Here is a 115,343-nt window from a genome sequence, read left to right on the forward strand (position 1 = left end):
TATTTATTAGAAGAATTAGTGACTTTTGCCAAATACGGCACAGTTGCTAAGACTGCCGAAGTATTAGGTCTAACCCAGCCAGCGGTCACTCATTCCATGAAAAAGCTCGAAGAAGATTTAGGCGTTACTTTATTCATTAGAAAACCAAATAAGCTCTACTTAAGCGAGACTGGTAAATATACAGCCCGAGAAGCTAAAAAGTTAATTGATGATAATCTTGATTTTACTAAGCGAGTCAAGCAATTTGAAAAAGATCAAACCACTTTAATTGTTGGCGTGAATGCACCAGGGCCGGGAATCGTTTTACGATCTTTACATGACCAGAATATCCAGATCGTTAGTGATTTAGTTGAATCTAATTTTGAAAATTTATTAGCTGACCATCAAGTAACTTGCCTTTTGCTTAACTTTCCAATTGAAGACCGCGACATTACTTCAACTTACTTAGGCACAGAATCAATGTCTGTTAACTTACCTGCCGAATGCAATCTTAATCAATATAAGGAACTATCCTTCAAGATGCTTAAGGGTAAAACAATCTTAAGCCCTTCACCAATTGGCTTTTGGACTAAGATTTACCAAGACGAGATTCCAGATAGCAAAATCATTTTTCAAAATGAATCCAGTGAATACAGCGAGATTTTACAATACTCTGTTTTACCTTTCTTTACGACAAACTTAACGAGTTTAGACTCACAATGGGGACTTAATTTACCTAATAATCGTAGCGTTCGTCCATTAAAAGACGAAGTAGCCCATCAGAAGTTTTATGCTTGTTACTTAAAACAAAATAAAGATCGAGTCCAGCCTTTAATTGAAAAATTGCAAGATCAATGGAGTAAATATGATTAAAAAAAGGCGATTGCACAAATAATGATGTGCAATCGCCTTTTTGATATATTGGTATTTTATAAATGTATATCACAGCTAATTTTTTAAACACTTATTAACCCACTTAATAAAGTTGGTTTCGTTATTTCCAGTTCTTTCAGCTTCAGTATGTCCTTGACCCCAAACCGTAGCAAAGTTAACACTTTTAACCTGACTATCTTGCTTTAAAGCTAAAGCTAAGTTAGTTTCAACAGTTAATGCAGTATCGCCCTGATTAATACCAGTTCTAATCCTCCAGTATTTAGCTACTTTAGTCGTATTATAGCCCTTGTAGTAATCAGACAAGTAATACATTGGATTATACATGTTTAATCTTGTAGTCATCGTGTTTCCTTGAGCATCTTTTTGCTTTAAATCTGATGCAAAGGCACTAGCATAACTAGATTTGTAATTCTTTAATTTAGCATATTTACTTGCATTTTCACTAAGTAAATTACTCATCGTAGAATCAAAGTGGCCATTTTTTCTCGTAGTTGTTGCAAACAAATTATTTTCGGTTTGTTGACGAGTAAGTCCATCAAAAGCTCCAACATCCTTTGAGGCTTCTTTACAATGAGTCACAAAAGCTTTCAAACTAGTGATTTTGGCAGTATTAGTTTTAGCGTTATATTTTACCCAAGTGCCGTTCTTATTCAAAGACTTAATGTAACTTTGAACGGTCTTATATGTTTTACCACTACTTTGTGAACCACCTGGTGCGCCAGCGCCACCATTTGGCATGCTACCACTTGGCTTCTTGCCGCTTGGTTTACTATTATTACCATTCTTCATGTTATTGCTTGGTGCACCACTCGGTTTTTGACCTGAATGCTTAGAACCAGATTGTTGTGCAGCTCCACTTGGACCATTCATTGAAGTAGCTGTATATGGGAACTTAGTATCCTTCAAGAAATTATTAAGCGACTGCTCTACTTCTGCCTTTAAATATTCGGCATAAGTCCCTGAAGTATAGATACCTGAGCTTGACTTCTTTAAGGTAAGTTTTTGGTTCTTACTATCCTTTAAACCAAGTTTATTAATGTATTCAGCATACTTTTTAGCCATATCGTTTGATAAAGCCTTGGTAAAAGTGCCAGAGGCACGTGTTCCACTAGTTGAATACTGTCCCATATTCCATTCGTAAGCTTCATTAGCAGTATCTAAACTAGTAATTGGGCACCATGACATCGCACCTTCAGTTGCATCGCTTGTAGCCTTTCCAGAAGTAGTAGCAAGCGGTGCTCCGATTGCCTTCAAGTATTTAATGTAAGCCTTGCTATTTCCGGAACTACCTACAATAGCACTTTGAGCACCACCACCACTGTGGCCAAAAGTGAAAATACGATTAGTGTTTCCAGCTATTCTATTTTCATTCAAACGCAAAGTTCTAATAGCTGCCTTCAAATCAGTAACACCCCATGGTGAAGATCCGTTAGAACTATCAGTTTGATTTAAACCACGGCAACCAGCAAGAACATAGATAAATCCTGCCTTAGTAAACTTGGCTGACCCAGATTCATAACCAGTTGGTGCTTGCTGTGCCGAATAGCCTGGTGTATTAATTGGCATTACAATTGGTGCAGTTGATGCAGTATAACCATTTACTTTCTTATTAGTATTAATTGAAATCTTATAGGTATTAGTACCAGATTTTTTGGCATTTACATAAGCTGCTGGAATATAAATTCCCATTGATTCATAAGAACTCTTAGTCTTAGTACCGTATTTAACGTTTACTTGATAGTAAACCTTATTTTTAGCGTTATAGTGCCATTTACTTGAATTAATTAGGAGCTTTTTAGCATTGCTAATGTCGCTATTAGATACTTGATACTTAGTTGCTTTAGCAACAACTTTACTAGTATTAGCTGAAGAAGAATTATTATTGGTGGCGCTTGTTTGACAAGCAGTAAGTAAGGTTAAAGAGGTAAGCACCATTCCTCCTAGCAAAATTACTCTTCTTTTTCCTTTCATAATCAAGATCCTTTCTATAAATAAAACTATATTTATGGAATACTAATTGGCTCTATTTTGATAAAAAACACTGTGCTTAGCAATTCTTTTTTTGGATAGTTCAATTCCAAAAGAGAATATTATTTAACTAAGTAATTCCAAAAATCGCTGGCTATCTTAGTAGCTTGGTTAGGTTGTCGCACGCAAACTAATCTGGTAGAAAAAGCTGACTTAATCGGTACTAAGCTACATCTTTCATTTTTTTAGGAGCATGCATGAGAATACTAATTCCTTCATTATTCTTAACTAGATTTAAGATCGATTTTATGTTGTGGCTGGCAAAAGAAAATTGAGGCTCAAACCCACTTTCTCGGCAAAGGTCAAATACCGTGTGATATAACATTTCTTCACCTGAATAGAAGACAAAGTTTTCATTCTTTAAATCAGCTAGTTTTAAAGATTTTTTTGTAGCTAAAGGATGTTCAGAATTTAGACAAGCACAGAAAGATTCATGATCAACTGTAAATTCCTCAAAATCGGATTTATAGCCATACGTAGTTCTTACAAAAGCAAAATCCAATTTACCCTGCTGGAATAAATTTGTTAAATAGTTTATTTCACCTTCTTTAATAATTATTCTTAAATTTGGGTTCTGTCTTTTAAAGTTACTTATTTGATCAAAAAAAGAATAATTCCAAAAAGTCGGTAAAACACCAATAATAATCTTATCGTCCCGATCCTGAAGACAGTTTCTCAAATCAGACAAAGCTTGATCGTTCAATTTGATTATTTTTTGAGCAGCTGGAAAAAGAATTTTGGCGTACTCCGTCATTCTTATTTGACGCTTTGCCCTGATAAATAGTTCACAGTTCAGTTCTCTTTCAAGTGATTTAATTTGTTTTGACACACTACTTTGGTTTATAAACAAATTTGCTGCAGTTTTTGAAAAACTCAAAGTAGAAGCCAATTCTACAAAAGTTTTTAATTTATTAATTTCCATAATTATCATCCTTTTAGGCTTTAAATCCATTAAAGGAAATTATTCTAAATGAATCAAGATAAATAAGCTTGTTTTAAAAAAAGCCAAACTAATTAATTTTTTTATAAACATATAAAGAAGCGATTGCATAAGATTTAAGATGCAATCGCCTTTTTACTATATTTAAAAGAATAATTTACTCATGATAATCATGAAAATCATCAAACAAGTTGAACTAATTGCTGCAGCGCCAAAAACGGTGCCACCGCGCTTAAAGATCACATTGAAGTTAACTGAAATTCCAAGCGCAGCCATTGCCATTCCTAAGAATACGTATGCTGCTTGAACCAAACCATCCAAAACTACTGGCGGAAATGGTAAGAATGTTCCTAAAACACTAGTTAAGATGAAACCACCTAAGAACCATGGAATTGGCAATTTTTTAGGTGCTTGCGTGTGATCCGCTGCACTCTCTTTAACTAGTCTTCGCTGATACCAGTAACCAACAATCAGGGCAACAGGCGCTAAAAGTAAAACACGAGAAAGTTTCATAATCAAGGCGCTATCTAAACTAGCTTCGCCAAATGCATTTCCAGCTGCAACAGCGTGAGCAATTTCATGTAGAGATCCACCAGCTACAATTCCAAACTGTGAATCAGTCAATCCCAGCATTGGCTTGATCACAATTTCAAGTAACGTAAAGACGGTTCCCATTACGCAAACTACCGCAACCGCAAGAACTTCGTTTTCTCTCTTACGCTCTTCATCGCAGCTCTCAATTTGAGGAGAAACACCCATTACAGCAGCTGCCCCGCAAATACCAGTACCGCAAGCAGATAGAACCGCTAATTCGTCTTCTGCCCCAAATTTTTTACTCAACCAATAAGTTAAGACAATCGTACCGCTGACGCCTAACATTGCCACTAAAATAGTCTTAATCCCAGCATCAGCTAACTTGGTTAGATTAAGCCTAAAGCCTAGTAAGATAATTCCAAGTCTCAAGAACTTATTAGAAATAAATCCAATTCCAGGTGCTGCCTCTTCTCTAACCCCTACTGGTAAAACCTGTAAAGATATTCCTAATAGCAACGCAATTACTAAAGCACCGATTAAATTGAGATATGGCAATTTAGCAATAAAAATTCCAGCGACAGAACAGATTAAGGTCATTACTGCTGCTAGACCGAATGATCTACTTTTAACAATACTTATCAATAAAAAATACCTCCAGTTTAATTGCCTATTCCAACCCAGGAAAATTTACGGAATCTGCAATTTTGTAGTGTTATAAATTGATTCTCTCTAGAAAGCGAAATTTTATAGATACTATATTATCGGATTTTAAGCTAAAAGTAAATTAATATGCTCATTAAATCACAATTATTTTAACTGATATAAAAAAGGATAAAAGCCTAAATCGTACTTTTATCCTTCAATTTTGTGAGATTATTCATAAAGTCTTTAAGATCAATCACTGTTTCAAAAGTGATAAAAAATAGTAATGCCTTAATCCATGATCGACTAAGTAAGAAAAAGAAGATGACTATTATTACCATGAAGCCAATAGCCATAAACAAAGCTAAAAAAGTCATCCCTGCGCCAAACGAATTCATAATTTCCTTAAGACTGCTTGGCTCATTTTTAACTAATAATGACAAGGCGCGATATTGCTTGCTACTTCTGATTCTAAAAGAAAGTATGGTAAAGATCATTGCGATGATAATCATCAAAGAACCCAGCAATTGAAATGACATACTCATCGCTGGCTGTCTAAAAATAAGTATTCCACCAACAATTAAAAATAAATCAGCAATCAAGTTATAACGCAGACGCTTATGTTCTAATTTGGCAAAAATTAAATCGTTTGAATCCATAATTCATATCCTTTAATAGTTTCATTATTATCAGTATACTGGCTAAATTAAAAATGACCAAGAGCAATTTTAACTCTTGGCCACTTTACTTTCTATTATCGCCCTTTGTGGACTGTGTCATTTTCAACTGGAATAGCCTGACTTTTCATATCTATCACAACATATAAAAGACTAATTAAACCAGCTACTACTAATAATTGGGACATACTAGGACTCCTCTCTTGGAATCTTCCCCCACTAATTATCTTACAGGTGCGCAATGACTTTTCAAAACAAAAAGACTTGCGTCGCTGGTGTTAAGGAAATCCAGATCCAGTAAAAAGTTATCGTTATTACAGCTAAATAGGACATAAGAGTTAAAAATTTTTCAAAACAGCCACCAACTTTATAATGAAACGGTGACTTTTTCTTTTTCTTATAAAATGGAGCTAACCACTCTACTCCCTGTTTACTAAAGCTATCTTGAATTAAATGCAAAAAATAGCCAATTACTAGACCAAACCAAAGTGCACTCCAGTAATTCTGCGAAGTTAAATTATTAATCCGAATAGGGATAAATTTACTCATTAAATAATATAAACCACCAGAAAAGACTGCCCAGCCAAGAAAAGAATGTGTGATTCCGCGGTGTCTAAGAAAAAGGCTGAAGTTAATTACTGACTTCTTACTTGCTGAACTATTGTATTCGTCAATGTCAGGTAAAGAAGCGCCGATTGCAGTTGCAGCTAGAATAATAATGTTGTTAACTGGATCAATTAACAAGCGATTCGTTAACAATAAACTTAATTCGACGATTGCAATACTGCAAATCCGATGCGACTTAGTCAGCACTTCTTTTCACCCTCTCTATAGAACATACATTCTATTGTACCAAATTTCGCACCAGAATGGGAACTTGTATATCGCAAGGCAGGAAAAAACGTCCAGCTTTTTACACTGGACGTTTTAAAATACACCAATCAAGGCAATTCTTTACATAATTATTTTACTTTAATTAATACTTTCTTTCATTATCTTGCTAAATTCTGCTACTCTTGCATCATCTGGCTTAGCAAGTAAGACATACTTCTCACGCAATTGCTTACCATCCCTGAGCAAAAATAATTTCTGCACCTGATCATCATCTACGTGACTCGCAGTCATTTCATTCATTATTAAGTAACCTGACCCAGATTCAACCATCAAAATTGCTTCACCTAAAGTTTCAACTGCAATCAGATCGTTCTTTATTCTCAAAATGTCTTTTAGATAATGATACTCGCTCTTCTCATCTGCTACTGAAGCAACCATAATACACGGCACATTTTTCAACTCATCTAATTCAACAGTTTGCTGATACTTATTAAAATTACCTGCCTGAACTAAGGCAAGTAAGGCAATCTCACTTACTGAATAGCTTGCAAGCGCTTGATAAATGTCATTTCTAGAATTAACTAAGACTGCATCTACTTCACCATTTTGAATCTTAGCTTCAATCTCATCATAGCCAACTGGTTCTAAATCAATTTTTTCATTTTCATGTAAAGTCTGCCACTTAGATGACGCCTGTTCTAATTCATGTCTACCCAAATTCTTTAGATATCCGATTCTCATTTTTTCACCTATATACAAAATAAGACTTTGATCTCTCAACCAAAGTCTTAAATCTTTAATTACTTAGCCTTATCGTGGAAAGCCATTGTAAAACCATTCTCCCAAACTTCGTTTGGAGCAATGTGATTCATTCCACGCTTGTGCTCTAATTGACCATCACTATCTAAGGTGTCTGCAATACCCCACCATGGTTCAATACAAATGTAATTACCAGATTTAGGATATTGTGACCATAAACCAACAAATGGCGCATTTTCCATTTTAACGTTGATATGATAATCACTCTTATCAGTTCTAATAGAAATCTTATTAGGTTGCTTTAATTCAAAGACCCAAGCATCATCCTTAAATAATTCATCACTAATTTCAAACAGTGAATCTGTTGCAAGCAATGAACGATTATCCCAGTCAAGGTAAGGTGCCTTCAATGGAATCTTCACATGATCCATGGATGGGGCAAATTTGAAGTAATAATCATTCTTAGTCAAACCATTATCAGTTGGTAAATTAAAGCCAGGGTGGCCACCGATACCAAAGATCATTTCCTTAGTATCTGTATTAGTTACCGTAAAGTGTTCTGACAACAAGTTATTGACTAAGCTGTAAGTTACTCTTAACTCAAAATCAAATGGATACATTTTTTTAGTATCTTCATTAGAAGTCAGAAGAAAAACAATGTGCTTATCGTCTTGTTCTTCAACAGTAAACTTCGAATCTCTTGCAAAACCATGTTGTCCCATATGATAAGTCTTACCATCATAAGTATATTGATCGTCCTTTAAGCGACCAACTACAGGGAACAAAACTGGCGCATGACGACCCCAAATTTTAGGATCAGCTTGCCAAATATATTCTCGACCACTGTTTACATCTTTAACGCTTTGGATTTCAGCACCCTGATCAGAAAGCGTTACTGTTAAAAAATTATTTTTTAATTGATAATCCATAATTTAACTTCTCTTTATCTACTAAAATTACAAAATAAATTTTGTTAAGTCCTTATTGATAATTATATCACTCAATTTTTGGTCAACATACTTCTGAGTAATAGTAATTTCTCCCATATTCATATCTGGACCCTCGTAAAGGACATCTTCAAGCAACTTTTCTAAGATAGTTGCTAAACGACGAGCACCAATATTATCAGTACCTTGATTTACTTCAAAGGCGATTTGAGCAATACGGTCAATTGCTTCTTGAGTGAAGACTAGCTTAATACCGTCAGCTTTAAGAAGTGCAATATATTGCTTCAAAAGTGAGTTTTGAGGATCCTTCAAGATCTTAACAAAATCTTCTTGAGTTAAGGCGTTTAACTCAACCCGAATTGGAAAACGACCTTGCAATTCTGGAATTAAATCGCTTGGCTTACTTTCAGCAAAGGCACCAGCTGCAATAAAGAGAATGTGGTCAGTTGAAACAGGTCCATACTTAGTTGAAACAGTTGATCCTTCAACAATTGGCAAGATATCTCTTTGGACACCTTCACGAGAAACTTCACCAGAAGTCTTCTTGTTGCCAGCGGTAATCTTATCAATTTCATCGATAAAAATAATTCCATTTTGCTGGGTTCGTTCAATTGCGCGTTGGTAGAGAGAATCGTAATTAATTAACTTCTTAGATTCTTCTTGGATTAAAACTTCACGTGCATCCGATACCTTCAAGGTACGCTTAACAGTCTTCTTAGGCATTAAATTTCCCATCAAGCTCGACATATCAATTCCCATTTGGCCCATCATATCGCCCATTGGATTAACCTTAGGTGCTTGTTCAACTTCAATTGTTACTTCACGATTTTCAAGTAAGCCCTTATTAAGTTGATCAGCCACGCTAAGACGTTCATTTCGAATATCGTCAGTTACTTCTTCATTATCTTGAGCTTGGTTCATGTTGAAGTTGCCAGAAAGCATCTGCATCATTTGCTGCATTGAATTTTCACGGTTTTCACGCTTAATGCCTGGAACGATTAACTTAACTAAGCGGTTATTTGCCTTCTTAGTTGCTTGTACTTTAACACGGTCGAATTGTTCTTTTTCTTCCATGCGAACGGCTTCTTCAACTAAGTCACGCACCATTGATTCAACATCGCGTCCAACGTAACCTACTTCAGTAAACTTAGTCGCTTCAACTTTTACAAAAGGTGCGTCAACAATTTTAGCTAAACGACGTGCAATTTCAGTTTTACCAACACCAGTAGGACCAGCCATTAACATATTCTTTGGGGTAATATCTTGTTGCATCTGCTTAGGTAGCTGCAAACGACGGTAGCGATTATATAAAGCTACAGCAACAGATTTTTTAGCTTCGTTTTGGCCAATAATATATTTATCAAGTAATTCTACAATTTGTTTTGGAGTTTTTTCTTCAGTCAAAATATTTCACCTAGATTTCATCAGTAGTAATGTGGTCATCAGTAAAGACATCAATTCCAGAAGCAATCTTAACTGCTTCTTTGGCAATTTCACTCGCACTCATCCCACTACTATGGCGAGTCATCGCAATTGCTGCTGCTTGTGCAAAATTACCGCCTGAACCAATAGCTACCACATCTTCATCTGGTTCAAGAACTTCACCATTACCAGAAATCAATAATAAATCTTTGTCATTAAAGGCAATTACCATCGCTTGCAATTTAGCTAAAGTTGGATCTTTTCTCCAGCTTTGTGCCATTTCTACAGCTGCTCTACGTAAATCGCCTGAGTATGTTTCAAGCTTTCCTTCAAGCATATCTTGCAAGCTAACAGCATCAGCTACACCACCGGCAAAGCCAATTACTACTTGATCGTGGTAAATTCTTCTGATCTTTTTAGCAGTTGCCTTAGCGATTACCTTTTCACCTAAAGTAACTTGACCATCACCTGCGATGGCTGTTTGATTGTTGTATCTAACAGAACAAATTGTTGTCATATATTATGCCTCGTCTTTCTTATCTTTTCTTGGGAAAAATTTTTGATAATCTGCTTGTAAATGCTTCATCGTAACATGAGTATAAATTTGCGTCGTAGATAAAGATTCATGTCCCAACAATTCCTGGACACTTCTCAGGTCCGCTCCATTATTGAGCATTTCGGTTGCAAAAGAGTGTCTAAGCATGTGGGGATGAACCTTGCCGCCAACTCCAGCTTTAATGAACACTTGCTGCATAATGTATTCAATCCCGCGTCCAGTTAGCTTCTGTCCGCGATTATTCAAAAATACATAGCCTAAATCTTCATTTTGACCAAGAAGAGCTGGGCGAACGTCATCACGATATTCCTTTAAAGCATCAAGTGCATCTTTTCCAAAAGGAACATAGCGATCTTTATTACCCTTCCCATGAACTAAGATAATTTTTAAATCAAAATCAATCTGATCTAGCTTCAAAGATGCCATCTCACTTAGCCGCATCCCAGTCGCATAAAAAAGCTCAAACATGGCGCGATTTCTCACTACCAATCTGTCATGCCCCACAAGACTATCAAAGACTTGGCGCATCTCTTTTTCGTAGAAAAACTGTGGTAGTTTCTTTTCGCCCAATCTTAAGCTAATTGTCTGCATGGGATCATTTTCTAACACTTCTCGCTTAACGAGAAAGCGATAAAAAGATCTCAAACTCGACATCTTACGCGCTTGAGTTGTTCTAGACCTATTCTGTGTAGCTAAATTTTGTAAGAAAATTTCAACATCGCGACTTTTAACTTTATCCCAGCCGCTAAAGCCACCATTTTCTTTAAAAAATTGCTTTGCTTCATCTAGATCATTTAAGTAAGAGCTTACAGTATTTTTACTATAATTACGTTCATAGTTCAAGTAATCTTGGAATTGTTTGATTAACTTATCATTTTCTTTAGACATTATTAATCAAGCTTCTTTTCTTCCTTAAAGGCTTCAAGATCTTTCAATGCTCGCTTAGAAATTTCCAGGTGTCTTTCCTGCTTATTTCTAACCTTATAATCTAGTTTTGGTAATAATGCATAAGATGCATTCATTGGCTGGAAGTGCTTAGCACTAGTAGTTGTGATGTAATGAGCCATCGATCCTAAAGCTGTTGACTTAGGAAATACTAATGTTTCTTCGCCTATGGCTTCTCTTGCTGCATTAATTCCAGCAACTAACCCAGAGCCTGCACTTTCTACATAACCTTCTACCCCAGTCATTTGTCCCGCAAAAAATAGACCAGCTTGTTTTCTAGCTTCATAATTTGCATTTAAAACTTCAGGACTAGCAATGTAAGTGTTGCGGTGCATTTTACCATAACGGACGAATTTTGCATTTTCAAGACCTGGAATCATTGAAAAGACTCTCTTTTGTTCGCCATATTTTAAATGAGTTTGGAAACCAACAATGTTATACATCGTGCTTGCCGCATTATCTTGACGTAGTTGCACAACTGCATATGGAGTCTTTCCTGTCTTAGGATCTTCTAAACCAACAGGCTTAAGTGGCCCAAAGAGCATTGTTTTTTCTCCTCTTTTTGCCATAACTTCAATTGGCATGCAGCCTTCAAAGACATTTTTATCTTCAAAGCCATGCAAAGTAGCAGTTTCTGCACTAACTAAGTTTTTATAGAAATTATAGAATTCTTCCTTAGTCATTGGACAGTTCAAGTAAGCTGCTTCACCTTTGTCATAGCGAGATTTCTTATAAACAATGTCACGATCAATTGAGCTTGCAGCTACAATAGGCGCAGCCGCATCAAAGAAATGAAGTGAATCAGTACCACAAAATTCCTTAATCTGTTCTGCCAATGTATCTGAAGTGAGTGGTCCAGTCGCAATAATGGTTATCCCATCTTTTGGGATCTTAGTAATCTCTTCTTCATGAACGCGCACATTCGGCAAGTCCTTTAGAGTTTTTGTAACCACTGAACTAAACTTATCCCGATCAACTGCTAAAGCTCCGCCCGCAGGCACAGCTGTTTCATCAGCAGCCTTCATAATTAAAGAATCAAGCTGACGCATTTCCTCTTTTAACAAACCAACGGCGTTTGAAAGTTGGTTTGATCTCATTGAATTAGTACATACTAATTCGGCAAAATTTGCAGTTTCATGAGCAGGTGTGTTTTTCTTTGGTCGCATTTCATATAAATCTACTTCAATGCCACGCTTAGCCAATTGCCATGCAGCTTCACTTCCTGCAAGGCCTCCGCCAATTACGGTTACATTTTTTACCATGCAATCTTTCCTTTCTGCTCGACTCTTTCAAGTCTATATAAAAATGATATCATTAAACCGCTTTCGTTTTAATGATATCATTGATTTTTATAATAATTTAATTTTCTTCTGGTTCTTCACGATAATCGCCGTTTGGACAAAGAATAACTAGTCCCTTCTTGTTCTTCTTTTGAACTAAGAAATGACCATCATTTGGACAATTACGACCAATTGGTTGATCCCAAGATACAAAATCACAATCTGGATAACGAGAGCAACCATAGAACTTGCGATTACGTTTAGACTTCTTTTCAATAACTTCTCCCTTACCGCACTTAGGACAAGTTACACCAACCTTTTTAACAATTGGCTTAGTATTACGGCAATCCGGAAAGCGTGAGCAAGCATAAAACTTACCATAACGTCCCATCTTAATTACCATCGGTGCACCACAAATGTCGCAATTAAAGCCAGCTGGTTCATCCTTAATTTGAACTTTTTCAATTTGTTGATCAGCCTTGTCTAATTCTTTAGAAAATGGCTTGTAGTATTCATCTACTACTTTAATCCAGTTCTTTTTGCCTACTTCAACGCCATCAAGATCATCTTCTAGTTGAGCAGTAAAGTCAACGTTAACTATATCTGGGAAAAATTCTTCGATTAGTTTATCAACAATTTCACCTAGTTCAGTAGGCACAATTGATCTTCCCTCAAGTTTTACGTAATAACGCTTTTGAATCGTATCAATTGTTGGTGCATAAGTTGATGGACGACCAACGCCATTTTCTTCAAGAGCTCTAACTAAACTAGCTTCAGTGTATCTTGCAGGTGGCTGGGTAAAGTGCTGACGGTCATCAGTTTTCTTAAGCTTAACCTTATCGCCTTCGTTTAACTCAGGCAATTCATTATTCTTTTCCTTTTGGTTATCGTAAACCTTAGTAAAGCCAGCAAACTTAAGTTTTGATCCAGTTGTTCTAAAGGTAACATCATTTTGTTCAATATCTGCTCTTACAGTGTCGTAAACAGCTGGTGTCATTTGACTAGCAATAAATCTTGACCAAATTAAAGTGTAGAGGCGATATTCTTCAGTTGTTAGATATTCTTTAACTGAAGCTGGTGTTCTAAAAGCTGAAGTTGGGCGAATTGCTTCATGGGCGTCCTGAGCATCAGCATCGTTTTTAAAGTGTTGCGGCTTGATTGCTGCATAATTTGCACCATATTCTTCATGGATAAATTTTGAAGCTTCATGCTTAGCAACATTAGCAATACGCTTAGAATCAGTACGCATATAAGTGATTAAACCAACTGATCCCTTACCAAGGTTGACCCCTTCATAAAGAGATTGAGCAATTCTCATTGTTCGACGAGTACGATATCCTAAACGCTTGTTGGCTTCTTGCTGCATAGTTGAAGTAGTAAAAGGAGCAGCAGGCTGACGTCTTCTTTCTTTCTTAACTACTTTGGTAACTTCAAAGTTCTTACGTTTATCAATCTGTTTTAAGATATCCTGAACTGCTTCATTATTTGGTAAGTCTTGCTTTTTACCCTTAATGCCATAAAAGGCACCCTTGAATTTTTCCTTACCCTTTTCAAAATCAGCATCAATTGTCCAGTATTCTTCTGGCTTAAAGTTCTTAATCTCGTTTTCACGGTCAATTACTAACTTCAAGGCAATTGATTGAACACGTCCAGCAGACAAGCCCTTCTTAACTTTTTGCCACAAGATAGGGCTGATTGAATAACCAACCAAGCGGTCAAGAACACGCCGTGCTTGTTGAGCATCGACAATATCCATATCAATGGTTCTAGGATTCTTAAAGGCATTTTTAACCGCATCTTTAGTAATTTCGTTAAAAGCAACGCGGTTGTGCTCTTTAGGATCTAAGTTTAAAGCATGAGCTACGTGCCAAGCAATAGCTTCTCCTTCACGATCGGGGTCAGAAGCAAGATAAACATACTTCGCTTTTTTAGCTTCGCTCTTTAATTCTTTAATCGTATCGCCTTTTCCGCGAATGGAAATATACTTTGGTTCATAGTCGTGTTCGACGTCAACTCCCATTTGGGACTTAGGCAAATCGCGAATATGACCTTTTGAGGCGATAACATGATAATTTCTACCTAAATATTTTTCAATTGTCTTAGCCTTATGTGGAGACTCGACAATAACTAAATTCTTTTTATATTTTCGTTTAGTAGGCATAAAATGCCCCTTCCTTGCACAATTTCTACCAAATTCTAAAATACCAAAAATTTCACTCTTGTCAACTAAAGCAAGTTTCTAAAATCAGCATTAACTAGTGGATATGCACCAGCAGCAATTAGCTCGTTAGGCCCCTCCGATAAGGGACTTGAGACTGGTCCAGGAACCGCAAAAATATTGCGATTTTCTTCTAAAGCAATATTTGCAGTAATTAAAGAACCAGATCTTTTTCTAGCTTCAGTGACAATTATATTTTTACTTAAACCCGCAAGAATGCGATTACGTTCAGGAAAGCGATAAGGACGCGGGGGTGTGTCTGGTAAATATTCACTAATTAATAAACCCTTAGCCACAATTTCTTCTTGCAATTCCTTATTTTCTTGCGGATAAAAATGATTCAATCCATTTCCAACTATGGCAATTGTTTTACCATTATTTTTCAAGGTTTCCTGATGAGCAATCCCATCAACTCCGCGAGCCAAACCACTAGCAATTACAAAATCTTGCTCTATTAGCTGCGGAATTAACTGTTTTAAAACAAACCGGCTGTAATTTGTGGGTTGTCTTGCGCCAACTATAGTCGTAATTTCTTTTTTAAGCAAGGATAAATCTCCTCTAGTAAAAAGAATCGTCGGTGCATTGTACATCTCGCGGAGTCCTTCTGGATAGATTGAATCAAAGATAGTGACAACATCACACTGCAATTTAATTCTTTCAATCCAAGAATTAAATTTATCATTTCTCATCGCAGCTAAAACAAGATTTTGGATATTTGATTTTAATGATAAACTCTCTATTTTGTCAACTGTTACTTCTTCGCCAGCCGTAAAATTTTCAGCGATTTTACCCAAAGTTGTAGTACCGACACCATGTTGCAATTTTAATCTTAAGCAAAATTCTTTTAAATTCATAAAATAAAACCTCCACTATCAAGTACGCAAAAGTGAAGGTTTATTTTTTATTTATTTTTCGTATTCGCTAACTGGTGCAAAAGATCGACGATGAATTGGCGTTGGACCATACTTTTTCAAGGCTTCCATGTGCTCACGTGTACCATACCCTGCATTGTGCTTAAAATCATACTCTGGATAAACTTCGCCATAGGCATCCATTAAATTGTCACGGAAAACTTTAGCCACAATACTAGCAGCAGCAATTGAATTAGACTTAGCATCCCCGTGAATCAATTTGATTTGTGGAATATTCAGTGGTACATTCATCGCATCGACTAACAAGGCAGCTGGCTTTACTTTTAAGCCTTGAACAGCATGCGCCATTGCCAGGCGATCAGCTTCATAGATGTTAATCCGATCAATTACATCATTATTAGCTAAGCCAACGCTAACGCTGACTGCTTTGGCCAGAATTTGAGGAAAAAGCGCCTTTCTCTTTTTAGGGGATAGTTTCTTTGAATCGTTAACGTCAATCAAATCAAAATTATGGGGCAAAATAACAGCAGCTGTAACTACAGGCCCGGCTAGTGGTCCTCTTCCTACTTCGTCAACTCCAGCAACAAGTTGATTTTTTTGCCAAAATTCTTTCTCATAAGAAAAACGATTTTGAAACTGAGCAAGTGCTTGCGCACGTTTAAGCTGTCTTTTTTCGTAACTAACTAAGAGCTTTTGCACGCCTTTTCTTTCGTCAGCACGTAATTCTTCTAATTGTTCGCTGCTTACTTCTCCTTGAAGCAAGTTTTTTATTTCAGTAATGGTCATCTAAGATCAAACGTAATCCTTCCCAATTTTCCTTTACGTAAACGTTGAAGCATAAAGAGTGAAAACTTGTCATAATCATCCCGCATGCCATATTTATTAGTCATAGCTAGTAATAAATCCGGATTAGACATATTTTCAAGCTCCTCACTAGTTGCTTGGGCAAATTTGGCAAGATCCTTTTGATAGTTTTGCTTCAAAAATTCAATTACAAATAAGGCGACGTCATCAGGATGAAAAACATCGGCCTTAATTGCACCACAAGCTGCTAACTTATAGCCTACCTCTTGATCAGAAAATTTAGGCCATAAAATTCCTGGTGTATCTAGAATTTGAACATTCGTCTTGGTCTTTAACCAACTTTGACCACGAGTTACACCAGGCTTGTCTCCTACAATTGCCGCATTTCTTCCAACCATCCGGTTAATAATCGTCGATTTGCCGCAATTTGGAATTCCAGCAATCGCTACGCGGATCATCGGATTAGAAGCACCCTTTGCAATCAACTTCTCTGTCTTTTTCTTACCAGCTAATTTAATAATCTTAAACAAACTCGTCATATTAGTATTATGCTGAGCATCCATTGAGATGACGAAATTGCCCTCATCTTGGAAATAACGAGTCCATTTTTTAGTCTGAATTGGGTCAGCTAAATCTGACTTATTCAAGATAATAATATGAGGTTTCTTCTTGGTTAATTGTCCAATCATGGGATTACGAGAAGAAACTGGAAGACGCGCATCTAAAACTTCAATTAAGACGTCAATCAAGTCTAAATTGTCTTCAAGTTGATTTTTAGCCTTATTCATGTGTCCTGGATACCATTGAATAGTTGCCATTTTTAGTCCTCCATATCCCTTAGATTTAAGCTCAATGCTTTCTTTAAAGCAGGATTATTATCTTGTAATTTTTGAGCAACTGCTAGATAAAGCTGAGCTTGTACTTGCCCATTTACTATACCATCTGTTGTCAAGTCATGTTCTTTTTGAAATTTAATTACAGCATTCTTGGTTTCATCATCAAAAACGCCAGTAACATGCTTGGGTAAATAGCCTAAGGCAGTTAAATATTGCTGCAAGGTAGCCACATCAACACCAGTCATGGACTTCTTCAAGATGCTCATACTTTGGAATTGCGGCAATTTTGCTAAAGGTGATTCAGAAACTGGATAAGTTGGCTTAAGCCCCTTTTGATTAATCCAAGTTCCATTTGGCGTCAACCATTTAGCAACTGTATATTTATACTCTGAATCCTCAGTTTGTCCCACTTGCTGAACAGTTCCTTTACCATAGCTCGTTTGACCAACTGAAACCCCGCAATGATTTTGCACTAAAGCAGCTGTAAAGATTTCACTTGCACTAGCCGTATTTCCATTAATTAAAATAATTGGCTTGAGTGAAGTATGAAAGCCTCCTGAAAGCTTCTTATCAGAGCGAATTACTTCTTTTTCCTTGCGGTCCTTGTATTGCATAATAATCTTCTTGTTTGGCAAGAAATAAGATGCAGATTTCAGAGCAGCATTCATTTCACCACCTGGATTATCCTGCAAATCAATAATTAACTTAGGATATTTTTTAGTATTGATTGACTTTAAGGCACTCTTCAAATCCTTAGCAGTATTCACGTCAAACTGCGTAATTGTAATAATGGTCGCATTACCTTCTGTACGTTTAGTTAAGCTAGACTGCGAAATTTTAGCGCGCTTTAAAGTAACATTAAAGGTTGAATTAGCACGCTTGAGTTTGAGTGTTACTTTGGTGCCAACTTTTCCTCTAACTAAGGAAGCGACTTTAGTGAACTGAGCCGCGCTGACTTTTTTATTATCAACGGCAAGAATTTCATCGCCAGGCTTAATAGTACTCTTTGAAGCTGGAGAATTAGCAACAATAGAGTCCACAACAACTTTATTGTTGCGTACTGCCATCTGAATACCAACTCCGCCAAAAGTTGAGCCTTCTAAGATGTTATTAACTTGTTCTTGATTCGCGCCACTTAATCCTTCTGAAAAAGGATCATTAAGACTATCAAGCATCCCGTTAATTGCCCCTTGGCGCAATGTTTGCGATGAAACTTTTTTATAATATGAACCTTGTAATTGCTCATACACTTTTTCAACTTGATAAAAAGGCGACTTTAATTCCTTAACTTCCATAATTCCAAAGGTCAAACCTGCACCAATCGCTGCACCAGCTATACCAGTTAACAAAAATTGGGCATATTTGGGAAGATGTTTCTTTTTATTTTTTGTAGTCTTCTTTTGATGAGAATTATTGGGTTCTACTTCTGCCATATTAGCCTCAGTTCATATTGTCTAAATATAATTGATATGCCTTGTCAAAAACACTCATGCTTGGCAAATAGCCAGCGTTTAACTCTAAGTAGTCTGATAACTTTTCATAGTCTTCTTCTTGTTTTGGAAAAGAACTATCGTGTTGAGCATTATTAGCAAATTGAGCAATATCGTCTACCGATCCTGGATTTCTTTGCGTCATTAAAAAGCGATAAAAGCTTTCACGATAAGCCATTAATACTCCTCCATTGTATAGAATACTGCATATGCTCCGCTACCTGCGTGAGTGGAAATAATCGGACTAGTTACTCGAGTTAAAACCTTGATATCAGGATTAATTTCTTTAATCTTTTCAGTCCAAACTTTCATATCTTCGGGAGTATCAACATAAGAAATTGCTACTTCTTTAATTTCCTGCTTGTGTTCTTCGATATCTTTTAAAACGCGTTTATCGCAATTTTTAGAAAATTTCTTACCGCGTCCTTTTTTAGCGACTTCAAGATGACCACCTGGCATGTGCAATTCAATTCGGATATTCAATAAGGTAGCAATCTTACCCGCAAGCGGTCCAAGACGACCTCCTTTAATTAAATTATTGAGGTTTACAACCATCATATAGAGTTTTTGATGTTCTTTAAGTCGCTCAACGTGGGCGACAATTTCTTCAAGACTCTTACCTTCTTTGGCATCTTTAGCTGCAGCTAGTACTTGGTATGCTTCTGCTCGATCAGTTAAGTCAGAATCAATTAAAGTTACTTCTTTGCTCTTACCAATCAAATCCGCAGCTTGTCTAGCAGCCTCAATTGTTCCACTTAAAGAGCGAGCAAGAAAAATACCTACAACTTGACTGCCATCATCAGTTAAATCTTTAAATACTTTTTCAAAAACTCCAATTGATGGTTGACTGGTTTTAGGCAATTCTTTTGATGCATCCATCTTTTTCACAAATTCTTCGCGGCTAATGTCGACGCCATCGGTGTAAGTCTGACCATCAATGGTAATGGTTAACGGAACCACAGTAATGTCATATTTATCAATTTCTTCAGGAGTTAATTGAACTGAGGAATCAGTTACTACTTTAATCTTAGCCATGCTAGCTCCTATCCCCTATTCTTCTTTAATTACTATTCTATGTTAGAATTTATTAAGTACAACCTCAAGTATATCAAAAATACAAAAATGAGTTAAAATTTATTAAATAGATTATAAAAGTATATAAGGCGGAATCAATGAATGTCTTTTAAACAATTGTGGCAAGAGCCAAAAAATCGCTCAAAAACATACAACATTTTAAATAATATTTTTAGTGCTATTACTCATGGGATTGGCTTTTGCCTAGCAGTAGCTGGATTAGTAATTTTAATTGTAAAAGCTGCCCACACAGGAAGTGCAGTAAGAGTAACTGCCTTTACTCTCTATGGTTCAAGCTTGATTATTCTCTATCTCTTTTCAACACTCTACCACAGTTTGATTTTTACTAGAGCTAGAAGGGTTTTCCAGATATTTGATCACTCCTCAATTTTTATTTTAATTACTGGAACTTATACACCCTATACTCTCGTTGCAATTGGCGGAGCTAAAGGCTGGGTAATGTTTAGCATTATCTTAGCTCTAGCAATCTTTGGCATCTTGTTTTATATTTTCAATCAAGGAAAACACGTTGTCTTAGATACGATTTTATACGTATTAATGGGATGGATTGTTATTATTGCTTCTAGCACCCTTTATCCAGTTCTTGGACCAACTGGTTTTTGGCTTCTAGTTTGGGGCGGAATTGCTTATACTGTTGGTGCTATTTTATTTTCAATGCGCGGAGTTCCTTATATACATGTGATTTGGCACATGTTTGTTTTACTCGGATCAATCTTGATGTATTTTTCAATTTTATTTTACGTTTAAAAAAGGCAAGTAGTGATTTTTCACTGCTCGCCTTTTTGCTAGCTATTTTTAATTATTTAAAGAAAGAAATTCAGTAATTGCTGCTTCGTTGTTGCTAATTACTCCTTCAAGGACTGCCTTTTTTATTTCTTCTAGTAGTAGACCCACTCTTGGTCCAGCTGGAATACCATTTTTTAATAAAAAGTGGCCATCAATCACTAGATCATGGCTATTTTTAATTGGCAAAGCTTCATAACCATCAACCAAAGCACTGCCGTTAATTGGCTGACCTAAAATATGCGCCAAATCAATGGTCGAAGCGATAGTTTCTAAGCCAGCTTGATATAAATCATAGTTATTTGGAGCCCGTGAACTAATTAAGTCAAAGAAAGCAACAATATCAGCTACTTGACGCTCCATTGCATTAGAATTCTTCCACATCCGCATAAAAGAAGGAATCTTCTCATTTGGTAATTTTAGTAAAATAATCATCAAAGCCCATAGATTAGCTTCAGTAGTAGGACTAAAATTGAGTTGAGGATAAAGAGCCAAATTCTCTTTTTTACCTTTAAAACCTGGAACTTCTTCAGATAAACCAGTATCTAAGAAAATCTGAAAAGCCTTTTGGCTACCGGGAGCAATCCCCATTTTAACAAATTCGTCGCGAATTCGTTCAACAGAAATCTTACTGAGCAATTCATGATTATCGCTAATTGCTTGCTCAGTTTCTGGTTCAAGCGTAAATTGCAATTGACTCATAAAACGAACTGCCCGCATCATTCTTAAGGCATCTTCGTGGAAACGGTTCTCAGCTTTACCAACTGCACGGATTAGATGCTTGTCTAAATCGCCCAAACCATCGAAGTGATCAATGATATTGCCATCAACATCCATGGCTAAAGCATTAATTGTGAAGTCTCTTCTCTTCAAGTCTTCTGACAAGTTCTGAACAAAAGTTACATGATCGGGCCTGCGGAAGTCTTGGTATCCTGATTCCGTTCTAAAAGTTGTAATCTCGTAACTTTCGCCTTCATAAAGAACCGTCACTGTTCCATGTTTGATTCCCGTATCAATTGTCTTTTTAAAAATTTGCTTAATTTCCATCGGATAAGCACTTGTTGCAATATCAACATCATGAATATGACGATTTAAGAGCAAGTCTCTAACACTGCCTCCAACAAAATAAGCCTCATAACCCGCTTCATTAATTTGTTTTAAAACTGGAAGCGCGGCGGTAAAAACTTCCGGTAAATTGGTAATCTTCATATATTCCCTATTCCCCTTAATTATTCCTTAGTTTTGTAAGAAAGAAGGAAGTAACATGACTAAGATTTTCAATAAACAACTCTTTAAACAATTATTTTTCATAACTCTTGGTTGTAGTATTTATGCTTTTAGCTTAGATGCCATCAGTATCCCTAACAAACTAGCTGATGGTGGAATAAGTGGTATTGCGCTTTTACTTAGATATTGGTTCCATATCAATCCTGGTCTATCAACGTTACTTCTAAATATCCCCTTAATTATAATCGGATATCGTTTTATGGGCAAACGGCTACTTGCCTTGACCATTTGGGGCACGCTTTGTCTATCCTTCTTTTTATCATTTTGGTTACACATTCCTATTATAAACCAATTGAATTTAGAACATGATCTTTTTATTGCAGGTGTCTTGGCAGGACTTTTTTCTGGCTTTGGCATCGGAATTGTCTTTAAATATGGCGGCACCACTGGCGGAACCGATATTATTGCTAGGATATTAGATTTAAAATTAGGTATACCTGTTGGGAAGTCGCTTCTTGGTCTTGATGCTTTTGTTTTGACAATCTCCCTCACTTACCTAGACATTAAGCACATGATTTACACGTTGCTTGCTAGTTTTGTATTAGCGCGAATTACTGATTCAATCCAAGCAGGCGCTTACGCAGCACGTGGACTTTTTATTATTTCTGATAAGTATGAACAAATTGCTAAGATGATTGATGTGCAATTAGATCGTGGTTATACCTTCTTAGACGCAGAAGGCGGCTATGATAGATCTAGCAAAAAAGTTATTTATTGCGTCGTTTCTCCTAGAGAAATTAGTCAGGTAAAAGAATTAATTTTAAGAGAAGATCCTAATGCCTTTGTTTCAGTCGTTGACGTTCACGAGGCATTAGGCCAAGGCTTTACTTACGAAAGAAAAAAGAGACATATTTTCTTTAGAAAATAGTAAAAACTAGTCGCTGTGACTAGTTTTTTTAATTCTCGCAAACTCTCGCGTGCGAAGCGAAAATTTGCGAGAGTTCGCTTTTTTACGAGAGTTAAGTAGATAAGTTAACAAAATAATTTTTCAACCGCATTGTGGTTGTAAGCCATTTTATTCCTTCACATTTTTCAAAGCCTTGCGGACGGCTTCGCTGATTGCCCGACTTGTAGCAGACGCACCAGAAACCGCATCAACATCTGGGGTATTTTCTTTAACAATACGCTCTGGAATAACCTTTAGTGCTCGCTTGCCAACATCTTCACTTTCGTGATTTTGTACAATTTCGACATTTTTGATTCCATTATCATAAGTAACACGTACAACAAGCTTGCCACCAATACCAGCATTGGACTCACCAAGATACTGATCTTTATCAAGCTTAATGTCCTTGACCCTGTCACCATCTGCTAATTCATTAATGCCGTTGTACTTATCAGAAGCTTCGTCTGTAACCTCATCAGTGACATTAGCTGCTTGCTCACCGGCAATCTTACCAAAAATCAAACATTCAGCTAAGTTACCGCCACCTTGATACTGGTTTGCATTAATACCACCTAATTCGCCAGCACCATACAAGTGCGGAATTGGCTTATTATTAACATCAAGAATTTCAGCTTTAGTGTTTCTTTCCGGTCCACCCTGCGTATTCAAAACGTTATATGCCATCTTAGTTGCATAAAATGGGCCCTCATTAGAAAACTTAGCCATTGACTTAATATCTCGACCAAATTGATCATCGTGACCATTTTCTACAAAACGGTTAAACATCTCAACTTGTTCCTTTAAACCGTTTGCATCAACACCTGTCTTTTCAGCTAACTCTTCAAGCGTATCAGCCTTAATCAATTTTTCATTGAACTTATCGTATAGAATCTGCCCTGCTTCAATGGTTTCGTATTGTTTTTGATCAAAAATAATATATGGCTTCTCGTGACTACGTGGAACGCGCCAAATACCATGATCAAAAATATGACCGTGACGGTTTGGACCAGCTTCGTTAAAGTAACGCTTACCATCATCCGCCACCATAAAGACGCTGCCGTGGTTAAGCTCTGGCCAGCTGAGAACTAACTTAGATCTCTCGCCTTCTGGTGTATCAAATGATAAACCATGCAGTAAGCCAAGAGATTCATAATTGTACATGTGCCACATCTTAGCACCAACTTCTTGCGCCATCGAAATACCGTCACCCTTATTGTAAATAGTACCTAATGGGGCAAGTTTAGAAGCAGCTAAGTAGTTTTGAATCATTTCCTTATTATTTTCAAAACCACCCGTTGTCAAAATAACGCCTCGTCTAGCTAGGACATTAATCTTTTGGCCTAATTTTTCAATCTGAACACCCTTGATCACCTTAGAAACTGGATCTTGAATCAAGTGAGTAGCCCGCGCTTCATACCAGACATCAATCTTGTCTTTGCGGTCTAGAACTTTTTGTCTTAAAAGTTTCCAAAGTGCTGCGTCGAACCAACCATTGTGAACCAAGGTATAGTCATAGGTTTCATGTCCCTTTAGTTCAGGATATTCTTGAGTAACTCCAACACGGTATTCCTTTGGTATCTTGCTAAAGTCATTGATAAAACTAACTGGTTCAACGCCCAAGTACTTTTTTACATATTCCCGCATGTTGCACATTCCGCGGACATAAGTTTCAACCATATCTTCTGGCAAATCCATCGGACGCGTTAAGCCAAGATAGTATTCCTTCAACTTGTCATAGTCAGTTCCAGTCCCAAGAAGTTGGGCAGAATACCTAGTGTTCCCACCTTCATGACTGTAAGGAGCAACGTCAGCAATTAATACTTTAGTGCCGTTATCAGCTGCAAATCTAGCAGCAGTTGCACCTGCTCCGCCAAAGCCTAAAACAACAACATCATAATTTGCTTTCCAGTCAATAACTGGAGCCTTTGTTTCTTGTTCCATATTTATTTCCTCGCCCTTTTGTTATCGCTTACAAAAAATATTATAGGCTTTGATAAGAACTTTGTATAATAATTGGCAGTGCTGAGTTATGGTTGTGTTATTTAATTTTGGATAAAAATAAGCTACCCGCCATGGTTGATGGTAGGTAGCTTGAGTTGGCGCTATTTCTGTTTTAACTTTTGAATTTCTTCCTTTAAATCGTGGTTTTGTTTTTCAATTTCATCCAACTTTTGCATGATCTTTTCAAGTTGAGTATCTTTATCATCAGATTTATTATCTTCTCTCACAAAATATGTTGTAATCGAACTTGTTAACATCCCAATTACACCAATTCCTACTAGCATTAAAACTAATGCTACTATCTTTCCCACAAAAGTATGCGGAGAAATATCACCATAGCCAACAGTCGTTGCGGTAGCAATTGCCCACCAAAATGACTGCGCTAAGGAAACATGCTCAGTCATAGAGTAAGTAATAGCACCAATAATTAAAAGGCTAAGACTAGTATATAGAAGATAAATTAAACCATTAGTATAAAGAATTTTTCTCAATCTACCAGTTAAACCAACTAATCGCAAAACTCTAAGCAAGCGCGTAAGTCTCGCTAGTCTTCCTAGTCGAGCTAGTCTGAAAAGTGTAAAAAATCCATTTACAGGGATGATTGATAATAAGTCAAAAATATTATGTTTAAAGAAACTCCACTTATTTTTTGCGATAGTCAGTCGATAGAAATAATCTATCGTAAAAACTACTAAGATGCCATTGTCCACCCACATCCATATTCCAGTATTTAAATTGATAACCGAAGCATAGTCTAGAATGACAAGAATAATAGATATTACGGCTAAAACAGCCATGATGAAGTTATATAGTTTTTCTTTTTTGGACATTTTATTTATTTTTCAAATATCTATATAAAATTCTTTTTGATCTAAAGACGCTAACTATATCTGCTAATTCTTTAGTAGACAAATTATTAAAAAGCAATTTATTAAGTTCGATTATTTTATCTTTTTCACTATATAGCTTTGTTATATAACCTGCATAGATAAAACAATTAATGACTTTAATACTTCGAATAGTAAGTTTATATAAATCGAATTTCGTTATAGAAAAAAATTTTTCCCGTTTGGACTAAAAATAATAGTTTGATGTTCGACATCAAATACATATCGTAAATGCTTGATAGCATTACGTATAGGTTTATTTATTCCTGATAAAACAAAATTCCAATTTATATTATTAGTTTTTGCCTCAAGTTTAGAAACTAGGTTTGCATCTGTTAATGTAGATACTTTTTCTATAGAATCAAATTTTCGCTTATTATTGCATATCTCATTTAAACAAACAAAAACTTTAAAAAAATCAGAACATACTTCTATCAAATCTGCATATATCTCTATAATATCATCAGGAAAAACATTCAAAAATGCATTAGCTTCTATTTTTCTCTTATATTTCAAATTAAAATTAGAAATTCTATAAAAAAGATTATCATTAAAATCATTAATTATTTTTTGAACAATACTCGCTCTATCTGACGATAATTTACTAGATACGTTAAATAATAGTAAAAATTGATCAATTAAAATGATAGATTCTCTATCATCTAAGGGAATTAGTTGCTCCATTTTTCCTGATTTTAATTGAGTTAAAGATAATCTTTTTAATTCTTTCACGATTATTTGGTGATATATATCCATACTACTAGCTTTCTTCTAATTCAAATGTTACGTTTCCACCTATGCACATTATACTTTTTCGGAAGCTCTCTCTAACGCCTTTTGCAACTCTGGATCAACAGCATGAATATACAGACCATGAACACCACGCGTCATTAAAACATTAAATTCATTTTTTAATAACACATCAGCATAGCTCTTAGTTGAATCACGTTTTTGTGTAGCTTTGCTGTTAGAACTTTCTGCTGGATCATGAATAATTCGACCATTACGATACTTTACAGAGGGACCAAGTTCAACACCAACATAATTCAAATCAAAGCCTTGTACTGTGTAAGTCGATCCTATTTCTGCTATAGTATAATCTTTTTCTGCCCACGATTGATTACTGTATTTTACGGTTCTATGTGCTCTGTGTTTGCTTTCATATTTATCTCGTTTATTAATTTCATAGTTCCATGGCATATGCCAATCTCCTTCGGACACTTCCCAATATTTCTGATTTTCTGGTGGTTGTGTTTTTCCTCCTGAATATTCCCAATCAAAAGTTGCGACCATTCTACTAATTCCATTTTTTTGATCTTTATTCTTTTTCTCAATGGCCTTCTGCATTTCTTCAGGAGTCTTAAAAACTTTGATTTGATACTTACTATCTTGAGGTATCTTATTAATGATTCCATTATCAATAAGATTACGAAGCCAATCTATTGTAGCTTGGGATGCATCGATTCTCATTTGATTTTTCAAATAAATAATATTTTCCTTACCCGCTTTTCTTTCCAAATCAGCAAATTTTTCATCTTCTAAAACAGAAGCTATTGATAAAACTTGCGCAGGATCATACACTGCCATAACTACTTTTGCACGTTTTAAAATATCTTCTAACATATTCTTTCCATACTTAGCATAGGCCTGATTCCTTTGTGTCAGTAGTAAATGCGCTTCATCAATCAAAGCTATATCAACTTTTTTCGATGGCTTAACCTTATTTATAAATGTAATTGGCTTTGCTACTTGTACTTGTTCATCTTTATCAAATAGCTTTTGTGATATTTCTTCATATACCTTGAGTTGTTCATTTTGGTTAACAATCATTGCTACTGATAATCTTTCAGATTTTTTATCTTCTTTTTGCTCTTTTGCAGAAATTTGATCTTCATGTACCAAATCATAAAAAATATTACTCATTAACACAGTTTTACCTGATCCAGCATTTCCCTCAACCAAAATCAACTGTCCTTCAGCCAGATTCTTATCCTTTTGAACAAATAAAGCTTTATTAATTTTATCTATAACCTTAGATTTTGCTAATAATTGTTCGCTCGTTAATTTATTAAACGGTGAAGCTTTAAATATAGCTGAAGATTCAATAATTTTACGCGCAGGAAATAAATCTTCATTTTGTTTACCTAGTTTTTTCCAAATCAGATCAAATAAACTATTAAATTCGTCTGAATCATAGTATCTATTTTGATCATTATGACGTCGATTATTCAAATGATATACAGCCGGCACACTGCTTAGATATTGCATCAATCTATTTTCTATATCTAAAGTCATAGATTTATTAAAATGCTCGTGACCAATTACAAACATACTTACATTTTTTGAATTTTTGAAGTTAAAAAAATCATCACGTTTAGCCGGATCTGCATCTAAATGCTGCAATGTACGCCTTTGAATATCATTCGTTTCACCAACATAAACTGTGTACTGTGACTTTTTACTATTTATCGGATCATTAATGACATAAACAGTCGGAAACTCAGTTAATAAAACCCTTTTTGTGTCATCCGTAGCATATGTTTCACTAATCTGTGTATTTAATTGACTGGCTGTTTGAACGTTATATTTAGTTTCATATATCACTGGTGATTTTAGATTTCTTTTTGTCAACCTAATGTACTCTCTTTCTACTCATTAAATTAAAATATATCACAGTATTTGTTAAATCAAAAAGTCTCCCTTACAATTTATGAAGTTTATTTTTTTACAACTCAACTTCACATAATAAAAAATATGATTATTGATAATATTTTACCTTGTTCGCTTTCCTTCGGAACTTATGTTCGATATAATACTTCTATCAAATTTACTTAGAGAAAAATCATGATCTTAAAGAAGCTCTTCCAACCGCGCCGTCATACAAAAGAATTTCATGTTTTTATTGATGAAAGCATTTCTTTTCAATCTCAATCTGACAATACAACTGAAAAGTTCTATACAGGCTTTTTAGTCATCCCCACCTTTCACCTAAAAGACTTATATAACCAATATTTTCAAAAAATTTATCATTCTCATTATAAAAAAGAGAAAAAGAGTGTAAATGTTTCAGACACGATGAATCGATTAGCGTTAGATATTGTTAAGCCTTTTCTAACCAATGCTTATATCTATCAACGCCCTATTTACCATAAGCACGATACCACTCTTGATAATACGATTATGCAACAAGTATTAGTGCTTCAATCTTACATTTACCCAATTAAAAGGATTATTGCAGATCTACGTCAGCAAAATCCTGTTGTTAACTTAAAATTAAATATTTACCTTGATCAAACTAATTTAAATTCTCAGCTTGAAAGTGAATATTTTAGCTGCAAGCTACTTTCTCAAATTATCAAAAATCTAGGTGAGGAAAACAACGTTTTTTTTACTTATCAAACATGTGATAGTAAAAAAGAATTAGGCATTCAAATGGCAGATATGTTCGTCGGTGCTTATCGCAAGCAAGAAAAATATGCTGCAAATGATGACAATACTACTCTCATTCCTTTTAACGTTACATCAATGATTGATACTCTAGCTTTTCAAAATCAAGATACTTTCTTGAAATTATATGGTTTAGTAAGTCTTACTATGAAGGGTCCTACTAAAAAAGATTTAACGACTTTCAAGAAATTTCTAAAAAATGAGCTAGATTCTGATTCTTACCAATATCCAAAAAGAAATAACTTTAATACTATAAGAGCCAAATTAACTAAAGCAAAAAATAAAACTTATCAAGAAGAATTCAATCGCAAACTTGTCAGAATCTTAGTTTCACCAAATAAGTCCTTGACTAAAATTTATGGAAATAAATTACCCAAAGCTTATATCAAAAACTTAAGTCAAAAATATAATCGTAATAATTGTAATCGTACAATCGCTAATATGCAGAGAAATATAAATAAATTACAAAAAATACAATTAAGTATCTTTAAGATTTTTAAACTTAAGCTAAGTCTGAGAAGATTTAACAAACAATTGAATAAATTACTATAAAAAAATACCCCTCAAATTATCTTTGAGAGGTATTCTTTATGCTAAAAAGCAATTACTTTCTAAAATTGTCGCTCTATTATTCTTCACTATTCAATTCATCTAACATATCTTGCATATCAATATCGTCAGGTTGAACTTGCAAATACTTCTTGATCAATTCCTTAGTTGTTGGGATCTCACGCAACTCATAGAACAAGTTAATCATCTGTCTTAAGAAGCTTGCATTCTTTTGAAAGGCTGGATATGCCAGTAAGAATTCACTCTTAGCCTTATCATAGTCTTCAAGTCTTTGATATGAGATAGCCATATTCCAGTGAGCTTGTGGTTCAAGTTCTTCATCATCAAGATCCTTAAATAAGGCGATATTAGCTTCATCTTGGTGCTGGTGGAGATACAAGTTAGACAACTGCAAACGTAAGTCACTATTGTCTGGAGCGATTTCTAGCCCCTTCTTAAGCAAGCGTTCTGCTTCGTCTAACTGATTTAAGTTAGCAGCTGCTTTAGCACCCAAGCTATACAAGACCTCATCTAGTTCATTATAAGAAAGTCCCGTCTGAGCAGTTCTCAATACTTCTTCATTGTTATCCTCTGCTGCATAAGCCTGTGCAAGTAATGGATAGGCATTTACATAGTCAGGTTGTATTTCTATTACTTGATCTAAGTACTTAATTGCTGCCTTATTATCGCCCGCAGATAACATAATTAAACCTGCTTCATATAATGCATCAATGCTCAAAATATCATTTTCATGACTCTTAATCTCGTTGGACGCTTCTTCGTACTCACCTAATTTTGCAAGACAGGCAGCGATTCTTTGACTTAGGACTACTTCGCCAAAGGTCTTGTTTTCTTTTGCAAGCTCTCGGTATAGTCCTAATGCTTCACCATAATCGCCACTTAAGTAGTCAAGTTCAGCTAAGCCAAAGTTAATTGCATCTTCTTCAGGAGCTAATTTATGCGCTTCTAGAAGCTTTTGACGCGCTGTTTCAATCAGACCATTACTTTGGTAATAATCAGCTAAATCAAGCAAGCTCTCGATATAAGCATCACTTTCTGGCTTTACATCATATAGAAGCTGCAAACCATCATCTTCATCGCCATCATTTAATAAAATTTCAGCTAAGTATACCTTAAACAAATCTTCTCTTGGAAACTGAGCAATCAAATAGCGGTAAACTTCCTTAGAAAGATCAGTAAAACCAAGATCAGTTAAGTTTTCAGCTAAAGAAGCTAAAACTTCCGGATCATCATTTTCAAGTGCTTTTTTAAGAAGAATATGATTATCAGAAAAGTCATGGTTTTGAATTGCATCTAGTAGTTGTTCAGAATAAGTCATTTTTTCACTCTTTTCATTTGTGCTAACACAATAATTGTACACAAAAAACGTGCCAAGCTATACAACTTAGCACGTTTTTATTTTGCTAGTAACTGAACAATTATTTAACAGCATCCTTAAGAGCCTTACCTGGCTTGAATGCAGGAACCTTAGAAGCTGGGATTTCGATTTCAGCCCCAGTTTGTGGGTTACGACCCTTACGAGCTGCACGGTGACGTACTTCAAAAGTACCGAAACCGATCAATTGAACTTTTTCACCTTTAGCAAGATCTTCTTGAATAGAGCTAAAGATTGCATCAACTGCAGCAGCAACTTCTTTCTTGGTTAAGTCAGTTTTAGCAGCAACTTCAGAAACTAATTCTGCCTTGTTTGCCATTCCACTTCACCTCCCGAAATGAACTAATAGTATTTTAAAACAAAACCTTTAAAAAATAAGAAAAATGATTTATTCATTTATTCCCTGCAATAAAATTAGCACACTAAGACGCTTAGTTGCAAGCTTTTTCGCAGATATATCCCTATTTTTTTGAAATTTTAGGCTTATTTACGTTTTCTAGCTAAGATTTTAATTGGTGTTCCTACAAAATCAAAGTTTTGGCGCAATTGATTGATTAAAAATCTCTGATATGAGAAGTGCAATAATTCTGGATCATTTACAAAAACAACAAATGTCGGCGGAGTTACTGCAACTTGCGTCATGTAGTAGATTCTTAATCTCTTTCCGTTAACAAGTGGCGTTGGCGTAATTCTGGTTGCCTCAAGTAGCAAGTCATTCAAGACACTAGACTTAATGCGACGAGTTTGATTATCGTGAACTTCTTTAACTAGTTTCAAAATATCAGGAACTCTTTGACCAGTCTTTGCCGAAACGAAAACAATTGGAGCGTAGTCCAAGTATTGGAACTCCTGTCTAATTGTATTTTCAAAGTCCTTCATGCTTGTGCTATCTTTTTTAGGAAGATCCCACTTATTTACGACAATAATTACTCCTCGGCCTGCGTCGTGAGCATAGCCAGCAACATGCTTATCTTGTTCACGAATGCCTGTGCTAGCGTCTAAAACTAAAAGTGTAATATCACTTTCTTCAATAGCACTAATTGCTCTTAGAACTGAATACTTTTCAGTCTTCTCGTAGACCTTGCCACGGCGTCTAATACCGGCAGTATCGACAATAGTATACTTTTGCCCATCATTAGTAAAAGTCGTGTCAATGGCGTCTCTCGTTGTCCCTTCGATGTTAGAAACAATTACACGTTGTTCACCTAAAATAGCATTTACCAGTGAAGATTTTCCTACATTAGGACGACCAATTACACTAAAGCGAATCGAATCATCTTCATGTTGATTGGCCTTATCGCCGAATTCACCAACAATTGCATCAAGTAAATCACCCATACCAGTTCCATGACTACCAGAAACAGGAATAGGGTCGCCCAAACCTAAACTATAGAAATCATAAATATCAGTTCTTTGTTCAGGATTATCAGCCTTGTTAACTGCTAAAATAATTGGCTTCTTAGTTCGATAAAGCATCTTAGCAATTGTTTCATCCATATTAGTCATGTGCTGGGTCACATCCCCCAACATGACGATTACATCAGCCTCATCAATCGCAATTTCAGCTTGAGCCTTAATTTGCTCTTCGATTTCACCGGAGTCTAAAGTAATACCACCAGTATCAATTAGGATAAATTCATGGCCCATCCATTCAGCACGAGCATAAATTCTATCTCTAGTGACGCCAGCTTTATCCTCGACAATAGCTACGCGAGAATTAATAATTCTATTAAAAATAGTTGATTTACCAACATTTGGTCGTCCAACTAATGCAACGATGGGTAATGACATATTATTTCTACCCCTTTCTATTTATCTAAGAAATAAAAAAAGCTGACCGGAGTCAGCTTTTTTAGACGAATGACGATTAATCCTTATCTTTAAGTTGATCACCAATAATGTCACCTAAAGCAAAACCGTTGTCATTGTCATTCATGTACTTATCAGCTACAGAATCTTGACGACGACGTGGACGTGAGTTTTCACTCTTAGCAGCATTAGGATCAGCTTGCTTGATTGACAATGAGATTCTTCTGTCACTTGGGTCAACGCTCAAAACTTTAACTTTAACAGTTTGACCAACCTTTAAAACATCACTTGGCTTATCAACGTGCTTGTTAGCAATTTCTGAAACGTGTACTAAACCTTGGATTCCATCAGCTACTTCGATGAATGCACCGAATGAAGTTAAAGTCTTAACTTCACCTTCAATGATGTCGCCTTCATGTAAACCTTCAGTAGCTTCTTCAAATGGGGATGGTAAAGTTTGCTTAATTGACAGGGAGATTCTGTGTCTATCGTCATCAATACCGATAACTTTAACCTTAACATCTTGACCAGCCTTCAATACATCACTTGGCTTGTCAACATGCTTGTAAGAAATTTCTGAAATGTGAACTAAACCGTCCACACCACCAACGTCAACAAAGGCACCAAAACCAGTTAAACGTGATACTTTACCTTCAACCGTATCACCTACAACTAATTGTGAAGCAACGTTTTCGAATGCTTCTTCACGTTCCTTTTCGATTAAGTCTTTTCTTGAAAGAATTAATCTGTTCTTGTTAGGATCAATTTCAGTGATCTTCAAGTTCATCTTCTTGCCAATGTAAGGCTTCAAGTCAGAAACGTAACGGTTAGAAATAAGTGATGCTGGTAAGAAACCACGTGTACCAACGTCAACTAATAAACCACCGCGAACAGCACCAGTTACAGTACCTTCAACAGTCTTGCCTTCTTCAAAGACCTTTTCTAATTCCTTGTAAGCTTCTCTTTCCTTCAAACGAGTAACTGAGAAGAAGAATTCGCCGTTTTCTTTATCGCCACCAGCTCTTCTAAGAACTAAAGCTTCAAACTTATCACCAGGTTTTACCAATTGGTTTAAATCTGCGTTACGGTCATTAGTGAATTCACGTTTAGTGATTACACCTTCAACACCTGCATTTTCAACACCAACAGCGATTTGTCCATCTTCAACACTTAAAACTTCAACGTTAACAATGTTGCCGACTTCAACTCCCTGCATTTCTTTTAGAGCATCTAAGAATTGATTACTATTATCTGTCATAATTACCTCCCAATATCATACTTTATTTTAAAGTACTTGATGTCTTTTTTCCACACTTTTGTTTAATTTTTTTGCTTTTTTTGTATTATCTCGCTTATTTTAGCTACAACCTCATCAATAGTAAGGTTTGTTGTATCTAATTCAATTGCATCCGCTGCTTTTTTTAATGGAGAAATTTCACGATGAGAATCTTTATAGTCGCGAACTTCAATATCATGTTCAATATCTTTCAAGTCTTGGTGAATTCCTTTTTCTTGAAAATCTAAAAAGCGTCTCTTAGCTCTTGATGCCACACTAGCGATTAAGAAGATTTTTACCTCAGCATCTGGTAAAACTGTCGTCCCAATATCACGGCCATCCATAATAACATTATGTTTACCAGCCATTTCACGCTGTAATTCAACCATCTTTTCACGAATTGACTTCAAGGCTGACACTTGAGAAACATTCTCAGTAATTTCTGGAGTTCTAATGGCAATTGATACATCCTTGCCATTTACATAAACCTTCTGTTCTCCATCTTCTTGCTTAAATTCAATTGTGCTCTTGTCAACCAGGTCTAAGATCGTCTTTTCATCACCATAGTCAACGTGATTGTCGTGTGCAATTAATGTACATGCTCGATACATTGCACCAGTATCGATATAAATATAGCCTAAATTATGCGCGATAATTTTAGCAACTGTACTCTTCCCCGCTGATGCAGGACCATCAATAGCTACTTGCATTAAAAAATTGAGTCCTTTCTTTTTCATTCAAAGTAAATTCTACCATAAAACAAAAACCAGAAGTCACTCGACTTCTGGCTAAACATAATTCTTTTAGAAAATATTTTAGAAATTACGTCTTACAAACTTCTCTAGAACAGGTAATAAAGTTTTCGCTAAAATCAAAACAACAATACTGTTAATCAAACCCTTAATTAAGTTGAAAGGAATAATAGCAGAAACAACGTAAGTTAAAAGTGATGAGTTTAACTTAAATCCCATTAAAGAAATATACATTGGAGTTAGAACAAAATAATTTGCTAGTGACATTACTACCGTTAAAGCTAGTGTACCGACAATTAAACCAAAAATTTGATATTTTACTTTATCTTCATGTTTTTTACTGATGAAATAAAATGGCAAGATATAAGCTAAACTTGCTAAAAACGCAGCTAGTTGTCCGATCATTGAAATTGGATTAAAACCAGAAATAAAAAGACTCAATAATGACTTAAAGAGTGCAATCATTGTTCCGCCCAATGGTCCAAAAACTAAGGTGCTCAAGGCAACAAGTGAATCCGAAAAGTCCATCTTCAAATAATCAAAGCCTGGAATAATTGGGACTTCAATTTTCATAATTAAAAATGCCAATGCACCAATCATTGCCCAAGCAAGCCAATAAGCAAGTCTGACATGACTTAAACTAGTTTTTCTTTGCATGATGATTCCTCCATAACATACAAAAGGCCTGTTGCCTCAGCAACAGACCTTATTAATCTAAATCATGTTTAGTTTTTTAGTCTGTCTTCTTCCATCTAGACTTTAACTATCGGTACCTAAGGTTCAACTACATCGTAGCTCGCGGACTCTAACCGCCGGTCGGGAATTTCACCCTGCCCTGAAGACAACATCCTTTTATTTACTTTTTACAAGTAAATGATAATACTTCTTAACTAAATTGTAAATAATAATGTTTTTTAATTATTTAAGTTTAATTGATTGACCAATACTAATACTATCAGCTGATTCTAAACCATTAAGCTGCTCTAAATAATGCACTGAAGTGTTATTTTCACGAGCAATTTTTGATAAAGAATCGCCTTCTTGAACAGTGTAAGAACTTGGAGCTTGATTTTGTGACGAGCTGCTTCCACTGTTATTCTGCCAGGTATTTTGATTATTTTGGTATGAATTTTGGTTTGCTTGTTGAGTTTGGTCTTGAGTGGTAGTTTGACTAGCACTAGAAGCATAAGATTGGGTACTGCTTTGGCTAGTTTGACTACTTTGAGACTGACTAGTTACAGCTGGAGTTACGTCATGAGATTGGCTTGACGATTTCTTCTCTTCTTTCTTCACACTACTCTTAGACTTACTCTTCTTCGAAGAACTACGCTTAGGCTTTTTACTCTTAGATTTATGAGACTTAGAAGAACTCTTTGAAACTTTAACACTCTTTTCAGCCAAGTTATTAGAATTAGAGTGCAACTTTGAAGAAACAATCGGAATCAAGGCAATCAAAATTATTGCAACTATAATCAACCCAGCCCATAACTGACTATGGTGTGTACCCTTAGAGTTCTTATCTGGACGACTAGGAGTTGGTTCGGGTGCAGGCTCTGAACGGTGGCGATGATGCATCGCACTTCTAGACGTTGTCGGACGTTCAAAATGCTTGTAAGGACCCTTAGGTTCTTGATTGTCCTGAGATTTATTTTCCTTCATTCCAAAATCCTCCACAATTATAGATTATTAGTTTTATTTTATCATAGCTTGACAAGTAGCGTTAGTCAGATAAGTGATTTAAACGAGAGACTTCTTCATGCGTTAATTCACGATATTCACCTGAAGTCAGTGATTTTAAAGTCAAGAAAGCATACTTTTCACGAGATAATTTTTCAACAAAATGATGAACTGCTTCAAACATCCTCTTAACTTGGTGATAATGCCCCTCATGAATTGTTAATTGAACAATTTGAGTATTTTTCTTTTCATCCGTCTTCAAAATCTTCAATTTTGCTGGCGCACTCTTACGTCCATCAATTCGAACCCCATGTGTAAGAGAGTGAATATCTTCTGGAGAAAGAAGTCCTTTAATTTTGGCTACATAAACCTTTGGTACTTCATTACGAGGATGCATCAACTTATTAGCTAATTCACCATCATTAGTCATTAACAATAAGCCTGAAGTATCATAATCAAGACGACCAACTGGATATAAGCGATATGGTACATCTTCAAAGTAATCGACAACAGTCTTTCTGCCCTTATCATCTTTTACTGAAGAAATTACGCCACGAGGTTTGTAAAACAAATATGTGTGGAGTGTTTCTTTCTCAATTGGAACTCCATTTACTTCAATTTTGTCGCTCGGTTCAACTTTCGTTCCCAGCTCAGTAATTCTTTTACCATTAACAGTTACTTGCCCAGCTGTAATCATTTTCTCAGCCTTACGTCTTGACGCAACGCCAGCTTGTGCAATTACTTTTTGCAATCTTTCAGCCATTTTACTCTCCTTCATCAAAATTTATTTCTTTGCTACTTCTCTCATCCTGATCAAATAAGTTCACAGGATTGTCATCTGATTCAAACTCTTCTATTACTGGCAAATCAGCTAAACTTTCATAGTTAAAATACTGTAAGAAATAGTCTGTAGTCACATATAAGTTAGGGTGGCCAGGTACGTCTTTTTTACCATTTACTTTAATCAGTCCACGCCAAACTAAAGTCTGCAATGCTCCTGATGAGTTAACACCACGTAAATCATCAATTTCAACCCGTGTTATCGGTTGACGATATGCAATAATTGAAAGTATTTCAAGAGCTGACTGACTTAAATTCTTCGATAAATCTTTTTGGAAAAATTTAGAAATAACATCCCCGCATTCCGCACTGGTAGTTAATTTATAAGTATGATTAATGCAGATCAGTTGTAAGCCAGAGTTCTCATCATTTTTAAGTCGATCTTTTAGATGGTTTGCTAACTCTCGTAATGCCGATGGTGAAATTTCTAATAATTGTAATAAATTATCTGTTTCCAAACCATCATCCCCTGCTGCATAAAGGAGAGCTTCTAATTGTGCTTCTTTACTTGCCATTAGTCTCAACTTTCTCTAATTCTAGGTCACCAAAGTCTCTATTTTGCTTTACTAAAATTTTATGATCACGACATAATTCTAAAACTGCTAAAAACAAACCAATTACCTGATCAAGATCCTGAAAATTCTTAATACAGTCAAAAAAGCTAACCTTTTTTCTATGGTGAAGTTTATCCTTTAAAAATGTCGTCATTTCTTCAATTGAAGTTTCATGAACTTCTATTTGTCCCACTTGTGGTTTTCTTAATTTAAAACGCTCCAAAACAACTTTAAAAGTATTAGCCAGCTCATCACTTGTAATTTCTCCTAAGGGAAGAGGCTCAACTTCTTTTTTAGGCGAAACAGATGGATCTTTAGCCACAGTAATTGGCATTTCTTCATCTCGTTTCTTAAAGTATTCCGCAATTCTTTGAAAAACTGAATATTGGACCAGCTGCTCAACTAGTTCAGCACGCGGGTCTTCCTGATATTGATCTTCTTCAACAAAGTCATTTTTGGGAAGTAAATATTGCGATTTAATTCTAAGAAGAGTTGATGCCATCACAAAATACTCGCCAGCAATTTGCAAGTCTAAAGTCTGCCAGCGAGCCAAATTAGCTAAGTATTGTCCAGTAATCTTCGCAATTGGAATATCGTAAATATCTATCTTTTGTGATCTAATTAAGTTCAAAAGTAGATCTAATGGTCCCGTAAAATTTGGAAGATCCAAAGTTAATTCATCGACATTATTCATCGGTCTTATCTTCCTTTAAATAGCTTAATAAAAAGGCCCAGTCAGGTAAAGCGGTAATCATTTTATCAGGATAAAGATGCTTTAGATCTTTCATTACCAAGCGTTTAGTTTCTGAATCACGCATTGTTGGATCAAGAGATAGATAGCGAATAATTATAAAGTCTTTTTCTTCTTGAATGCCAATAATACCTCTTGCGTTACCCTTTTCTTTATAAATAAGAACTTCAAATTGATTAGAATCACTAGTATATAACTTCATCTCTTCTTGTAAGTTCTTAATATTTTTAAAATCTGGAAGATAAGACAAATATCCCATTACAGTTTTTTCATAGTCTTTTTTATATTTGCTGATCATAATATTTAAGCACGTGGATGTGCTTGATTATAAACCTCCAAAATATGCTTCTGCGTCAGATTAGTATAGATCTGCGTAGTTGTAATATCACTATGACCCAAAATTTCTTGAACTACACGCAAATCTGCCCCGTTTTCAAGCAAATGAGTAGCGAAAGTATGTCTCAAAGTATGGGGAGTAACATTTTTAGTTATTCCAACCAGCTGACAATACTTTTTTATCTTCTGCCAAACAGCCTGTCTCGTTAGTTGATGACCATGATTGTTTAGAAAAATTACATCAGTAAATTGACCGCTTTTTAGTACTTGAGCATCCCTAACATCCTTTTGATACTTTTCAAGCCACGATAAAGCAACTTCAGTAATTGGTACAAGTCGTTCTTTTGAACCTTTACCAAGAACTCTAATAATTTTTAAATCGGAATGAATGTCACCAGTTCGTAAATTTATTAATTCACTCACCCGCATTCCAGTTGCGTAAAGTAACTCTAGCATCGCACGATCTCTAATTCCTAACGGCGTATTCGTATCAGGAGCCGCAAGTAATTTATCTACTTCTTCTTCGCTTAAAGCGGTTGGCAATCTTCGTTCACTTTTTGGGGAATCGATTTTTACTAATGGATCACGTTCAATTATATCCTGTCTTAAGAGCCATTGATAGAATTTTCTCAAACTAGAGATCATTCGACTAATTGAGGTTGTTGCCTTGCCCTTGTCTTTTTGCGTAGCAAGAAAAGCGTCAACAACTAAATAGTCAACTTCCCAGCTTGTTTCATTTTGATCTTGTAAATAATCTAAATATTCTTCTAAATCAGTTCGATAAGAAATAATGGTATTAGGACTTAAGCCACGTTCCACTTGACTGAAACGTAAATAATCTTCTAAATTATCCTTCATCGTTTGTGTCTGATTCATCTTTTTCTACCAAGCTAATTGTTCCTGCATCTTTATCTTCAGTAATTAATCTATTTTTTAATAAATGACCTAAAGCGCGTTTAAAGGCTGACTTAGAGATACCAAAGTGATTCTTAATTTCTTGAGCATCGCTTTTATCATAAAAAGGTAAGGTCTTAGTTGCTTCACGGCGTAAACTTACTAAAATCATTTGAGCATCATCATCAATCTCCTCAAAGCCTCGAGGAAGAACGCTCAAATTCAATCTACCATATTGACTAACCCCGATTACGCGTGCCTTAATTTTTTGCCCTAGACGCAAGGGACGGAACATTTCAGACTTATGGACAAAGGCTAAGTAATATTGATCAGTAATTACAAAAGATCCAACTTCATAGTTACGGTACACAGTACCAGACATATTTTTGTTTTCCAAATGCGCAGGAAAATTGGCAGCTAACTGTTCAAAAACATCTTCTTCTGCCATCTTAGCCCAAATACGTTCCTTATCATCGGTTTCAAGGCGTACCAACAAGCGATCATCTTTCTTTGGCCATTGATCTTTTTCAAGTGGAAGATCATCTAAAGAAACAACAACGTCTTTATCATTTAATCCGATATCTAAAAATACACCCAAATCACGGCGCACTTCAGTTACTGTAGCCCAACCATACTGATCTTTTTGAGCAAAAGGATAAAATTGCGTCATTTCCTTCTTTTTATCTTTATTTTCATAGATAAAGCCCTGTACTTCGTCACCTAAATGGATTGGCTCATCTTGTGTAACTTCTATTTTCTTTAATTCAAAAGTTACGCCATCAACCTGTACATAAAAAGCAGTTTGATTTTCATCAGTAACTTTTCCTTTTCTTATTTCACCTAACATATCAGCGCCTCAATCCTTCTAATTTGTCTGTCACCTATATAGTATAAGGAAAAAAAGACAAAAATAAAATAGCCAGCTTTCGCTGACTATTTTAATAAGCTAATTAATTTAGATTAAAGGTTAGTTGCTTCACCTTGGTAAACAGCACCACGACGAGCATCAACGGTAATCTTAGAACCATCCTTGATCTTTTCAACTGCATCAGTAGCACCAACAACAACTGGGATACCAAGTGAAAGACCAACAACAGCTGCGTGGCTAGTTAAACCTGAAGCTTCAACTACCATACCTGAAGCCTTCTTGATTGCTGGTAAGTAATCCTTATCAGTAGTCTTAGCAACTAAGATGTCACCATCTTGAACTTTGCTGTTTGCTTCTTCAGCAGAAGTTGCAACTACAGCTTTACCAATAACTGATTGTTCACCAACACCTAAGCCTTTAACAAGTTGGGTACCGATCAATTGTAACTTCATCAAGTTAGTAGTACCAGTTTCACCCAAAGGAACACCAGCAACGATAATTACCAAGTCGCAGTCTTTTGCAAGACCAGTTTCTTTAGCAAGTTCTGCTGCCTTGTCAAACATTTCTTCAGTAGTCTTAGGCTTTTCAACCAACATTGGCTTTACACCCCAAACAACACCTAATGAGTGTTCGATCTTTTCGTCGAAAGTCATAGCAATGATATCAGCGTTTGGACGGTACTTAGAAATCATACGTGCAGTGTAACCAGATTCAGTTGCTGCAATAATAGTCTTAACGCCCAATTCTTCAGCAGTTCTAACAACTGATTCACCAATAGCTTCAGTAACGTTTGAACCCTTGTATTCTTCAAATCTTTGAAGAGCTAACTTGTTACGCTTAGCAAGTTGCTTTTCAGTACGCATGTCAATTTCAGCCATAGCCTTAACAGCTTTAACTGGGTAAAGACCATTAGCAGATTCACCTGAAAGCATAGTTGCGTCAGTACCATCAAGAACAGCGTTAGCAACGTCAGTAACTTCGGCACGAGTTGGACGTGGGTTTTCTTGCATTGAGTCAAGCATTTGAGTAGCAGTAATAACTGGCTTACCTAATGCGTTACATCTTCTGATTAATTCCTTTTGTACGAATGGAACATTGATAAATGGAATTTCAACACCCATGTCACCACGAGCAACCATTAAACCATCAGAAACCTTTAAGATTTCATCGATGTTATCAATACCTTCTTGTGATTCAATCTTAGGGAAGATCTTTACGTATTCACAGTGTGCTTCTTCAAGCAATTGACGAATGTCAAGAACATCTTGTGCTTTACGAACAAATGAAGCAAAGATGAAGTTGATACCTTCCTTTAAACCGAACTTAATATCGTTAGTATCTTTTTCAGTGATACCTGGGAGGCGAATTTCAACACCAGGAGCGTTAACACCCTTCTTAGAACCAATTAAACCAGTGTTTTGAGCTTCACAAACTAATTCTCTCTTAGTGTCATCTTTTTCCTTAATCAAAAGGTCAACTAAACCATCATCGATTAATACGTGACCACCAACGTGAGTATCATCGTAAAGTCCATCGTAGGTAACGTGGATCATGTCCTTGTTACCCTTCTTAGTGTCATCCATAGAAATACGGATAGTGTCACCAGTGTTAATAGTGAACTTGCCGCCTTCTTGTTCAGTAGTTCTAATTTCGGCACCCTTAGTATCAAGAGCAATGCCAAGAAGTTTACCAGTCTTCTTTTCAATCTCACGAACCATGTTCATACGTGCACGGTGTTCTTCGTGGTCACCGTGTGAGAAGTTGAAGCGGAATACGTTTGCACCTGCTTCAGCTAATTTAGTAATAGTCTCAACATCGTTTGAGGCTGGCCCTAAAGTACTAACAATTTTAGTTTTCTTCATCTTGAAAAAATCTCCTATAATACAAAATCAAAAACTACTTGGCTAAGTCTTTGTTTAATGAGTATAACGCATAATTACCGTGGTGTTTTGCATCAAACAAATCAAGAATATCATGGTGAGAAAGCTTGTTGTTTTCAATTCCAACAGCTAAGCCGCCTTTACCTTCAAGTAACAACTTAACAGCATAAGCACCCATTTCGCTTGCTAATACACGATCACGAGTTGTTGGGCTTCCACCACGTTGCATGTGACCTAAGATATTAGCACGAGCATCAAAGTCGCCATACTTAAGAAGTTCATCCTTAAATTTATTAGCGTCCATAACACCTTCTGCTAAAACAACAATTCCATGCTTCTTGCCATTAGCGAATCCTTGCTTCAAGTTTTCAGCAATTTCCTTAATGTCATAAGGTTCTTCTGGGATAACAATTGCATCTGCGCCAGTAGCAACACCAACGTGCATTGCAATATCTCCACAATCACGACCCATAACATTTACAACAAATACACGTTGGTGACTTGTTGCAGTATCACGAATTTTATCAATAGCTTCCATTGCAGTATTACATGCAGTGTCAAAGCCAATTGTGAAATCAGTGTAAGGAATATCATTGTCGATTGAACCAGGAAGACCAATAGCATTATAGCCATGTCTTGTAAGCTTCAATGCACCATGGTAAGAACCATCACCACCGATGACAACTAAAGCATCGATTCCGTGCTTCTTTAATTGTTCGATTCCCTTAAGTTGAACTTCTTCTTCCTTAAATTCTGGGAAACGAGCTGAATAAAGAAAGGTACCGCCGCGGTTAATCTTGTCCGCAACTGTTTCAGAAGTCATTTGGAAAATATCGCCAGCAACTAAACCAGCATATCCATAACGAATTCCGCAAACTTCGATACCGTTTGCCAAAGCTGTACGTGTAACAGCTCTAATGGCAGCGTTCATACCAGGGGCATCTCCACCACTAGTTAAAATACCAATCCGTTTCATGAATTCACCTCTACGATTTTCTGTGTTTTACTCACATCGGTTTTATCGTACCATTTTTTTAACTCATTGTCTTCAAAAATAATCCTATTTTTTTCGTTAATAAAGTCTGCTAAATAAATGTTTTCGCTTTCAATCCTATCAGAATCTATTTTGCTAGAATTTAAAAGTTTTAAATTAATCTTTAAAATTAACTTTGCGAGCATTTGAAAGTAAAAACTGCGTCTTTGTCGGACTAAAGCGATCACTTTGCGTCTTCACCTGCAATAAATATATTTCGCCAATCTTTAAGTTTTCTCCTACTTTCTCCCATACCTGAGGAAAGATCGTAAAATCTTTATCGCCACTACTATCGCTAAAGACCGCGAAAGCCATATTATCACCTTTTTTAGTGGTGATTTGCTTTATCTTCATTAATTTGCCAACTGCAATCCCCTGTTCATTGTTTTCAAAAGCCTGCAATCTTTTTGCGTTATACTTTCTAGCATATTTTTGAACAGCAATGATTGGGTTAATTCCAGTACTAAAGCCCATTGCTTCTACTTCCATCGCTGATTTTTCAGCAGCAGTTGGCATTTTTTCTTCTTCGATTTTGGGCTCCAAAGTTTCAAATAAAGATAAATTTGAACCTGCCATCTTTACACTTTCAACTAGGTCTTTATTTATTTTTAAAAGTTCATTTCGATTTGGAGCTAGTCGATCAAAAGCACCTGCTTTAATTAAATTTGCAATAGCATCAGCACTCAACAAATTATTATCAATCTTCCACAAGAAATCAGTCATTGACTTAATCGGACGCTTAATTTCTAATATTTGTTTCAGCAAATCACTTCTTAATCCGCGAACTGCCTTCAAGCCAACTAAAATTTTGCCGTTTTCAAGCGAAAAATCCGCCTTACTGTTCTCAATATCTGGTGGCAAAGTCTTAATTCCAGCTTCTTGTGCTTGCATCAAGTATTGAGCGATCTTATTACGATTGCCAATATTACTGTTCAAAAGAGAAAGATAAAAAGCGCCAGGATAATGAACCTTAAAATAGGCCAGCCAAAAGGCGATTTTACTATATGCAACTGCATGCGAACGGTTAAATCCATAATTAGCAAACTGAGCAATATAATCATAAACCTGCTCTGCTATCTCTTTTCGTCTGCCAAGTTTTACAGCGCCTTGAATAAACTTCTCTCGTTCTTTTTGGATCACATCAGCGTTTTTCTTAGACATAGCTCGCCTTAAAAGATCGGCTTCACCTAAAGAAAAACCAGCTAAAACTTGAGCCGTCTGCATAACTTGCTCTTGATAAACTAAAACGCCATAAGTTGGTCCTAAGATTTTTTTTAAGCTAGGATCAGGATATTGAACTTTTTCCTTGCCATGTTTTCTATTAATGAAATGACCAATATTATTCATTGGACCTGGGCGATATAAAGCATTTACAGCGACAATGTCTTCAAAACTGTCAGGATGAAGCTGCTCTAAAACGCGCTTAATTCCATCGGATTCAAATTGGAAGACGGCATCTGTGTCACCACGCTGAAATAAAGCAAGCGTTTCTTGATCATTTAACGGAATCTGATTAGGATCAATTTCAACTCCTTCTAACTTTAACGCTGAAATAATGTTGCCTAAAATAGTTAAGTTTCTTAAGCCTAAAAAGTCAATTTTCAATAATCCTAAGGACTCAACGTTTAATTTGGTTTGCTGCGTTACAGGTATTCCTAAAGGTCCCGCCTGTAAGCCCACAATCTCTGCTAATGAATCATCAGTGATTACTAAACCAGCTGCATGAATTGAATAATGACGCGGCAAATTTTCTAAATGCTCAGCAGTCGCAAATAGAATTTTACTAAAAGCATTTGTATTAACTAAAAGCTGTAACTCTTTTGATTTTTGATATGCTTCTGCTAAAGTGATTTTTCCTTTTGCATGCGGGATTGCATCTAACCAGCGATAGGTTTCAACTTTATTTAGTCCAAAAACACGACAAACATCTTTTAGAACTTGCTTAGCAGCCAAAGTACCAAAGGTTAAAATTTGGGCGGCGTGATTCATTCCATATTTTTCAAACATATATTTTATTACTTCATCACGTCGATTATCTGGAATATCTAAGTCAATATCTGGCATTTGTTGACGAGCGGGATTTAAGAAACGTTCAAATAACAAATTATATTCAAGTGGATCGACTTCAGTAATTCTTAAAGCATATGAAACAAGTGAGCCAGCAGCTGAGCCTCGTCCAGGTCCAGTTGTAATGTGAACACTATGGGCAAAGTTCATCACATCCCACACAATAAGAAAATAATCATCAAATCCCATCTCATTGATTACTTTTAGTTCATAATCTAATCTTGCTTGGTATTTTTCCGGAATCCTTCCTTTAAATCTTTTAGCAAGTCCATTTTGTGCTAATGAATGCAAATATTCTTTTGATGTTGGAAACTTATTTTGTTTGAACTTTGGCAATTGAGGATCTTGAAACGTAATCTGAGCACTGCAAATTTGACCTATTTTTTCAGCGTTTTCTAAAGCATCTTCAATCCCAAATTTTCGATAATTAACCTGCAATTCTTCGCTATTTTTTAAGTAATGCGAACCAGCTTGCTTAGCTAATTGCTCCACATTTTCTAAATGGGTGTTACTCTTAATAGCTTGCAGAGTTCTTCTTAAAAATTGTTCGTTACGATTAAGATATTGTCCGTCTTCAACCGCAGTTAACAATAACTCAAATTGCGTTGCTAATGAACGAAGATAATTTATATATTCTTGCTGTCCTTGATCAGCATAAACGCCTAAATAAATTGATGAAGATGTAGGAACAGAATCTTTCAGTGTACGGATATAATTAGCTCCCATTTTAGGATTGTTAGCTTGCAGCATCTTTAGTTCGCTATGTATGTTACTAGGCGTAATTATAACTAAGTGACCGAGATATTTTTTTAATTCTTCAAGCTCTAAAACATTTTCTTTTTCACCATTTTCGGTTAAAAGATTGACCGCACTTGATAAACGCAAAATATTTTTATATCCTTGATCGTCTTTAGCAATGACAATTAAATCATACTTATTTGCCTGGTCAACCAAGCCGTTGATTCTTAACTGCATCCCTAATAAAGGCTTAATTCCAGTTTCTTTTGCAGCTTTATAAAAATTAACTAAGCCATAGGTAATATTTACATCCGTCAAGGCGAGTGCAGAATAACCTTTTTTCTTTGCGTTTTCAGCTAAATCTTTAACTTTAGTTGGACTCTCCAGTAATGTAAAACTACTAAGGTTTTGCAGACTCACTGCTCCCATATGCTCACCCTTTCTAATAATTTAAGTATAGCAAATTCTCTCTTCTTGGCTTGCGTAAAACTCTTTTTTTTGCTAAGATACCTAGCGAAAGAAGGAGAAATTATGCGCTATATTATTACTATGGTTTGGTCATGCATTTTTTGCGAAGTTATCGGTTTTATCGCTGCATCTTTAACTCAGATGCAATTTAATCCTATGCAATCTTTGATTATTGGCGCAGTCTTTGGCTTGCTATTCGCAATTATTATTCCCGCCATTACTGCCAAGAGTTACAAAGACAAGAGTAAGTACAACAAACTTTAATTGAACTAAATTTGAATATTTTAAAAAGCTGTTTCGTAATGAAACAGCTTTTTTAGTACCTTAATTAATAAAATTTGTAGTTTTTAGCAGTATCTACCTTAATATCACCATGAGTTAGGTATTCGCTAAACATTTGAACGTAGTCCTGATCAAAGATCTTTTCAATCTTATCCATGCTGTAAGCTGGATAAAATCCTCCGCCTAAAGCACGATAATTATTGACAGCTAACTTGTATACCTTATCATCTTCAAGATCTTTCCCATTTAAGGTTACTTTAGTCAATCGATGACCAACTGGTCTTGAAAGATCAGCTTCATATTTTACTGGGTAGAAAAGATCAAAATGATAAAGCATTGGCTTAGGTGTAATCCAACGATCAATAAATTTGATTTTACCGTCTTTATCTTTTTCTAAGAATCCAGCTGAATATTCAATAATTTCTTTTAATTCTTTTCCAGTCAACTTAACAATGCAGAGTTGATTTGCATATGGATAGTTTAATAATACTTCGCGCATTGTTACATTCTTTGAAAAGCCATGGGCAGATTCAGACATAATTGCTGTTGCTGAAACATCTGCTCCAGTAAACCAAAGTTGCATTTGTTGAATAAGATTGATAAAAGGTGCTCCCTCAATTCTGCCCTTGATAGCGTCATCAATTGGTGCAGGTTCAGATAAATGCGCAATAGGTTGATCTAGCCATTTTTGTGTTTCTTCATCAAGACTCTTAATGATCTTTTCAATTGCTGGATCTGGTGCATAATCTTTACTATCAATCAATTCGGTAGTCATCTCATTGATTTTAACTTTACCATTCGTGTCTTTATCAAAATCAATGATCACTTTACCTACTGCTTCTCCGCGGTAGCCTGGCTGAACAATGGCCGTGTTACGAGTAACTAAGTTCAAGCGGCGATGTTGGTGTCCAGTTAAAAAGACATCAATTTCCGGGATTTCAGTTAAAATCTTATAGCCCTCATTTTCGCCTGTATGAGGCTCAGTTGCTTTACCAGTCAATGGATCACTTTCAAAACCACCGTGATATAGAGCACAAAGAATATCTACTTGTGGACGCAATTTTTTAGCTAATTTAGCAAGTACTTCATAACCAGAAACAAACTTTAAGCCTTTAATATGATCCTCTGACTCCCAGTGAGAGATATACTGAGTAGTAATTCCCATAATACCTATCTTTAGACCAGCTTTTTCAACAATTGTATATTCTTTTCCAAAGAAAGGTACATTAGTATCTGCATCTAAAACATTATCATTGATAAATGGAGCACGATTGTTATCAACATAGTACGATAAATAATCCAAACCATAATTAAAGTCATGGTTACCTAATGCACGCGCATCATATCCCACTTCATTATAAGCTTCAGTAAATTTACGCAATCCTTCGTCTTCAGGCAACTTTTGAGTATAGCTAGCTAAGGGTGAACCTTGTAGACAATCTCCGCTATCAGTAACTAGGACATTGTCTGCACCATATTTTTCTTTTTCACTTTTAACCACGCTACTTACGCGACTAAGAGAAATTGGAGCATCATAGTTGTCTTTATTTTGATAATCAGTTGGCATCAAAAAGCCATGCGTATCACTTGAGTGTAATATAACTAATTTCATTAATACCTATTCCTTTAATCAAACATTACATAAAAAAAGACACCCCACGGTGTCTTTAATTAATCGTTATTTTGTTGCTTTTTTTCGTTAGCAACTTGACGGCCTTTGTAAAAGCCCTTTGGTGAAACGCGGTGGCTTAAACGGTATTCACCAGTAGTAGCATCGTAATGCATTGCTGGTGTGGTTAATTTAATATGACCACGACGTGAACGTTTCTTTTGCTTAGAAGTTTTTCTTGCAGGAACTGCCATTAGTTAGATCTCCTTTTTTATAGAATTGAGACTTGCGAACCTTTAAATAAACAAATTCACTAAATACTCACGTATTTCAATAATACAATCTAAGAGCTGATAAATCAAGTCCAATCTTATTTTGTAGCTTCAGAATTGTTAACTTTCTTTAATTCAGCAATCTGTTTATCTTTAGATTCAATTTCACTCTGGTATTTATTATCTAATTCTTTCTTCTGTTTTGCTAGTGCTTTTTTTACATCAGGAGAAACTTTTTCTCCTTTTCCAATTAGAAGTGAAACTAAAGCACCTAGTAAAAGCATAATAACTAAAACAATTATCAACGGCATTTTAGGTTGGAAAAAGCCAAAATTAATTGCCACTGGTTCAGTATTTAAACAGGCGAAAATTACAAGCACTAAAACAATTATTAGCCCAATTACTAAATTTCTTTGCTTATTCATTATTATCTCCTACTTTCTACTAGCAAACTTTAAACTTGCCCAATCACCAATGCGTGGGAAAATCTGATAAAGTTTTGCTAAAGTAGCTAGACCTAATGGTAAATTCAATTCGCGACGATTAGAACCAAAGAAATGAACTACTTGCCAAGCTACATCATCAGGATCGAGCATAAAACGTTGTACATTATTTGCATAAGATCCACTCTCATCTGCGATATTAAAGAAATTAGTGTAAACTGGTCCAGGATTTACTGTCATAACCTTAACACCAAATGGCTTTAATTCTAAACGTAAAACATTTGAAAATTGAATAATAGCTGCCTTAGTTGCACTATATGCTGCAGTTTTAGTAGTAGGTACAATTCCAGCAATCGAACCGAAGTTGATAATTTGACCAGCTTTTTGGTCAATCATTACTCGAGCAACAAGACGAGTAAAGTACATTAGGCCTAAGACATTAGTTTGGAACATTTCAGTTACTACTTGAGGTGAAGTCTCTAAAAATTCTTTAAAGACGCCAAAACCAGCTGCATTAACTAGATAATCAATATGATCAACATGACTAATAATTTCATTAAAGGCACGGTCAATTTGATCCGCTTTACTAATATCAGTTGGAAATACAAATACGTCGTTTCCTGAAAGTTGACGAGCCTCATTAGCAATTTCTTCTAATTTATCTTGATGACGGGCCATTAAAATGACAGTGGCGCCGCGACTTGCACTCTCTAACACAATCGAGCGTCCAATACCACTTGAAGCTCCAGTAACTACTACGACTTTATCCCTCAATGAATTACTCATATTATTATCCCCTCAATGTAATTTCAAAACTGTCTAAATCATTGGCTAAACGAGTATGTTTAAAAATTTTTCTCGCTTCATGCTCTAGTTGCTTACCTGCTTTTCCTGTATAGCGCGCAGAAATATGAGTCAAATAAAGCTTTCCTACATGATGATCTCTCGCTATACGAGCAGCATCTAAGCAGGTTGAATGGAAATAACGATGAGCCATTTTTTCTTCATCACCATTAAAAGTAGATTCATGAACTAGAACATCTGCATGATCAGCTAATTCGCCAATATTTTCCGTTGGACGCGTATCATAGATAATCGTAACAACTCGGCCTGGACGCTCTTTACCAAGGAAATCTCGTCCATCTAACTTTTGACCATTACTCAACGTAATCGTCTTTCCAGCTTTCAGTTGACCAAGAAGCGGACCGTTTGGCACATTATATTCTGCCACCTTATCCATTAGCAACTCTCCAGGACGTGGCTTTTCAACCACACGAAAACCAAAACTTGGTACACGGTGATCTAGTCGAGCAGTGTAGACGGCAAAAAGATTGTTTTCAAAAATTAAACCGTCTTCTTTTAAAACAACGTATTTAATTGGATATGATACCCGAGTTTTTGAAACTCTCAAAGAAGTTTGCACAAATTGTTCAATTCCGGCAGGCCCATAAATTGTTAATGGACCACCATCGCCTTGAAAAGAACGAGATGAAAGAAAACCTGGCAAACCAAAAATATGATCACCATGAGTATGCGAAATAAAAATTCGCGTTACCTTTCTAGGTCTAATATTAGTCTTTAAAATTTGATGTTGTGTAGCTTCGCCTACATCAAATAACCATACTTCATTTAATTCATCTAATAATTTAAGTGCGGTACAAGAAACATTCCTGCTCTTTGACGGCTGCCCAGCACTTGTTCCTAAAAATTGTATTTCCATGAAAACCCTATTTCTAATATTTTCCTTTCGTAACCAATGTCTTAGTTACATAGGCACTATAAAACTTTGATCCTTCTGTAGTTGGGTGCGTATGATCATCATAGAACCAATCTTGATGACTCCCGGCAAACTCATGCCATTTGATAATGGTTAAGTTAGGGTATTTTTTCGCTGCTGCATCCAATTCACCATTAACTTGATCTTGCCAATCACGTGTCGGAACATGCGTATTAATCCAAAAAACTTGTCGCTTTGGTCCAATAATTTGCATTAAACGATCAAGTTCTTTAGGCGCAAAAGCACCATTTGTTCCTAAACCGATCAAGACATTATTATTTAAAGCACCTTTTTTCTTATACTCTTCAAAAAGTGGAATTGTGTCACCAAGTTGTCTAGAAACAGCTGCATCAACAATTAAATGTGGCATTAGTTTTTGCAAGTTTTGACTAGAGCCTGCCATTACAGAATCCCCAATTGCAGTTACTTGAATTTTTTGTGCTAATTGCAAGTCAACTTGAGAAATACCATATTTTTCAAAATCTTTATTCACGGGTTTAGTTGTTGCTGCTTTTTTAGCTTGCGCTAAAATTTCTGCTTTTGAAGTTATTGACTTTTTCTTTTTAGACTGTGCTTCTTTAATTAACTTTTTATTCTTTTTCAGTTGCTTGTTTCGGTTTGATTTAATTTGAGTTGCTAGTTCTGAATGATTAGGATTTTCGGCTTTTACAGTTGGTGCCTTAAGAATTCCAAAACTACCTAAAATAAAGACAACTATTCCAGTCGCAAATAAAGCTTTTGATTGATAATGGTTAGCTTGTAAATTTAGGGCTTTTGATAAAAACTGACGCAATTTTTCCCAATCAATTCGTCCAAATGGTTTTTCAATAAAACGATAACTTAATTCTGCAATTACTAAAATTAATATAATTTCGATTAAATGGTACAAAATTACATGGTCTGCAATATCTTTAACCTTATCTTCAAAAAAGATCATCACTGGAAACTGATATAAATAAATTCCATATGACCGTGAACCAATCCAGCTAAATACTGGATTAGTCAGCCACTTATTCCAGCTGCTACCAGGATGAGCAATTACCCCTACAAAAATCATTGTTACTAAAGAGAATAAAAACATCCCGCCACGGTAAGCAAAAGCTTTTTGTGGATTAAAAATCGGACTAGTAGACATCAATAAAATACCGACTAAGGCTATTGCTCCAATTACGTTTAAGAGTCGTCTATCGCCTTTTTCAAGGTTGGCATTTAACTTCCATGTTGGCCAAAAGACGGCTAACATTGCACCCAGGCCTAATGAAAAGAATCTCGTATCTGTTCCATAGTAAATTCTACTTGTATCAACACCTGGCTTAAATAAAAACGCCATCTCTAAAGCCGAAAATACAGTTAAGGCTGTAATAATCCAAAAAATTATTTTTTTCTTTTTAGCTAATTTAACTAATAGAAAAACTACTAGTGGCCAAATAATATAAAACTGCCCTTCAATTGACATTGTCCATAAATGAACGAAGGGAGATTCATTGGAAGCAAAACGCTCAAAATAACTTTGGCCATTCTTGATTTGCCAAAAATTATAAACATTTAATAGGTTGGCAACTACTATTTGATTTAATTTAGCTAAAAGATTTTGCTGAAAAAGTAAGATATAGGCACTACATCCCCATAAAAGAGCAATCATTTGGGGATATAATTTCTTAATTCTTCTTACATAAAAAGACTTAAAGTCATACTTTCCCCGCTCTTCATAGGCATGAAACATGTGGTCCGTAACTAAATATCCAGATAGTACTAAAAATATCGGCACACCCAAATATCCACCCATAAATCGATTTGGATTAAGGTGATATAGAATTACTCCAATAACAGCTAAAGCACGAAGTCCGGCATAGCCTGTAATAAAGCGGTTCTTTCTTTTCAAAAGTCTTACTCCCAACTTTTTTAAATTTTATTAATCTACAAATTCAAAAGTGAAGTCAGCTATTGATACATCGTCACCATTTACTGCTCCCTTTTCTCTTAAAGCATCATCTACACCCATCCGCTTTAATTTACGAGCAAGGAGCATAATTCCATCAGTATGATCTAGATTAGTTCTTTGAACAAGACGCTCTAACTTATTACCAGTAACGACAAAGCTATGCTCACCAGTTCGTTCAACCTTAAATCCATCATCTTCAGGCTTTTTATAAACATATTCTTTTTCGGCAACTTTAATTTCTGCTGGTTTTTCAGCTTCTTCTTTTGCAACTTCTTCAACTAAATCTGCTGTCTTACCCATTAGTTCGCTGACACCCTGATGGGTAACACTAGAAATAGGATATACCGTCTTATCTCCTAATTTCTTCTTAAATTCAGCAAGTTTTTCTTCGCTACCAGGGATATCCATTTGCGTTGCTACAATAAGTTCTTTCTTACTTGTTAAGTCCTTAGTGTAGCCTGCTAATTCCTTACGAATAGTTTCATAATCTTCATAGGCATCTCTACCATTATTTGGATCCATTGAAACTAAGTGCAAAATTACTTTTGTACGTTCAACATGCCGTAAAAATTGAATTCCAAGTCCAACACCCTTAGATGCACCTTCAATTAATCCTGGTAAATCTGCCATTGAAAAGTCTCGTCCGTCTGGCAAAACGACCATTCCTAAATTTGGTGTCAAAGTAGTAAATTCATAAGCTGCAATCTTCGGCTTTGCCTTAGTTACAACAGATAGAAGTGTTGACTTTCCAACTGATGGAAATCCTACTAGTCCTACATCTGCCAATACCTTTAATTCTAAGCGTAAGGTTCGAAATTCTCCTGGCTCACCATTTTCAGCAATTTCTGGAGCTGTTCTGGTTGGGGTAGCAAAGTGAATATTGCCTCTGCCTCCCTTTCCGCCATGAGCAACTACAAGCTCTTGACCATTTTTAACTAAGTCACCTAAAAGTTCGCCGGTATTAAAGTCGTAGACACTTGTTCCCATTGGAACTTTTAAGCGGACATCTTTAGCTCCGCGACCATATTGGGATTTAATGCGGCCATTTTCACCATTATCTGCCTTAAACTTACGTCTAAAGCGAAAATCCATTAAAGTTCTCAAACCGGAATCAGCGACTAAAATAATACTGCCGCCTCGTCCGCCGTCTCCACCAGCCGGACCGCCAAGTGGAACATATTTTTCATGACGAAAAGCAACTGCTCCATCGCCACCTTTTCCTGCTTGTACATCTATTTTTGTTTGGTCGACAAACATTAAGTATGCCTCCTTTTATATATCAAGTTATAATTAAAAAAATTCTTAAAGTTTCTTAACTATGATACCATATCAAGCCCTATTAAATCAGGTCTTTTCTCGTTATTTTACAAACTCAATTTAACAGTTTGTGCTTGTGGAAGAGTTAAACCCGCATCTCGTAATTCTTCGATTGAAGCTTCTTTAATTTTCTTTAAAGATCCAAACTTTCGCAAAAGCTTATTTCTAGACTTAGGACCAATCCCTTTTATCTCATCTAACTTACTTGAAAGTGCATTTTTAGCATGAGTTCTTCTATGAAAAGTAATTGCAAAGCGGTGAACTTCATCCTGAATTCTTGTCATTAAGTAGAATCCTTCTGATTTCGGATTTAAAGGAATTAGCTTTAATTCTTCTCCTTGAGTAGGATCACCAAAAATCAAGTGATTAGTGCGGTGATGGTCGTCTTTAACCATCCCTGCTACAGGAATATTGACATTTAATTCATTTCTCAACACATCTAAGCAAGCATCAACCTGAATTTGACCACCATCCATTAAAATCAGGTCAGGCATTTTCTTGTGTTCTTTCAAAAGACGACTATAACGCCTTCTCACCACTTCACGTGTATTTCCTACTTCGTCAGCCGCATTTTGGTGTTCTACTTCGCCTTTCAATTTATACTTCCGATATTCATGTTTATCTGGTTCACCATCAGTAAACACAACCAAGGCAGAAACAGGATCAGCTCCTTGGATATGAGAGTGGTCGAAACTTTCAATTCGATGGCCATATGGTAAACCCAAAGCATCAAAAATCTCTTTTTGTGCTCCTTTAGTTTTTCTATTACCTAATTCTAACAAGCGGAATTTTTCATCTAACTTCAACTTAGCATTGTCATGTGCCATCTCTAGTAAGGCACGTTTTTGACCTCTTTGCGGAGTTCTTACAGTTACGCCTAAAACTTCAGCTAATGCTTCATTATGAATACCAGCTGGGACCAAAACTTCTTTGGGTAAAACACGATTTCTTTGGCCATAGAATTGCGCAATAAAAGATACAAATGCATCCTGTGGTTCATTAGTATCTGTTAATGGAAATAATCTAGTTTCCCGACGTAATAATTTAGCCTGTCTTAAGAAAAATACTTGAATCGAAATCCATGATTTATCAACATAAAAGTTAAAAATATCTCTCTGGGTATGATCATTAGAAATAATTTTTTGTTTTTCAACGGTTTGTTCAATATATTTTAACTGATCTCTAAATTCAGCTGCACGCTCAAACTCCAAATCCATTGAAGCCTGAGTCATTTTTTCAGTTAAGTCTTGCTTAACTTGTGAAATATCGCCGTTTAAGAAACGCTTTATTTTTCTTATTTGCTTGTCATAAGCGCTCTTTGGGACCTCTTTAAAGCATGCACCGAGACATTGTCCCATATGATAGTAAAGACACGGGCGTCCCTGATGACCTGAACATCTTCTTAGCGGCCAAACCTTTTGGATAAACTTAAGCGTTGCTTGAGCCGCATAAACATTTGGATACGGTCCAAAATAGTAGCCATGATCTTTATGAACAATTGATGTTAAACGAGTTTGCGGATCCCTTTCGTTAGTAATTTCAATATATGGGTAACCCGTACCTTGTTTTAGTTGGACGTTATAGTATGGTTGATATTTTTTAATTAAAGTAATTTCTAGTAAAAAAGATTCTTTATCAGATGAAACTGTAATAATGTCAAAATCACGAATTTCACGAACAAGTTCAGCTCGCCGACCAACTTGCTTACTCTTAAAATAGGAACGAACGCGGTTCTTTAAATTCTTAGACTTTCCCACATAAATCACATTGCCATTTATATCTTTCATTAAATAACAACCTGGTTTGTCTGGTAAAAGCTTTAGTTTATTTTCAATGTGTTCCGTTGCCATCAATTATTTTTCCTTCCTATAAAATTCCCATAGTATTTTATCACGTTCCTTCTTAAAACCAAGTAAGATGTCTTTTTTATTTACCTTATACCATATCTTTTTATAAAATAGTTAAGTAAACAAAATGAAAGGTCGCAAATAAATGAAAAATATTTATTTTAATCATGATGGAAACATCGATGATTTGGTCTCACTTCTTTTACTATTGCAAGCACCTGATATCAAACTAATTGGAATTAGCGCAATTGACGGTGACGGATATATTGATCCAGCAGTAGAAGCTTGTCGAAAAATGGTAGATAAATTTAACTTACGCGGCGACAAGCTAGAAGTAGCTCGCTCAAATTCGCGTGCAATTCATCAATTTCCAAAAGAATGGCGAATGGCAACTTATTCCTTTAATTACTTCCCTATTCTAAATGAAAGTGGAGAAATTAAAACACCAGAAGCTGCTTTGCCTGCTCATTTAGACATGATTGATAAAATAAAAAAGTCAGATGGACCAGTTACCTTAGTCATGACAGGACCAATTACTGACTTAGCAAGAGCTTTAGATGAAGATGATTCTATTCAGTCAAAGATTGATAAAGTTTACTGGATGGGTGGTTCATTAGATGGACATGGCAATGTAGTTAGTGTCGATGCAGACGGAACACAGGAATGGAATGCTTTCTGGGATCCAGAAGCTGTAAAACGCGTTTTAGATTCAGACCTTAAGATTCAAATGGTTGGTCTTGAAAGTACTGAAGAACTTCCATTAACTGATGAACTTCGGCAGCACTGGGCAAGTTTAAGAAAATATCCAGCTATCGACTTAGTTGGTTTAGGATACAGTCTAATTATCTCTGTACCTAATGCAGAGCTATACTTGTGGGACGTTTTAACAACTATGTCAGCACTCTATCCTGAGCTTGTTGAAACTCGTCAGGTAAAAGCTAATGTAATCACATCAGGCTTAGCAAGTGGACGAATGTTCATTGATCCTAATGGAAAAGAAATTACTGAAGTTACAAAAGCAGATAAAGATTCATTCTTTGAAAAAATAGACAAAATTTTAGAAAGACAATAAATATATAGATGACAACTTGGTTAACACAATTTATCGAAAGCTTTGGCTATATTGCCATTATTCTTTTAATTGCCGTTGAAAATATTTTCCCTCCAATTCCCTCTGAGGTAATTTTGACACTAGGAGGTTTCTTAGTTAGTGGAACAAAGTTAACTCTAATTGGAGTTATCCTTGCGTCTACTCTAGGTTCAGTTATTGGAGCCATTATTTTATTCTCAATTAGTAGAAATCTAACCTTACCGCGCTTAGAGAAACTACTTGAAACTAAACTATTTAAACTTCTAGGTTTCAAAAAAGACGATGCACAAAAAGCGATTAACTGGTTTGACAAACACGGAATTGGCGCAATTTTTTATGGTCGCTGTATTCCAGTTGTTAGAAGTTTAATCTCCATTCCTGCAGGTATTGCCCATGTTGGCTGGACTAAGTTTTTAATTTTAACTACTTTGGGAAGTTTAGTTTGGAACAGTGTTTTAGTTGGATTAGGACACTATATGGGAAAAAACTGGCAAGTTGTAGTCAGAATCTTCGATGACTACACGCTCGTAATTATTGCCCTTTTATTAATTTTATTTATTTACTTCGGGATTAAATGGTACAAAACTAGAATCAAGAAGTAGGATTCATATTGTAGATATAATACACAAAAAGAACGGTCATGACCGTTCTTTTTACGTTTCATTAATTTTAATTTTTAATACCAAGCAGGCTTGTCACCATCAGTACCTGCTTTATCTAATCCAACATTTGCCTTAACATCCTTGGTTGGATTTTCAATTAAATCAGCAATATAATCCGCTACACTTAAACGTGATACTTCAGTTCCCCTAAATGGAGTTGTGGCACCAACAGTCTTCTCATAATTAATTTCATTTTTATTAGTTAGCCAAGCTGGTCTAATAATGGTGTAATCTAGATTACTTGCCGTAATCTGATCAGCAGCTGCCCGATAAATTGTTAAATATGAGCCTAAGATATTTTTATTCCATTCCCCAAATTTACCAGGCACTTCATCATAGATTCCTAAGGAAGAGACCCAGATCAAACGTTTAATACCGTTTGCATTCATTGCTTTAACTACAGTTTTTGCCTGATCTTCAATATTTGAACCAGCTAAATTCGCATAAACGAGATCTACATCTGCCAAAGCTTCTTTTAACTCATTAAAATTGCTTGCGTCTCCCTTAATTACCTTTTCTCTAGCGTCATTAATTTGCTTTAACTTATTAGGATGACGTAGATATAAAACCATATTAATATCGTTCTTCTTTAATAGCATTGGTTCAACTAATTGAGCAATTTGACCAGCAGCACCTAAAATAGCAATTTTTGTCATTTTTATTTTCCTCACATTATAAAAATCATAATTTCGATTCTAATAAAAGCATCTCAAATTCTTATTTAGCTAAAGTGCAAACTTGAATAATTTCAGTCATAATTTTCTCCTTACCTAGCTATCCTTACTTACAATTTAATAGTAATACTTATTATTAATAAGTCAACCACTTGTTATTGATTTTATTAGCTTTTCTTTAAATTTCGTATAGATTTACTTTTTCAAAGCATTACAATAGATAAAGGAGAACGTTACTAGATAGAGAGGTAAAAACATGACTAATAATAATTCTGTACCTAAGAAACTCTCCTTTATATCAATATATTTCTTAGGTATTAATGCGGTCATTGGATCAGGAACTTTTCTGCTACCTTCTGTAATTTATCGTTACATGAACCTAACAGCAATTCTTGTTCTTCTATGTACTGCTGTCACTGTCAGCATGATTGCTTTGTGCTATGCTGACTTATCAAGCCGTTTTACACAATCAGGAGCAGCATGGCTTTATTCCTATAATGCCTTTGGTCGCTTTGCTGGTTATGAACTCGGCATTTTCACTTGGTTTTTAGGTTGTACAACTCTTTCAGCTGAAGTAGTAGCTTTACTTACTGTCCTCAAGAGTTTTCTGCCGATTTTCAAAAATAATGCTATCTATATTGGTAGTATTATTTTCTTAATTTTATTATTTTCAGTTATTAATTTCTTTGGTAGATCTTGGGTAAAAATTGTTAATAATATTTCAGCAGCTGCAAAGATAATTACTTTAATTGTCTTTATTATCCTCGGAGCTTTCTTCATTAAAAAATCAAACTTCACTCCCGTAATTCCGCATGCGGCTTTAACCGGTGTTACACCATTCTTCAAACATTTTGGCGATGCATTTACACCAATCTTTTATTTGTTTACTGGCTTTTCATTTATTCCGATTGCTGCAAAACAAATGAATAATCCAGAAAAGAATATCCCTCGAGTTTTGGTTGCCGTAATGACTAGTGTCACAATTCTTGATTGCTTAATGCTTTTAGTAGCAATTGGTTTAAGTGGTCAAAAATTAGGATCTTATTCTAATCCTCTAGCTAGTGCCTTAAAAACTGGCGTTGGTCAATGGGGTTTTGCTTTCATGATTATTGGAATGCTGATTTCAATTTTTGGTGTTGCTTTCAGCGCATCTTTTAATACTCCATCATTAATTGCTTCTCTTGCTAATGAACATGGAATGTTACCAAAATGGATTGGAAAGAAAAATAAGCATGATGCACCTTGGGTAGGAATTATTTTCACAGCAATTCTATCTGCAGCCTTGGCTACTCAAAGCTACCTATTCCTTGTTTCATGTACTGTCTTAGCATCATTTGTTCAGTATGTGCCATCAATTTTAGCCGTTATTAAGTTTAAGCACAGTAATGAATATCCAACTCATGGTTTTTCTCTTCCTGGGAAATACACCATTCCAATTATTGCTTTAATTATTTCGTGCTATATGGTAACCAATTTTACGCCAAAGACATTACTTTTAGGCGCAGTAGTTGCTGTACTTGCTGCTGCATGTTATTTCTTTATTGATAAAGATGAAAAATTAGAAAAAGAGCATGAAAACTTCTTAGCTAAACTAAGACATATAAAATAAAAATTTGGATAAATTAAAGAGCTTACGATTTTAAATCGCAAGCTCTTTTTTTAGTTTCTATAATATTTTTAAAGTCTATTTTTTATCTTTTTGCCGAAGATAGCAACTGCACCAATTGCTGCTACTAGTAACCCACCAATTACTACTAACGGGTTAACAGCCTTTCCTTCAGTTTCTGGTAATTGCGTAGCTACTGAAACAGGATTGGAAGATTTTTTACTATTTTTCTTATTATCTTTAGTATTGTTTACTACGCTGACATTCTTTTCAGTTACCGTAGTAGAACCAAGATCTTTCACTACTACATCTTTATTAGTTTTTTCGCTACTATTCTTACTTGTATTTTCTTTAGCTACATCTTTCTTTACACTAGTAGTTTGCTTAGAAGCATTATCTTGCTGATCAGTAGCTGAAGTGGCAGAACCACTATTTAAGTCTTTCTTGCTTGCCTTGCTATCTTGACTTACAGCAGTATCTTTAACAGTTACATAAACTGCAAGCCTTGACCTTGATCCGTCAGGAAAAGTCACATAAACAGTGCCGTAACTAGTACCTACCTTGTTAATTTCAGGAGTTTTATCCCAGTTGGCAACTGTACCAGCTGGAACTGTACTCCAATTAGAAATGCCACTTGTTGCGTCTGGTAAAACGCCTTTGGTAGTGGTTAAAGTTTTAACTGATAAAGGATTAGTATAAGCTTGTAAGTTTTTATGTTGCTCAAGCTGAGTTTGATAAGTCTTTGCTTGCTCAGCACCTGCATTTGCACTATCAGTACTTGCTGCAAAAGCAGTACCATTTAAACTTAAAGAAGCCAGCAACGCTGCTGCTCCTAAACCAGTCATTATGTTTCTTTTCTTAATTTGTCTCATCATAATTCACGCTCCTCAGCAAGGTAAGCTATACTTTAACTTGCTGTTCTATTTACTTTTATTATACAGTAGTTTTACAAAAATATTACAAATTAATAGATTTTTTACATTCTTTGTAATATTTTAAGAAATCGCTACTTTTAGCGCTTTCATTATCTTTATATCATATCTATTTTTAAAAGCCAAAAGTTTATACTTGAGATCACGATGAGATATTTTTCTAACTAGCTAGATAAGTTAAAGCAACTTGCAACTGAGTTAGATCGCTCAAAGTCTGTGCCATATTCTCTAGATCAACAATCTGATAAATTTCTGAATTATCTTCATCAAATTCAAAACCAGCACCAATTACAATATCAGCTGCTTCTTCAAGTAAATCAAAATTTTCTTGAGCTGGATCTAATTTGAACAATGTTCCACCATCATCTGTAATTCGGTACGCTCCGTCCTTTTCCTTCTCGATCCAGCAATACACTAAATCACCATAAGCACCAATTAGCGGTGTTGCAACTTCAATGTCTTCTCCAGCTTGAATAAATTGAATATTTTGTTTTAACCAGTCGAATGAAGCATGTTTAATTAATTTTAATTCAGATTCTTCCATTTTTATCACTCCCCTATTTTCAACAAATTATAACCTAAAATGGCAAAAAAAAAGAAGCCTGATTATAGTGACTTCTTTAATATCTATTAAGTTGAGCAAACTCAACTACTCGATTCAATAATTGAGTAAAGTTATTAACTTCACTCCTCAAATCGCGACTATTGATATAATCACGAGTTAATTCACCACGATCATCAAGCAAAACGCCAAATTCACTAGCTAAACGTGCAACATCAGCCGCAATACTTGAAAAACTTCCAATATTATCATCAATCATTTTAGCGGTGAAAACACGATCATTTAAAGCATAAGTTCCATTAGGATATACAATCAAATTAAAGTGGATCATATCATTTAACCCATCGACAACATTAGTAGAAACCCGGTACTCATTATCATCGACTGGCTCAATAGAAAATGCAGAACTGATTCCATTATCATCTCTAAAAGATTTCATCATAACGTCTTCAAGATCATACATAAGATTGACCTCCAACCTCTTTATTTAACAAATTAATTAACTACACTTTCTATTATATCTTTTCTCTCACCGAATTTGTTCTTTAAGCTTCTAAATTTGAAAAATATATATTATTTTCATATAAAGTTAAAATAGCCTAATTTTGCTATCTTATATCGAGAATTTTGGTTATAATAAAGGAAGTTTTAAGTGGAGGAATTTAATTTGAAAAAGTTAATTGTTGGTGCTTTAAGTTGTGGTCTTTTGTTACTTGCAGGTTGCCGTAATAACTTAGTGGAACCTAAACATAAGTCTTCCGCGGATGATTATGCAATCATTCAATCTTCTTCTCATAAGAAGTCACATAAGAAAGTGGAACAGCCTAAAAAGAAGAGCGAAGATAAAAAGAAAAAAGATAAAGATAAGTCTAAAGATGAAAATAAAAAGATGGATGATCAAATTGACACCCTTAATAAGAATGAAAATAACTCAAGCTCAGAAGCTCAAAGTTCCAGTTCAGCTCTTCCATCTTTAAATAATTCTAAGCGCGAAAACAGTACTGAAACCAATAGAAGCTTAAAATCAAACTTTGGTACTTCTTTATATACTCTTCCTCGTCAAAATTATAGTTATTACACTCCAAAAAGCAATTACTATTACAGTAATAATTGGTCAACTAATAATAACACCGATTCAAGCCATCAAAATTCAGCTGTAAGTAATTCTAAATCAGAACCAAGTACATCAACTTCAAGTTCTTCATCCAATGATGCTTCAACTTCAACTGAAGAAAAGCAATCACCAACTACTCAGAATAATGATTCTAATTCAAGCGAATCAAGTGAAGATGTTCAAAATGACTAATATGAAAGGCACTCTGTTGAGTGCCTTTTTTAGTAGGTTTGATCTATTTTTCCATCTAGTAAATGTTCGCTTAAATTTTTATCAAAGAAAACTGGTAAATCGTGATCAAAATTATAGGCTAATTTTTTACTTGTCAATTCTTCCTTTGTCATCCAGGTCAATTTTCCTTCATCAGAAGCTTTTACTGTTCCAGTAAACTCAGTAGCTACATAAAAAAATACTAAATATCGTTCATCATTTTTGTCAAAGAATTGTTTTACTCCAACTAAATGCGGATTCTTAATTAAGAGACCTGTTTCTTCCTTTATTTCTCTAACTACAGAATCATGAAAAGACTCATGCGATTCAACGTGGCCACCGGGAAACGTTAAACCAGGCCAAACAGGATCATTTCGATCAAGAACTAAAATTTTATCTTTTTTCTTAATCATACACATATTAGTTAAAGTTACAGGCTCAGAACGTTTCATCATTTAAGGTTTCACTTTCTATAATAATTAAGTTTTATTTTACTACTATCGATTCATTTTTCTAAATACTTATTTATTAGTATAATTAATATACATAGATTAGAGTTTTAGAAGGAATTAAAAATGACTTTGCAAATTAATACCCGTGTTGATTCTATCACATGGCCACTAAACCAAAACTTAACTAACCAAGAGATAATTTCTCAATTAGAGTTGACTGTAACTGAAAATGGACAGCTTATTTCAAATGACAATTTAAGTATTAATAAAAAAGCTGTTAACCGTTCAGAAGCAGGCGTTTATCCGGTAATCATCACTGCAATTGGTTCTAATAACGAATATGCAACTAAGAAAATTCAAGCCTGGGTCACTGATAAGAATAATGTAAATAGTACTACTCGCCCTCCAGTGCAACCTACTCCTGCTCCACAATATAAGACACCATCTCAAACACCTAGTCCAAAAAAGAAAAGCAAGAAAAAAGTTGTCTATATTGTGCTTGGCGTTCTTGTATTATTAATTGCAATTATTTTTGGAATTTCAGCCTGCCAAGCACATAATGATACTGTTCAAAATGAACAAGCTCAAAGTAATGCGCTCAATAATACTAATAGCAAGTTAGATAATTTGTCAGAGCAAAACAAGCAACTAATGCAACAAAACAAAGAATTGCAGAATGCAATCAATAATTATAAGCAAGATCAAAATAAGGAAGAATTGCAGAATCAATTAGATCAAATTAAGAATGAAAATCAACAATTGAAAAATAATGCAGCTAATAATCAAGCCTTGCAAAATCAAATTGATCAATTGGGCTCTACGATTGATCAAATTAAGCAAAATCCTAATCAAGCTGATTCTTTGCTGAATCAAATGAAAAATAATCAAAATGAATTTATGCAAAATTTGAATGCAACTTTTCAAAAATTAGTTAGCGATTTTCAACAATTGATTGGTAAATAAGTGTACTTTAAAAAGGATGTTTCTGGTGTATAGAAACATCCTTTTTTGATGGCTCCCCTGGCGTAGAGAAAACTAAAAGTTCCTTGATTTATCAGTCCATTACTTTGATTAATAAAACAAAAAGACCCAACATCAAAAATGATGCTGGTCCTCTCTTCTACTCAATCTTATCGCTATTCTTCAACCGCTCTATTCTTTTATCTAGCGGTGGATGATCAGAAAATAGTCGATCAATCCAATTACCTGGATGTGGTAAGTTGAAGTATAAATGCTCCAAAGCTAAATCTTGAGAATTAATTTCTGGTGTTGATTCGCTTTCTTCCATTTTTTCAAGTTTAGACAAAGCTGAAATCAATCCGCTTGGTTCACGTGTTAAGTCAACTGAACCTATATCGGCCAAATATTCTCTTTGACGCGAAACTAATAAAAACAATAACTTAGCTAGTGGAATACCAATAATCGAAATAATCCCACCAACTATAATTAAAAACATAGCAAAAAATTTAATAATCAGTCCTAGCCAGCCCTTGCTTTCGCTAGTCAATACTCCCCAACCAAATAATACGATTCCAATCCCAGTTATGGTAATCAAACTGGTCAAAGCACTAGCTAAAACTGTAATGCGTGTATCATAATTTCTAATATGAGAAAGTTCATGTCCGATAACGCCTTGCACTTCTTTCTTGTTCATCATACTCAACAGCCCTTGCGTAAGAGCCAAACTTGCATGTTCAGGATCGCGTCCCGTTGCAAAAGCATTCGGATCTGGATCAGGAGTAATGTAAATTTTAGGAACCGGTAAGCCTCCTGCTAGACAGAGTTCCTCAACAAGCTCGTATATTTCAGGATCACTTTCTTTAGTAATCTCAACCGCATTCGTAACTTTCATTAAATGCTGCGTGGCATCAAAATATACGTGTGCAATATAGATCAAACCAATGATAAAAAATCCAATCCCAACATATTTTGTAAAAATCATTCCAAGAAAAATACTTAATATAAGTAATAAAGCAGTATACAATCCCAAAATGATCCATGTATTCCGCTTATTTTGTTCTATTTGTTTATATAGCATTTCCCACTCCAACTATTTATGCTAAAAGTCTATGAGTTTAATTACCTAAAACCTTTAATAAAAATATTTATTTACCTTATTTAAAATATTCTAATTTGCCAAGTAAACTTTGATTACCAACTCCAAATTTTTACCATCCCAATGGAAGTTTTTTACTCGACCAAATAAAAGATTACCAGAGTCAATCAAACGACTAAAAATTAAATTATGTTCACGTGGAATATAACCTAATTTTAGCCCAGCCGGAGTAGCTACAGAAATAGCATTTTTATCGTACTTATTATCAGCCTCACGTATTAATAGAACGGGATCATTCTCTTTTAGACGAGGAATTACCTTATCTTCAAGATGTAAATAGTCAGAACCACGTACTTCACAACCATATAGAAATGTGCTGTGACTCTCTCCTGATTGTTTATAAAAAACTTTTTTCAAATCAGTAACCTGATTTTCTAACTTATCAATTCTATCCATTAAGTCTGTAATTAAAATATCGTCATTTCTATAAATACTCATTGTCCGGTCGACCTCCTTTGTTACATTTATTGAATCAATTCTAACTCTATGCTTACTATAAATTTTTAAAATCAATTATTCAACAGAATCATGAATTTTATCCTTGGGCGAAATATCCTTAAATCCTTCTAATTAAGATAGTTGCATTATTATAATATTAGAAAATAAACATACCGCGCCCTGAGGAAAAGATCCGCAATGATTCTTTGCTTGTCTAATTTCATGTAATCCATAAAATCAAATGGAAATTGAATAGTAATCTAGTTTCATTAAAATTACTTTACCTTGTCAAGTACTTGTAATTTAATCGCACCAAACTCCGTCTTTAAGTAAGAAACCCAACATTAAGGCAGCAATTTGATCTGCATAGTCACCAAATTCTGCTTCTCTGCAAACTTGAATTTTATAATCTAAACCAACTTTCTTTGATGCTTTTCTCATGTTAACAGCTATAAAACCTGATGATGCACTTAAACCACATACTAATAAAACAATCTTAGTCGTTTTTAAATTATTTATTAATATTATTTTTCTTGACACTTATAAACAGGCACTTATATTTAAAATAGACTTTTGCACTGTAGGGGGTTAAAATGATTTGGTGGATATCAAAAAATTTCAATAAAAAAGAGAACATTTTGTAGTAACTTGTAGTGACCCACAAAAATCGCTCTCTTTTTTCAAACTGGTAATTATTTCATAAACATTAAATAATTTTTTCACATTAGAAACTTCTTAATTTAATTATTTCTCCTTTAAATTTGCTTATATCAACACCAATTATTTGTGACAAAACTTCATTAGGTATAGAAACTTGATATTGAGAAGCAATATTATTACTAAGCAAACTTGGATTAAGTAGGTGGTTGTCTACTAACAAATTGAATGCTTCTTTAAAAGCTTCAGGTTTCATTAATTCAATTTTTTCATCGCCAGGTTCTTTTTTTCGCCATTTTTTATAGCTTATTCTTTTTTGTAATTTTAAATAATTATCTGCATCAATTAGTCGTAAGCCTCTAGCTCTTACGATCATTGCATTCATTGAAGTATACCATTTAAATTTTAAGGCTATATAATGCTCCAAATCATTTTCAAATCCCAAAACAGACTTGGTAAACGTATCTGAAGGTAACAAAAAGCAGGATGCAAATTCTTCTGCTTCTTGTTCCATTTTACGATACTCCTCTTTTTCTATTATTTGCGGATTTACTCCCGAATGTAATACATAATGTCCTAATTCATGTGCAAGACTAAACTGCTGACTGAAGAAATTATCACTATTCGAATCTAAAGCTACTATAAAATACGATCGGTCACCAATACTCATCCATCCACTATGTGCGTTTACTTTTTTAGAGTTGGTTTGCACTATATATACTATTATCCCGTGTTCTTCTAGTAACCGCATCATATTAGGAATCGGATCAGTTCCCAATCTCCAAGTTTTTCTAATATAATTTGCAGCATCTTCAGGATTATCAAAAGTTACATTAAATTTCGATAATTTTGGAAATTCAAGAGTTTCCTCAAAATAATCACGAACATAACATGCAACTTTTTGATAAAACTCACTTGGTCTTTTTTCTGTCTGAGTAGCTGTCAATCTACTTCTATAAAAGGTCCCTAAACTATGAAAATTATTGATATCCGGTTCAGTAAAAAAATTAATGGGAAATTTCAAAACACTGACTATTTTCTGAAAAGTTTCTAAACTTGGTTCACCAGTTTCCCTTTCATATCTAGAAATCATTTGTTTAGTAATTCCAACCCGCTTTGCAAGTTCAGTAATTGTCATTTTTCTAAAATAACGTGCTTCCTTTAAACGTGTCCCATTTAACTTCATTACTTATCTTCCTTTTGTATTTTCTTATTTTGCCTAAATTTTACTAAAGGCACAGTAGTACTCTCTTGGGATGATTCTCCTGTAATTGTATGAGTAATTGTATGAGTAGCTGGTAAAAGGTAATCACTTACATCTATATCATCGGCTACATTATAATTGCTATCGTATACAATTGCATGAGCGGTTATAGCTATTTCAGCTTCATAGTCTACCGCGACAACTATAATTCTTTTTATCTTTTCCTGATAATTTCCAAGAATTCTTTCACAGTCTTCCATCCGATAAGCAAAATGTTCTTTCTCGGTTTCTTCAGAGTAAAGCGGAAAAAGTGAAACTTCTTTTGGCTGTTTAACTTTTATATAACTATTTTTAATAAGTAACGAATATAAATAATGTGGTGAAAATTGTTTTTGCTTTGCTTCCTTTATTCTCTCTTTCAAATTCTTTCGAGACATTAAAACATATAAATCTCCACTATCTAAATCCGCTACAGGATCAATTTGCCATAAATTGCCTCGCTTTATATGCAATACTTTTATTGACTCATCTGATTCAAAATCTTGAGTCAAAATATCCGCCCTTTTTGCCCATAAGGCAGATCTAATCCCATTATCATTAACTTCAGAAATAGCCTGTTGATAAACTGGTCTAAATTGAATCAAAGTATAATCCATCGCCCTACAGATTCGTTTTATAATTTTGAAATCTATTTTCATAATTTCTCCCTCATTATTAATTTTTATAGTTTATATAATATCACTTTAATCATGAAAGTATAAGTATTTTTTGTTCTTTTCTAAGTTTGGTTGACTTTTAAGGCATAAATTCCAAATGCTAATTTATCATTTTTTTATTCAACTATTATTTACGTTCAATAGTTCCTAGGCATGAGAAAATTTATCCAATATAATCAAAAAAAAAACTAAGCCTCAAAACGCTTAGTTCCATTTCAATTCGGTATTATTCAATTAAAAAAGTCTACTTCTTCAGATTGTCGAAGAAACCGTCATCTTTTAAGATATCTAAGTAACGACTAATAGCATCAGTCCAAGTTGGAAGTGGTTTAAAGCCATTTTCTTCTAACTTGCTCTTATCTAGACGAGAGTTAAACGGACGAACTGCCTTAGATAAGCCATATTCTTCAGTAGTTACAGGAGTAACCTTTGTCTTATAGCCAGCTTGTCGATAAATTTCTTTAGTGAAATCGTACCAAGAAATATAACCAGTCTTAGTACCATTTTCGTCATAGCCACTTTCAGTTGCTGGTAGTTCTGAATTAGTTGCGTGGTAGTAGCCATATTTATCAGTTTCAATCATATCTACCAAAAGACGAGCTAAGTCAAAAGTATAAGTTGGGGTACCAATCTGATCACTAACAACCTTAACTTCGTCGTGATTTGAACCAACCTTAAGCATAGTCTTGATAAAGTTTGAGCCATTTACACCAAATACCCAAGCAATTCTAACAATGAAATACTTGTCTAAAGTATTAGCAACAGCTTCTTCCCCGCCAAGCTTGGTTTCACCATAAACATTCAAAGGCTTATAGCCCTTAAAGTCTGGTTCCCAAGGGGTAGTTCCCTGGCCATCGAAGACATAGTCAGTTGACAAGTAAACCATTGGGGAATCTAATTTCTTTGCAACGTTAGCGATGTTTTGAGTTCCGTCAACGTTAACTTTGCGAACAGCTGCAACCTTATCGTCATCTTCAGCCATATCAACTGCAGTCCAGGCAGCACAGTGAACAATAACATCAGGATTTACTTCAGAAATAACCTTGTCTACGGCTTTTGCATCAGTAATATCTAAAGAAACATAAGGTGCCTTAGTAACGCTGCTTCCGTCAGCAACACCAGCATATTCAGGTGCCAAGTCAGAACCTACACCTTCATAGCCGCGCTTAGCAAGTTCATTCATTACGTCATGGCCAAGTTGACCATTAACGCCAGTTACAAAAACTTTCATTCATTTACCTCACTAATTAAAACTTAAAAGTATCCTTTAAGCCCTTCCATTCTTGATCACGTTCAGCCATGTTGAGCTTAGTACCATCATCAAGAGTGTAACCAGAAGCATCTGGACTACCTGGGTAATCGCCTTTAAGGTGTGGCCATTCAATGCCAATTTCAGGATCATTCCAAGCCATACCACCTTCATCGTTTGGGTGCCAGAAGTCATTAACTTTGTAACAAAATTCTGCTACATCACTTAAAACAAGGAAACCATGAGCAAAGCCTTGTGGAATTAAGAATTGTTTCTTGTTTTCTGCAGTTAATTCAACACCGTACCATTTACCATAAGTCTTAGATTCACTACGAAGGTCAACAGCAACATCAAATACGCTACCACGAACTGCGCGAACTAATTTAATTTGTGGGTACTTCTTTTGGAAGTGTAAACCGCGAAGCACACCCTTAGTTGAACTTGATTGGTTATCTTGAACAAAGTTAATGCTAAAGCCAGCCTCCATCATGTCTCTTTGGTTAAAAGTTTCCATGAAGTAGCCACGATCGTCTCCATGAACAGTTGGTGTAATAACTGCTAAACCTTCAATACCACCAACATTTTTTTCAACTTTAATTTGTCCCATTTTTAAAAAGCTTCTTTCTTTAATTAAAAATATTAATAACGAACTTTACCTTCAGCAACTGACTTTAAGTGCTTGCCATATGGACTCTTGCCATAGTGCTTTGCTGCTTCAAGGAGTTGATCTTTATCAATCCAGCCATGTACATAGGCAATTTCTTCAGGTGCAGATACTGAAACGCCTTGACGTTCTTCAATCATTTTTACGTAGTTTGAAGCGTCAACTAGACTTTGCATTGTACCAGTGTCAAGCCATGCATAACCACGACCTAAAAGCTGTACTCCTAAGTTATCATCTTGTAAATACATATCGTTTAAGCTAGTAATTTCTACTTCACCACGTGCACTTGGCTTAACTTGAGCAGCTTTTTCACTTACTCCAGCTGGGTAGAAGTAAAGCCCAGTTACAGCGTAATTGCTCTTTGGTTGTTCTGGCTTTTCTTCAATAGAAACTGCTTTACCGTTTTCATCAAAGTCAACTACACCAAAACGTTCAGGATCATTTACGTAGTAACCAAATACTGTAGCCTTACCCTTTTGTGCATCTTCAGCAGCATTCTTAAGTAAATCAGTAAAACCGTTTCCGTAAAAAATATTGTCACCTAAGACCATGGCACAAGGTTCACCATTAATGAAATCTTTGCCCAAAGTAAATGCTTGTGCCAAACCATCTGGAGTTGGTTGTACCTTGTAAGAAAGGTTAATTCCAAATTGTGAACCATCACCTAATAACTCCTTAAAACGTGGAGTATCAGCTGGAGTAGAAATAACTAAAATATCTTTAATACCAGCTAGCATTAAAGTAGATAATGGGTAATAAATCATTGGCTTGTCGTAAACTGGTAATAATTGCTTACTAGTTACTAGAGTCAATGGATATAAACGAGTACCTGAACCGCCTGCTAAAATAATTCCCTTCATGCTGAATTAATCCTTATCTAAAACTTGCTTCTTGCCGTACATTTCATCGTAGTAGTTTTGGTAATCACCAGAAATGATGTTTTCCCACCATTCTTTGTTATCGAGATACCATTGAATAGTCTTCTTGATACCATCTTTAAACATAGTTTCTGGAAGCCAACCTAATTCATTGTGGATCTTTTCAGGATCAATTGCGTAGCGACGGTCATGTCCCTTACGGTCAGTAACGTGTTCAATTAATGAGTAAGGCTTGTCTAAGTAGTCACAAATAAGCTTAACAATATCAATGTTGTGCATTTCGTTGTGTCCACCAATGTTGTAAACTTCACCTGGAGTACCTTTTTCTAAGATAAGGTCAATTGCCTTGCAGTGATCTTCAACGTATAACCAGTCACGAACGTTCTTACCATCACCGTAAACTGGCAATTTTTCATTGTTTAAGGCTCTTTGAATCATCAAAGGAATCAATTTTTCAGGGAATTGATATGGACCATAGTTGTTAGAACAACGTGAAATAGTTACTGGCAAGTGGAAAGTTCTACCATATGCACCAACCAATAAGTCTGCACTAGCCTTACTTGATGAGTATGGGCTTGAAGTGTGAAGAGGAGTATCCTCATGGAAGAAAAGATCTGGACGATCTAATGGTAAGTCACCATATACTTCATCAGTTGATACTTGGTGGAAACGCTTGATACCGTACTTACGGCAAGCATCCATCAAAACAGAAGTACCAATAATGTTAGTTTCTAAGAAAATTTCTGGATTTTCAATAGAACGGTCAACGTGACTTTCAGCAGCGAAGTTAACTACTACGTCAGGCTTTTCTTCTTCAAATAACTTGTAAACACCCTCACGATCACGAATATCTAACTTAACAAACTTGAAGTTAGGATTATCCATAACATCCTTCAAAGTAGATAAGTTACCTGCATAAGTCAAACTATCTAAACAGATAATTTCATAGTCAGGATGTTTCTTTAACATGTAAAAAATAAAGTTTGAACCGATAAAACCGGCACCACCAGTAACAATAACTTTCATATTATTCCTCCAAATATTTTTTAGTTCATATGAAGTATATAACATTACGTTACGTCACCTTCAAGCTTAATAATAAAAAAACTATGTTTTTTTACAAATAAAGTATCCCACGTCTTTAGTAATGTGAAATCCTCCACTTACTTTTTCGTCAACATAGTTTTTAAATTCATTGTAATGATCTAACAAAATCGCATTCTGATTACCATGACAGGATAAAATGTAAGAAATCACTGGTGTAGATTCAGACAGCTCAATTGCATCTTGATATTTATGGCAAGAAATATCAGCAAAGTCTTTACTTAGAATTTCTGCGCCATTATCGAGACCAAAACGATCATATAGATTAGTAGAAGATAAAACTATTTCAGGATTAAATTCTTGAACTAAATCAGTGATTTCATGCATATGGCGCTTTGAATAAGTTGCACAGGCAAAAGATGCACCCTTTTTCATTACCCCGCGAACTTCTTTTAAAGTCTTTGGAATATCGTCACAATAAAAGAGCATGTGGTTAGCAATCACCAGATCAAAAGTATTATCGGCAAAGGGAATCTTTTGAGCATCAAAAACTGCATATTGAAATTCAGAATTATCGCCAATTTCATTCTTAGCATCTGCTAAGATTCCCTCTGAAATATCGGATAAAACTATTGTTAAACCTTTTGGCAGTTTATCTAAATTCTGAGACCATAAGGCACCATTGCCAGCGCCCAATTCAAGAATCTTCATCCCCGGCTTTAAGTCAAGCTGCTTGAACAGCCAATGGAACCATCCCTCTTTATTGAGAGAATAATCTCGATGCAGCCTAATTCGAGCAGAAATATTTGAAGCATTCTGATATTGCGTACTTAAAGATTGATTCATTGAAGTTAAGTGGATTAGGTCTAGCATCTTGCTCCAGTCAACTTCTTGACCAGCCTTCAATGTGCTACTCGTAGAATCAATAGCAGTTGCCACATTTTGCATTTCTTTAAGTCGCTCTTCTACTAATCTTTTTTGAATTTGCAGTGAGTCAAGCAGCAATTGTCTGTCCCCTGAACCTAAGGTCATTTCTCGAATGTCGCTTAGAGAAAATCCTAAGTATTTCAATAGAAGAATTTGTTGCAACTTTGCAAAATCAGCATCAGTATAACGCCTAGCACCACTGGTAGTATGCGTTGATGGTTTTAATAAATTTTTTTGATCATAATAGCGAATTGTACGAATCGACACATGAGCCTTTTTCGCAAATTCACCGCTTGTATAGTATTTTGGCATTTTATCCTAATAATTCTATTCTCCGACGATTTAATTTATTAAAGATTATATTTTTAAGTTGAACCTTATCTAATTAAAAATGTTTTTTATACATTAATTTTTTCCTAAAAAATAATTTTCTACAAATATATTCTTCCACAAAAAGCAAAAGTATGGCAAATACAAATGTTATCAAAATAATTATTATACTAAGAGTTATTATTTTGATATGATTGTCAATTTCATCAGTTGAATACAAAAGTTTTGGTGCAATGTTTTCCAAAAAAGGAGATAGAATTTTAATTATTTTTTTAGTAATAGCGTCATTGTAAAAAATTACATTTACAAAAGTAAACAAAATAGTAATATTTCCTAAAAGTAGCTTAATTCGTTTAACTACTAATTCCCCATTAGGATTTTTTATCAAGGAAGGGTCTTTTTCTAAATTATCTATAAAAATGTCTTTTTGCTTTAAAGCAAGCAAAAAAATCGCGTCAATTCCTAAGATAGCGCCCAATATAACTTTTAAGCCTGTATACGTACCCCAAATATTTTTTTGAACTGTCATAATAAAAATAGAGATAAAAAGAACTATACAGAATATCCATGAAAAAATAATTATTCCTTTATCAGACTCTTTTATATTTTCCTTATACGATTTCATAACGATTAATAACGTAACAGAAACAGCAATTAAAGGAGCCCATATATTTATCCATTTAGCAAAACTAGAAAAATAAAATATAAAAATTGCTGAACCAAAAATCATTATAATCAAATAAAAAACTATACTTACTATAGCATCAAATATTTGCGAATCTATCAAATAGTATAGAGCCTCTTTTAAGGTTCTACTTTTCATTTGTATAAATTTAATAATACCTATTAAAAAGAAAAGGGAAGAAAAATATAAAATGTTTATAGGTAACAGTTGATGTAAGCTTATCGATATAGATAAGCTTACTAACAGAAAAAACAATAATATCGCCCAGCTTATTCCTGATCCTTCAATAATAAACGGTTTAGACTTTAGTTTTAGCCAACCAACTATTAAAGTTAAAAGCATTAATATAATAGATAATATAAAAATGATTTTTCCGTAAAAAGGAGGCTTTTTTATTCCAAAGCTGGACATAATTATATTCACAGTAAATAAGGTGAAATAATATATTGATATTACAGCAAGTTCACCATACATTACCATTTTTGAATAATACCTCGATTTGGTCCAACAAGTTAAAAGTAAGGTCATACCCACAAAAGTAGATACTGCAACAATTAAAAAGATGTTTACATCTATACCTGAACCCCAATTTAGATATCTTCCAGAAAATAAGAATATTATTAATAATAATTCAATTATACTCATCCCACTAAATGGGATACTTTTTAAAAATCCATCTTTTTTCATCTTAGTTATTAATCCACTCTAATTTTAGATCTTTTAATACTCATTTTTTAAATAATTATAAATTTATAACACATAATCATATACATTATATTCAAATGAAAAATAGACTTCAAAAAGTTCCATTCTATTGAAATAAGCCAATAAAATTTATTTCAATTTTTTAAAACTTTATTAGGGTCTATACGTTTTCTTATTTATAATATCTATGCTATTTCATCAACAGGATTTCTTATAGAATGTCAAGATAAACATATTTAGAAAAAAGAGTATACTAAAAATACCCTAAAAGACTAGTCTTTTAGAAGTTTTCTATTATTTTGTGTCAATCGATATCTAATGAATCGCTTTTTGATAATCATATAACTGATTTGTGTGGACCAGATTTATGATTGTACGATTTAGATGATTAACACAGGCAATTAAAGCCACCTTATCTTTTTTAGAATAAGGTGGCTTTCTCATTTTGTAGTAATAATCAATGATATGATTATTAATCCTTGCTTGATTACGCAACATACTTCTGATCATATTTGATTCAATATATCGTCCTTGACTACTACCACGACGATTAATCTTATCTCTTTTCTCAAATTTTCCAGATTGATACCTGTTTAGATCCACTCCAAGAAAAGCATTTAACTGCTTATAAATTGAAAAGCGATTAAGATCACCAGTAAAGCCTAATAGCAATGCGGTGCTCAATTGCCCAGTACCGGGAATACTTGTAATTATTCTAAATTTCTTAAATTTAGAAGCTCGTCTAATTACTTCTTTTTTATCTTTTATCAAACGATTATTATATGCTTCTATTTCATCACAATAATCAAAAATTAAAAGGATAATAGGATCATCTGCTTCAATACTAGGATAAGATCCTTTAGCAGCTAGCCAAACCTTAGCACAGTATTTTTCAATTAAAGTTCGATTTATATGCTTCCCAATTATTTGATAAAGCCTATCAACCATATTTTTAACAGTTAAGCCGACTAAAAAGTCAGGATGAGCATACATTCTAAACATTTGTAATGCCATTACCGAAGATGCATGAACAAAAATTGAATTTAACTCAGGAAAAGATAACTCAATTAATGATCGTAAATGATTAATTGCTCTTGTTTGACACTTTTGAAGATACAGATAATTGAGACAGTATTTTTTCAAATTCTTATAAGAGCCATCTGAGTATTGTCTCCCTCTAAACTTAATTTCATCATATTGCGTTATACCAAGCATAGCTAGTTTAAATGAATCATTACTATCATTTTTATTACGTCTAAGCTCTGCCATTCGTAAACTTGCTTCAAAAGGATTAAGTTCAATAAATTTTATATGCTTTTGTTGCAAGTAACGGGTTAGTGCATTTGAATAATATCCGGTTGTTTCAAAAATTATACAAGTATCAGAGGTAAAGTGAGTAGATAAATCATTAAATCCACTTTTATTATGATTAAAAGCAAAAGTTCTTTTCTCAAACTCATCAGTTATTTGTGTTGCATGACTTTTACCTTGGCTAACGTCTATTCCTATAAAATTCACAAGATCACCTCACAATATTTATTGAGGCTAATATATTTCACTTACTCAATTTCTAAAATACGATCTTAACGATCAACAACCTAAATCTAGCTTTAAAAGAAAAATATATCAACGGGCCAGTTTGACAAACGAATTATCAATTCTTTCCTGTTGTCGACCTCAACCTCAACTTAATTTTAAACAAAAAAATAAGAGGTGAATTATAACATCGTCATGTTACAATTCATCTCCTACTTTAGGTTGTTTGACAAACAGCCAATTATTTCATTATTTTTAAGAATGCTAACCCGGCAATTATCATTAACATACTTACACTTATAACAAGAGTTACAATCCCAGTAGTAAATTTATATTTAGCATCCTTTTCATCATTTCCGTATAGTTTTTTTATGCCTACCAAAAGTGTCATTATTATTATATACATAATATTAACATAAATTCCTCCAATAATGAGCGCATATCCTATTGAAGCTATTCCCCACAATTTAACATCATGAAATAAATTTCCTAAAACTTGAACTGAACCCATCATTGCAAACGACATTGCAGTAAAAATAGCTAATATTCCGACAAATTCGGAATAAATATGTCCTACTTTTCTTTTTGCATTTTTAGCTATTTGTTCAGCATCCGATGTTTGACTTAAAATATAATCTCTTTGATAACAGCTTAATTGAATATGTCGTTCAAATCTCAAAAGATTATTGGTAATTCTTCTTCTATTTTCATTCTCATCTCTTTTATTTAAATCTTTAGCAATTTCATCTTTAGAATATATAGCAAACTTTTCATCGTTTAATAACGCTTCAAATTTATTTTCAGTAATTTCTTCTAGTAACGCAAAGTTACTCTTTAAATTTTTAACTCTCTTGTTCTCCTAAAAAAATTAAACTATCAATTAATTGATCATTATCCTTATCTTGATCTAATTTAATAGTAAACTTATTTATAAGTCCTTCAATAAAGTTTCTTCTATCCATTATTTTAATTCTGATTCATTACTTTGGAAACAGGCTAATATTTCATTATCTTTATAATCTTGCGCTTCATAATTCATTATTTTATCTTTATAGTTATACCAACTAGGATCTTTATGTGTCAATCCTACTAATTTCCATGTAGGAATTTTAATTAAGTTTAATGTAAAATCAGTAATTTCTTTCCGAACTTTATTAGTTATTTCAATTTCGGGAATTTGTTTTTGAAATTGACCATTAGAATCAAAATAAGCATTTACATATTTATTTGTAATCGGTCCTGCACCATTATCTCTAAAAGTACGATAAACATTTTTTTGAACCGGACCATATTGCCATTTTGAAAAAGTTCCGTTTACTATACCATATTTATACTTACATAGAGTAAATCCTTGTAAAAAAAATAATATTTTCTGAAGTTGCAAATTTGTGACAGACATATTATTTTTTTTAGCTATATCTATCACAAAATTCGCAACAGCAATAGGTTCTTGAGCTTGTAAAATTTCTGCCATAATTTTGCCCCTCTCAATAAGACATCCATATTAATATAGCATATAATATTTTTCTCTACAATATTTAGTTGCTGTCATTAAGAATATATAATTTTCCGAATTTAAATTTTTTAGTCCAATAATTCCCTCCAATATCTTTAAATACAACTACTAGATTTTTTTGTTTTACTAGGTCCTTTAAATATACTGTTCTTAGTTTTTCCACATCTACTCTATAGAATTCACTTTCCTCATTTTTATCAATTGTCTTGTAATCTTTCTTTTGCAGCACGTTACTAATTTCTTTTTCTTCGTTCCAAAATAAGACTTGACTTTCGGTAATTTCATCACTATTTAACTTTTTCCAATCTTCCTCAGTACATATTCCTTTATAAGATAGTTTTGTATTTTTATTAAGTCTATTAATAGCATAAATAGTTCAAATTTTTGAATTAAATTTATAATATTTTACTGAATTCTCTTGTTCAACTACATAATCTCCATCTAAGATCACTTCAATTATTCGCGGCTTATAAGCAAACAAAAAAGTACCTATACTTATAATAGAACTAATACCAATCCAATTTTTTAGACCAACAGAATATTGATGGGGCTATACAATTAGAAAACCTACAAGCCATAGAAAAATACTAGCTATTAAAATACGATAATTTTCCACTTTGCTTTTAAAAGTTTCTATCTCTCCTCTATTTTTTTCAATATGTACAATAATTACAATTAATAAAACTGATACTATTTCTATACTTATCCCCAAATATTTGAAAAATCTAGGCCAAATTGAGCAACCTATTATATAAAGTAAAAGCGCAACTATACAAACATTTTCTAAATTAATAATGCTATACAAATTATTTTTTCATTATCTCACCATTTTATTTTTATTTATAAACTCAATTACTTATCAGACTTAAAAAAATAATGTATTGTATCATTAGTTCTTAAAAAAATTAAAGTATATTACAATACAGTATTTTAGAAGACGTTTATCTATAATCTTAGCAGATAAATGATTATTTTTATCTTCTAAATTTAATTCTCTGTTAAGATCAATATATTTTCTCTTTTATTTCTTATAATATTAAATCTCATATAATTGAACTAAAAATTCCTTAGAGAAAGAAAATTTAAATTTTTTGCGTTATTATAATCTACTACAAAAATTCTACTCAATACAAATTTTCTATCAGCTATTTTCACATACTTATTAACAAAGTCCAAAGATGAAAATTCATGTTTATATGAATAAACAATTAATTCTGCACCATTTTTTAAGGACTCACAAATTTTCTTCCACCACCAACTATCTGATTCACCAATAGATGATCCATAAATAATATACAGTTCGGTTTCTTTCAAGAGTGTAGAATATTTAACATCATATCGTGCCCAATATTCTTTATTAAATCTATCTAAATCTTTATTATCTTTAAATCTTTCACAATTTGATCCGAACAATAAGCTACGTGGAATACTTTCTTGACCATGTGGATGAATTATATCAGTGTTAATGTAGCAACTCCATTCTGTCTTATTATTCCAATTATTAAGATTATATTTATTCGTAAATTGCAATAATAAATTGAACACTTTTAGTTAAGCTGCTTGATAGATTCGATCTAATTCTCTTTCAAAGATTTCATCTGGTGTGTGATAAGCTAAAATTTTTCTTGGCAATGAGTTGCACCAGGTTTCAATGTCAATGATATTTTGTAAAGAATAGTTAGCTATTGCTTCTCCTTTAGGAATGAATCTGCGAATAAGACCATTGTGTCTTTCAACTGTTCCCTTATCACAAGAAGTGTAAGGATGGGCATAGTAAACCAGTGTATTGGAGGCTTCTTCTAGGTTGGAAAGATCCGCAAATTCTGAACCATTATCAGTGGTAATAGTTTTAAAAATATCATTCCAGTGTTCACTGTATTGTCTTTGGAGTTCTTTAAAGGCCTGCATGACACTGATAGAAGTCTTGTCGGGAATACGAATAATTAAGAATTCACGACTCATGCGCTCAGATAAGGTTAACAGCACTTCATCATCTTTAGTCTTATGTCCAAGGACCAAATCGCATTCCCAATGACCGAATTCATTACGTTCACTAATTTCTTTTGGACGTTCTTCAATACTTCTGCCAAGCTTTTTCTTGTTTTTGCGCACACGATGAAGCTTGGTATTGCGTTTAAGCTTCTCAGGCAAGTCGTAATTATAAATGCCTAATAAGCCCTTATCAACGTAATTATAAAGAGTTTTGGTGCAGACAACATCGCTGCTAGAGAATTCGCCAGCAACAGTGGCACGATTACTGCAAACATCAAGCGACCAACCGTCTTTAAAGAAATGTTTGTGGACATAGTGAATAAATTGATTTTTTTGAGAAAGTCTGATTTACGCCCACAATTTTTACGATGAGCTTGATATACATCATGTCCTTGAGTAGCCTTGTATCTTTTGACTTTACCATGATACAGTTTTACAGTGCCACGTTTAACCTCATAACTGATAGTAGAAGGAGAACAGTTGAGTTCACGAGCAATTGCACGCAAAGAGCAGCCATCTTTCAAACGCAATTGAATAATAACTCGCTCTTCAAATGATAAATGCTTTCCTTTAACGTGCCGATTCATGGTAGAATGTAAAGAGTCCATTTTGACCTCCAATAGAAAGTTTTTGTGGTTATTAACATTCTATCAAACAGGTCCGAATGGACTTTTTATTTTTCTAAAGTGTTCAATTTGATTTTACAATCAACGAAATGTATTTAAATAAAAAATAATTCCTGGATTATCAAGTTTTTTATCTTTAAACTTTCGCTTAATACACCAACAAAAATATTGATAATAGCCATATTTAATACTTTCGCTTGAGTCAAATCGTTTTGCTGCATTCTTATCTCTTCTATATTGTATTGACATTTCCTTCAGCTAATTGCTCCATTAAAATCCAAGAATTTAAAATATCATTTTTAGTGTTCATGACTTGCCTAACTTTTAATTTATATAATTATTATATTTAATTAATCAATTCAGCTTTTATTTTTAATCATAGTATATAATAATTATATACTATGATTAAAATTATTATTGGAGTATAAAGTGTTAAAACAAGATTTATCTTTAAAAAATATAATTTATAAAAGTAAGTATTCATTCAGACTTAAAAATCCCGATGAATTAAAAAAGAAATTAAATCTTTTAAAACTTAATTCAAATCAGATTGATTCTTTGATTAACGAATTACAGTTCAAAATTAATAGTAACAGGAGATTATCACTTATAAATGCAATTCTTACATTTATCCTTTCTATTCTTTCTCTATACATTTCATCATCCGCATTTTTATTTTCCGCCTGCTTTCAAAATATATTTGAGTTATCTTCTTCTAAACAAAAAGGTATCTTTTTTGAAGATATGATGAACACAACCATGTTTAAAGAGATTGAAAACATATTGCTTTTCTTTACACAACCAAGTAGACTTTTTTCAATTCTAATTTCTTTTTTCATTTTATGTCTAGGGATTTCTTTTTTTCATACTTACGGTTTAAAAAAAAGACTCTCTATCTTATATGCATATCAAAGAGAACTAGAATCTTATTGATTTTAGTTGATTCTATACTTTTTCCTGTTGATTGATATCTATGATATTCTATCGACAGGATTTTTTTATTGCATAAAGAAAAAGAGGCCATAGCCTCTCTTAACGATTATATTAAATTTTCTCTTGATATTGAAGATCAAAACATTGCTTTTTCTGATTATTTTAAAAAGTTTATTGATGGTAAATTTCATAAGGTCTACTTAGCTGAGATTATTCAGTCTTCTTGTCCTTATTGCCATTCCCATAATCTTAAACATAATGATCACTATACTTCTAATGTACGCTTTATTACTGCCGATGCTAGTCATCCAGTATCTATTAGACTCAAAAAGCAACGTGTTCTCTGCAATAACTGCCGTAAAAGATCTATGGCTCAATCTAACCTTGTTAATAAATAGTGCCACATCTCTAATAGTTCTAAGCGTAAAGTCTTAGCTGTTCTTACTGAAGATCGTTCGATGACAAGTATTGCTCGTGAGCAAAATGTCTCAGTCAATACTGTTCAGAGAGTTTTAGAATCTTGCTCTTCTAAGTTTTACGATGAGTTTGATCGCTTGCTAAACATTTGGCTTTTGACGAATTTAAGGGCGTTGGCAAGAAGCTGCACTTTATCTGTCTAGACGGCAATTCTCATCAAGTAGTCCAGATCCTTAGAACACGTTTTAAACCTGAAATTCTACACTACTTCTACAAGTTTACTCCGCAGGCTCGTGCTATGGTCAAAACAGTTCACCATGAATCTTAACTGCTATTATCTAATCGTGGCTAGAGAGTTATTTCCCAATGCCCAGATTGTCATCGATCGTTTTCACATAGTTCAGATGCTTACCAGATCTTTTAATAGCTTACGAGATCAGACTATGAAACTTTTTAAGAAGCAAAGCCGTGAATAATAAGCTATTAAAATCTACCTGGAAACTTTATCTCATGAAGTATGACAAGCTCAATAAGAAAGCGCTTTATTATGACTAGCATTTCAAAGACTATCTCATTCAAGAGCACGTTGTTTTAGATGGCTTAGACTGCAATGAAAAGCTTGAAAACACATATTGAGTTATGCAGGACTTTATGGCTGCTATTCAAAACAAAGATGAAAAAAAGATTATTCATTTACTTCATTCAAAACAAGCTGTCGGTAAACAAATGCATCAGACAGTATTAACTTTTAAACGTAATTATACTAGCGTACTATACTTATGGCTATAGCAGTTTTAGCCATCTATTAATTAGAATCAGACTAGAAGAAAATATCATAAAAGAAAAGTAAGAGGAGGAACCACGACATCATTATGTTATAATTCATCCCCTACTTAAAATTATATTGGCTCTACCGAATTCTTGATCACAGCATCGATTATATATTAAATATACTAAGCTGTTCTACAATTCTTTCCTCAATTTCTCTAGTATTTTCTTGCAACCAAATTAATTCTGATTCTTCATCTCCGACTACTGACAAGTATTTTACAGATTCAAACTTAATATTTTTTCTATAAACTTCCGATCCTGGTAAGATTATTCCATCAACATTTATACTATTATTTAAATTAATATCATCTCTTTTTAAAAATATGTTTGTTTTCCATATATCATGATCTGTATTTAAATTTTTTTCTACTTCTTTATCGGTATAAGAAGAGTAATTTGGTTGATAAATATGAATATATACAGGAATATCAATTTCAGATAAATAATATTCCATAATTTCTTTAACTTCTTCCCATTTTAAACCACCATTTCCTGTACCTAATTGTGGAAAAGAAATCGATTCAATATTTCTATTCTTATATTCCTCAACAAATTTTTTTAACCCTATTTCAATATATTCAATTTTCGATTTATTACGCCAATGCTTTTTAGTAGGAAAATTTAAAACCCATCTTTTTCGAATATTACCGGTATTTTTTTTTCGATATATCTCTGGCTCTTCTTTACTCAACATTAACTGTCCGGGTTGAAATTTTCCTTTATCACATAAATATTTATAACGCTTAAACATTTGTGGATAAAATTTTTTAAAGTCTTTTGCAATTCCTTTTCCCATTACTCCCACTGTATTTACTGTATTTACAAGAGTTTGAGCTGGTGATAAAAACAAATTTTTATTTGTATAAATTATCATTGTTTTTCATCTTCTTTTTTTAATTCAATTGTTGCATTTTCTTCTACTTTCTTAAGTATTTCCTTTTCTTCGGGTTTTAAATTCAACGGCATATTATTAGAAGTAAGATACCACTTTTCTTCATTAACATTTCTATATACATCGAAATATTCATGATTATAATACAATTTTGAATAATATTTACTAATCTTCTTATACTTTTTATTAGTCCATTTAGCTGTAGCTAATATCCAATCTGGTTGATGAAAAACTCCTACCGTTTTTTGCTCACCATTTATATCTATTACTTTAAAAATTATCCTTCTTAATTCAGAATTATACACTCGAAAAATTTTATCTTTATATCTTTTTATATACATAAATGGTTTATTAATAACCTTTATATCCTCTTTTAGAATTTCACTTGAAATAGACTTTGGATACATTTCCATTATATTAGGAGTTTTATCTATTGATTCTAATTTTCCAGCATCATTAAAAAAATAGTTGGATTTACAATTATTTTGTCAACATAATTTTTAATATCTATTTTTTTATGTTGATCTTTTTTATCAAAATATTTTGCATTATGCTCTGCAAGCATCGTTAATAATGCTAACTTCTCTATTTCTGTTCGAACAAAAATATTCACTATATCATCTGGAATAAATGACATATAATTTTTTACCACAAATTCCGTCTGCTTTATATTATTTGGCGAATATTTATCATATATTTGACAGATTTTTTCTTTAAATAAAGTAAGATTATCATCAAATTCATCTAATGGATTATCAGAAACACTTTTCCCAGCTAAACTTTTTTTAGTAACATGCCCTCCCAAAAATAGCTGCTTTTTAAAACTAAATGTTATAAATATTGGAATTGGTAAATGAGCTGGCTTTTTTTCCCATATTTCTCCCACGTTGTTCTCTAGCCTTCGATTTAAATGACCATTTCTTCCAAATATTCCCTCATTTCGATATTGAGTCGGAGTTTTGGGTCTAAAATAAAACCTAGCATAATCATGAACCCAACTCTTGGTCAGTGTTTCATTTACTTTTGATGAGGCATTATCATTAATTGCCAATTTATCCTGCTTAGAATAATTTTTAGATTCAATTCTTAAATAAGACAAAATATTTGCCATATTATTAATATCTGTAAAATGCCATATAAGTCCTTTTACATCATTTCTTTCATCCATATACCAAGTTTTATCTAACACTTGTAGATAATTATTAGACAATTTTTTATACGCTTCATTATAATTATTCAAAACTATATCTGGTAAATTTTCACTTCTAAACTTATTTAATTTATTTTGTTTCAATATTTTTATAAATAAATCTTCAATCCTTCTATCCTTGATAAAGCAATTATAAATTTCTTTATCGTAAAACATCGAAATATTTTCAGGAAATCCAAAGTCAATATTTGAATAACGTTTCATAAAATCTAAAAAGCACTGTAAACTTTTATATAAAATTGAAAAGTCTAACGTTTCATCTAAGTACATAAAAACTAATCTATATGCATACTCTTTTACCATTGTAATTTTTTGACCTAGCACCTGTCTTGGATTAATGGTAGTAATATCTTTAATAATATATTTTGCTTGTTCATATTTGTCGTTATTTTCACTAATTAAGCTATAATCATCAATATTATTACTATTGATTTTTTCTCGTAAAATCAGATCTTTAACTTGAGTTAATTTTTCATGCTTAGTATTTTGAGCCTTTGCAGTAGTTAGTTGTCTTTTTAAGCCTAATTTGACACTACCAGCTGTTGTTTTAAACCAGAAATATTTATTATTAAATTTAACACGATATATTGTTTTCTTTTTCAATTTAAGATCCTCTTACTAGCTAACATATCACAATAATTATTTATTACAGATATATTTACACATAAAATAAATTAAATCAATTCAATCAATTTTTTAATTAACTTTCAAAAGTATTACTAAATATTTTTTACAATTTAACAAAAATCTTCCATTTGACATATATTAGTATAAACCAAGTTGTATTATGCTTTATTCTAACTGTTTATCCTTTATCTTTCCATCACACATACGTTTTTCCGCAAAATATAAGATTCGTGTTTTTCATTAAACAGTTTATTGTATCTATATAACTATATATTCAAATTAGTTTAGGCCATATAAGAACATAATTATTATCAAAATTTCAAGGAAAGAGATTATTACCACCTTAAGCCCTTTGGTCAAGTACATATAATACCTCCCTTCAGAAAATATAAAATTTCTTTACTCTATAGTTTTTTCCTATTGATGAACATGTATAAGATTCTACTGACAGGATTTTTTATTGCATAAAGAAAAAGAGACCATAGCCTCTCTTAACTTAAAGTCCTTCTTCGACCAATTCAATTAAGTTTACTAGGAGTTTGTGCTATGTCCTCTTTTAACGACTATATTAAATTTTCTCTTAATATTGAAGATCAAAATATTGTTTTTTCCGATTATTTTAAAAACGTTGATTGTAAAATCAAATTGAACACTTTAGAAAAATAAAAAGTCCATTCGGACCTGTTTGATAGAATGTTAATAACCACAAAAACTTTCTATTGGAGGTCAAAATGGACTCTTTACATTCTACCATGAACCAGCACGTTAAAGGAAAGCATTTATCATTCGAAGAACGAGTTATTATTCAATTGCGTTTGAAAGATGGCTGCTCTTTGCGTGCAATTGCTCGTGAACTCAACTGTTCTCCTTCTACTATCAGTTATGAGTTTAAACGTGGCACTGTAAAACTGTATCATGGTAAAGTCAAAAGATACAAGGCTACTCAAGGACATGATGTATATCAAGCTCATCGTAAAAATTGTGGGCGCAAATCAGACTTTCTCAAGAAAACTCAATTTATTCACTATGTCCACAAACATTTCTTTAAAGATGGTTGGTCGCTTGATGTTTGCAGTAATCGTGCCACTGCTGCTGGCGAATTCTCTAGCAGCGATGTTGTCTGCACCAAAACTCTTTATAATTACGTTGATAAGGGCTTATTAGGCATTTATAATTACGACTTGCCTGAGAAGCTTAAACGCAATACCAAGCTTCATCGTGTGCGCAAAAACAAGAAAAAGCTTGGCAGAAGTATTGAAGAACGTCCAAAAGAAATTAGTGAACGTAATGAATTCGGTCATTGGGAATGCGATTTGGTTCTTGGACATAAGACTAAAGATGATGAAGTGCTGTTAACCTTATCTGAGCGCATGAGTCGTGAATTCTTAATTATTCGTATTCCCGACAAGACTTCTATCAGTGTCATGCAAGCCTTTAAAGAACTCCAAAGACAATACAGTGAACACTGGAATAATATTTTTAAAACTATTACCACTGATAATGGTTCAGAATTTGCGGATCTTTCCAACCTAGAAGAAGCCTCCAATACACTGGTTTACTATGCCCATCCTTACACTTCTTGTGATAAGGGAACAGTTGAAAGACACAATGGTCTTATTCGCAGATTCATTCCTAAAGGAGAAGCAATAGCTAACTATTCTTTACAAGACATCATTGATATTGAAACCTGGTGCAATTCTTTGCCAAGAATGATACTGGCCTATCATACACCAGATGAAATCTTTGAAAGAGAATTAGATCTAATCTATCAAATAGCTTAACCAAAAGTGTTCAATTTATTATTGCAATTTACGAAAAAATCAAAATCAATAATATATTAATTATTTGTAGAAATTCTAAAGGAAAATCATTTGAAAGTATACGTAAACGATCAACAATAGTCGACATAGATAAAATTATTAAAATAAGAAAAAATATTGAAATTATTATTATAATTAATAGAATTGAATTTATAATATCTGCTTTGAGTTTAAACTCACCTACTAACATCAAGTTCAATATACCAAATGTAACTGTTGTAGCTATAATAGTCGAAATCATACTATTCTTTGAATGCCAATCTACTAAACGCCTAATATTCATACAAGTTTTTCCCCTTTTTAAAATATATTTTATTTTTTTAATTAGCTATCTTTTCATATACTTATACAACTTATTTCTTAATTTAAAAATTTCAGATCCGTAAAATTCTATAAAGTCATCATCTGTCACACCTGTTGGATCTATAAAATCATCAAGTAAAAATGTTGCAGGACTAACTTTATAATTAAGTACTTTACCGGGATATATCTTACCCAACCTCAAATTTTCGTATTCATCATTCGAAAGCTTACATATCATTTCAAGATCACTAGGATTATACGAATTTATTTTCTTTAAAATTTTAAAGGCATCTTTAAGAACGGATAATCCCCCATAGCCTATTTCATTATTAAAAGGTACACTCTTTATATAAGTGATATATTTATAGCGTTTACTTTCGTCTAAATAATATTTAACAAAAATAAATTCTTTATCTTGAGAATTCCTAAACGCAAATATAAATCTGTCATTTCTTGAAATATTATTATATTCCGGCAAATGATAATGCGTTGATAAAAAGGGCTCGCCCTCTCCATTTTTTAACCAATTGTGATTAACGCCTAATTTTTCAGCTACTGAATCAATAAATTGAAACGTCGGTTCTCTTGATTCTTTATAATATTGCTTTAATATTTCTACAGATTCTAAATTTAAATATTCAGCTAGTTTGCTAAGATTTAATTCTTCAAAACCATAATATTTCTCTTGATTAATTAAAAACATTAACTGATCGATTCTTTTTGCAAAATCAGTTTTATACTTTTTCTCATCTACAGATTTTTTACATTCTTCTTTATTATCTTTTTTATTCTTTCTAATTCGTTTTAATATAAAATTAGAGAAAATACTAGAAGCAGTATCTTCTATAATACTCAATATAAAATTCAGAATTTGCATGATCTTCTCCTGATTAATCTATTAAAATTAATAAATAAACAAAATTATCGTAAAAGAAAAGGAATTAAGCAACTATTTCTAGTTGTCTAATTCCTAATCTAAAACTGTCCTCTATAATAAGCAGATCACAGTTATTCAGGCTCTTAGAGCCTTTTAATGATTCGGCAATATAACTCTACATCTTTTTACACTTTAATTCAATGTTTTCCAAAAATTCTCTACAAAAGAAAGAGACAGTTGAATAATATTTAAATGGCAATATGAGCTCTGTTGAAATAACTAATTAACAACTTAACATACCCAAGACCATTTTGTTACCGATAACAACATTATCAAAGCAATCAAGCTTCTTTCTTAAGTCATGCTCGACATAACAATAATTACTCTAAAGAACTTAAAGAAAAGATTGTTCAAGAATATTTAACTGGTAAAACATCATTAGCTTCTTTAGCTAATAAATATGGCATTAAAGCGTTGCCACAGTAAGAAAATGGATTTCCAAGTATAATAGTCATATAGAAATTGGGATTATATTCCACATCTGGAGACTTATATAACTAAAAGTAAGATGAACGACACCCCAGCAAGAAAGAATTCAAATTATTTAATACTGTCTTAATCATGATAAAAATTATTCAGAAGCTGCTGTTAGATTTAACTTTTCCTATCAACAGGTCTACAGCTGGATTCACATTTATTAATTAGAATCAGACTAGAAGAAAATATCATCAAAGAAAACCAATCAAACAACTATTTTCAAGTTGCCTGATTTTTATTCAAAACTATCCATCAACAGGATTTATAAAACAGACTTTAACTTTAAACAAAAAAGTAAGAGGTAAATCATAACATCGTCATGTTACACTTCATCTCCTACTTTAGGTTGTTTGTAAAATAAGTGTTGTAGTTCATCTCTTATTTAAGATTGCTTGACACCAGCCTTAATTCTGTACTTTAAAAGATTTATTTCAAAATGTCAACGTTTAAACATAGATTTAAACCAATCTTTCATTCTCTCTTTCCATGATTTTTCTTCTAAAATATCTTTTTCCTCGTCTTTAATAATTTTTATGAAATCTACATTACTTAATATTAAATTCTCATAGTTTCTGCCACCAATATAAGCACACTCTATTAAGTCATTATACTTAACACTAGAAGAATAAATTATATTTTTCCATTTTTTATCAGCTTTTGAATCTAAGTAGTGCGTTCTTATAGTTACAATAATCCCACCAATTAAAAATGTTAGTGTAATTCCTCCACATAGCTCAGCTAATTGATTATAAAATATATTTGTTTTTCTTTCAATAAATAAATATACATACATTTCATATAAACACTTTATAAAATCAGATTTACTTTTTATAGGCATAAAGTTATCTTTAAAAAAAGAATTGCTTACTTTATCAGTTATGCCACTCATTGTGTAATTAAGCATTACATCCCTATAATTAGTAATCAATTGAACTACTATACTACTAATAATTGGAAGAAATACAATTTGAGGAGTTATTTTTCTGAAGATATTTATTGGTAGTATAAGGATAAAGAAACTATACGATATCAAACAAACAATAAAATATGCAAAAAGTATAACTTGAGAATGTTTTATATAACTACAGATCACATATGTCAGTAGGAAGGCCAATAATGGAACTCCAAATATATATGACATCATCGGGTGTCCTATACATTCTATAATCAAAAGAACAATAATTATTATGGCTAAAATTATTATAACCATAATTCCTAAAATACGTTGTATAAATAAATTTTGGGGTATTACCTGTAAAATAAAAATAAAGTAAATCAGAAGATAAAGAACTATCCACATAATAAAAATTCTATACATCCAAAAATTTACATATTTTTTTTGTTGCAATTCAAACTTTTGTTTGTTCTTAAAACTATACTCATTATGATTTTTTAATCTATTAAATGTTAAACGTCCAGCCTTAAATCCTATACTTTTTAAGTTTTTACTAACTATATTAAAAATTTGGTGTATCGTATTTATTATATTTTTTAACACTATAAGTTGTTATCCTATCAATTTTATTAAAGACTATTTCTTCAGCTTCTCTCCAACTAGTTCCTTACCTTCATCAAGTATCTTGGCACGTAAGATAAATAACAGTCCAACATAGATAACTATTCCAACTAGAACTTCTACCCCCATCATCAACCAAGAACTTCTTAAATGGGTATTCATCCAAAAAACAGGTATAAACATTGCTAAACCGGCAATAAAGTATTTCCACGAATCAGCAAATAATTCCTTAAAATTAAGCATATGGCGAACTGCCCACATTTGATATAGTGTAACTGAAATTTCCGAGAAAACAGTTGACCACATCGCACCTGTCAATCCCCATAGTCTAATTAATGGTATGTTCAAAAATAAATTTACAACTGCACCCAAAGTAACAGAAATTGTAAATTGTTTTTGATGATGCGTCGGTAGTAAATACTGAACCCCTAGCACATTACTCCACGCAATAATCAAAATTACAATTGATTCAATCATCATAGCCGGGCCTACAGGATAATAGCCAGGGCCGTAGTAATTCGGAGCTAATGTTAGAGAAATTGCTGCCAATCCAAACATCATGGGATAAGAAACAGCAGAAACAAAGTCAAATGATTTATATAGCATTTGATTAACTTTATTCATATCACCATGCGCAACTGCGTTAGCAACATGTGGCAACATAACTGTTCCCGTTGCTGTAACCAACGCCAAAATCAACTTAACTAAATTATCTGAATATTGGTAATACCCAGATGCCGTTTCATTAGCCATGACCCCTAACATGGTCTTGTTAAGTTGTACATATACTTGTGTTGCAATTTGTGGAATGAACAATTCCGCCATTGGTAAAAAGTGTTGCCACGGATTTAAAAATTTTAGGGACACCTTGTTAAGATCACGTCTTATATTTGGCCATAACGTTAAATTACCAATTAATGTTGATAAAGCAAGTACAATAATGTACAAAGTTACGTCATTAGGTCCTTTTATAAAGACAAAAATGGCAATCATTGATAAAAGTTTTACCAATGAATTTTTTAATACTGTAACTTTGAAATCTTCTATACCTTCATAAAACCATGAAATATCAAAAGCGATTGCTATTAAATTAAGAGATTGCGCCCACATATATTCTGGTTGACGAGTATAGAAGATCATAAAAATCTCAAATGCCACAAAAGCATAAAGAGTCATAATTGTTTTAACTATTTGGATTTCCCAAAAAGTTTTCGACATTTGATCTTTATTTTCTCTAACATAAGCAATTTGTCTATTCCCATAATATCCAATTCCCATATTTGCAAATAAAATAAAGTATTGAATTATGGAATTAGTAAATGAATTTGCACCAACACCTTCTGGACGTAAAACACGACTAACATAAGCTGATGTAATTAACGGTACAATTATTGCTAATACTTGATATCCAACATTGTAAAGGTAATTTTTAATAACCTTCATAAAAATTATTCACCAAATTCATTTTTTACAGATTCTAAAGCAGCTGCAATTACTTGATCCATATTATAGTACTTGTATTGACCTAAACGACCGCCAAAAATAACTTTGTCGTTTTCTTTTTCAGCTAAATCTCTGTATTGTTTATACAAAGTATTATTTCTTTCATTATTAACTGGGTAATATGGTTCATCTCCACGTTTCCAATCAGCAGGATATTCACGAGTGATAATCGTCTTGTCTTTATCACCCTTACCAAATTCAAAATGCTTGTGTTCAATTACACGTGTATATGGAGTCTCTGCATCAGTATAGTTAATTACTGCATTACCTTGATAATTATCTACATCTTTTTCTTCAGTCTCAAAACGAAGAGAACGATATTCAAGTTCGCCTAACTTATAATCAAAGAACTTATCAATCATACCAGTGTAGACAATCTTATCAAAATTCTTTAAATACTCATCCTTTTTATCAAAAAAATCAGTATTTAACTTAACTTCAATATTTTCATTATCAAGCATTTTTTCTACTATTTGGGTGTAACCACCTTTAGGAATTCCTTGATAATCATCATTAAAGTAATTATTATCATAAGTTAAACGAACTGGAAGTCTTTTAATAATAAATGCTGGCAATTCTGTAGCTTTTCTGCCCCATTGCTTTTCTGTATATCCCTTAATTAGTTTTTCGTAAATATCACGACCAATTAAAGAAATTGCTTGTTCTTCAAGATTTTGTGGTTCTTTACCAGCCATTTCTTGACGTTGTTCGTTAATTTTATCCATAGCTTCTTGTGGAGTTCTTACTCCCCACATTTCACTAAAAGTATTCATATTAAATGGCAAATTATACATCTTACCGTAATAATTTGCTACAGGACTATTAGTATAACGATTAAATTCAGCAAATTGTTGTATATAATCCCAGACTTCTTTATTTGATGTATGGAAAATATGTGCCCCGTATTGATGAACTTGAATGCCATCAACTTCTTTAGTATAAATATTGCCTGCTAAATGATCTCTTTGTTCAATTACAGTAACTTTATTACCACGTTTAGCTGCTTCATGAGCAAATATTGCTCCAAATAAGCCTGATCCCACTACTAAATAATTATGCATTTTTCATTCTACTTTCTATTTCGCTTAAAGCATTTAGTAAAAATTTTCCATTTTCTATTTTAGATTTTACAGCCTTTACAGCACTATTCATCTTCAAATAGTCGTCTTTAGAAACACCATTAATCTTTTCAGGAATTTCACTTAACGAATTTATTACTATACCTATTCCATTCTTTTTTACAAACTCAGCTTCAGCAGCTTTGCTCCATATTATTACAGGCATATTTGCCACAATATACATTGATAATTTATGAGGATTATTATAACGTAAATAATTTCCTACATTTCCACTACAAGTATCAATGCGCTCCCCGTCCCAAATCAATCCATATTTACCTCTTATAAGGCTACTAATTTTATCGGAAGGAAACGCTCCTTTATAATCTAATCCAGTTTGACTACCAGTATATCCATTCCCATATAAATTTATTTTTAACTTTTTAAGTTCTGTTGGAAAACTATAAATAAATTTGGACTTTTTTAAATTTCCTGCATAACATAACAATGCATTATCTTCATAATGATTAGAGATATTTTCAGCTGAAATTAAATAATCAAAAATTTCTAAATTAACAATCTTATTTTTATCTATCTTATTGCTTATCAAATAATTTGTCATTTTTTGATTATGAGAAATTATATATGATGCTAATTTAAAATCAGAAAGATTATCTCTAGACCTATCAAAACGTAGTTGATCTATATCATGTATTATCAAAATCAACTTTTTTTTTTTCGCAAGACGCTCCAATATAAAGCTACAATCTAACCATCCTTCTCCATTTCTATAAGAAACTAAAAATGGATACTGCACTACTATATACTCGTTTTTAGGAATTTTGTTTAAACGTCTCAAAAAATTGTTATTCTTCAAAAAGAATGATAATTTATTTCCATGTTTTAATCTTTTAATACTTTTTGGTCCTTCAATTGAACAATAGTTTTTTTCTTGGAGAATGGCTTCTGTGTCCATTCGAGCCTTATTTCCAGCATTAGTCCCAGTACTAGTATTTTCACTTAAAAAATAAATCATTAATTTTTCCCACACTTTATTTAAATCTTTTTTTATCGCTTACATGTATAAATAATGGAAAGTTTAGCAAAAGCCAAAAATAAATTTTTTGCTTTTTGCTAATTAACTCACTTTTATAAAAATCTTTTCTATATTTACTCATTATTTTTGTAAGCCTTTTTTCCAAATTTTTATCTATTGGTATAATATCTTGATTCAAATACATCGTACGTAAAAAATCCTCACAAATACGTGCCACTCGTGCATTTATATTTCTTTGACATATATAATACTTTGATTCATTTGGAACTATACTTTTTAATTTTAAAGCCATTTCTAAATAATTAGAATATGCTTCTTTAAAACTTTTTTGTCTATTATATAACGTAGCAGCATGACTTAAACTATCACTGTATTGAATATAATTATATTGCAAAGAAGAAATAATATTAATTTTTTTTGCATTTAATAAATATTGAATACAAAAAATCAAATCTTCTCCAACATGAATATTAGGATCTAAAATAATATTGTTTTCTTTTATAATATCTGTTTTAAAAATCTTTCCTGTAATATAGCCTTGTGGACCATTTTCATTAAGTAATATATTTATACCATCGCTTGCATTATAAATACCAAAATCATAGCGAAGTGTAACTAGAGAAACTAAATCTTCATTCAAATATTTACGATCCGTAGCAACCATGTCTATATCTTCATTTACAAAACCTCCTATAAGATCTTGTAGATAATTTTTATCAACATAATCATCTGAATCAATAAATGTAACGTAATCTGTCTCTACCAATCCTAATGCTTTATTTCTTGCTATCGATACACCACTATTCGAAATATGAATAATGTTAAATCTTCTATCGCTTTTATAATTGTCTAAGATTTTTGCAGTACTATCTGTAGATCCATCATTAACTACATATACTTTAAAATTACTAATTGTTTGTTCTATTATACTGTCTAAACACCTTTTAATAGTTTTTTCTGCATTATAAGCAGGTACAACTATTGAAATTGTTTTATTACTCATTTTTTTCTCTATAACTTTCTGAAAGATTTAACATAAATGCTATATATAAAGGTAAAATAGTAATATATTGATTCCTCATCGGATTAAAGGTAGTACTTGTAACTAATAAATATATAGTAAATCCAATTACGTAGAAACCTTTTTCTTTAAAAAAGAAGAAAATGCTCTGACAACATCCATTTATAAACGGAATTAAATATACTACCATTCCAATTATTCCAAATTGAAATAAATTAGCTAAAAATCCATAATCGCTTAGCCAATATGTCATATTCATATATTCCATATTATCATTAGTGAAACCAATACCAGTCCAGATATTTATATTTTTCCATTCTGCTTCTAAAAACGGCAATCCCTTCAATCGAGTAGAAGTAGAGCTACCGTTTATTGCAGTTGTAGAAAATGAACTAATAAAGTCGGTAATTAGATTCCGCGTTATTATTAATCCTATACCTACTAACACGACAAACAAAAGTACTGAAATAACTCTATTATTAGATTTATAGGTTTCTTTAAATAATAATAGGAAAAATACCATAAAAAAGGCTAAGCTTACCATTCTATATTGACTAACAAAAATACTATATAAAAAAAGAAATAGTGTTCCTAAAAATGGCATAACCTTATGCCCATGATGCCGCACTCCATAAAAGAAATTTTTTAGTGAATATAAAAAGGTATATATATCAAGAAACGTTCCTGCAATTCTAATAAAATCATGACCTAATATTGATCTTCTCCAATCTAAGCCATGTAATAAATATGGAGCTGGATTTCCTCCAGTAAAGTTATACATTCCCCACACTATAAATCTAATAAATAGTGCTAAGTATCCTAAAATAGCTAAATTTCTAAAGAATACTTTAGTATCATTACTTTGAAGGACTTCGTATATTGGAAATGTTAATAGTAACAAAAATATACCTTCATAATTATTTATCACGGATAATAGCGACATAGAAGAAATATTAATTTTCTTTAAACGAAAAATGTGAAAAAAGAAAATTATAATTACCAAAATAATATAAATTTGAAACCAGCTACTTGGAATTTTATTTTTTAATGGCTGAAAAACATACAGAAAAAATACACTTATCGCTAGTACAGTAGATATAAGCATAGAAGTATATTCAAAAGAACCAAATAAGTTCAAAAATCCTAAATTTAAAAACATTATTATATAAATAATGAATTCATATAGTGTTATATATTTAATTTTCATATTTTTTCCTACTTTATTGCTGTATTTAGAAACAATTTTTCTACTCTTTCTGCTTCTAAATCAATGTCATAGTTAGACTTTCGAAAGTTTGTAACAATTGTTTCTTTATTTTTTATTCTAGTATTATTATCTAAATTCTTTTTTATTTTGTCTGCCCAATATTTTGCAGATTTTGACAGACTTATAAACTCTAGATTTTCATTAACCTTTACATCAGCAGGTATCGCGTCTTTAGTTGCCAATACTGGAACTCCGTTAGCCTGAGCTTCCAATAAGACTAAACCCAGCCCCTCAAAATGTGAAGGAAATACAAACATATCAAAAACACTATACCATGGTATTACATTTTCTTTCATTCCTAGAAAAATCACATTAGACGCTATATTCAATTTTTTTGCTTTGTCTTTAAGAGCTTTTTCCTCTTCACCTTTACCTATTAGGAGTAATTTTGCACTTTTATCTAACACAAGATACTGCGCAAAAATATCCAATAAAAATGATTGATTTTTTTGATAGTTTAATCTTCCTATATTTCCTATAACGGTTTTATTTCCTAGGCTATACTTCTTTCTTAATTTTGCCCGATTTGACTCTTTATACGAAAACTTATCTTCTCTTAAAGCATTCCTAATGATACATACTTTCGATAAAACTTTTTTATCATAAAACCAATTGGCAGCATCTTGTGAACATGCCCAAAAATCAGTAGCATATCGAAAAAGTTGTTTTTTATTATATTTATGAATACCTTCTCTAATTTTTCCTTTGATTCCTGTTTCCATCAATTGCGTATTATGAGCATGTATAATAATTCTTTTTATCCCATATTTTTTTGCTAATTTTAAATAATCTATATTTACTAGATTATTCATGTTAACCCAAAAACAATCATATTCTCTAGCATGAGTTTTAAAAAATTCTTTTACATTCTTATAATAAGTAATGGGATTACTATGACGAGAAGGAATAGTAAAAATTTTTCCGTTATATTTTTTTATTTCTGAAGAGTATGCAATTTCAGATGAAGATGTAACTAAAAAGTCCATCTTTATTTTTTTATGATCAAATTTTCTATAATAATTCATAATTACAGATTCAACACCACCGTAATTATCCGTCATTCCAAATGTTAAGACTTTATACATCTTTATCCTTTCATTGCTATTATAGCTTTTTCTTCAATTTCGCTGGTAGTCCTACACATACACCTGAAACTGTATTAGATCCACTAATAACTGCATTTGCACCAACTATGCTATTTTTAGGTATTGTCGTATTTCTTAGCACTACTACATTAGTCCCTAACCAACAATTATCTCCTATTTTTATATCTCCACTAATAAAACCTTGATCAGCAATTGATTTACGCAAATCACCAAAACAATGGTCATGATCATAAACAGAAACATTATTAGCTAGCAAAGTATTTGCGCCAAAAATTATCTTATTCCTACATACGACTCTACTAAATTCACCAATATATACATTATTATTAATTTGAATATTTGCATCTTTTGACAAGAGTATTTGACAGTACGAACTTATATAGACACCATTTTTTAAAACAAGCTGTGCACTTTTATCAATATTAATTTTTGCCTTCCAAGCAATGTATGGCGGATGAGATGATCCGTTAATATCAAATTTTACTCTTTTTCCATACTCCAGTTTAAGAAGTAAGAGCCTTACATAATTAAAAGACCATTTAAATATTTTTTTGATTTTTTGCATTATATTCCTTTACATATAATTCCATTAAATTCTTAGCGCAACTTTTTATATCATATTCAGAAGATATAAAATTATTTTCTCTACTATTTAACAAATTCTCTTTTGAATATTTTTCTATTTCTTTTACCCATTCATCTACTTTCAATGGTAAAAACTTAATATTATCTGAAATCTTTACAGTCCTTGGAATTCTATCAGACACTATCGTTTGTAGTGTCGCATATTGGGCTTCTACAGCAGCCATTCCTAATCCTTCCCAATTTGAAGGAAATAAAAACATATCAAAAGCAGAATAAAATTTTCCAATTTCATCAGTAGTTTTTAACACAGTAAACATTTCTTTATTTACAATCTTAGATATGAATTCTTCTCTTTCGCCATCACCAATTAAAACAAAATGATATTTTTTAGGATTTAATCTCTTTGAAAGTTTCAACAAAAAGTCCTGATTTTTTTGTTCATTAAAGGTCCCAACATGTCCTAAAATTATCTTATCATCAGTAATATTAAGATTCTTTCTTACAGATAGTCGGTCGTCTAAATTAAATTCAAAATTTGAAACATCTATACCATTTTTTATTACAACAAACTTTTTTCTATTATCATATAATTTTTCTCCCGCTTCAGTACTAGCAGCAAAATATAAATCCGCATGTCGTATTAGATATGGTTTTAATAAGACGTTAAGAATTTTAGCTTTATATTCCGTATTATGTGTATGAACTATTGTTAATGCAGAACTATTCCTACAGGCCAGCAACTCCAAAGCCATAGTTGAACTATTGCCATGAATATGTACAACATCATAGTTATTTTTTGCTACTATTTTTCTTAATTTAGAAATATATGAAATTGGATTTTTAGTTCGCGGAAGTTCGTAGAGAACCGTTTCATTTTCCAGAGGCATTGTCTTCAGTATTTTATTATCGAAACTTTTTGCCACTATATCAATTTTATTATTCTTCTTTAATTCATTATAGTAGTTTCTTATATGAACGGGAATTCCGGTTAACGAAAAATCTACGGTACATATTTCTAATATTTTCATACTAAACCAACTCTTCTACAATCCGCTCTAACTGCTCATTAAATTTGCTATTATTACTACTTTCGCCAGCATTTTTAGTTTTCACAACTTTATCGTAGTTTTCAATTGTATTAGCAAGCTGGTCTATATCATAAACAGGAATTATATTATTCATTCTTTTTTCAATTAATTCAGTAAAGTCAACTTGGTGATTGTTAACGTGCTCATGATATTTTTCTTGTCTAGGAACCACAATTGGAACTTTTCCAAATTGTAATGCTTCAATAAAGCTTGAAGGTCCTCCATGTGTAATAACAATACGAGCATCTTTCAAAGTCTTTTGCATCTCTTCAAAAGACATCATTTTGTGACCTTCGCAATGTACTGGTTTATATGTACTAAAACCAGTTTGAATAACCACTTTTTCCTTAATTGTACCTTCAGCAACTAAATTATCTATTTTTTTAACCAAACGATTAAAGGGTTGCTCATGAGTACCTACAGTAACAAAAATCATTCTATCACCTTTAAAAAATACTTCCTAAATTAATTGCTTTAGGATAAACTTTCTTCATTTCTTCCCATTCAACAATAAATTTATCTGTTATAGGATACACAAGTTTTCCTGTAATTGTTGGTTTATCATATCTATCAAAAACTTCAATGTAAACAGTTTTTGCACCCATTAATTTTCCGATATAAAAAAATGAAACTGCTACTGCAGCCCCACTAGAAATAATTACATCAGGACGTTCTTTACGGAGCACTTTAATTGCTAAAAAAGTATTACGAATCAAGTTTTTCAAATTACGGTTGGTTGGATAGTGACACCCATACATCTTCTCTCCTTTGAGTTTACTTCTTGCATCTTCTTTATCAAAAGTAACCCAAAATCTATCTTTATTCTGCCAAAAAGGTTTTAACATATAAAGATGCGTTAAATGTCCACCACTTGAGCCAACTAAACAAACTTTCATACTTTTAACTTTTCTCCTTAATACGCACTATTCGGATGAATAACAACACCTACAGTCTTCAATAAAATCTTAAAGTCAAACCACAAACTACTATTATTAATATACTCAAGGTCTAATTCTACCATTTCATCAAAGTCTGCATCATTACGTTTGGTTACTTGCCACAAGCCAGTACAACCTGGTATAACAGTCAAACGTAATTTATCATAATCAGTATAATCCTCTACTTCCATCGGTAGAGGTGGACGAGGACCAACCAAAGACATATCGCCTTTCAAGACGTTCCAAAGCTGAGGTAATTCATCTAAGCTATATTTTCTTATCACATGACCAATTTTTGTTACACGAGGGTCATCTTTAATTTTGAACATAGCCCCATCAATTTCATTTTGCTCTTCTAATTGTTCTACCATTTTATCGGCATTGACAATCATGGAACGAAACTTCCACATTTTGAAAGGCTTCTCATCTTTTCCAATTCGTTCTTGTGAATAAAAGGCTGGACCACCATCTTCTTTTTTAATTAAGATAATTAACACTAAAAAAAGTGGCGATAATAATATTAGAGCTATTCCGCTAGCTAAAATATCAAACCCTCGTTTTACAATACGATAGCCCCAACGTCCCTTGACTTTTGACGGATCTAGTTTTATTTTCTTAACCTCTTGTGCCATCATTTAAAACTCTATCCCTCAATAAATTTAAAATAACCAAAATCTTTTCTTTTTCTTTAATGGTCTCCAATTTAAGTTAACATTATCAGAGTTAATAATGTTTCGCGCATTTTGCTTAAAGCTATTAGCAACATCCAATCCTTGCGTCTTTTCTAACTTCTCATAAGCGTCACGCATTCGACTTTCACGTTTTGGCAATGTATGTGCATCGGAAGCAAAAGTTGCTACTTGTCCTGCTTCTACAAATCTATCAGCTAATTTTTCAATTTCTTTACCGAATACTCCCACATACGAGCTAGCTGTAATTTGCGTTAAACACCCTTGTTCGATAAATTCTTGTAATTTTTCAGGATGGGCTAAGATCCCAGAATTTCTTTCAGGATGAACAATGATTGGCGTAATACCACGACCGAGCAACTTAAAAGTTATATCTTTGGCATAAGTTGGTACATCTTCACTTGGAAATTCCAATAACATATATCTGCCATCTTCATCACAAAAAAGAATATCATCATCGTCCAAGGCTTGAGGTAAATTACCATTTAAACGAACTTCTTGACTGGGAAATACCGTTAAAGGAATGTTATTTTCTTCTAACGCTTTCTGAAAATCAGCAGTTTCTTTGATGATATCTTTTTTATGATTTAGGTATTTTCCATTTAAAGTATGAGGTGTCATTAATGCATGAGTAATTCCATCCGCTACCGCAGCCTCAGCTAACCCTAGTGATGAATCCAAATCCGGTGATCCATCATCAATACCTGGCAATATATGTGAGTGAATATCAACTAATACCATTTTCCTTACTTCGATTCTCCATCTTTTTGTTGACTATAACCGTAGCCATACCCGTAACCGTAGCCATAGCCATAACCATCTGGGCCAGTTCTTACATCATTCATTACATACCCTAAAACATGTGTTTTAGTTAACTTAAGCATTTCTAAGGCACGTTCAATACCCGCCTTTTGGGTAACACCTTGGCGAACAACAAGCACTACCCCATCCATTTCACCAGCTAGGATTTGAGTATCAGAAACTTCAAGAACAGGAGCAAGGTCTAAAACAACTAAATCATAATGTTCTTTGACCATGTTTAAAAATGCTCTCATTCTGTTAGAACCCAATAATTGTGCTGGATTAGGCGGAATTGGACCAGATGGCATAACTGAAAGATTAGGGATAATATCCTCTTTTACAATATCAGCCATATCAACTTCATTAGAATGTGAAGTCAAAATTGTTGTTAACCCTACTCGGTTAGGAATATCAAAAGTTTGATGCAGTGTAGGTCTATGAAGATCGGCATCAATTAGTAATACCTTCTTACCTGCTTGAGCCATAGTTACGGCTGTATTAACTGTAACAGTTGATTTACCTTCACTAATATTAGCAGAAGTAAAGGCCAAGGCCTTAATTTGATGATCGACACTTGTAAAGTCAATATTTGTTTTTACAGTTCTAAACTGTTCACTAACTGGGTTTTGCGGTTTTGCTACAGTGATTAACTTAGCACCATACTGCATAGTTTCATCAGTACCACGTTTTTTACGTCTATTAAATAATCCCATTTATTACGCTCCTATACTCGTTTCTTCTTACCAGAATTATTATCATTGTTAATACTAAACTTATTAGATAAGTGGAAGTGAGACACATGACCCAAATTAGTTAAGCCCAATTCCTTAGTCAAGTAATCATCATCTCTTACTGTAGTATTAAATGAATCACGTAAAATGATCAAAGCAATACTGATAACTAATCCAAGTACAATTCCTGCTAAAGTAAATAAACTAGTTTTAGGGAATGTTTTTGCACCAATTGCAGCGGGGGAAACAATAGTAACATTGTTAACGTTCATGATTGTTTTAATCTTACCTTTAAAAGTTTGAGCCACAGCATTAGCAATAGCTTGAGCTTTTTCAGGATCGTTACTTTTGGCACTAATAGTGAATACTTGTGAATTTTGTTGCGTAGAAACAGAAACAGCTTTTTGCATTTCATTTGCACTGACATTATATCCACGTCCAGCTCGTCTTATTACTGCTGGTTCTGCTGGACTAACTAACTTCTTAGTACCATCAGCTAATGTACGATATTTAGCTTTTTTAGCAGGCTTTACTACTTCAGTAGGATTCTTGATCCATTTAGAAGCATCTTTCAAAATAACAGGACTAGTAACAATATCTTTATAAGTATTAATTACTTGTACATCAGCCTGTTGCGCAGTCAATGCTTGACCAGCATCAACTGGATTACGTTTCTGATTAACTAAGATTTGAGTAGTTGAAGTATATTTGGGTTCAATCACAAAAGCAGCTAAAATAAACCCTACTGCTCCTAAACCAATTGCCCATAAAATAATTGACCAAATATGTGCTCGAAGGAGCATCCATAATCTACGTAAATCGATTGTATTTTCAGTATTTGTACTGTTTTCCACTTTTTCCTATTCTCCTGTCTTCAAGGTTTCCGGCTTAAGCCTTAAGGCAGCACGTAACTTATTACTAATTCTTTGACACTCTGAATGACTGACTGATTCATAGGCAACGCCATTCTCCCAGTCGCCTTGTCCATGAGCATAATCAGTAGTTACATTATCAGTTGCATGACGATAATTCTGAGCTAAAGCAACCATATTGTCAAAAGTTAAATTCGTCATGGTTTGCTTAGAGATTGAGTTCAAGAAAGGTTGGTTTACGACTGTCTTGTAAGAAATGGAACTCTTTAATAATGCCATAATTACGAGTCTTTGTCTCTCTTGACGCCCATAATCTCCTCGAGGATCATCATAACGCATTCTACTAAATGCCAAAGCTTTCTTCCCATTCATGTGATAAGTTGCGCCCTTAGTAAAATGATAGCCTTCATAATCAAATGTTAATGGCGACTTAACTGTCACTCCTCCAACTTGATCAATGGCCTTCTCTAATCCGCCCATGTTTACCATTACGTAAGCATCAGTTGGAATATTAAAGTACTTCTTGATCGTCTTAGCAGTCTCATCTACACCACCATAAGTATAAGCTGAATTAATCTTGGCTGGTGAATAGTCTGGATAATCCGGTAAGTTAACCTTCATGTCTCGAGGTAAGCTAACAACTGTAGTCTTATTAGTCTTAGGGTTAATAACCATCATCATAATGGTATCAGTTCTACCCTTGTAAGAACGACCAAATTCACCTGTATCTGTTCCCAACAAAAGCAAGCTCATTGGCTTTTTGTCCTTAAGAGTGTCGCTAACCTTCCGATCACTAATCTCGTTACTCATCGGATTATACATATTGTTAGTGGCAACATGGATATTGTGCCAAGCGATAATAACCGCAATGATATCTACCACAAGGAAGACACCTAATACAATCCAAAAGATACGCCAAAACTTTTTACGTCGATGATGACGGTGATGATGTGAGCGATGCTTTATTTGATTATCACTATTATTATGATCCATTTTATTCCTCTTTTATTTTTTGCTTTTTTAGTAATACTAAAAATCATTATACAAAAAATATTTGAAAATTCATAGAAAATTCACAATTAGCATAAAAAAACACTTTTATTAAATCAAAAGTATGCTCCAAATAGCTATCTAACCATCTTCACGCCTATAAGTATACTTGCACCCCCCCCATAAAATCAATATGAATTCGTTTAAAAACTCATTATGTTATTTATTAAAGAGAGGATCTTACTTATTTTTACAGTGATTTTCGTAATTTTAAAAGCAGATCTTTTTTCACTCTCTGCAAGGTTCTTCTGGAGCATCCCGCCCGCTCAACCAATCCAGAAATCTCTCTTTGCGCCAGCAAATGTTCAAAGAACAAAAGTCGCTCAATCTTGTTTAACTTCTTAACTTCATCCTTCAAAACAACTAAGCTATCCCAGTCAACTTCAAGCCTTGAAAAATCTTTTGCGTTATCTATTTCTTGATTTTTCTCTTCTCGGCGCTGAATCTTTCTTAATTCATCTAGCGTATGCCAAAGAATCTTTTTAAAAGCCAGCTTATCAATATTTTGACCTGGACTTTCTTCAATCATCCCTGCATAAATCAAAACACCATCTTGAAACAAATCAGCATAGTCTTGATAATCTCGCCTTACGCCGGCTGCCTTAATTGCTCCACCAACTAAACGACGATTTTCCCATGCTTTAATAAAACTTTCTTCTCTAATCATGTGACCATTCCTTTAAGTAATGTCACAAGCGCTTGTGCATTGAGCATCATATCAAGAACAAAGTCGTATCAAAATCCAAGAGCTAATAAGTGCAAAGCCTAGCCATCTCTAACTTTCTATCTTTTCTTCACTAACTCCTTTCCCTCAAATTCGCTCTTTATCCTGTCAATCTTTGGTAAAGAAAAAACACGCTCAAAAAAGCGTGTTACAAAATTGATTTAATTCTTCTAGACAATCGGTAAATCAGATTATGGTCCTGCACTTGCCAATCCTTGATATCAAAAAAGTCAGCACAATGGCGACCATAATTTTTGTGAAATTCTTCAATTGTTTCTTCAGCAAGCTCAGTTAAGTTCATGGCATTCTGAATTTTAGTTAAGTAAAAGTATTCTTGATTAGCAACCAAGTTATTCTTTCTACACTTGCAGAGATTCAAATGAAAGCCATGCGAATTAGCATATTTTACTAGCATCTGTCCTAAAACATGATTATGAGTAATCCCCTCAGCTAACCGCTTGTATAAGTGCGGCGCACAATCTTCAAATTCAAAGTTATAACTATGGCCATTCTCTTGATAAGAAAAAGTTACTTTTCCATCTTCTTGTTGTACTGTCTGCATATGATGCAAACCAATCCAGGAAGTATGCTTTTCAGAATGAGCTCTCATTGAAAAATAAGCGATCTCTCCTAAAGAAATTGTATGTCGATAGTAAAAGCCAAGTTCTTTTTGCAGCTTCTTTTGTAAAACCGCTCCTAAAATCATTTGGTCTTTTAACAAATGATTAATCAACTGGCGACTGTTTTTCTGGCATAAAATAATACCATCTTTTTTATCAAAAATTACTGTCTGATATTTTCCTCTAATTGGCCTTTGATGGAAATCATATAGAGCTACCATATTCTCATTTAATTCATAATTTGAATTTTCAGATACAAATGGTATAAGGTACGACGTTATTGCCGTGGTTTCTAATCTCTGCCTAATTAGATCTTTGGACCAGTTATTTAAGTCTTCATTACTTGGTAGTCCAACGCTAAAAAGATTTAGTTTGTTTTTCATTTTCATCTCCTTTTCAAAATTATATAACAGATATTATTCAGAACTATAATAATACCAGAAAATCACCATATAAAAAAGATCCTACGCCTATAAAAACGTAGGATCTTAAAATAACTTCTAAAAGTTCAAAAACTCTGCTGGCTTCATCCCTAAAGCTGCTCCAATTGCTGTCTTAAAGGTTGAAACATCTTGAACACCATCAAATTGTTGACCAGCAATTATAAAGTAAGGAACTGACCGAATACCGCGGCTTTGCATGTCAGCCTCTTCTTGCATGACTACATCTTGGTAATCATTTGATTCTAATAACTTCTTTACTTCATTTATATCTAAATTGTTCTTTTTTGCAATTTCAAGCAGCACTTTATGATCGGCTAATTCCTTATTTTCAGTAAAGTATGCATAGAACAAATCATCAGCTAAATTTGCAGTTAATTTAGAATCATGGTAAGTGTCCTTAGCCCATTGAACCATTCGGTGAGCATCCATCGTGTTAGTGTTATAAGCAGTTGCTTCATTAATTGTTAGACCTGCTGCTTTGCCTAATGTTTTAACGTGATCATAAGCTGCGTTTGCTTTACTTAACGGCATTGCCTTTTCATAGGCTAAAAGAGCAGCATTCGTATTCTTAGTTGATTTTGGTGCATCTAAGTCGATCTGGAAAGCATTAAGGTCATACTCAATCTTGTCTTCAACACCTAATTCCTTAATTGCTCTTTGTAAGTAAGTTTCACCAATGTAGCAGTATGGACATGCGTAATCGCCCCAAATGGAAATTCTCATTTTCAACTCTTCTTTCTCTTAATTACACTCTCACTTCTACAATAGAAACTTTGAGCAAAGAAAGCAACTATTTCCGCTTGCGTTTTAATTCTTCTTTAGTCGCAACCAAGTCAATAATCTTCTTTGATGCTAGATTTGGGTACATATGAGTCAAATATGCTAATAATTCAACGAAGTTCAATAAGTAACTAGTTAAATTGTTCTCTTTCATCATCCCGCCAGTGAAATTATTTTCTTTAACATTTGCAAATAAATAAAAATCATGGACAGTGCCTAGCTTTTGATAAGTCAACAAATCACTAAAAACATCATTAATTTGCTTACGAATTTCTTGACCATCATTTATTTCACGTTTTACCGGCAAATCAATGGCATATGCGACATCCCCGCCGTGGACTAAGCCTAAGTAGGACTTCTCTTCAAGCATCATGTCGCTGATCTCTTTAAATTTTTCATCAGTAAAATCCATGTTAACTTCTAGCGTAGTCAAATATCCTGCTAAAGCCTCTACCAAGTCATCCTCAGTCTTAAAAGCCGGCGTGACTAGATAAACATAGCGGTCAGTTCTAACAAATAAGAGGAAATAAGTTAAATCTAAACGCTGCAAATTCTTACTATACTTAATTAACTCTTTTTCAAAGCGCAGACCTTCTGGAATTTCTAAGTCAAACTGACCGCCCTGATAAGGAACACGGTAAATTTGCCAAAAATCTTCTATCTTAAAGCCATTAATTTCTCGATCTTCAAAAGCAGACTTATTAAGTAATTTAGCTGGAGCTGGGCGCTTTTTCTCTAAGTCTTTTATGACCGCAACTGGATTAAGAAGCTGGCGGTTGGCATATTCCATTAACATGACTTGAATATCATGATAAGTCGACATATTTTGATCGCTAGTATCATGGAAAAAAACATCCCCCAGCTGGTCAGTATAGTTAACTACTAATACGTAATCGCCAATTGCTCCTTCACTGACTAATTCTTCTGCAAAATCAACTACATCTTCAACGCGCTTTTCTGCTTTCTTAAATTTATCCTCAGAAAGCTTCTGACTAGGACGTTTTAACTTTCTCATAGCGTCTACGTTAAAGAGGTCATCTTCTAAGTCGCCCTTTAAGACATCAATAAATTCATGATAATCTAAGTCAAGTTTTTGGACAAAAGTGCCAATCAACCTAAAAATTAACCCTTCAGCTCTTGCTGGTTGATAAGAACGCCTCAAATTATCGCTAATGAAGGTTTCTTCAAAATTTGGCGTCTGTACAACTATTGCTAGATCAATTGTATTCGGTGTTTCATACACCATATCAAGCAATTCTTTCATTCTCTTACTTAACATTTTTATTCCCTACCTATTCCAATCATCTCACTTGTCATCTATTATACGGATATTTATTTTTAGAAACAAAAAGGTCTGCCAGACGCAGACTTTTCAACTAAATGTTTTCACCAATCATAATATTTGAAAAACTACCATTTAATGACTTATCTTGGCTGACATGTAAGTTAACAACATTGCCTTTACTTGATTCATCTACCAGGACAATCGGCTTTTGCTTGTGCCAGCAGAAAAGAAAAGTCCTATGTTGACCATCTTTAGTTAAGTCATGATTATAAATAGCCATTACATCATAATCATAATGATGCTCGCCTTGAGGACTCCAGCCAATACTAATCTTTTTACCGTTTAGCTTAAAAGTATCTTTTCTAAAAGCATCTGGATAGATACGGCTTGCAGTAGTCAGCTTATTCTTACCATCATATTTAGTGTAAGTTTGCTTCTTGTTCTTACCATATTTATCCATTTCTTTAGCAAGTTTTTGATCCTTCTTTTTGTCCCAGTGCTTCTTTTGGACAGTTTTTGAACTCTTTGTGCTACTATTACTAGTCGAATTTGAATTATTTGAACAAGCACTAGCCCCGATTAAACTGAGGGCTACTGCACTCATTAGTAATATTTTTTTCATAGGCGTTTCTCCTTTTCTTTCATTATTATCCTACCATTTAATTTTGATCTTTGGAGCTTTTTAAGCTTATAGAAAAAGTGTAATTTCACTTTTAAGAAATTACACTTTAAATAGAAGAAACTTAATAATCAGAGACTAGTTAGTCTTCTGATACTGTTAATTGCTGCAATTAAATTTTCTTTTGCAGGCACACCTTTCATGATAACAGTTAAATTTTCATCTATAAGACTATCTTTTACAAATCATGTTGATATTTTTTCAAAAGCACAACCGAAATCCAAATTGAAATAAATGATGGTAAAACAATCACTACTAAAAGATCTGGATTTAAAATACGGACAGTTTTAATCATCTTGGTAATGGTATGAATTTTAGCAATATTATTGAAAATTGATTGATACACCGTAACATAAATCAGCGACCACTGAATGCAATATTCAATTAACGTTAATGTGATCTCTGAAATCTGATGAAACTTATTGAATTTTTTCAATCCTTCATAGAGAAAAAGACCTGAAAGAATGACCAGGGCTCCCAAAAGCAGGAACAGGTTTCCCAGCTTCATATCGTGGATTCGATTAATAAATAAAGCTGCAATACCGAAAAAGATTAAAAAGTTAATGGTACTAAAAATTAGTAACACCAAAAATAAAATAATTGCCTTCAAGAAGTAAAAGCGATTTTTAGAAGTAAAAATATACCCCATAATTACTACCGCTAAAATAATTAAAAAAATTGGTAAAACTTGCATTATTTGCCTGACTTTTCGATCTTATTAATCAAAGCTTCACAGCCGCGATAAATATCTTGATATGCAGCCTCAAAATCACCCGTATACCATGGATCATCTACGTCCATCATTGAACCAGTAAAAGATAAGAGTTTATATTCTTTTCTTTCTGGATCTCCTGCCGAAATGTGATTCATATCAAAAAAGTTTTCTTCATCCATACCAACAATATAATCATACTTAGCGTAGTCGCTTTTAACCATTTTTCTAGCTTGACGATGATTAAAAGGAATACCATGTTCATTCATCACTCTTTGTGAACGTACATCAATATCGTGTCCAACGCCGCCAATAATTGCATCTTCAGTTGTAGCAGCAGATGCAATTTCATATTCATCTTCCTTACCCAGATCCTTGACAATTTTCTTAGTAATAAATTCAGCCATTGGTGAACGGCAAATATTACCATGACAAACAAACAAGATTTTCTTAGTCATTTTTCTCCCTTATTTCTTTAAAGTATATATTTCAATTCTAAAGCTAATTCATTTATTTAAGCAAGAAAAAATACCGATTAGAGTCTATCAGCTCCAACCGGTATTTTTCTTTTTTCAAAGGTTGTTGAAATATTATTAGTTCAATATTTTCAACGTCTTTTATTATAACAAAGTTAGACGGATTTAATCATTAAATTATGCAATTTTTTAAAATTACATTTTATCCTCGATCCAGTCCCAGAATTTATCCACGTTTAGTTTAGAAACACTAGAAAATGGTAAAAAAGATACATTCTCTTGTTTTAAATCTAGGCTCTTACCAATCTTCTGCTTAATTTGGCTTGCTTCCATCTTCTTAAGTTTATCCATCTTAGTTGCTACAACCAAAATTGGAATATCTAGATAGAGTGCATAATTAAACATATTAATATCATCAGCAGTTGGATCGTGACGCGCATCAACTAAAAGGACAAGCCCTTTCAAGTCAGCGCGAGTTTCAAGATAATCCTGAATCATTTCACCAAAAGCAGCTCTTTGCTTTTTGGAAACTTTTGCATAGCCATAACCTGGTACGTCAACCAAATATAGCTCATTATTTACTTTATAAAAATTAAGCGTTTGAGTTTTACCTGGTTGTTGAGAAGTACGAGCTAATTTACGACGATTAACAATAGTATTGATTAAGCTCGATTTACCAACATTTGAACGCCCAGCTAAAGCAAACTCTGGCAGATCATCCTTAGGATATTGCTTTTCGGAAACGGCACTAATTACAAATTCTGTATCTACGACTTTCATTATTTAGCCGCCTTACTTGTTTCTTGAGACTCATTCTCTTTATAAGTAATCTTAGGCTGCGCATGCTTAGTAATAACATCCTTGGTAACTTCTACCTTCTCAATATTATCTTCGCTTGGCGTGCGATACATTACGTCCATCAATGAATTTTCAACGATTGAACGCAATCCACGTGCACCCATATGACGACTAATTGCCATATCAGCGATCGCCTTAAGAGCACCATCAGTAAATTCAAGATCAACATTGTCAAGAGACAGCAATTTCTTATATTGCTTTACTAAAGCATTCTTTGGCTCAGTCAAAATTCTAATTAAGTCTTCAGTACTCAATTTATCAAGTGTAGTGATAATCGGAATACGACCAATAAATTCAGGAATCAAGCCAAATTTAACTAAGTCCCCAGTTGTAAGATTCTTTTGCCAGTCGTCTGTATCTACTTGATTAAGACCATTTTCAGCACCAAAACCGATCGTCTTCTTGCCAAGACGATTCTTAACGATATTTTCAATGCCATCAAATGCACCACCAACAATGAATAAGATATTAGTAGTATCAATCTTAATCATCTGTTGTTGTGGATGCTTACGTCCACCTTGTGGTGGAACAGAGGCAATAGTTCCTTCTAAGATCTTAAGAAGAGATTGCTGTACACCTTCACCAGAAACATCACGCGTAATTGAAACATTCTCTGCTTTTTTAGAAATCTTATCAATTTCATCGATGTAAATAATTCCGCGCTGTGCACGTTCTAGATCATAGTCAGCATTTTGCAATAATTTAAGTAAGATGTTTTCTACATCTTCACCAACATAACCAGCTTCAGTTAAAGTTGTTGCATCTGCAATAGCAAATGGGACATTCAAGATTTTAGCCAAAGTTTGAGCTAGATAGGTCTTACCGGAACCAGTTGGCCCAATCAAAGCAATATTTGACTTTTGCAATTCAGTTCCAGAACTATCAATATCCATTTGACTAATACGTTTATAGTGATTATAAACAGCAACTGAAAGGACCTTCTTGGCACGATCTTGGCCAATTACGTATTCATCTAGTTGCTTTTTTATTTCCATTGGCTTAGGCAGATCTTTGGTTTCTTTGATAGAATCTGCTTTTAATTCATCATCAATAATTTTTTTGGAAAGATCAATACATTCGTTACAAATGTAGACTCCATTTCCAGCCACAATTTTTTTAACTTGTGACTGTGGTTTACCGCAAAAAGAACATTTTACTTCTTCTTGTTCAGTAATTTCGTTAGCCATGAGCCTTCCTCCTTTTCACTTACTTTATGTCAAAATAAGCTTAGCAGTTCACTTTGGCAGAGTAAAGAAAATTGTCTTATTAATTGATAGTAAAGAAAAAAGCGACTGTCATAGCCGCCTTTTCTTTAACTAGTTATCAACTATTACTTATCAGCCTTTTTTTCGTCTTCTTTGGTTGACTTCTTAGCAGTTGATTTCTTAGTAGCTTTCTTAGCAACTTGCTTTGCCTTGTCAGCAACTAAATCAATTGCTTTTCTAATAGCAATATCATGCTTAAGCATGTCATCACTCAAGCTACGACGAACAACTTTTTCATCCATGTTGTAGTCGTGTGCTAAGTCTTTAATTTCTTGCTTAATTTCATCAGCACTTGCATCAAGTTTTTCTTTAGCAACAATTGCTTCTAAAACAAGGTTAGTCTTAACACGTTCTGCAGCACCCTTAGCTAATTGTTCACGTAATTGAGCTTCAGTAGTACCAGTCAACTTGAAGTAAGTTTTTGGATCAATACCCTGACGTTGCATGTTGCCCAAGTATTGGTTCAATTGGTTTTGAACGTCTTCATCAATCATTGCTTGAGGAACTTCATCAATGGTTGCATTTTCTACTGCACCCTTGATTGCAGCATCTTGGATAGCGTCTTTTGCGTCTTCTTCCTTGTGCTTCTTCAAGTCCTTCTTGATCTTATCTTTTAATTCATCAAGTGATTCTACTGAATCATCAACGTCTTTAGCAAACTCGTCATCTAACTTAGGTAATTCCTTAGATTTCACTTCATGAATCTTAGTAGCAAAGTGTGCTTCTTTACCAGCTAAGTCTTTTGCACCGTAATCTTCTGGGAAGGTTACAACAACGTCTACATCATCGCCAGCCTTGTGACCAATAAGTTGATCTTCAAAGCCAGGAATGAAAGTACCTGAACCTAATTCTAATGAGTAGTTTTGAGCACTACCGCCATCAAATGGCTTACCATCAATAGTACCAGTGTAGTCGATAGTAACAGTATCACCTTTAGCAGCTTTACCGTCCTTCAATACTAATTCAGCATTTTGTTCACGACGCTTGTTTAATTCTGCATCTACGTCTTTAACTAAAACGCGAGTACTTTGCTTAGGAACTTCGATACCCTTGTAGTCACCTAATTTAACTTCTGGCTTAACAGAAACAGTAGCCTTCATTTCCCAAGGCTTGTTCTTATCAATTGAAACAGGAGTAATTTGTGGTTGACCAACTGGATCAATACCAGCTTCTTTAACTGCAGCAGCATAAGCCTCTGGTAAAACAATGTTTAAAGCATCTTCGTAAAGAGCTTCTTCACCATAAAATTGATCAAAAACAACACGAGAAACGTGTCCCTTACGGAAACCAGGTACACGTAAGTTCTTCTTAACACGTTTGAAAGCTTGATCTAAGCCTTTTTTTACTTCTTCTTGTGAGATTTCAAAAGTTAATTCACCGGATGTTTTACCGGTCTTTTCCCATTTTACAGACATTAATTAAATACCTCCGATGTCAAATTTGGGTTTGCTATTGCACACTTAACTATATTACCCTAAACGCTGCTAAAACACAAATCCAGAGAGAGATTTATTAAATTTTTGAATAAAAAAAAGATGTATCCTAAGATACATCTTTTTTAAGAAGTCTGGAATTAGTCAAGAATTTCAGTAACTTGACCAGCACCAACAGTCTTACCACCTTCACGGATAGTAAACTTAGTACCTTTTTCAATGGCAACTGGCTTGATCAATTCAACAGTGAATTCAACGTTATCACCAGGCATAACCATTTCAGTACCTTCTGGCAATTCAATCTTACCAGTTACATCAGTAGTGTGGAAGTAGAATTGTGGACGGTAATCTGAGAAGAATGGAGTGTGACGACCACCTTCATCTTTGTTCAAGATATAAACTTGACTCTTGAAGTTCTTGTGGGTTTGGATTGAACCAGGTGCAGCTAAAACTTGACCACGTTCAACTTGGTCACGGTCAATACCACGAAGCAATACACCAACGTTATCGCCGGCTTCACCAAGATCAAGAGTCTTGTGGAACATTTCCAAACCAGTAACAGTTGATTTTTCAACCTTGTCAGTTAAACCAACGATTTCAACTTCGTCACCAACTTTAACAGTACCACGGTCGATACGACCAGAAGCAACAGTACCACGACCAGTGATAGTAAATACGTCTTCAACTGGCATTAAGAATGGCTTGTCAGTATCACGTTCTGGAGTTGGAATGTATTCGTCAACAGTTTCCATTAATTTTCTGATAACGTCTTGTTGTTCTGGGTCACCTTGAAGTGCCTTCAAAGCTGAACCACGGATAACAGGAACATCGTCACCAGGGTAATCGTATTCAGTTAACAAGTCACGTACTTCCATTTCAACCAAGTCGATCAATTCTGGATCGTCAACTAAGTCAACCTTGTTTAAGAATACAACGATGTACTTAACACCAACTTGACGAGCAAGTAAGATGTGTTCACGAGTTTGTGGCATAGGACCATCAGTTGCAGCAACAACTAAGATAGCACCATCCATTTGTGCAGCACCAGTAATCATGTTCTTGATGTAGTCAGCGTGGCCTGGAGCATCCATGTGAGCGTAGTGACGATTCTTAGTTTCGTATTCTACGTGAGCGGTATTAATAGTAATACCACGTTCCTTTTCTTCTGGAGCAGCATCGATTTGTGAGTAATCTTCAGCTTGTGCCAAACCGTCTTCTGCCAAAACAGTAGTAATAGCTGCAGTTAAAGTGGTCTTACCATGGTCAACGTGGCCGATAGTACCAATGTTAACGTGCGGCTTAGTTCTTTCGTAATGTTCTTTTTCTGCCATTAA

General features: G+C 33.7%; 111 protein-coding genes, 3 pseudogenes and 1 riboswitch (1 of these 115 cut by a window edge). Of the genes and pseudogenes, 14 read left to right on the forward strand and 100 right to left on the reverse strand.

Annotated elements, in window-relative coordinates:
• A protein-coding gene (locus LpgJCM5343_RS05265; protein WP_077958876.1) for a LysR family transcriptional regulator crosses the window boundary here: on the forward strand, positions 1 to 852 show its 3' portion. Its footprint begins 12 nt before the window's first position; 852 of the gene's 864 nt are visible here — the last part of the coding sequence; the start codon falls outside the window, past its left edge; it ends in the stop codon at positions 850 to 852.
• 75 nt (positions 853 to 927) lie between these two features.
• On the opposite strand, the gene LpgJCM5343_RS05270 is transcribed toward LpgJCM5343_RS05265, so the two are convergent.
• The 18 genes from LpgJCM5343_RS05270 to LpgJCM5343_RS05355 form a co-directional block, all read right to left on the reverse strand.
• Positions 928 to 2,844: a subtype A tannase gene (locus LpgJCM5343_RS05270; protein ID WP_113532405.1), complete on the reverse strand. Its 1,917-nt coding sequence runs from the start codon at positions 2,842 to 2,844 to the stop codon at positions 928 to 930.
• A 220-nt stretch (positions 2,845 to 3,064) separates the two neighbouring features.
• The gene (locus tag LpgJCM5343_RS05275) at positions 3,065 to 3,823 is read right to left on the reverse strand and encodes a LysR family transcriptional regulator (RefSeq protein ID WP_158577503.1); all 759 of its coding nucleotides are present in this window, start codon (positions 3,821 to 3,823) and stop codon (positions 3,065 to 3,067) included.
• Between the two features lie 162 nt (positions 3,824 to 3,985).
• On the reverse strand, positions 3,986 to 4,972 hold the full coding sequence (locus LpgJCM5343_RS05280; RefSeq protein ID WP_370738415.1) for a YeiH family protein: 987 nt from the start codon (positions 4,970 to 4,972) through the stop codon (positions 3,986 to 3,988).
• A 242-nt stretch (positions 4,973 to 5,214) separates the two neighbouring features.
• Positions 5,215 to 5,676 (reverse strand): hypothetical protein, encoded by a 462-nt coding sequence (locus LpgJCM5343_RS05285; protein ID WP_101890758.1) that lies wholly within the window; start codon positions 5,674 to 5,676, stop codon positions 5,215 to 5,217.
• 267 nt (positions 5,677 to 5,943) lie between these two features.
• On the reverse strand, positions 5,944 to 6,507 hold the full coding sequence (locus LpgJCM5343_RS05290) for a metal-dependent hydrolase (RefSeq protein WP_101890759.1): 564 nt from the start codon (positions 6,505 to 6,507) through the stop codon (positions 5,944 to 5,946).
• 159 nt (positions 6,508 to 6,666) lie between these two features.
• A complete protein-coding gene (locus LpgJCM5343_RS05295; RefSeq protein WP_101890760.1) occupies positions 6,667 to 7,269 on the reverse strand; it encodes a LysR substrate-binding domain-containing protein in 603 nt (200 codons plus the stop codon).
• 59 nt (positions 7,270 to 7,328) lie between these two features.
• The gene (locus LpgJCM5343_RS05300) at positions 7,329 to 8,216 is read right to left on the reverse strand and encodes an aldose 1-epimerase family protein (protein ID WP_020807000.1); all 888 of its coding nucleotides are present in this window, start codon (positions 8,214 to 8,216) and stop codon (positions 7,329 to 7,331) included.
• Between the two features lie 27 nt (positions 8,217 to 8,243).
• A complete protein-coding gene (gene hslU / locus LpgJCM5343_RS05305) occupies positions 8,244 to 9,638 on the reverse strand; it encodes an ATP-dependent protease ATPase subunit HslU (RefSeq protein ID WP_077958869.1) in 1,395 nt (464 codons plus the stop codon).
• Between the two features lie 10 nt (positions 9,639 to 9,648).
• Positions 9,649 to 10,173 (reverse strand): ATP-dependent protease subunit HslV, encoded by a 525-nt coding sequence (hslV, locus tag LpgJCM5343_RS05310; protein ID WP_003647372.1) that lies wholly within the window; start codon positions 10,171 to 10,173, stop codon positions 9,649 to 9,651.
• Between the two features lie 3 nt (positions 10,174 to 10,176).
• On the reverse strand, positions 10,177 to 11,100 hold the full coding sequence (xerC, locus tag LpgJCM5343_RS05315; RefSeq protein WP_003648737.1) for a tyrosine recombinase XerC: 924 nt from the start codon (positions 11,098 to 11,100) through the stop codon (positions 10,177 to 10,179).
• 2 nt (positions 11,101 to 11,102) lie between these two features.
• Complete coding sequence (trmFO, locus tag LpgJCM5343_RS05320; protein ID WP_003648736.1) at positions 11,103 to 12,419, reverse strand: methylenetetrahydrofolate--tRNA-(uracil(54)-C(5))-methyltransferase (FADH(2)-oxidizing) TrmFO; 1,317 nt, start codon at positions 12,417 to 12,419, stop codon at positions 11,103 to 11,105.
• 97 nt (positions 12,420 to 12,516) lie between these two features.
• Complete coding sequence (gene topA, locus LpgJCM5343_RS05325) at positions 12,517 to 14,598, reverse strand: type I DNA topoisomerase (RefSeq protein WP_003648735.1); 2,082 nt, start codon at positions 14,596 to 14,598, stop codon at positions 12,517 to 12,519.
• Positions 14,599 to 14,663: 65 nt separating this feature from the next.
• Positions 14,664 to 15,509, reverse strand: coding sequence for a DNA-processing protein DprA (dprA, locus tag LpgJCM5343_RS05330; RefSeq protein ID WP_101890761.1), 846 nt, complete (start codon positions 15,507 to 15,509; stop codon positions 14,664 to 14,666).
• Positions 15,510 to 15,560: 51 nt separating this feature from the next.
• The gene (locus LpgJCM5343_RS05335) at positions 15,561 to 16,313 is read right to left on the reverse strand and encodes a ribonuclease HII (RefSeq protein WP_003648733.1); all 753 of its coding nucleotides are present in this window, start codon (positions 16,311 to 16,313) and stop codon (positions 15,561 to 15,563) included.
• A complete protein-coding gene (gene ylqF / locus LpgJCM5343_RS05340; RefSeq protein WP_003648732.1) occupies positions 16,310 to 17,149 on the reverse strand; it encodes a ribosome biogenesis GTPase YlqF in 840 nt (279 codons plus the stop codon). The genes LpgJCM5343_RS05335 and ylqF overlap by 4 nt, the downstream gene beginning before the upstream one ends.
• Before the next feature lie 2 nt (positions 17,150 to 17,151).
• Positions 17,152 to 18,600: a S41 family peptidase gene (locus LpgJCM5343_RS05345; protein WP_101890762.1), complete on the reverse strand. Its 1,449-nt coding sequence runs from the start codon at positions 18,598 to 18,600 to the stop codon at positions 17,152 to 17,154.
• A 7-nt stretch (positions 18,601 to 18,607) separates the two neighbouring features.
• Complete coding sequence (locus tag LpgJCM5343_RS05350) at positions 18,608 to 18,835, reverse strand: YozE family protein (protein ID WP_003648730.1); 228 nt, start codon at positions 18,833 to 18,835, stop codon at positions 18,608 to 18,610.
• Positions 18,835 to 19,692, reverse strand: coding sequence for a DegV family protein (locus LpgJCM5343_RS05355; protein WP_101890763.1), 858 nt, complete (start codon positions 19,690 to 19,692; stop codon positions 18,835 to 18,837). The genes LpgJCM5343_RS05350 and LpgJCM5343_RS05355 overlap by 1 nt, the downstream gene beginning before the upstream one ends.
• Positions 19,693 to 19,833: 141 nt before the next feature.
• Between LpgJCM5343_RS05355 and trhA the strand changes: the two genes are divergently transcribed.
• Complete coding sequence (gene trhA, locus LpgJCM5343_RS05360; protein ID WP_003651163.1) at positions 19,834 to 20,499, forward strand: PAQR family membrane homeostasis protein TrhA; 666 nt, start codon at positions 19,834 to 19,836, stop codon at positions 20,497 to 20,499.
• A gap of 48 nt (positions 20,500 to 20,547) precedes the next feature.
• On the opposite strand, the gene LpgJCM5343_RS05365 is transcribed toward trhA, so the two are convergent.
• Complete coding sequence (locus LpgJCM5343_RS05365) at positions 20,548 to 21,744, reverse strand: CCA tRNA nucleotidyltransferase (protein WP_101890764.1); 1,197 nt, start codon at positions 21,742 to 21,744, stop codon at positions 20,548 to 20,550.
• 55 nt (positions 21,745 to 21,799) lie between these two features.
• Here LpgJCM5343_RS05365 and LpgJCM5343_RS05370 point away from each other — a divergent pair, with 55 nt between their 5' ends.
• Entirely contained in the window at positions 21,800 to 22,690 is an 891-nt protein-coding gene (locus LpgJCM5343_RS05370) for a YitT family protein (RefSeq protein ID WP_101890765.1), read from the forward strand.
• Positions 22,691 to 22,837: 147 nt separating this feature from the next.
• On the opposite strand, the gene LpgJCM5343_RS05375 is transcribed toward LpgJCM5343_RS05370, so the two are convergent.
• The 4 genes from LpgJCM5343_RS05375 to LpgJCM5343_RS05390 form a co-directional block, all read right to left on the reverse strand.
• Positions 22,838 to 24,649 (reverse strand): FAD-binding protein, encoded by a 1,812-nt coding sequence (locus tag LpgJCM5343_RS05375; RefSeq protein ID WP_113532410.1) that lies wholly within the window; start codon positions 24,647 to 24,649, stop codon positions 22,838 to 22,840.
• 161 nt (positions 24,650 to 24,810) lie between these two features.
• Positions 24,811 to 25,539, reverse strand: coding sequence for a potassium channel family protein (locus LpgJCM5343_RS05380; protein WP_101890766.1), 729 nt, complete (start codon positions 25,537 to 25,539; stop codon positions 24,811 to 24,813).
• 216 nt (positions 25,540 to 25,755) lie between these two features.
• Positions 25,756 to 26,352: a hypothetical protein gene (locus LpgJCM5343_RS05385; protein ID WP_101890767.1), complete on the reverse strand. Its 597-nt coding sequence runs from the start codon at positions 26,350 to 26,352 to the stop codon at positions 25,756 to 25,758.
• Positions 26,353 to 26,400: 48 nt separating this feature from the next.
• On the reverse strand, positions 26,401 to 28,227 hold the full coding sequence (locus LpgJCM5343_RS05390; protein WP_101890768.1) for a DUF2075 domain-containing protein: 1,827 nt from the start codon (positions 28,225 to 28,227) through the stop codon (positions 26,401 to 26,403).
• 213 nt (positions 28,228 to 28,440) lie between these two features.
• On the opposite strand from LpgJCM5343_RS05390, the gene LpgJCM5343_RS05395 reads away from it, so the two are divergent.
• Entirely contained in the window at positions 28,441 to 29,595 is a 1,155-nt protein-coding gene (locus LpgJCM5343_RS05395) for a DUF3800 domain-containing protein (RefSeq protein ID WP_101890769.1), read from the forward strand.
• 76 nt (positions 29,596 to 29,671) lie between these two features.
• On the opposite strand, the gene LpgJCM5343_RS05400 is transcribed toward LpgJCM5343_RS05395, so the two are convergent.
• The 16 genes from LpgJCM5343_RS05400 to LpgJCM5343_RS05480 all read right to left on the reverse strand — a co-directional run bounded on the left by LpgJCM5343_RS05400 (position 29,672) and on the right by LpgJCM5343_RS05480 (position 46,892).
• Entirely contained in the window at positions 29,672 to 30,931 is a 1,260-nt protein-coding gene (locus LpgJCM5343_RS05400) for a tetratricopeptide repeat protein (protein ID WP_101890770.1), read from the reverse strand.
• A gap of 100 nt (positions 30,932 to 31,031) precedes the next feature.
• Positions 31,032 to 31,307, reverse strand: coding sequence for an HU family DNA-binding protein (locus LpgJCM5343_RS05405; RefSeq protein ID WP_003647403.1), 276 nt, complete (start codon positions 31,305 to 31,307; stop codon positions 31,032 to 31,034).
• A gap of 164 nt (positions 31,308 to 31,471) precedes the next feature.
• The gene (gene der / locus LpgJCM5343_RS05410) at positions 31,472 to 32,779 is read right to left on the reverse strand and encodes a ribosome biogenesis GTPase Der (RefSeq protein ID WP_020807024.1); all 1,308 of its coding nucleotides are present in this window, start codon (positions 32,777 to 32,779) and stop codon (positions 31,472 to 31,474) included.
• A gap of 76 nt (positions 32,780 to 32,855) precedes the next feature.
• Positions 32,856 to 34,055 carry a 30S ribosomal protein S1 gene (gene rpsA, locus LpgJCM5343_RS05415; RefSeq protein ID WP_020807025.1) on the reverse strand — a complete coding sequence of 400 codons (1,200 nt, stop codon included), beginning with the start codon at positions 34,053 to 34,055 and terminating at the stop codon, positions 32,856 to 32,858.
• Positions 34,056 to 34,117: 62 nt separating this feature from the next.
• On the reverse strand, positions 34,118 to 34,783 hold the full coding sequence (cmk, locus tag LpgJCM5343_RS05420) for a (d)CMP kinase (RefSeq protein WP_101890771.1): 666 nt from the start codon (positions 34,781 to 34,783) through the stop codon (positions 34,118 to 34,120).
• Positions 34,784 to 34,888: 105 nt separating this feature from the next.
• A complete protein-coding gene (locus LpgJCM5343_RS05425) occupies positions 34,889 to 35,482 on the reverse strand; it encodes an ECF transporter S component (protein WP_003648712.1) in 594 nt (197 codons plus the stop codon).
• Positions 35,483 to 35,561: 79 nt separating this feature from the next.
• Positions 35,562 to 35,672: riboswitch (FMN riboswitch) on the reverse strand.
• A 71-nt stretch (positions 35,673 to 35,743) separates the two neighbouring features.
• Positions 35,744 to 36,484: a LysM peptidoglycan-binding domain-containing protein gene (locus LpgJCM5343_RS05430; protein ID WP_101890772.1), complete on the reverse strand. Its 741-nt coding sequence runs from the start codon at positions 36,482 to 36,484 to the stop codon at positions 35,744 to 35,746.
• Positions 36,485 to 36,545: 61 nt separating this feature from the next.
• Positions 36,546 to 37,265, reverse strand: a complete 720-nt coding sequence (locus LpgJCM5343_RS05435; RefSeq protein WP_035429659.1) for a pseudouridine synthase — start codon at positions 37,263 to 37,265, stop codon at positions 36,546 to 36,548.
• Between the two features lies 1 nt (position 37,266).
• Positions 37,267 to 37,857 carry an SMC-Scp complex subunit ScpB gene (gene scpB, locus LpgJCM5343_RS05440; protein WP_039156383.1) on the reverse strand — a complete coding sequence of 197 codons (591 nt, stop codon included), beginning with the start codon at positions 37,855 to 37,857 and terminating at the stop codon, positions 37,267 to 37,269.
• The gene (locus tag LpgJCM5343_RS05445) at positions 37,847 to 38,590 is read right to left on the reverse strand and encodes a segregation and condensation protein A (RefSeq protein ID WP_101890773.1); all 744 of its coding nucleotides are present in this window, start codon (positions 38,588 to 38,590) and stop codon (positions 37,847 to 37,849) included. The genes scpB and LpgJCM5343_RS05445 overlap by 11 nt, the downstream gene beginning before the upstream one ends.
• Positions 38,583 to 38,945 (reverse strand): hypothetical protein, encoded by a 363-nt coding sequence (locus LpgJCM5343_RS05450; RefSeq protein ID WP_003648707.1) that lies wholly within the window; start codon positions 38,943 to 38,945, stop codon positions 38,583 to 38,585. Before LpgJCM5343_RS05450 ends, LpgJCM5343_RS05445 begins: the two co-directional genes overlap by 8 nt.
• Before the next feature lie 5 nt (positions 38,946 to 38,950).
• Complete coding sequence (xerD, locus tag LpgJCM5343_RS05455) at positions 38,951 to 39,841, reverse strand: site-specific tyrosine recombinase XerD (RefSeq protein WP_049159739.1); 891 nt, start codon at positions 39,839 to 39,841, stop codon at positions 38,951 to 38,953.
• Complete coding sequence (locus LpgJCM5343_RS05460) at positions 39,831 to 40,724, reverse strand: CvfB family protein (RefSeq protein WP_020807032.1); 894 nt, start codon at positions 40,722 to 40,724, stop codon at positions 39,831 to 39,833. The genes xerD and LpgJCM5343_RS05460 overlap by 11 nt, the downstream gene beginning before the upstream one ends.
• Positions 40,725 to 40,837: 113 nt before the next feature.
• Positions 40,838 to 42,607 (reverse strand): pyruvate kinase, encoded by a 1,770-nt coding sequence (gene pyk / locus LpgJCM5343_RS05465; protein ID WP_113576151.1) that lies wholly within the window; start codon positions 42,605 to 42,607, stop codon positions 40,838 to 40,840.
• 34 nt (positions 42,608 to 42,641) lie between these two features.
• Positions 42,642 to 43,601, reverse strand: coding sequence for a 6-phosphofructokinase (pfkA, locus tag LpgJCM5343_RS05470; protein ID WP_003648703.1), 960 nt, complete (start codon positions 43,599 to 43,601; stop codon positions 42,642 to 42,644).
• Positions 43,602 to 43,775: 174 nt separating this feature from the next.
• Complete coding sequence (locus LpgJCM5343_RS05480) at positions 43,776 to 46,892, reverse strand: DNA polymerase III subunit alpha (protein ID WP_113576150.1); 3,117 nt, start codon at positions 46,890 to 46,892, stop codon at positions 43,776 to 43,778.
• Positions 46,893 to 46,994: 102 nt separating this feature from the next.
• Between LpgJCM5343_RS05480 and LpgJCM5343_RS05485 the strand changes: the two genes are divergently transcribed.
• Entirely contained in the window at positions 46,995 to 47,195 is a 201-nt protein-coding gene (locus LpgJCM5343_RS05485) for a YjzD family protein (protein WP_003650447.1), read from the forward strand.
• Between the two features lie 64 nt (positions 47,196 to 47,259).
• Here the strand turns inward: LpgJCM5343_RS05485 and LpgJCM5343_RS05490 are convergent, their stop codons facing one another.
• The 8 genes from LpgJCM5343_RS05490 to uvrC form a co-directional block, all read right to left on the reverse strand.
• A complete protein-coding gene (locus LpgJCM5343_RS05490; protein ID WP_101890775.1) occupies positions 47,260 to 48,825 on the reverse strand; it encodes a bifunctional metallophosphatase/5'-nucleotidase in 1,566 nt (521 codons plus the stop codon).
• A gap of 59 nt (positions 48,826 to 48,884) precedes the next feature.
• Positions 48,885 to 49,076, reverse strand: coding sequence for a 50S ribosomal protein L32 (gene rpmF, locus LpgJCM5343_RS05495; protein WP_003648698.1), 192 nt, complete (start codon positions 49,074 to 49,076; stop codon positions 48,885 to 48,887).
• A 116-nt stretch (positions 49,077 to 49,192) separates the two neighbouring features.
• A complete protein-coding gene (locus tag LpgJCM5343_RS05500) occupies positions 49,193 to 49,519 on the reverse strand; it encodes a lipopolysaccharide assembly protein LapA domain-containing protein (protein WP_003648697.1) in 327 nt (108 codons plus the stop codon).
• A gap of 9 nt (positions 49,520 to 49,528) precedes the next feature.
• On the reverse strand, positions 49,529 to 50,323 hold the full coding sequence (locus LpgJCM5343_RS05505; RefSeq protein WP_101890776.1) for an SDR family NAD(P)-dependent oxidoreductase: 795 nt from the start codon (positions 50,321 to 50,323) through the stop codon (positions 49,529 to 49,531).
• Between the two features lie 4 nt (positions 50,324 to 50,327).
• A complete protein-coding gene (rnz, locus tag LpgJCM5343_RS05510; protein WP_101890777.1) occupies positions 50,328 to 51,257 on the reverse strand; it encodes a ribonuclease Z in 930 nt (309 codons plus the stop codon).
• A gap of 13 nt (positions 51,258 to 51,270) precedes the next feature.
• Positions 51,271 to 53,196: an acyltransferase family protein gene (locus LpgJCM5343_RS05515; RefSeq protein WP_101890778.1), complete on the reverse strand. Its 1,926-nt coding sequence runs from the start codon at positions 53,194 to 53,196 to the stop codon at positions 51,271 to 51,273.
• A gap of 30 nt (positions 53,197 to 53,226) precedes the next feature.
• Positions 53,227 to 54,513, reverse strand: coding sequence for a GTPase ObgE (gene obgE / locus LpgJCM5343_RS05520; RefSeq protein ID WP_020807039.1), 1,287 nt, complete (start codon positions 54,511 to 54,513; stop codon positions 53,227 to 53,229).
• Between the two features lie 107 nt (positions 54,514 to 54,620).
• Positions 54,621 to 56,423, reverse strand: coding sequence for an excinuclease ABC subunit UvrC (uvrC, locus tag LpgJCM5343_RS05525; RefSeq protein ID WP_113532412.1), 1,803 nt, complete (start codon positions 56,421 to 56,423; stop codon positions 54,621 to 54,623).
• 142 nt (positions 56,424 to 56,565) lie between these two features.
• On the opposite strand from uvrC, the gene LpgJCM5343_RS05530 reads away from it, so the two are divergent.
• A complete protein-coding gene (locus tag LpgJCM5343_RS05530) occupies positions 56,566 to 57,492 on the forward strand; it encodes a nucleoside hydrolase (RefSeq protein ID WP_020807040.1) in 927 nt (308 codons plus the stop codon).
• 8 nt (positions 57,493 to 57,500) lie between these two features.
• Positions 57,501 to 58,112, forward strand: coding sequence for a DedA family protein (locus LpgJCM5343_RS05535; protein ID WP_003648690.1), 612 nt, complete (start codon positions 57,501 to 57,503; stop codon positions 58,110 to 58,112).
• A gap of 74 nt (positions 58,113 to 58,186) precedes the next feature.
• Here the strand turns inward: LpgJCM5343_RS05535 and LpgJCM5343_RS05540 are convergent, their stop codons facing one another.
• Positions 58,187 to 58,828 carry an NAD(P)H-binding protein gene (locus LpgJCM5343_RS05540; protein WP_101890780.1) on the reverse strand — a complete coding sequence of 214 codons (642 nt, stop codon included), beginning with the start codon at positions 58,826 to 58,828 and terminating at the stop codon, positions 58,187 to 58,189.
• A gap of 274 nt (positions 58,829 to 59,102) precedes the next feature.
• Here LpgJCM5343_RS05540 and LpgJCM5343_RS05545 point away from each other — a divergent pair, with 274 nt between their 5' ends.
• Positions 59,103 to 60,455 carry an APC family permease gene (locus LpgJCM5343_RS05545; RefSeq protein ID WP_101890781.1) on the forward strand — a complete coding sequence of 451 codons (1,353 nt, stop codon included), beginning with the start codon at positions 59,103 to 59,105 and terminating at the stop codon, positions 60,453 to 60,455.
• A 68-nt stretch (positions 60,456 to 60,523) separates the two neighbouring features.
• On the opposite strand, the gene LpgJCM5343_RS05550 is transcribed toward LpgJCM5343_RS05545, so the two are convergent.
• From LpgJCM5343_RS05550 to LpgJCM5343_RS05560, 3 genes are all read right to left on the reverse strand, one after another.
• Positions 60,524 to 61,327, reverse strand: coding sequence for a Rib/alpha-like domain-containing protein (locus tag LpgJCM5343_RS05550; protein WP_101890782.1), 804 nt, complete (start codon positions 61,325 to 61,327; stop codon positions 60,524 to 60,526).
• Positions 61,328 to 61,544: 217 nt separating this feature from the next.
• Positions 61,545 to 61,928, reverse strand: a complete 384-nt coding sequence (locus LpgJCM5343_RS05555; protein WP_039156353.1) for a DUF1828 domain-containing protein — start codon at positions 61,926 to 61,928, stop codon at positions 61,545 to 61,547.
• 76 nt (positions 61,929 to 62,004) lie between these two features.
• On the reverse strand, positions 62,005 to 62,409 hold the full coding sequence (locus LpgJCM5343_RS05560; RefSeq protein WP_101890783.1) for a hypothetical protein: 405 nt from the start codon (positions 62,407 to 62,409) through the stop codon (positions 62,005 to 62,007).
• Positions 62,410 to 62,598: 189 nt separating this feature from the next.
• Here LpgJCM5343_RS05560 and LpgJCM5343_RS05565 point away from each other — a divergent pair, with 189 nt between their 5' ends.
• Complete coding sequence (locus LpgJCM5343_RS05565; protein WP_101890784.1) at positions 62,599 to 63,252, forward strand: hypothetical protein; 654 nt, start codon at positions 62,599 to 62,601, stop codon at positions 63,250 to 63,252.
• A gap of 29 nt (positions 63,253 to 63,281) precedes the next feature.
• On the opposite strand, the gene LpgJCM5343_RS05570 is transcribed toward LpgJCM5343_RS05565, so the two are convergent.
• Complete coding sequence (locus LpgJCM5343_RS05570; RefSeq protein ID WP_035429893.1) at positions 63,282 to 63,722, reverse strand: 8-oxo-dGTP diphosphatase; 441 nt, start codon at positions 63,720 to 63,722, stop codon at positions 63,282 to 63,284.
• A 123-nt stretch (positions 63,723 to 63,845) separates the two neighbouring features.
• Here LpgJCM5343_RS05570 and LpgJCM5343_RS05575 point away from each other — a divergent pair, with 123 nt between their 5' ends.
• On the forward strand, positions 63,846 to 64,685 hold the full coding sequence (locus LpgJCM5343_RS05575; RefSeq protein WP_101890785.1) for a hypothetical protein: 840 nt from the start codon (positions 63,846 to 63,848) through the stop codon (positions 64,683 to 64,685).
• Between the two features lie 157 nt (positions 64,686 to 64,842).
• On the opposite strand, the gene LpgJCM5343_RS05580 is transcribed toward LpgJCM5343_RS05575, so the two are convergent.
• From LpgJCM5343_RS05580 to LpgJCM5343_RS05660, 16 genes and pseudogenes are all read right to left on the reverse strand, one after another.
• The gene (locus tag LpgJCM5343_RS05580) at positions 64,843 to 65,760 is read right to left on the reverse strand and encodes a M48 family metalloprotease (protein ID WP_101890786.1); all 918 of its coding nucleotides are present in this window, start codon (positions 65,758 to 65,760) and stop codon (positions 64,843 to 64,845) included.
• A 90-nt stretch (positions 65,761 to 65,850) separates the two neighbouring features.
• On the reverse strand, positions 65,851 to 66,276 hold the full coding sequence (locus LpgJCM5343_RS05585) for an HIRAN domain-containing protein (RefSeq protein WP_003648680.1): 426 nt from the start codon (positions 66,274 to 66,276) through the stop codon (positions 65,851 to 65,853).
• A gap of 303 nt (positions 66,277 to 66,579) precedes the next feature.
• The gene (locus LpgJCM5343_RS09620) at positions 66,580 to 66,717 is read right to left on the reverse strand and encodes a PTS sugar transporter subunit IIB (RefSeq protein WP_167435363.1); all 138 of its coding nucleotides are present in this window, start codon (positions 66,715 to 66,717) and stop codon (positions 66,580 to 66,582) included.
• A gap of 283 nt (positions 66,718 to 67,000) precedes the next feature.
• Positions 67,001 to 68,119, reverse strand: a complete 1,119-nt coding sequence (locus LpgJCM5343_RS05595; RefSeq protein WP_101890787.1) for an XRE family transcriptional regulator — start codon at positions 68,117 to 68,119, stop codon at positions 67,001 to 67,003.
• A complete protein-coding gene (locus LpgJCM5343_RS05600) occupies positions 68,119 to 68,835 on the reverse strand; it encodes a DUF5986 family protein (RefSeq protein WP_101890788.1) in 717 nt (238 codons plus the stop codon). The genes LpgJCM5343_RS05595 and LpgJCM5343_RS05600 overlap by 1 nt, the downstream gene beginning before the upstream one ends.
• Positions 68,836 to 69,097: 262 nt before the next feature.
• Positions 69,098 to 70,084, reverse strand: a complete 987-nt coding sequence (gene rfbD / locus LpgJCM5343_RS05605; protein ID WP_101890789.1) for a dTDP-4-dehydrorhamnose reductase — start codon at positions 70,082 to 70,084, stop codon at positions 69,098 to 69,100.
• A 16-nt stretch (positions 70,085 to 70,100) separates the two neighbouring features.
• Complete coding sequence (gene rfbC / locus LpgJCM5343_RS05610; protein ID WP_101890790.1) at positions 70,101 to 70,709, reverse strand: dTDP-4-dehydrorhamnose 3,5-epimerase; 609 nt, start codon at positions 70,707 to 70,709, stop codon at positions 70,101 to 70,103.
• 32 nt (positions 70,710 to 70,741) lie between these two features.
• Positions 70,742 to 71,626 (reverse strand): glucose-1-phosphate thymidylyltransferase RfbA, encoded by an 885-nt coding sequence (rfbA, locus tag LpgJCM5343_RS05615; protein ID WP_113576149.1) that lies wholly within the window; start codon positions 71,624 to 71,626, stop codon positions 70,742 to 70,744.
• Between the two features lie 6 nt (positions 71,627 to 71,632).
• Complete coding sequence (gene rfbB, locus LpgJCM5343_RS05620) at positions 71,633 to 72,670, reverse strand: dTDP-glucose 4,6-dehydratase (RefSeq protein ID WP_003647166.1); 1,038 nt, start codon at positions 72,668 to 72,670, stop codon at positions 71,633 to 71,635.
• An 81-nt stretch (positions 72,671 to 72,751) separates the two neighbouring features.
• Positions 72,752 to 73,927: a MerR family transcriptional regulator gene (locus tag LpgJCM5343_RS05625; RefSeq protein WP_077958826.1), complete on the reverse strand. Its 1,176-nt coding sequence runs from the start codon at positions 73,925 to 73,927 to the stop codon at positions 72,752 to 72,754.
• Between the two features lie 73 nt (positions 73,928 to 74,000).
• Positions 74,001 to 75,317, reverse strand: coding sequence for a hypothetical protein (locus tag LpgJCM5343_RS05630; protein WP_113532414.1), 1,317 nt, complete (start codon positions 75,315 to 75,317; stop codon positions 74,001 to 74,003).
• 333 nt (positions 75,318 to 75,650) lie between these two features.
• Positions 75,651 to 76,853: an IS110 family transposase gene (locus LpgJCM5343_RS05635; protein ID WP_113532415.1), complete on the reverse strand. Its 1,203-nt coding sequence runs from the start codon at positions 76,851 to 76,853 to the stop codon at positions 75,651 to 75,653.
• Between the two features lie 259 nt (positions 76,854 to 77,112).
• Positions 77,113 to 77,550: a hypothetical protein gene (locus LpgJCM5343_RS05640; protein WP_113532416.1), complete on the reverse strand. Its 438-nt coding sequence runs from the start codon at positions 77,548 to 77,550 to the stop codon at positions 77,113 to 77,115.
• A 282-nt stretch (positions 77,551 to 77,832) separates the two neighbouring features.
• The gene (locus LpgJCM5343_RS05645; RefSeq protein ID WP_020807932.1) at positions 77,833 to 78,345 is read right to left on the reverse strand and encodes a Panacea domain-containing protein; all 513 of its coding nucleotides are present in this window, start codon (positions 78,343 to 78,345) and stop codon (positions 77,833 to 77,835) included.
• Between the two features lie 1,098 nt (positions 78,346 to 79,443).
• Positions 79,444 to 79,917 (reverse strand): AbiH family protein, encoded by a 474-nt coding sequence (locus LpgJCM5343_RS05655; protein ID WP_020807929.1) that lies wholly within the window; start codon positions 79,915 to 79,917, stop codon positions 79,444 to 79,446.
• Between the two features lie 21 nt (positions 79,918 to 79,938).
• Positions 79,939 to 80,987 (reverse strand): annotated as a pseudogene (locus LpgJCM5343_RS05660) (IS30-like element ISLga1 family transposase).
• Positions 80,988 to 81,434: 447 nt separating this feature from the next.
• Between LpgJCM5343_RS05660 and LpgJCM5343_RS05670 the strand changes: the two are divergent.
• Positions 81,435 to 81,938 (forward strand): hypothetical protein, encoded by a 504-nt coding sequence (locus LpgJCM5343_RS05670; protein ID WP_020807953.1) that lies wholly within the window; start codon positions 81,435 to 81,437, stop codon positions 81,936 to 81,938.
• Between the two features lie 89 nt (positions 81,939 to 82,027).
• Positions 82,028 to 83,205 (forward strand): annotated as a pseudogene (locus LpgJCM5343_RS05675) (ISL3 family transposase).
• Positions 83,206 to 83,292: 87 nt separating this feature from the next.
• Here LpgJCM5343_RS05675 and LpgJCM5343_RS05680 read toward each other — a convergent pair.
• Genes LpgJCM5343_RS05680 through LpgJCM5343_RS05690 form a run of 3 tightly spaced genes read right to left on the reverse strand, consistent with a single transcriptional unit; the run spans position 83,293 to position 85,891 of the window.
• Positions 83,293 to 84,060: a macro domain-containing protein gene (locus LpgJCM5343_RS05680; protein ID WP_113532418.1), complete on the reverse strand. Its 768-nt coding sequence runs from the start codon at positions 84,058 to 84,060 to the stop codon at positions 83,293 to 83,295.
• Complete coding sequence (locus tag LpgJCM5343_RS05685; protein ID WP_113532419.1) at positions 84,057 to 84,491, reverse strand: hypothetical protein; 435 nt, start codon at positions 84,489 to 84,491, stop codon at positions 84,057 to 84,059. The genes LpgJCM5343_RS05680 and LpgJCM5343_RS05685 overlap by 4 nt, the downstream gene beginning before the upstream one ends.
• 26 nt (positions 84,492 to 84,517) lie before the next feature.
• On the reverse strand, positions 84,518 to 85,891 hold the full coding sequence (locus LpgJCM5343_RS05690; protein WP_113532420.1) for a DarT ssDNA thymidine ADP-ribosyltransferase family protein: 1,374 nt from the start codon (positions 85,889 to 85,891) through the stop codon (positions 84,518 to 84,520).
• A 755-nt stretch (positions 85,892 to 86,646) separates the two neighbouring features.
• Between LpgJCM5343_RS05690 and LpgJCM5343_RS05695 the strand changes: the two genes are divergently transcribed.
• On the forward strand, positions 86,647 to 87,696 hold the full coding sequence (locus tag LpgJCM5343_RS05695; protein WP_113532421.1) for an IS30 family transposase: 1,050 nt from the start codon (positions 86,647 to 86,649) through the stop codon (positions 87,694 to 87,696).
• A gap of 367 nt (positions 87,697 to 88,063) precedes the next feature.
• On the opposite strand, the gene LpgJCM5343_RS05705 is transcribed toward LpgJCM5343_RS05695, so the two are convergent.
• Positions 88,064 to 88,915 carry a hypothetical protein gene (locus tag LpgJCM5343_RS05705; protein WP_113532423.1) on the reverse strand — a complete coding sequence of 284 codons (852 nt, stop codon included), beginning with the start codon at positions 88,913 to 88,915 and terminating at the stop codon, positions 88,064 to 88,066.
• Between the two features lie 410 nt (positions 88,916 to 89,325).
• A complete protein-coding gene (locus LpgJCM5343_RS09675; protein ID WP_276527447.1) occupies positions 89,326 to 89,454 on the reverse strand; it encodes a hypothetical protein in 129 nt (42 codons plus the stop codon).
• Positions 89,455 to 89,565: 111 nt separating this feature from the next.
• Here LpgJCM5343_RS09675 and LpgJCM5343_RS09705 point away from each other — a divergent pair.
• A pseudogene (locus tag LpgJCM5343_RS09705) lies at positions 89,566 to 89,616 on the forward strand (hypothetical protein); the annotation flags it as partial.
• A 275-nt stretch (positions 89,617 to 89,891) separates the two neighbouring features.
• Here LpgJCM5343_RS09705 and LpgJCM5343_RS05715 read toward each other — a convergent pair.
• The 27 genes from LpgJCM5343_RS05715 to tuf all read right to left on the reverse strand — a co-directional run bounded on the left by LpgJCM5343_RS05715 (position 89,892) and on the right by tuf (position 115,340).
• Positions 89,892 to 90,950, reverse strand: coding sequence for a hypothetical protein (locus tag LpgJCM5343_RS05715; protein ID WP_113532424.1), 1,059 nt, complete (start codon positions 90,948 to 90,950; stop codon positions 89,892 to 89,894).
• A 33-nt stretch (positions 90,951 to 90,983) separates the two neighbouring features.
• Positions 90,984 to 92,411, reverse strand: a complete 1,428-nt coding sequence (locus LpgJCM5343_RS05720) for a flippase (protein WP_113576147.1) — start codon at positions 92,409 to 92,411, stop codon at positions 90,984 to 90,986.
• Positions 92,412 to 92,416: 5 nt separating this feature from the next.
• On the reverse strand, positions 92,417 to 93,532 hold the full coding sequence (glf, locus tag LpgJCM5343_RS05725; RefSeq protein ID WP_113532426.1) for a UDP-galactopyranose mutase: 1,116 nt from the start codon (positions 93,530 to 93,532) through the stop codon (positions 92,417 to 92,419).
• Entirely contained in the window at positions 93,525 to 94,565 is a 1,041-nt protein-coding gene (locus LpgJCM5343_RS05730; protein ID WP_123812587.1) for a glycosyltransferase, read from the reverse strand. Before LpgJCM5343_RS05730 ends, glf begins: the two co-directional genes overlap by 8 nt.
• A gap of 16 nt (positions 94,566 to 94,581) precedes the next feature.
• Entirely contained in the window at positions 94,582 to 95,589 is a 1,008-nt protein-coding gene (locus tag LpgJCM5343_RS05735) for a glycosyltransferase family 2 protein (protein ID WP_113532429.1), read from the reverse strand.
• Positions 95,582 to 96,814: a hypothetical protein gene (locus LpgJCM5343_RS05740; protein ID WP_113532430.1), complete on the reverse strand. Its 1,233-nt coding sequence runs from the start codon at positions 96,812 to 96,814 to the stop codon at positions 95,582 to 95,584. Before LpgJCM5343_RS05740 ends, LpgJCM5343_RS05735 begins: the two co-directional genes overlap by 8 nt.
• Positions 96,815 to 96,822: 8 nt before the next feature.
• On the reverse strand, positions 96,823 to 97,959 hold the full coding sequence (locus tag LpgJCM5343_RS05745) for a glycosyltransferase (protein WP_113532431.1): 1,137 nt from the start codon (positions 97,957 to 97,959) through the stop codon (positions 96,823 to 96,825).
• A 19-nt stretch (positions 97,960 to 97,978) separates the two neighbouring features.
• Positions 97,979 to 98,545 (reverse strand): acyltransferase, encoded by a 567-nt coding sequence (locus tag LpgJCM5343_RS05750; RefSeq protein ID WP_113532432.1) that lies wholly within the window; start codon positions 98,543 to 98,545, stop codon positions 97,979 to 97,981.
• On the reverse strand, positions 98,520 to 99,593 hold the full coding sequence (locus tag LpgJCM5343_RS05755) for a glycosyltransferase (RefSeq protein ID WP_113532433.1): 1,074 nt from the start codon (positions 99,591 to 99,593) through the stop codon (positions 98,520 to 98,522). The genes LpgJCM5343_RS05750 and LpgJCM5343_RS05755 overlap by 26 nt, the downstream gene beginning before the upstream one ends.
• Before the next feature lies 1 nt (position 99,594).
• Entirely contained in the window at positions 99,595 to 100,089 is a 495-nt protein-coding gene (locus tag LpgJCM5343_RS05760; protein WP_113532434.1) for a glycosyltransferase, read from the reverse strand.
• A 10-nt stretch (positions 100,090 to 100,099) separates the two neighbouring features.
• Positions 100,100 to 100,549 (reverse strand): PssD/Cps14F family polysaccharide biosynthesis glycosyltransferase, encoded by a 450-nt coding sequence (pssD, locus tag LpgJCM5343_RS05765; protein ID WP_113532435.1) that lies wholly within the window; start codon positions 100,547 to 100,549, stop codon positions 100,100 to 100,102.
• Positions 100,550 to 100,566: 17 nt separating this feature from the next.
• On the reverse strand, positions 100,567 to 101,226 hold the full coding sequence (locus LpgJCM5343_RS05770) for a sugar transferase (protein WP_113532436.1): 660 nt from the start codon (positions 101,224 to 101,226) through the stop codon (positions 100,567 to 100,569).
• A gap of 24 nt (positions 101,227 to 101,250) precedes the next feature.
• A complete protein-coding gene (locus tag LpgJCM5343_RS05775; protein ID WP_113532437.1) occupies positions 101,251 to 102,021 on the reverse strand; it encodes a tyrosine-protein phosphatase in 771 nt (256 codons plus the stop codon).
• A gap of 5 nt (positions 102,022 to 102,026) precedes the next feature.
• Positions 102,027 to 102,794, reverse strand: a complete 768-nt coding sequence (locus tag LpgJCM5343_RS05780; protein WP_100733175.1) for a CpsD/CapB family tyrosine-protein kinase — start codon at positions 102,792 to 102,794, stop codon at positions 102,027 to 102,029.
• 11 nt (positions 102,795 to 102,805) lie between these two features.
• Positions 102,806 to 103,666, reverse strand: a complete 861-nt coding sequence (locus LpgJCM5343_RS05785; protein WP_113532438.1) for a YveK family protein — start codon at positions 103,664 to 103,666, stop codon at positions 102,806 to 102,808.
• Between the two features lie 6 nt (positions 103,667 to 103,672).
• Positions 103,673 to 104,677 (reverse strand): LCP family glycopolymer transferase, encoded by a 1,005-nt coding sequence (locus LpgJCM5343_RS05790; protein ID WP_113532439.1) that lies wholly within the window; start codon positions 104,675 to 104,677, stop codon positions 103,673 to 103,675.
• A gap of 247 nt (positions 104,678 to 104,924) precedes the next feature.
• Complete coding sequence (locus LpgJCM5343_RS05795; RefSeq protein ID WP_113532440.1) at positions 104,925 to 105,401, reverse strand: sigma-70 family RNA polymerase sigma factor; 477 nt, start codon at positions 105,399 to 105,401, stop codon at positions 104,925 to 104,927.
• Positions 105,402 to 105,606: 205 nt separating this feature from the next.
• Positions 105,607 to 106,461: a hypothetical protein gene (locus LpgJCM5343_RS05800; RefSeq protein ID WP_113532441.1), complete on the reverse strand. Its 855-nt coding sequence runs from the start codon at positions 106,459 to 106,461 to the stop codon at positions 105,607 to 105,609.
• A gap of 117 nt (positions 106,462 to 106,578) precedes the next feature.
• Positions 106,579 to 107,244, reverse strand: coding sequence for a DsbA family oxidoreductase (locus tag LpgJCM5343_RS05805; protein ID WP_113532442.1), 666 nt, complete (start codon positions 107,242 to 107,244; stop codon positions 106,579 to 106,581).
• 67 nt (positions 107,245 to 107,311) lie between these two features.
• Positions 107,312 to 108,580 carry a hypothetical protein gene (locus LpgJCM5343_RS05810; RefSeq protein ID WP_113532443.1) on the reverse strand — a complete coding sequence of 423 codons (1,269 nt, stop codon included), beginning with the start codon at positions 108,578 to 108,580 and terminating at the stop codon, positions 107,312 to 107,314.
• Between the two features lie 97 nt (positions 108,581 to 108,677).
• A complete protein-coding gene (locus tag LpgJCM5343_RS05815) occupies positions 108,678 to 109,208 on the reverse strand; it encodes a DUF4767 domain-containing protein (RefSeq protein WP_113532444.1) in 531 nt (176 codons plus the stop codon).
• A 235-nt stretch (positions 109,209 to 109,443) separates the two neighbouring features.
• Positions 109,444 to 109,959: an SA1002 family membrane protein gene (locus LpgJCM5343_RS05820; RefSeq protein WP_039156283.1), complete on the reverse strand. Its 516-nt coding sequence runs from the start codon at positions 109,957 to 109,959 to the stop codon at positions 109,444 to 109,446.
• Positions 109,959 to 110,435: a low molecular weight protein-tyrosine-phosphatase gene (locus LpgJCM5343_RS05825; protein WP_003648640.1), complete on the reverse strand. Its 477-nt coding sequence runs from the start codon at positions 110,433 to 110,435 to the stop codon at positions 109,959 to 109,961. The genes LpgJCM5343_RS05820 and LpgJCM5343_RS05825 overlap by 1 nt, the downstream gene beginning before the upstream one ends.
• A gap of 213 nt (positions 110,436 to 110,648) precedes the next feature.
• Positions 110,649 to 111,233: a ribosome biogenesis GTP-binding protein YihA/YsxC gene (yihA, locus tag LpgJCM5343_RS05830; protein ID WP_003648639.1), complete on the reverse strand. Its 585-nt coding sequence runs from the start codon at positions 111,231 to 111,233 to the stop codon at positions 110,649 to 110,651.
• Positions 111,233 to 112,498 (reverse strand): ATP-dependent Clp protease ATP-binding subunit ClpX, encoded by a 1,266-nt coding sequence (gene clpX, locus LpgJCM5343_RS05835; RefSeq protein ID WP_101890792.1) that lies wholly within the window; start codon positions 112,496 to 112,498, stop codon positions 111,233 to 111,235. Before clpX ends, yihA begins: the two co-directional genes overlap by 1 nt.
• A 143-nt stretch (positions 112,499 to 112,641) precedes the next feature.
• The gene (gene tig / locus LpgJCM5343_RS05840) at positions 112,642 to 113,991 is read right to left on the reverse strand and encodes a trigger factor (RefSeq protein ID WP_101890793.1); all 1,350 of its coding nucleotides are present in this window, start codon (positions 113,989 to 113,991) and stop codon (positions 112,642 to 112,644) included.
• A 158-nt stretch (positions 113,992 to 114,149) separates the two neighbouring features.
• A complete protein-coding gene (gene tuf, locus LpgJCM5343_RS05845) occupies positions 114,150 to 115,340 on the reverse strand; it encodes an elongation factor Tu (protein ID WP_113576145.1) in 1,191 nt (396 codons plus the stop codon).
• Positions 115,341 to 115,343 lie beyond the last annotated feature (3 nt).

This window comes from Lactobacillus paragasseri (assembly GCF_003584685.1).
Taxonomy (GTDB): Bacteria; Bacillota; Bacilli; order Lactobacillales; family Lactobacillaceae; genus Lactobacillus; species Lactobacillus paragasseri.

What these genes read in the sequence shown, in the direction of transcription:
- LpgJCM5343_RS05270 (WP_113532405.1), bottom strand. Translation starts at nt 2,844, where the DNA reads ATGAAAGGAAAAAGAAGAGTAATTTTGCTAGGAGGAATGGTGCTTACC.
- LpgJCM5343_RS05275 (WP_158577503.1), bottom strand. Translation starts at nt 3,823, where the DNA reads ATGGAAATTAATAAATTAAAAACTTTTGTAGAATTGGCTTCTACTTTG.
- LpgJCM5343_RS05280 (WP_370738415.1), bottom strand. Translation starts at nt 4,972, where the DNA reads ATGACCTTAATCTGTTCTGTCGCTGGAATTTTTATTGCTAAATTGCCA.
- LpgJCM5343_RS05285 (WP_101890758.1), bottom strand. Translation starts at nt 5,676, where the DNA reads ATGGATTCAAACGATTTAATTTTTGCCAAATTAGAACATAAGCGTCTG.
- LpgJCM5343_RS05295 (WP_101890760.1), bottom strand. Translation starts at nt 7,269, where the DNA reads ATGAGAATCGGATATCTAAAGAATTTGGGTAGACATGAATTAGAACAG.
- LpgJCM5343_RS05300 (WP_020807000.1), bottom strand. Translation starts at nt 8,216, where the DNA reads ATGGATTATCAATTAAAAAATAATTTTTTAACAGTAACGCTTTCTGAT.
- hslV (WP_003647372.1), bottom strand. Translation starts at nt 10,173, where the DNA reads ATGACAACAATTTGTTCTGTTAGATACAACAATCAAACAGCCATCGCA.
- xerC (WP_003648737.1), bottom strand. Translation starts at nt 11,100, where the DNA reads ATGTCTAAAGAAAATGATAAGTTAATCAAACAATTCCAAGATTACTTG.
- trmFO (WP_003648736.1), bottom strand. Translation starts at nt 12,419, where the DNA reads ATGGTAAAAAATGTAACCGTAATTGGCGGAGGCCTTGCAGGAAGTGAA.
- topA (WP_003648735.1), bottom strand. Translation starts at nt 14,598, where the DNA reads ATGCCTACTAAACGAAAATATAAAAAGAATTTAGTTATTGTCGAGTCT.
- dprA (WP_101890761.1), bottom strand. Translation starts at nt 15,509, where the DNA reads ATGAATTTAAAAGAATTTTGCTTAAGATTAAAATTGCAACATGGTGTC.
- LpgJCM5343_RS05335 (WP_003648733.1), bottom strand. Translation starts at nt 16,313, where the DNA reads ATGACCATTACTGAAATAAAAAACTTGCTTCAAGGAGAAGTAAGCAGC.
- ylqF (WP_003648732.1), bottom strand. Translation starts at nt 17,149, where the DNA reads ATGGCAACTATTCAATGGTATCCAGGACACATGAATAAGGCTAAAAAT.
- LpgJCM5343_RS05345 (WP_101890762.1), bottom strand. Translation starts at nt 18,600, where the DNA reads ATGGCAGAAGTAGAACCCAATAATTCTCATCAAAAGAAGACTACAAAA.
- LpgJCM5343_RS05350 (WP_003648730.1), bottom strand. Translation starts at nt 18,835, where the DNA reads ATGGCTTATCGTGAAAGCTTTTATCGCTTTTTAATGACGCAAAGAAAT.
- LpgJCM5343_RS05355 (WP_101890763.1), bottom strand. Translation starts at nt 19,692, where the DNA reads ATGGCTAAGATTAAAGTAGTAACTGATTCCTCAGTTCAATTAACTCCT.
- trhA (WP_003651163.1), top strand. Translation starts at nt 19,834, where the DNA reads ATGTCTTTTAAACAATTGTGGCAAGAGCCAAAAAATCGCTCAAAAACA.
- LpgJCM5343_RS05365 (WP_101890764.1), bottom strand. Translation starts at nt 21,744, where the DNA reads ATGAAGATTACCAATTTACCGGAAGTTTTTACCGCCGCGCTTCCAGTT.
- LpgJCM5343_RS05370 (WP_101890765.1), top strand. Translation starts at nt 21,800, where the DNA reads ATGACTAAGATTTTCAATAAACAACTCTTTAAACAATTATTTTTCATA.
- LpgJCM5343_RS05375 (WP_113532410.1), bottom strand. Translation starts at nt 24,649, where the DNA reads ATGGAACAAGAAACAAAGGCTCCAGTTATTGACTGGAAAGCAAATTAT.
- LpgJCM5343_RS05380 (WP_101890766.1), bottom strand. Translation starts at nt 25,539, where the DNA reads ATGTCCAAAAAAGAAAAACTATATAACTTCATCATGGCTGTTTTAGCC.
- LpgJCM5343_RS05385 (WP_101890767.1), bottom strand. Translation starts at nt 26,352, where the DNA reads ATGGATATATATCACCAAATAATCGTGAAAGAATTAAAAAGATTATCT.
- LpgJCM5343_RS05395 (WP_101890769.1), top strand. Translation starts at nt 28,441, where the DNA reads ATGATCTTAAAGAAGCTCTTCCAACCGCGCCGTCATACAAAAGAATTT.
- LpgJCM5343_RS05400 (WP_101890770.1), bottom strand. Translation starts at nt 30,931, where the DNA reads ATGACTTATTCTGAACAACTACTAGATGCAATTCAAAACCATGACTTT.
- LpgJCM5343_RS05405 (WP_003647403.1), bottom strand. Translation starts at nt 31,307, where the DNA reads ATGGCAAACAAGGCAGAATTAGTTTCTGAAGTTGCTGCTAAAACTGAC.
- der (WP_020807024.1), bottom strand. Translation starts at nt 32,779, where the DNA reads ATGTCATTACCCATCGTTGCATTAGTTGGACGACCAAATGTTGGTAAA.
- rpsA (WP_020807025.1), bottom strand. Translation starts at nt 34,055, where the DNA reads ATGACAGATAATAGTAATCAATTCTTAGATGCTCTAAAAGAAATGCAG.
- cmk (WP_101890771.1), bottom strand. Translation starts at nt 34,783, where the DNA reads ATGCAAGTAGCTATTGATGGTCCTGCATCAGCGGGGAAGAGTACAGTT.
- LpgJCM5343_RS05425 (WP_003648712.1), bottom strand. Translation starts at nt 35,482, where the DNA reads ATGCAAAGAAAAACTAGTTTAAGTCATGTCAGACTTGCTTATTGGCTT.
- LpgJCM5343_RS05430 (WP_101890772.1), bottom strand. Translation starts at nt 36,484, where the DNA reads ATGAAGGAAAATAAATCTCAGGACAATCAAGAACCTAAGGGTCCTTAC.
- LpgJCM5343_RS05435 (WP_035429659.1), bottom strand. Translation starts at nt 37,265, where the DNA reads ATGGCTGAAAGATTGCAAAAAGTAATTGCACAAGCTGGCGTTGCGTCA.
- scpB (WP_039156383.1), bottom strand. Translation starts at nt 37,857, where the DNA reads ATGGCAAGTAAAGAAGCACAATTAGAAGCTCTCCTTTATGCAGCAGGG.
- LpgJCM5343_RS05445 (WP_101890773.1), bottom strand. Translation starts at nt 38,590, where the DNA reads ATGAATAATGTCGATGAATTAACTTTGGATCTTCCAAATTTTACGGGA.
- LpgJCM5343_RS05450 (WP_003648707.1), bottom strand. Translation starts at nt 38,945, where the DNA reads ATGATCAGCAAATATAAAAAAGACTATGAAAAAACTGTAATGGGATAT.
- xerD (WP_049159739.1), bottom strand. Translation starts at nt 39,841, where the DNA reads ATGAAGGATAATTTAGAAGATTATTTACGTTTCAGTCAAGTGGAACGT.
- LpgJCM5343_RS05460 (WP_020807032.1), bottom strand. Translation starts at nt 40,724, where the DNA reads ATGTTAGGTGAAATAAGAAAAGGAAAAGTTACTGATGAAAATCAAACT.
- pyk (WP_113576151.1), bottom strand. Translation starts at nt 42,607, where the DNA reads ATGAAGAAAACTAAAATTGTTAGTACTTTAGGGCCAGCCTCAAACGAT.
- pfkA (WP_003648703.1), bottom strand. Translation starts at nt 43,601, where the DNA reads ATGAAACGGATTGGTATTTTAACTAGTGGTGGAGATGCCCCTGGTATG.
- LpgJCM5343_RS05480 (WP_113576150.1), bottom strand. Translation starts at nt 46,892, where the DNA reads ATGGGAGCAGTGAGTCTGCAAAACCTTAGTAGTTTTACATTACTGGAG.
- LpgJCM5343_RS05485 (WP_003650447.1), top strand. Translation starts at nt 46,995, where the DNA reads ATGCGCTATATTATTACTATGGTTTGGTCATGCATTTTTTGCGAAGTT.
- LpgJCM5343_RS05490 (WP_101890775.1), bottom strand. Translation starts at nt 48,825, where the DNA reads ATGAAATTAGTTATATTACACTCAAGTGATACGCATGGCTTTTTGATG.
- rpmF (WP_003648698.1), bottom strand. Translation starts at nt 49,076, where the DNA reads ATGGCAGTTCCTGCAAGAAAAACTTCTAAGCAAAAGAAACGTTCACGT.
- LpgJCM5343_RS05500 (WP_003648697.1), bottom strand. Translation starts at nt 49,519, where the DNA reads ATGAATAAGCAAAGAAATTTAGTAATTGGGCTAATAATTGTTTTAGTG.
- LpgJCM5343_RS05505 (WP_101890776.1), bottom strand. Translation starts at nt 50,323, where the DNA reads ATGAGTAATTCATTGAGGGATAAAGTCGTAGTAGTTACTGGAGCTTCA.
- rnz (WP_101890777.1), bottom strand. Translation starts at nt 51,257, where the DNA reads ATGGAAATACAATTTTTAGGAACAAGTGCTGGGCAGCCGTCAAAGAGC.
- obgE (WP_020807039.1), bottom strand. Translation starts at nt 54,513, where the DNA reads ATGTTTGTCGACCAAACAAAAATAGATGTACAAGCAGGAAAAGGTGGC.
- uvrC (WP_113532412.1), bottom strand. Translation starts at nt 56,423, where the DNA reads ATGGCAACGGAACACATTGAAAATAAACTAAAGCTTTTACCAGACAAA.
- LpgJCM5343_RS05530 (WP_020807040.1), top strand. Translation starts at nt 56,566, where the DNA reads ATGAAAAATATTTATTTTAATCATGATGGAAACATCGATGATTTGGTC.
- LpgJCM5343_RS05535 (WP_003648690.1), top strand. Translation starts at nt 57,501, where the DNA reads ATGACAACTTGGTTAACACAATTTATCGAAAGCTTTGGCTATATTGCC.
- LpgJCM5343_RS05540 (WP_101890780.1), bottom strand. Translation starts at nt 58,828, where the DNA reads ATGACAAAAATTGCTATTTTAGGTGCTGCTGGTCAAATTGCTCAATTA.
- LpgJCM5343_RS05545 (WP_101890781.1), top strand. Translation starts at nt 59,103, where the DNA reads ATGACTAATAATAATTCTGTACCTAAGAAACTCTCCTTTATATCAATA.
- LpgJCM5343_RS05550 (WP_101890782.1), bottom strand. Translation starts at nt 61,327, where the DNA reads ATGATGAGACAAATTAAGAAAAGAAACATAATGACTGGTTTAGGAGCA.
- LpgJCM5343_RS05555 (WP_039156353.1), bottom strand. Translation starts at nt 61,928, where the DNA reads ATGGAAGAATCTGAATTAAAATTAATTAAACATGCTTCATTCGACTGG.
- LpgJCM5343_RS05560 (WP_101890783.1), bottom strand. Translation starts at nt 62,409, where the DNA reads ATGTATGATCTTGAAGACGTTATGATGAAATCTTTTAGAGATGATAAT.
- LpgJCM5343_RS05570 (WP_035429893.1), bottom strand. Translation starts at nt 63,722, where the DNA reads ATGAAACGTTCTGAGCCTGTAACTTTAACTAATATGTGTATGATTAAG.
- LpgJCM5343_RS05575 (WP_101890785.1), top strand. Translation starts at nt 63,846, where the DNA reads ATGACTTTGCAAATTAATACCCGTGTTGATTCTATCACATGGCCACTA.
- LpgJCM5343_RS05580 (WP_101890786.1), bottom strand. Translation starts at nt 65,760, where the DNA reads ATGCTATATAAACAAATAGAACAAAATAAGCGGAATACATGGATCATT.
- LpgJCM5343_RS05585 (WP_003648680.1), bottom strand. Translation starts at nt 66,276, where the DNA reads ATGAGTATTTATAGAAATGACGATATTTTAATTACAGACTTAATGGAT.
- LpgJCM5343_RS09620 (WP_167435363.1), bottom strand. Translation starts at nt 66,717, where the DNA reads ATGAGAAAAGCATCAAAGAAAGTTGGTTTAGATTATAAAATTCAAGTT.
- LpgJCM5343_RS05595 (WP_101890787.1), bottom strand. Translation starts at nt 68,119, where the DNA reads ATGAAGTTAAATGGGACACGTTTAAAGGAAGCACGTTATTTTAGAAAA.
- LpgJCM5343_RS05600 (WP_101890788.1), bottom strand. Translation starts at nt 68,835, where the DNA reads ATGAAAATAGATTTCAAAATTATAAAACGAATCTGTAGGGCGATGGAT.
- rfbD (WP_101890789.1), bottom strand. Translation starts at nt 70,084, where the DNA reads ATGAAAGTTTTTGTAACTGGCGTTAATGGTCAACTTGGCCATGACGTA.
- rfbC (WP_101890790.1), bottom strand. Translation starts at nt 70,709, where the DNA reads ATGGGACAAATTAAAGTTGAAAAAAATGTTGGTGGTATTGAAGGTTTA.
- rfbA (WP_113576149.1), bottom strand. Translation starts at nt 71,626, where the DNA reads ATGAAGGGAATTATTTTAGCAGGCGGTTCAGGTACTCGTTTATATCCA.
- rfbB (WP_003647166.1), bottom strand. Translation starts at nt 72,670, where the DNA reads ATGAAAGTTATTGTTACTGGTGGTGCCGGTTTTATCGGTTCAAACTTT.
- LpgJCM5343_RS05625 (WP_077958826.1), bottom strand. Translation starts at nt 73,927, where the DNA reads ATGCCAAAATACTATACAAGCGGTGAATTTGCGAAAAAGGCTCATGTG.
- LpgJCM5343_RS05630 (WP_113532414.1), bottom strand. Translation starts at nt 75,317, where the DNA reads ATGAAAAAAGATGGATTTTTAAAAAGTATCCCATTTAGTGGGATGAGT.
- LpgJCM5343_RS05645 (WP_020807932.1), bottom strand. Translation starts at nt 78,345, where the DNA reads ATGGCAGAAATTTTACAAGCTCAAGAACCTATTGCTGTTGCGAATTTT.
- LpgJCM5343_RS05680 (WP_113532418.1), bottom strand. Translation starts at nt 84,060, where the DNA reads ATGATAATTTATACAAATAAAAATTTGTTTTTATCACCAGCTCAAACT.
- LpgJCM5343_RS05685 (WP_113532419.1), bottom strand. Translation starts at nt 84,491, where the DNA reads ATGGAAATGTATCCAAAGTCTATTTCAAGTGAAATTCTAAAAGAGGAT.
- LpgJCM5343_RS05695 (WP_113532421.1), top strand. Translation starts at nt 86,647, where the DNA reads ATGGACTCTTTACATTCTACCATGAACCAGCACGTTAAAGGAAAGCAT.
- LpgJCM5343_RS05705 (WP_113532423.1), bottom strand. Translation starts at nt 88,915, where the DNA reads ATGCAAATTCTGAATTTTATATTGAGTATTATAGAAGATACTGCTTCT.
- LpgJCM5343_RS05720 (WP_113576147.1), bottom strand. Translation starts at nt 92,411, where the DNA reads ATGAAGGTTATTAAAAATTACCTTTACAATGTTGGATATCAAGTATTA.
- glf (WP_113532426.1), bottom strand. Translation starts at nt 93,532, where the DNA reads ATGCATAATTATTTAGTAGTGGGATCAGGCTTATTTGGAGCAATATTT.
- LpgJCM5343_RS05730 (WP_123812587.1), bottom strand. Translation starts at nt 94,565, where the DNA reads ATGATTTATTTTTTAAGTGAAAATACTAGTACTGGGACTAATGCTGGA.
- LpgJCM5343_RS05735 (WP_113532429.1), bottom strand. Translation starts at nt 95,589, where the DNA reads ATGAGTAATAAAACAATTTCAATAGTTGTACCTGCTTATAATGCAGAA.
- LpgJCM5343_RS05740 (WP_113532430.1), bottom strand. Translation starts at nt 96,814, where the DNA reads ATGAAAATTAAATATATAACACTATATGAATTCATTATTTATATAATA.
- LpgJCM5343_RS05745 (WP_113532431.1), bottom strand. Translation starts at nt 97,959, where the DNA reads ATGTATAAAGTCTTAACATTTGGAATGACGGATAATTACGGTGGTGTT.
- LpgJCM5343_RS05750 (WP_113532432.1), bottom strand. Translation starts at nt 98,545, where the DNA reads ATGCAAAAAATCAAAAAAATATTTAAATGGTCTTTTAATTATGTAAGG.
- LpgJCM5343_RS05755 (WP_113532433.1), bottom strand. Translation starts at nt 99,593, where the DNA reads ATGAAAATATTAGAAATATGTACCGTAGATTTTTCGTTAACCGGAATT.
- LpgJCM5343_RS05760 (WP_113532434.1), bottom strand. Translation starts at nt 100,089, where the DNA reads ATGATTTTTGTTACTGTAGGTACTCATGAGCAACCCTTTAATCGTTTG.
- pssD (WP_113532435.1), bottom strand. Translation starts at nt 100,549, where the DNA reads ATGAAAGTTTGTTTAGTTGGCTCAAGTGGTGGACATTTAACGCATCTT.
- LpgJCM5343_RS05770 (WP_113532436.1), bottom strand. Translation starts at nt 101,226, where the DNA reads ATGATGGCACAAGAGGTTAAGAAAATAAAACTAGATCCGTCAAAAGTC.
- LpgJCM5343_RS05775 (WP_113532437.1), bottom strand. Translation starts at nt 102,021, where the DNA reads ATGGTATTAGTTGATATTCACTCACATATATTGCCAGGTATTGATGAT.
- LpgJCM5343_RS05780 (WP_100733175.1), bottom strand. Translation starts at nt 102,794, where the DNA reads ATGGGATTATTTAATAGACGTAAAAAACGTGGTACTGATGAAACTATG.
- LpgJCM5343_RS05790 (WP_113532439.1), bottom strand. Translation starts at nt 104,677, where the DNA reads ATGGATCATAATAATAGTGATAATCAAATAAAGCATCGCTCACATCAT.
- LpgJCM5343_RS05795 (WP_113532440.1), bottom strand. Translation starts at nt 105,401, where the DNA reads ATGATTAGAGAAGAAAGTTTTATTAAAGCATGGGAAAATCGTCGTTTA.
- LpgJCM5343_RS05800 (WP_113532441.1), bottom strand. Translation starts at nt 106,461, where the DNA reads ATGAAAAACAAACTAAATCTTTTTAGCGTTGGACTACCAAGTAATGAA.
- LpgJCM5343_RS05805 (WP_113532442.1), bottom strand. Translation starts at nt 107,244, where the DNA reads ATGAGAATTTCCATTTGGGGCGATTACGCATGTCCATACTGCTACATT.
- LpgJCM5343_RS05810 (WP_113532443.1), bottom strand. Translation starts at nt 108,580, where the DNA reads ATGTTAAGTAAGAGAATGAAAGAATTGCTTGATATGGTGTATGAAACA.
- LpgJCM5343_RS05815 (WP_113532444.1), bottom strand. Translation starts at nt 109,208, where the DNA reads ATGAAAAAAATATTACTAATGAGTGCAGTAGCCCTCAGTTTAATCGGG.
- LpgJCM5343_RS05820 (WP_039156283.1), bottom strand. Translation starts at nt 109,959, where the DNA reads ATGCAAGTTTTACCAATTTTTTTAATTATTTTAGCGGTAGTAATTATG.
- LpgJCM5343_RS05825 (WP_003648640.1), bottom strand. Translation starts at nt 110,435, where the DNA reads ATGACTAAGAAAATCTTGTTTGTTTGTCATGGTAATATTTGCCGTTCA.
- yihA (WP_003648639.1), bottom strand. Translation starts at nt 111,233, where the DNA reads ATGAAAGTCGTAGATACAGAATTTGTAATTAGTGCCGTTTCCGAAAAG.
- clpX (WP_101890792.1), bottom strand. Translation starts at nt 112,498, where the DNA reads ATGGCTAACGAAATTACTGAACAAGAAGAAGTAAAATGTTCTTTTTGC.
- tig (WP_101890793.1), bottom strand. Translation starts at nt 113,991, where the DNA reads ATGTCTGTAAAATGGGAAAAGACCGGTAAAACATCCGGTGAATTAACT.
- tuf (WP_113576145.1), bottom strand. Translation starts at nt 115,340, where the DNA reads ATGGCAGAAAAAGAACATTACGAAAGAACTAAGCCGCACGTTAACATT.